101 protein-coding genes, 1 tRNA gene and 2 rRNA genes (1 of these 104 cut by a window edge) are annotated in these 114841 nt (G+C 63.4%); 36 read left to right on the top strand and 68 right to left on the bottom strand.

Annotation, left to right across the window (positions count from 1 at the left end):
* The 3 genes in view from AB4Y34_RS16720 to AB4Y34_RS16710 are tightly spaced (at most 8 nt apart) and all read left to right on the top strand, a layout consistent with a single transcriptional unit that may run on beyond the window.
* Positions 1 to 182, top strand: partial view of a cytochrome c oxidase subunit 3 gene (locus AB4Y34_RS16720; protein ID WP_368716658.1) — the 3' end only. The gene continues 430 nt to the left of window position 1, outside the view; 182 of the gene's 612 nt are visible here — the last part of the coding sequence; the start codon falls outside the window, past its left edge; its stop codon occupies positions 180 to 182.
* Entirely contained in the window at positions 179 to 886 is a 708-nt protein-coding gene (locus tag AB4Y34_RS16715) for a heme-copper oxidase subunit III family protein (RefSeq protein ID WP_368716657.1), read from the top strand. Before AB4Y34_RS16720 ends, AB4Y34_RS16715 begins: the two co-directional genes overlap by 4 nt.
* A gap of 8 nt (positions 887 to 894) precedes the next feature.
* A complete protein-coding gene (locus AB4Y34_RS16710) occupies positions 895 to 1236 on the top strand; it encodes a cytochrome C oxidase subunit IV family protein (RefSeq protein ID WP_013089047.1) in 342 nt (113 codons plus the stop codon).
* 256 nt (positions 1237 to 1492) lie between these two features.
* Here the strand turns inward: AB4Y34_RS16710 and AB4Y34_RS16705 are convergent, their stop codons facing one another.
* A complete protein-coding gene (locus AB4Y34_RS16705) occupies positions 1493 to 2050 on the bottom strand; it encodes a glycine zipper domain-containing protein (protein ID WP_176378067.1) in 558 nt (185 codons plus the stop codon).
* A 95-nt stretch (positions 2051 to 2145) separates the two neighbouring features.
* A complete protein-coding gene (locus AB4Y34_RS16700; protein ID WP_368716656.1) occupies positions 2146 to 2403 on the bottom strand; it encodes a hypothetical protein in 258 nt (85 codons plus the stop codon).
* A gap of 67 nt (positions 2404 to 2470) precedes the next feature.
* Here AB4Y34_RS16700 and AB4Y34_RS16695 point away from each other — a divergent pair, with 67 nt between their 5' ends.
* Complete coding sequence (locus tag AB4Y34_RS16695) at positions 2471 to 2995, top strand: hypothetical protein (protein ID WP_176378068.1); 525 nt, start codon at positions 2471 to 2473, stop codon at positions 2993 to 2995.
* Between the two features lie 141 nt (positions 2996 to 3136).
* On the opposite strand, the gene AB4Y34_RS16690 is transcribed toward AB4Y34_RS16695, so the two are convergent.
* Both AB4Y34_RS16690 and AB4Y34_RS16685 read right to left on the bottom strand, forming a co-directional pair.
* Positions 3137 to 4519 carry an MFS transporter gene (locus tag AB4Y34_RS16690; protein WP_368716655.1) on the bottom strand — a complete coding sequence of 461 codons (1383 nt, stop codon included), beginning with the start codon at positions 4517 to 4519 and terminating at the stop codon, positions 3137 to 3139.
* A 57-nt stretch (positions 4520 to 4576) separates the two neighbouring features.
* Complete coding sequence (locus tag AB4Y34_RS16685; RefSeq protein ID WP_368716654.1) at positions 4577 to 5749, bottom strand: M20 aminoacylase family protein; 1173 nt, start codon at positions 5747 to 5749, stop codon at positions 4577 to 4579.
* Positions 5750 to 5866: 117 nt separating this feature from the next.
* Here AB4Y34_RS16685 and AB4Y34_RS16680 point away from each other — a divergent pair, with 117 nt between their 5' ends.
* Positions 5867 to 6817, top strand: coding sequence for a LysR substrate-binding domain-containing protein (locus AB4Y34_RS16680; protein WP_368716653.1), 951 nt, complete (start codon positions 5867 to 5869; stop codon positions 6815 to 6817).
* 37 nt (positions 6818 to 6854) lie between these two features.
* Here AB4Y34_RS16680 and AB4Y34_RS16675 read toward each other — a convergent pair whose 3' ends face one another.
* Positions 6855 to 7748, bottom strand: coding sequence for a LysR family transcriptional regulator ArgP (locus AB4Y34_RS16675; RefSeq protein ID WP_176378071.1), 894 nt, complete (start codon positions 7746 to 7748; stop codon positions 6855 to 6857).
* 116 nt (positions 7749 to 7864) lie between these two features.
* On the opposite strand from AB4Y34_RS16675, the gene AB4Y34_RS16670 reads away from it, so the two are divergent.
* Positions 7865 to 8494 (top strand): LysE/ArgO family amino acid transporter, encoded by a 630-nt coding sequence (locus AB4Y34_RS16670; RefSeq protein ID WP_368716652.1) that lies wholly within the window; start codon positions 7865 to 7867, stop codon positions 8492 to 8494.
* 16 nt (positions 8495 to 8510) lie between these two features.
* On the opposite strand, the gene AB4Y34_RS16665 is transcribed toward AB4Y34_RS16670, so the two are convergent.
* The 9 genes from AB4Y34_RS16665 to bcsB form a co-directional block, all read right to left on the bottom strand.
* Positions 8511 to 8774 carry a hypothetical protein gene (locus tag AB4Y34_RS16665; RefSeq protein ID WP_368716651.1) on the bottom strand — a complete coding sequence of 88 codons (264 nt, stop codon included), beginning with the start codon at positions 8772 to 8774 and terminating at the stop codon, positions 8511 to 8513.
* Positions 8756 to 10327 carry a cellulose biosynthesis protein BcsG gene (gene bcsG, locus AB4Y34_RS16660; protein ID WP_368716650.1) on the bottom strand — a complete coding sequence of 524 codons (1572 nt, stop codon included), beginning with the start codon at positions 10325 to 10327 and terminating at the stop codon, positions 8756 to 8758. Before bcsG ends, AB4Y34_RS16665 begins: the two co-directional genes overlap by 19 nt.
* A 50-nt stretch (positions 10328 to 10377) precedes the next feature.
* A complete protein-coding gene (gene bcsA, locus AB4Y34_RS16655) occupies positions 10378 to 12909 on the bottom strand; it encodes a UDP-forming cellulose synthase catalytic subunit (protein WP_368716649.1) in 2532 nt (843 codons plus the stop codon).
* A complete protein-coding gene (gene bcsQ, locus AB4Y34_RS16650; protein ID WP_368716648.1) occupies positions 12906 to 13691 on the bottom strand; it encodes a cellulose biosynthesis protein BcsQ in 786 nt (261 codons plus the stop codon). Before bcsQ ends, bcsA begins: the two co-directional genes overlap by 4 nt.
* Complete coding sequence (locus AB4Y34_RS16645; RefSeq protein ID WP_176378077.1) at positions 13688 to 13900, bottom strand: hypothetical protein; 213 nt, start codon at positions 13898 to 13900, stop codon at positions 13688 to 13690. Before AB4Y34_RS16645 ends, bcsQ begins: the two co-directional genes overlap by 4 nt.
* A complete protein-coding gene (bcsE, locus tag AB4Y34_RS16640; protein ID WP_368716647.1) occupies positions 13897 to 15849 on the bottom strand; it encodes a cellulose biosynthesis protein BcsE in 1953 nt (650 codons plus the stop codon). Before bcsE ends, AB4Y34_RS16645 begins: the two co-directional genes overlap by 4 nt.
* Positions 15850 to 15926: 77 nt before the next feature.
* Complete coding sequence (locus AB4Y34_RS16635; protein WP_368716646.1) at positions 15927 to 19889, bottom strand: cellulose synthase subunit BcsC-related outer membrane protein; 3963 nt, start codon at positions 19887 to 19889, stop codon at positions 15927 to 15929.
* Positions 19868 to 21163 (bottom strand): cellulose synthase complex periplasmic endoglucanase BcsZ, encoded by a 1296-nt coding sequence (gene bcsZ, locus AB4Y34_RS16630; protein WP_368716645.1) that lies wholly within the window; start codon positions 21161 to 21163, stop codon positions 19868 to 19870. The genes AB4Y34_RS16635 and bcsZ overlap by 22 nt, the downstream gene beginning before the upstream one ends.
* A gap of 3 nt (positions 21164 to 21166) precedes the next feature.
* On the bottom strand, positions 21167 to 23584 hold the full coding sequence (gene bcsB / locus AB4Y34_RS16625; protein ID WP_368716644.1) for a cellulose biosynthesis cyclic di-GMP-binding regulatory protein BcsB: 2418 nt from the start codon (positions 23582 to 23584) through the stop codon (positions 21167 to 21169).
* A gap of 395 nt (positions 23585 to 23979) precedes the next feature.
* On the opposite strand from bcsB, the gene AB4Y34_RS16620 reads away from it, so the two are divergent.
* Together AB4Y34_RS16620 and AB4Y34_RS16615 are read left to right on the top strand one after the other, a co-directional pair.
* Positions 23980 to 24405 carry a diacylglycerol kinase gene (locus tag AB4Y34_RS16620; protein WP_255215202.1) on the top strand — a complete coding sequence of 142 codons (426 nt, stop codon included), beginning with the start codon at positions 23980 to 23982 and terminating at the stop codon, positions 24403 to 24405.
* A gap of 257 nt (positions 24406 to 24662) precedes the next feature.
* On the top strand, positions 24663 to 24824 hold the full coding sequence (locus AB4Y34_RS16615; RefSeq protein WP_013089029.1) for a DUF1328 domain-containing protein: 162 nt from the start codon (positions 24663 to 24665) through the stop codon (positions 24822 to 24824).
* Positions 24825 to 25072: 248 nt separating this feature from the next.
* Here the strand turns inward: AB4Y34_RS16615 and AB4Y34_RS16610 are convergent, their stop codons facing one another.
* From AB4Y34_RS16610 to AB4Y34_RS16545, 14 genes are all read right to left on the bottom strand, one after another.
* The gene (locus AB4Y34_RS16610) at positions 25073 to 25699 is read right to left on the bottom strand and encodes a GNAT family N-acetyltransferase (RefSeq protein ID WP_176378082.1); all 627 of its coding nucleotides are present in this window, start codon (positions 25697 to 25699) and stop codon (positions 25073 to 25075) included.
* A 100-nt stretch (positions 25700 to 25799) separates the two neighbouring features.
* Positions 25800 to 26351, bottom strand: a complete 552-nt coding sequence (gene rfbC, locus AB4Y34_RS16605; RefSeq protein WP_368716643.1) for a dTDP-4-dehydrorhamnose 3,5-epimerase — start codon at positions 26349 to 26351, stop codon at positions 25800 to 25802.
* 116 nt (positions 26352 to 26467) lie between these two features.
* Complete coding sequence (locus AB4Y34_RS16600) at positions 26468 to 27460, bottom strand: GlxA family transcriptional regulator (RefSeq protein ID WP_368716642.1); 993 nt, start codon at positions 27458 to 27460, stop codon at positions 26468 to 26470.
* A 792-nt stretch (positions 27461 to 28252) separates the two neighbouring features.
* A complete protein-coding gene (uvrA, locus tag AB4Y34_RS16595; protein ID WP_368716695.1) occupies positions 28253 to 34117 on the bottom strand; it encodes an excinuclease ABC subunit UvrA in 5865 nt (1954 codons plus the stop codon).
* Between the two features lie 535 nt (positions 34118 to 34652).
* Positions 34653 to 35684 carry an anthranilate 1,2-dioxygenase electron transfer component AntC gene (gene antC / locus AB4Y34_RS16590; protein ID WP_368716641.1) on the bottom strand — a complete coding sequence of 344 codons (1032 nt, stop codon included), beginning with the start codon at positions 35682 to 35684 and terminating at the stop codon, positions 34653 to 34655.
* 14 nt (positions 35685 to 35698) lie between these two features.
* Positions 35699 to 36187 (bottom strand): anthranilate 1,2-dioxygenase small subunit, encoded by a 489-nt coding sequence (antB, locus tag AB4Y34_RS16585; RefSeq protein ID WP_368716640.1) that lies wholly within the window; start codon positions 36185 to 36187, stop codon positions 35699 to 35701.
* A 4-nt stretch (positions 36188 to 36191) separates the two neighbouring features.
* Positions 36192 to 37580: an anthranilate 1,2-dioxygenase large subunit gene (antA, locus tag AB4Y34_RS16580; RefSeq protein ID WP_368716694.1), complete on the bottom strand. Its 1389-nt coding sequence runs from the start codon at positions 37578 to 37580 to the stop codon at positions 36192 to 36194.
* Positions 37581 to 37787: 207 nt separating this feature from the next.
* Positions 37788 to 38744, bottom strand: coding sequence for a transporter (locus AB4Y34_RS16575; protein ID WP_368716639.1), 957 nt, complete (start codon positions 38742 to 38744; stop codon positions 37788 to 37790).
* 39 nt (positions 38745 to 38783) lie between these two features.
* A complete protein-coding gene (locus tag AB4Y34_RS16570; RefSeq protein WP_368716638.1) occupies positions 38784 to 39320 on the bottom strand; it encodes a flavin reductase family protein in 537 nt (178 codons plus the stop codon).
* Between the two features lie 27 nt (positions 39321 to 39347).
* The gene (locus AB4Y34_RS16565) at positions 39348 to 40586 is read right to left on the bottom strand and encodes a styrene monooxygenase/indole monooxygenase family protein (protein ID WP_368716637.1); all 1239 of its coding nucleotides are present in this window, start codon (positions 40584 to 40586) and stop codon (positions 39348 to 39350) included.
* Positions 40587 to 40669: 83 nt separating this feature from the next.
* Positions 40670 to 41458 (bottom strand): SDR family oxidoreductase, encoded by a 789-nt coding sequence (locus AB4Y34_RS16560; protein WP_368716636.1) that lies wholly within the window; start codon positions 41456 to 41458, stop codon positions 40670 to 40672.
* Positions 41459 to 41487: 29 nt separating this feature from the next.
* Positions 41488 to 42729, bottom strand: coding sequence for a dienelactone hydrolase family protein (locus tag AB4Y34_RS16555; RefSeq protein ID WP_368716635.1), 1242 nt, complete (start codon positions 42727 to 42729; stop codon positions 41488 to 41490).
* A 129-nt stretch (positions 42730 to 42858) separates the two neighbouring features.
* On the bottom strand, positions 42859 to 43098 hold the full coding sequence (locus AB4Y34_RS16550) for a hypothetical protein (protein ID WP_368716634.1): 240 nt from the start codon (positions 43096 to 43098) through the stop codon (positions 42859 to 42861).
* Between the two features lie 22 nt (positions 43099 to 43120).
* Positions 43121 to 43648 carry a lecithin retinol acyltransferase family protein gene (locus tag AB4Y34_RS16545; protein WP_176378092.1) on the bottom strand — a complete coding sequence of 176 codons (528 nt, stop codon included), beginning with the start codon at positions 43646 to 43648 and terminating at the stop codon, positions 43121 to 43123.
* A gap of 346 nt (positions 43649 to 43994) precedes the next feature.
* On the opposite strand from AB4Y34_RS16545, the gene AB4Y34_RS16540 reads away from it, so the two are divergent.
* Positions 43995 to 45032: an AraC family transcriptional regulator gene (locus tag AB4Y34_RS16540; protein WP_368716633.1), complete on the top strand. Its 1038-nt coding sequence runs from the start codon at positions 43995 to 43997 to the stop codon at positions 45030 to 45032.
* 203 nt (positions 45033 to 45235) lie between these two features.
* Here AB4Y34_RS16540 and AB4Y34_RS16535 read toward each other — a convergent pair whose 3' ends face one another.
* A complete protein-coding gene (locus AB4Y34_RS16535) occupies positions 45236 to 46117 on the bottom strand; it encodes a LysR family transcriptional regulator (RefSeq protein WP_176378094.1) in 882 nt (293 codons plus the stop codon).
* 113 nt (positions 46118 to 46230) lie between these two features.
* Between AB4Y34_RS16535 and AB4Y34_RS16530 the strand changes: the two genes are divergently transcribed.
* A complete protein-coding gene (locus AB4Y34_RS16530; RefSeq protein ID WP_368716632.1) occupies positions 46231 to 47109 on the top strand; it encodes an SDR family oxidoreductase in 879 nt (292 codons plus the stop codon).
* A 142-nt stretch (positions 47110 to 47251) separates the two neighbouring features.
* Here AB4Y34_RS16530 and AB4Y34_RS16525 read toward each other — a convergent pair whose 3' ends face one another.
* Both AB4Y34_RS16525 and AB4Y34_RS16520 read right to left on the bottom strand, forming a co-directional pair.
* Positions 47252 to 48784 (bottom strand): amino acid racemase, encoded by a 1533-nt coding sequence (locus tag AB4Y34_RS16525; RefSeq protein WP_368716693.1) that lies wholly within the window; start codon positions 48782 to 48784, stop codon positions 47252 to 47254.
* A 136-nt stretch (positions 48785 to 48920) separates the two neighbouring features.
* Positions 48921 to 49811, bottom strand: a complete 891-nt coding sequence (locus AB4Y34_RS16520) for a LysR family transcriptional regulator (protein WP_368716631.1) — start codon at positions 49809 to 49811, stop codon at positions 48921 to 48923.
* A gap of 120 nt (positions 49812 to 49931) precedes the next feature.
* Between AB4Y34_RS16520 and AB4Y34_RS16515 the strand changes: the two genes are divergently transcribed.
* The gene (locus AB4Y34_RS16515) at positions 49932 to 50675 is read left to right on the top strand and encodes an SDR family oxidoreductase (RefSeq protein ID WP_368716630.1); all 744 of its coding nucleotides are present in this window, start codon (positions 49932 to 49934) and stop codon (positions 50673 to 50675) included.
* Positions 50676 to 50759: 84 nt separating this feature from the next.
* Here the strand turns inward: AB4Y34_RS16515 and AB4Y34_RS16510 are convergent, their stop codons facing one another.
* The 3 genes from AB4Y34_RS16510 to AB4Y34_RS16500 form a co-directional block, all read right to left on the bottom strand.
* On the bottom strand, positions 50760 to 51785 hold the full coding sequence (locus tag AB4Y34_RS16510) for an aldo/keto reductase (protein WP_368716629.1): 1026 nt from the start codon (positions 51783 to 51785) through the stop codon (positions 50760 to 50762).
* 67 nt (positions 51786 to 51852) lie between these two features.
* The gene (locus tag AB4Y34_RS16505; protein ID WP_368716628.1) at positions 51853 to 53592 is read right to left on the bottom strand and encodes a tetratricopeptide repeat protein; all 1740 of its coding nucleotides are present in this window, start codon (positions 53590 to 53592) and stop codon (positions 51853 to 51855) included.
* A 106-nt stretch (positions 53593 to 53698) separates the two neighbouring features.
* Positions 53699 to 54283 carry a DUF4142 domain-containing protein gene (locus tag AB4Y34_RS16500; RefSeq protein WP_368716627.1) on the bottom strand — a complete coding sequence of 195 codons (585 nt, stop codon included), beginning with the start codon at positions 54281 to 54283 and terminating at the stop codon, positions 53699 to 53701.
* Positions 54284 to 54634: 351 nt separating this feature from the next.
* Between AB4Y34_RS16500 and AB4Y34_RS16495 the strand changes: the two genes are divergently transcribed.
* Positions 54635 to 55627 carry a chemotaxis protein CheV gene (locus AB4Y34_RS16495; RefSeq protein WP_176123423.1) on the top strand — a complete coding sequence of 331 codons (993 nt, stop codon included), beginning with the start codon at positions 54635 to 54637 and terminating at the stop codon, positions 55625 to 55627.
* Between the two features lie 37 nt (positions 55628 to 55664).
* On the opposite strand, the gene AB4Y34_RS16490 is transcribed toward AB4Y34_RS16495, so the two are convergent.
* The 4 genes from AB4Y34_RS16490 to AB4Y34_RS16475 form a co-directional block, all read right to left on the bottom strand.
* Positions 55665 to 56750 carry an asparaginase gene (locus tag AB4Y34_RS16490; protein ID WP_368716626.1) on the bottom strand — a complete coding sequence of 362 codons (1086 nt, stop codon included), beginning with the start codon at positions 56748 to 56750 and terminating at the stop codon, positions 55665 to 55667.
* A 59-nt stretch (positions 56751 to 56809) separates the two neighbouring features.
* Positions 56810 to 58075 carry an MFS transporter gene (locus AB4Y34_RS16485; protein ID WP_368716625.1) on the bottom strand — a complete coding sequence of 422 codons (1266 nt, stop codon included), beginning with the start codon at positions 58073 to 58075 and terminating at the stop codon, positions 56810 to 56812.
* Positions 58076 to 58268: 193 nt separating this feature from the next.
* Positions 58269 to 59465, bottom strand: coding sequence for a phytanoyl-CoA dioxygenase family protein (locus AB4Y34_RS16480; RefSeq protein ID WP_176123425.1), 1197 nt, complete (start codon positions 59463 to 59465; stop codon positions 58269 to 58271).
* Between the two features lie 75 nt (positions 59466 to 59540).
* A complete protein-coding gene (locus AB4Y34_RS16475; protein WP_368716624.1) occupies positions 59541 to 60443 on the bottom strand; it encodes a class I SAM-dependent methyltransferase in 903 nt (300 codons plus the stop codon).
* Positions 60444 to 60770: 327 nt separating this feature from the next.
* Between AB4Y34_RS16475 and AB4Y34_RS16470 the strand changes: the two genes are divergently transcribed.
* The 6 genes from AB4Y34_RS16470 to AB4Y34_RS16445 are packed head-to-tail and all read left to right on the top strand — an operon-like array spanning position 60771 to position 66867.
* Complete coding sequence (locus AB4Y34_RS16470; protein ID WP_368716623.1) at positions 60771 to 63572, top strand: monovalent cation/H+ antiporter subunit A; 2802 nt, start codon at positions 60771 to 60773, stop codon at positions 63570 to 63572.
* The gene (locus AB4Y34_RS16465; RefSeq protein ID WP_368716622.1) at positions 63572 to 63904 is read left to right on the top strand and encodes a Na+/H+ antiporter subunit C; all 333 of its coding nucleotides are present in this window, start codon (positions 63572 to 63574) and stop codon (positions 63902 to 63904) included. Before AB4Y34_RS16470 ends, AB4Y34_RS16465 begins: the two co-directional genes overlap by 1 nt.
* Positions 63901 to 65700 carry a monovalent cation/H+ antiporter subunit D gene (locus AB4Y34_RS16460; RefSeq protein WP_176378108.1) on the top strand — a complete coding sequence of 600 codons (1800 nt, stop codon included), beginning with the start codon at positions 63901 to 63903 and terminating at the stop codon, positions 65698 to 65700. Before AB4Y34_RS16465 ends, AB4Y34_RS16460 begins: the two co-directional genes overlap by 4 nt.
* Before the next feature lie 2 nt (positions 65701 to 65702).
* Positions 65703 to 66197 carry a Na+/H+ antiporter subunit E gene (locus tag AB4Y34_RS16455; protein ID WP_176109035.1) on the top strand — a complete coding sequence of 165 codons (495 nt, stop codon included), beginning with the start codon at positions 65703 to 65705 and terminating at the stop codon, positions 66195 to 66197.
* Positions 66191 to 66466 (top strand): K+/H+ antiporter subunit F, encoded by a 276-nt coding sequence (locus AB4Y34_RS16450; protein WP_008922284.1) that lies wholly within the window; start codon positions 66191 to 66193, stop codon positions 66464 to 66466. Before AB4Y34_RS16455 ends, AB4Y34_RS16450 begins: the two co-directional genes overlap by 7 nt.
* Positions 66467 to 66474: 8 nt before the next feature.
* Positions 66475 to 66867 (top strand): Na+/H+ antiporter subunit G, encoded by a 393-nt coding sequence (locus AB4Y34_RS16445; protein ID WP_176123431.1) that lies wholly within the window; start codon positions 66475 to 66477, stop codon positions 66865 to 66867.
* 68 nt (positions 66868 to 66935) lie between these two features.
* On the opposite strand, the gene AB4Y34_RS16440 is transcribed toward AB4Y34_RS16445, so the two are convergent.
* From AB4Y34_RS16440 to acs, 16 genes are all read right to left on the bottom strand, one after another.
* Positions 66936 to 68009 carry a phytanoyl-CoA dioxygenase family protein gene (locus AB4Y34_RS16440; protein WP_176378109.1) on the bottom strand — a complete coding sequence of 358 codons (1074 nt, stop codon included), beginning with the start codon at positions 68007 to 68009 and terminating at the stop codon, positions 66936 to 66938.
* 134 nt (positions 68010 to 68143) lie between these two features.
* Positions 68144 to 69178 (bottom strand): GlxA family transcriptional regulator, encoded by a 1035-nt coding sequence (locus AB4Y34_RS16435; RefSeq protein WP_368716621.1) that lies wholly within the window; start codon positions 69176 to 69178, stop codon positions 68144 to 68146.
* A gap of 85 nt (positions 69179 to 69263) precedes the next feature.
* Positions 69264 to 70265, bottom strand: a complete 1002-nt coding sequence (locus AB4Y34_RS16430; RefSeq protein WP_176378145.1) for a LysR substrate-binding domain-containing protein — start codon at positions 70263 to 70265, stop codon at positions 69264 to 69266.
* Between the two features lie 370 nt (positions 70266 to 70635).
* Positions 70636 to 72129: an aldehyde dehydrogenase gene (locus AB4Y34_RS16425; RefSeq protein WP_368716620.1), complete on the bottom strand. Its 1494-nt coding sequence runs from the start codon at positions 72127 to 72129 to the stop codon at positions 70636 to 70638.
* A gap of 17 nt (positions 72130 to 72146) precedes the next feature.
* Entirely contained in the window at positions 72147 to 73478 is a 1332-nt protein-coding gene (locus AB4Y34_RS16420) for an FAD-binding oxidoreductase (protein WP_176378112.1), read from the bottom strand.
* A gap of 5 nt (positions 73479 to 73483) precedes the next feature.
* The gene (locus tag AB4Y34_RS16415; protein ID WP_176378113.1) at positions 73484 to 74371 is read right to left on the bottom strand and encodes a dihydrodipicolinate synthase family protein; all 888 of its coding nucleotides are present in this window, start codon (positions 74369 to 74371) and stop codon (positions 73484 to 73486) included.
* A 74-nt stretch (positions 74372 to 74445) separates the two neighbouring features.
* Positions 74446 to 75741: a serine hydroxymethyltransferase gene (gene glyA, locus AB4Y34_RS16410; RefSeq protein WP_176378146.1), complete on the bottom strand. Its 1296-nt coding sequence runs from the start codon at positions 75739 to 75741 to the stop codon at positions 74446 to 74448.
* Positions 75742 to 75863: 122 nt separating this feature from the next.
* A complete protein-coding gene (locus AB4Y34_RS16405) occupies positions 75864 to 76745 on the bottom strand; it encodes a glycine betaine ABC transporter substrate-binding protein (protein ID WP_368716619.1) in 882 nt (293 codons plus the stop codon).
* Between the two features lie 139 nt (positions 76746 to 76884).
* The gene (locus AB4Y34_RS16400) at positions 76885 to 77766 is read right to left on the bottom strand and encodes an ABC transporter permease (protein WP_368716618.1); all 882 of its coding nucleotides are present in this window, start codon (positions 77764 to 77766) and stop codon (positions 76885 to 76887) included.
* Positions 77763 to 79052, bottom strand: a complete 1290-nt coding sequence (locus AB4Y34_RS16395) for a glycine betaine/L-proline ABC transporter ATP-binding protein (protein ID WP_368716617.1) — start codon at positions 79050 to 79052, stop codon at positions 77763 to 77765. The genes AB4Y34_RS16400 and AB4Y34_RS16395 overlap by 4 nt, the downstream gene beginning before the upstream one ends.
* A 1004-nt stretch (positions 79053 to 80056) precedes the next feature.
* Positions 80057 to 80473, bottom strand: a complete 417-nt coding sequence (locus AB4Y34_RS16390; RefSeq protein WP_368716616.1) for a DUF4279 domain-containing protein — start codon at positions 80471 to 80473, stop codon at positions 80057 to 80059.
* Positions 80474 to 80483: 10 nt separating this feature from the next.
* Complete coding sequence (locus AB4Y34_RS16385) at positions 80484 to 80711, bottom strand: hypothetical protein (RefSeq protein ID WP_176377679.1); 228 nt, start codon at positions 80709 to 80711, stop codon at positions 80484 to 80486.
* A gap of 561 nt (positions 80712 to 81272) precedes the next feature.
* Positions 81273 to 81363: transfer RNA gene (locus tag AB4Y34_RS16380), tRNA-Ser, on the bottom strand.
* Between the two features lie 70 nt (positions 81364 to 81433).
* On the bottom strand, positions 81434 to 83452 hold the full coding sequence (locus AB4Y34_RS16375; protein ID WP_368716615.1) for a sodium:solute symporter family protein: 2019 nt from the start codon (positions 83450 to 83452) through the stop codon (positions 81434 to 81436).
* Between the two features lie 4 nt (positions 83453 to 83456).
* Positions 83457 to 83885 (bottom strand): DUF4212 domain-containing protein, encoded by a 429-nt coding sequence (locus tag AB4Y34_RS16370; RefSeq protein ID WP_368716614.1) that lies wholly within the window; start codon positions 83883 to 83885, stop codon positions 83457 to 83459.
* A gap of 157 nt (positions 83886 to 84042) precedes the next feature.
* On the bottom strand, positions 84043 to 86025 hold the full coding sequence (acs, locus tag AB4Y34_RS16365; RefSeq protein WP_368716613.1) for an acetate--CoA ligase: 1983 nt from the start codon (positions 86023 to 86025) through the stop codon (positions 84043 to 84045).
* Positions 86026 to 86494: 469 nt separating this feature from the next.
* Here acs and AB4Y34_RS16360 point away from each other — a divergent pair, with 469 nt between their 5' ends.
* The 9 genes from AB4Y34_RS16360 (at position 86495) to AB4Y34_RS16320 (ending at position 94111) form a co-directional block, all read left to right on the top strand.
* Positions 86495 to 87397: a DMT family transporter gene (locus AB4Y34_RS16360; protein WP_368716612.1), complete on the top strand. Its 903-nt coding sequence runs from the start codon at positions 86495 to 86497 to the stop codon at positions 87395 to 87397.
* A 207-nt stretch (positions 87398 to 87604) separates the two neighbouring features.
* Entirely contained in the window at positions 87605 to 88174 is a 570-nt protein-coding gene (locus AB4Y34_RS16355; protein WP_217709947.1) for a TIGR00645 family protein, read from the top strand.
* A 48-nt stretch (positions 88175 to 88222) separates the two neighbouring features.
* Positions 88223 to 89746 (top strand): fumarate hydratase, encoded by a 1524-nt coding sequence (locus tag AB4Y34_RS16350; protein ID WP_368716611.1) that lies wholly within the window; start codon positions 88223 to 88225, stop codon positions 89744 to 89746.
* 201 nt (positions 89747 to 89947) lie between these two features.
* On the top strand, positions 89948 to 90427 hold the full coding sequence (bfr, locus tag AB4Y34_RS16345) for a bacterioferritin (RefSeq protein ID WP_176109072.1): 480 nt from the start codon (positions 89948 to 89950) through the stop codon (positions 90425 to 90427).
* Between the two features lie 125 nt (positions 90428 to 90552).
* Positions 90553 to 91440, top strand: coding sequence for a glutamate racemase (gene murI / locus AB4Y34_RS16340; protein ID WP_176382338.1), 888 nt, complete (start codon positions 90553 to 90555; stop codon positions 91438 to 91440).
* A 146-nt stretch (positions 91441 to 91586) separates the two neighbouring features.
* Positions 91587 to 91844 carry a bacterioferritin-associated ferredoxin gene (locus AB4Y34_RS16335; RefSeq protein ID WP_176109074.1) on the top strand — a complete coding sequence of 86 codons (258 nt, stop codon included), beginning with the start codon at positions 91587 to 91589 and terminating at the stop codon, positions 91842 to 91844.
* Between the two features lie 327 nt (positions 91845 to 92171).
* A complete protein-coding gene (locus AB4Y34_RS16330) occupies positions 92172 to 92915 on the top strand; it encodes an energy transducer TonB (protein ID WP_368716610.1) in 744 nt (247 codons plus the stop codon).
* 28 nt (positions 92916 to 92943) lie between these two features.
* On the top strand, positions 92944 to 93675 hold the full coding sequence (locus tag AB4Y34_RS16325; protein ID WP_368716609.1) for a MotA/TolQ/ExbB proton channel family protein: 732 nt from the start codon (positions 92944 to 92946) through the stop codon (positions 93673 to 93675).
* Positions 93676 to 93691: 16 nt separating this feature from the next.
* Positions 93692 to 94111, top strand: a complete 420-nt coding sequence (locus tag AB4Y34_RS16320) for a biopolymer transporter ExbD (protein ID WP_176382344.1) — start codon at positions 93692 to 93694, stop codon at positions 94109 to 94111.
* A gap of 425 nt (positions 94112 to 94536) precedes the next feature.
* Here the strand turns inward: AB4Y34_RS16320 and AB4Y34_RS16315 are convergent, their stop codons facing one another.
* Positions 94537 to 95544 carry a LysR family transcriptional regulator gene (locus AB4Y34_RS16315; protein ID WP_176123511.1) on the bottom strand — a complete coding sequence of 336 codons (1008 nt, stop codon included), beginning with the start codon at positions 95542 to 95544 and terminating at the stop codon, positions 94537 to 94539.
* A 122-nt stretch (positions 95545 to 95666) separates the two neighbouring features.
* On the opposite strand from AB4Y34_RS16315, the gene AB4Y34_RS16310 reads away from it, so the two are divergent.
* From AB4Y34_RS16310 to hemP, 4 genes are all read left to right on the top strand, one after another.
* A complete protein-coding gene (locus AB4Y34_RS16310) occupies positions 95667 to 96545 on the top strand; it encodes a pirin family protein (protein ID WP_176123512.1) in 879 nt (292 codons plus the stop codon).
* A gap of 147 nt (positions 96546 to 96692) precedes the next feature.
* A complete protein-coding gene (locus tag AB4Y34_RS16305; RefSeq protein ID WP_176109080.1) occupies positions 96693 to 97091 on the top strand; it encodes an OsmC family protein in 399 nt (132 codons plus the stop codon).
* Between the two features lie 86 nt (positions 97092 to 97177).
* A complete protein-coding gene (locus AB4Y34_RS16300) occupies positions 97178 to 97663 on the top strand; it encodes an SRPBCC family protein (protein WP_176109081.1) in 486 nt (161 codons plus the stop codon).
* Positions 97664 to 97848: 185 nt separating this feature from the next.
* Entirely contained in the window at positions 97849 to 98109 is a 261-nt protein-coding gene (hemP, locus tag AB4Y34_RS16295) for a hemin uptake protein HemP (protein WP_176109082.1), read from the top strand.
* Positions 98110 to 98394: 285 nt separating this feature from the next.
* On the opposite strand, the gene AB4Y34_RS16290 is transcribed toward hemP, so the two are convergent.
* From AB4Y34_RS16290 to uvrB, 5 genes are all read right to left on the bottom strand, one after another.
* Entirely contained in the window at positions 98395 to 99804 is a 1410-nt protein-coding gene (locus AB4Y34_RS16290; RefSeq protein ID WP_176382348.1) for a 4Fe-4S binding protein, read from the bottom strand.
* On the bottom strand, positions 99801 to 100646 hold the full coding sequence (locus AB4Y34_RS16285; protein WP_176382350.1) for an FTR1 family protein: 846 nt from the start codon (positions 100644 to 100646) through the stop codon (positions 99801 to 99803). Before AB4Y34_RS16285 ends, AB4Y34_RS16290 begins: the two co-directional genes overlap by 4 nt.
* A 100-nt stretch (positions 100647 to 100746) precedes the next feature.
* On the bottom strand, positions 100747 to 101079 hold the full coding sequence (locus AB4Y34_RS16280; protein ID WP_176382352.1) for a cupredoxin domain-containing protein: 333 nt from the start codon (positions 101077 to 101079) through the stop codon (positions 100747 to 100749).
* Between the two features lie 112 nt (positions 101080 to 101191).
* Positions 101192 to 101740 carry an iron transporter gene (locus AB4Y34_RS16275; protein WP_176382354.1) on the bottom strand — a complete coding sequence of 183 codons (549 nt, stop codon included), beginning with the start codon at positions 101738 to 101740 and terminating at the stop codon, positions 101192 to 101194.
* 341 nt (positions 101741 to 102081) lie between these two features.
* Entirely contained in the window at positions 102082 to 104175 is a 2094-nt protein-coding gene (uvrB, locus tag AB4Y34_RS16270; RefSeq protein WP_368716608.1) for an excinuclease ABC subunit UvrB, read from the bottom strand.
* A 444-nt stretch (positions 104176 to 104619) separates the two neighbouring features.
* Between uvrB and AB4Y34_RS16265 the strand changes: the two genes are divergently transcribed.
* Positions 104620 to 105819, top strand: a complete 1200-nt coding sequence (locus AB4Y34_RS16265; RefSeq protein ID WP_368716607.1) for an amino acid aminotransferase — start codon at positions 104620 to 104622, stop codon at positions 105817 to 105819.
* A 161-nt stretch (positions 105820 to 105980) separates the two neighbouring features.
* Here the strand turns inward: AB4Y34_RS16265 and AB4Y34_RS16260 are convergent, their stop codons facing one another.
* Both AB4Y34_RS16260 and AB4Y34_RS16255 read right to left on the bottom strand, forming a co-directional pair.
* On the bottom strand, positions 105981 to 107213 hold the full coding sequence (locus AB4Y34_RS16260; RefSeq protein ID WP_368716606.1) for a DUF3734 domain-containing protein: 1233 nt from the start codon (positions 107211 to 107213) through the stop codon (positions 105981 to 105983).
* 10 nt (positions 107214 to 107223) lie between these two features.
* Positions 107224 to 108021 carry a 3-hydroxybutyrate dehydrogenase gene (locus tag AB4Y34_RS16255; protein ID WP_368716605.1) on the bottom strand — a complete coding sequence of 266 codons (798 nt, stop codon included), beginning with the start codon at positions 108019 to 108021 and terminating at the stop codon, positions 107224 to 107226.
* A gap of 235 nt (positions 108022 to 108256) precedes the next feature.
* Between AB4Y34_RS16255 and AB4Y34_RS16250 the strand changes: the two genes are divergently transcribed.
* A complete protein-coding gene (locus tag AB4Y34_RS16250; RefSeq protein WP_368716604.1) occupies positions 108257 to 109228 on the top strand; it encodes a potassium channel beta subunit family protein in 972 nt (323 codons plus the stop codon).
* A 119-nt stretch (positions 109229 to 109347) separates the two neighbouring features.
* Entirely contained in the window at positions 109348 to 110193 is an 846-nt protein-coding gene (locus AB4Y34_RS16245) for a 23S rRNA (adenine(2030)-N(6))-methyltransferase RlmJ (RefSeq protein WP_176382365.1), read from the top strand.
* A 78-nt stretch (positions 110194 to 110271) separates the two neighbouring features.
* Here the strand turns inward: AB4Y34_RS16245 and AB4Y34_RS16240 are convergent, their stop codons facing one another.
* The 4 genes from AB4Y34_RS16240 to cueR all read right to left on the bottom strand — a co-directional run bounded on the left by AB4Y34_RS16240 (position 110272) and on the right by cueR (position 112994).
* The gene (locus AB4Y34_RS16240; protein ID WP_176382367.1) at positions 110272 to 111312 is read right to left on the bottom strand and encodes an ABC transporter substrate-binding protein; all 1041 of its coding nucleotides are present in this window, start codon (positions 111310 to 111312) and stop codon (positions 110272 to 110274) included.
* A 224-nt stretch (positions 111313 to 111536) separates the two neighbouring features.
* Positions 111537 to 111887 (bottom strand): hypothetical protein, encoded by a 351-nt coding sequence (locus tag AB4Y34_RS16235; protein ID WP_255208933.1) that lies wholly within the window; start codon positions 111885 to 111887, stop codon positions 111537 to 111539.
* A 246-nt stretch (positions 111888 to 112133) separates the two neighbouring features.
* Entirely contained in the window at positions 112134 to 112280 is a 147-nt protein-coding gene (locus tag AB4Y34_RS16230; RefSeq protein ID WP_013088978.1) for a DUF3563 family protein, read from the bottom strand.
* A gap of 291 nt (positions 112281 to 112571) precedes the next feature.
* Positions 112572 to 112994, bottom strand: a complete 423-nt coding sequence (cueR, locus tag AB4Y34_RS16225) for a Cu(I)-responsive transcriptional regulator (RefSeq protein ID WP_176109093.1) — start codon at positions 112992 to 112994, stop codon at positions 112572 to 112574.
* Positions 112995 to 113128: 134 nt separating this feature from the next.
* Here cueR and AB4Y34_RS16220 point away from each other — a divergent pair, with 134 nt between their 5' ends.
* Positions 113129 to 113332, top strand: a complete 204-nt coding sequence (locus AB4Y34_RS16220; RefSeq protein WP_176382369.1) for a heavy-metal-associated domain-containing protein — start codon at positions 113129 to 113131, stop codon at positions 113330 to 113332.
* A gap of 11 nt (positions 113333 to 113343) precedes the next feature.
* On the top strand, positions 113344 to 114267 hold the full coding sequence (locus AB4Y34_RS16215; protein ID WP_368716603.1) for a dTDP-4-dehydrorhamnose reductase family protein: 924 nt from the start codon (positions 113344 to 113346) through the stop codon (positions 114265 to 114267).
* 144 nt (positions 114268 to 114411) lie between these two features.
* Here the strand turns inward: AB4Y34_RS16215 and rrf are convergent.
* Together rrf and AB4Y34_RS16205 are read right to left on the bottom strand one after the other, a co-directional pair.
* Positions 114412 to 114525: ribosomal RNA gene (rrf, locus tag AB4Y34_RS16210) — 5S ribosomal RNA — on the bottom strand.
* A gap of 202 nt (positions 114526 to 114727) precedes the next feature.
* A 23S ribosomal RNA gene (locus AB4Y34_RS16205) occupies positions 114728 to 114841 on the bottom strand; the annotation flags it as partial.

Genomic DNA, 114841 nt, shown 5'->3' with positions numbered 1-114841 from the left:
CCGTGACGATCGCGCGTCTCCAGCGTGGGAACCCGTTCCGGACCCAGCGTGCCATCGCGCTGTGCGCCATCTACTGGCATTTCCTGCTGGCTGTCTGGCTCGTGCTGCTGGCGGCGATGTGGTGGATCACCCCTGGGTTCGTCGCCGCCATCTGCCGGCCGCTGTATGGAGCTGCGCCATGACCACGCCCACGCTCCCGACCGAATCCGCTGTCACCCCGCCCACCGACGCCGGGCCTGACGGCTGGCGCGGCATCGTCACCGACTGGTCGGCCGACCGCCAGGCCTTCAAGGTGCCGTGGGGCAAGGCGATGATGTGGATCTTCCTGCTCTCGGACACCTTCATCTTCAGCAGTTTCCTGATCGGCTACATGACGGTGCGCATGTCGACCACCGTGCCGTGGCCCGACCCTTCCAAGGTGTTCGGGCTCACTATCTTCGGCGTGGATGTGCCCTTGCTGCTGATCGCCATCATGACGTTCGTCCTGATCAGCAGCAGCGGCACCATGGCGATGGCTGTCAACTTTGGCTACCGGCGCAACGCCAGGCGCGCCGCCCAACTGTTGCTGGCGACCGCGCTGCTGGGCGCGACCTTCGTGTCGATGCAGGCCTTCGAATGGACCAAGCTGATCGTCCATGAAGGTATCCGCCCCTGGGGTAACCCGCTGGGCGCGGCGCAGTTTGGCGCGTGCTTTTTCATGATCACCGGGTTCCACGGCTTTCACGTGAGTTGCGGTGTGATCTACCTGCTGCTGATAAGACGCAAGATCCTGCAGCCGGGGTTCACCGAGCACGGCAACTTCCAGATCGTGGAGATTGCCGGCTTGTACTGGCACTTCGTCGACCTGGTGTGGGTGTTCATCTTTGCGCTGTTCTATTTGTGGTGAGGCAGACCATGGACCACACCGATCTCGCCCATCGACCCGACGCCGCGCACGGCCAGCAGCATCCGATCGGCATTTACCTGAAGATCTGGGGCCTGCTGTTCGTACTGAGCACGTTGTCGTACATGGTGGATTACTTCCACGTGCAGGGCCTGCTGCGCTGGACGCTGATCATCGTGCTGATGATCGCCAAGGCTGGGCTGATCGTGTCGATTTTCATGCACATGATGTGGGAACGGCTGGCGCTGGTGTACGCGATCCTGATACCGCCCCTGTGCCTGCTGGTGCTGCTGGTGCTGATGGCTGCCGAAGCGCATCACACCTTCGGCATGCGCGAACTCTTCTTCCATTGATCTCTGCTGAGTCAGTCCGACATTAGATGTTTCGATCTAGTCGTTCAGCACGGAAACAATGTTCGAAACCATTCAATACTTCCATCGGTTTCGTCAAGCATGGAATCCGCCGCCGGATACTTGCACGCATCAGCGGGGTTCATTCAGCACGGGGCGTGCCTGGAACGCACCGCTCCAAATACAAAACGGCCCGACGAATGCCGGGCCGTTCATGTTTCCTCGCTCGCTGAAAATTTCGGCGAAAAACACCTTCGAATCAGGCGTGCTTCTCACTGAATTCGCTGAGCGGCACAGGCTGCTTGAGCGGATCGAAGTCGGCCCACCGCCCTTGTTGCCAGTTGCCGGTCGCGCGTTCGATCGCCGCGCCTCCCGCATCGCGCAGCACCCGTGCGGCGTCCAACTGGTTGTCCGGCGACACGTGTACGGCCACCAGCACGCCGGAACCACGGATTTCTTCGTCGCTGGCTTCCTGCGTGCGCATCATCGCGCCGACCAATGCACCGACATACGCACTCACCCCGGCTGCGATCAGCGACACGATGAGCGGCGCCGAAAACACCGCGAAGATCCCGACGCCTAGCACAGCGCCAACCGCTGCGCCAATCGTGACGCCTATCTCGGCACCCTTCGGCGCCTCTCTCGCGTTTGCGTCGGTGCTGGTACCACCGCCGGGCTGAAAACGTGCGTGCTGGCCGGGCGGATTGACGAAAAACAGGGTGACGTCCTCCTCGACGAAACCGGCATTGAAGAGCCGTTGCACCGCGTCTTCAGCGGCGGGGAATGTCGTAAAGCGTGCTGCGACGATGAGTGACATGTGGCCTCCTTCCATCATTGACTAGCGGTAGCAGACTATGCCGCCCCACCTCACCCGCGCCGAGGCAAAGGTGCACGCGGTGGCACGCACCGGGACTACGCCATGGTGCCGCGATCGGGTTCCATTCCGTCCACTCTGAACAGTCCGCTATGTAACATTACGCCTTTGCCGCCGTTCTGGTTGATCACTTTCGCGCACACCGAACGGATACGCTTGCGGCCGTTGCCGAAAGCAGACATCAAGGCATTGGATCCTCCACTGCGAGTTAAAAGATTAATTATCGATCCGCTGAAACGACTGCACGCCACGTAGTCGCCAGAACGAAGATCATTCCTCGGGCTGACGATAGTCACGCGGCGCTATCAATCTCGCGACACAGAGAACTAGAATGAATTATCCGAATCAATCGGGAGAAAAATCGTGCAACTTCACATGGGTTCCCATCAATTCACACACGGCCAGCCCGACTGGCGGGCAGCCGTGCTGGCAGGCGTCATCGCGGGGGCTGTGTTCCTGGCGTTAGGAGTTGTCCTGATGGCAGTGATGACGGGCGGAAGTCTGCTGGAGCCCCCACGCATGGTCGCCGCGATCATGCTGGGACGAGGCGCATTGCAATCGCCGCAATCATTCTCGATTGGCATCGTGCTCGCGGCCTTTGTGGTGCATTTTGGCCTTGCCATCGTATTGGCGCTTATCCTCGGTTTCATCATGACGTCATTCAAGCTTGACTCGAGCATGGGAATGGCTTCACTGGCGGGTGGCGCTTTCGCTGTAGTGGTTTACCTGATCAATTTCTACGGCATGACACAGTTTTTTCCGTGGTTTGCAGAAGCGCGCAACGGCGCCAGCCTGTTCGTTCACATCGTCTTCGGTATCTGCGTCGCGAACCTGTACATGAGACTGGAGCGCAACAGGGTCCGGGCGGACGCGGCCGGCCCGTCGTAGTCCGGTCGTCATCAAACGGGCAGGTCACGAATTCACCGGTGATGCGCGGCGTTCGTATTGACACCGCGGTGCAAATGACAAAAGAGGCGCGATCGAAATAATCACGCCTCTCTTTTACAGCCGACCGCAGTCCCCGTCACGTCAATCGATCGCCCTGCCCGCGGTCTCGCGCATGAACGGCAGCGGCAGCAACGACACGACGCCGCAGCCGATCAGGTACCACGCCGGCGCGAGATTGCTGCCCGAAATCTGGATCAGCCAGGTCGCGAAGAACTGCGCGAAGCCGCCGAAAATCGACACGCCGAGGCAGTACACGATCGACATGCCGGTCGCGCGAATCGCGCGCGGAAACAGCTCGGGCAGCATCACGATGTTCGGCACCGCGGTGAACGTGACGAGCAGCGCAAGGCCCGCGACCACCGCGAGCAGCACCGGCACCGTCGGCGAAGCATTGATCGTCATGAACGCCGGATAGACGGCGAAAATCAGCAACACACGCGATACCCACAGCACGCGCTTGCGGCCGACCCGATCGGACAGCGCGCCCGCGAACGGCGAGCAGATCACCGTGACCACCGCGCCGGTCCATGCGGCCCATAGCGCGGTCGCCATCGGCAGATGCAGGATGCGGATCGCGTAGGTCGACAGATAGAACAGCACGATGTAGTTCGCCGCGGTGCCGCCGATCGTCGTCAGCACGCCGGTCGTGATCGAGCGTGCGTGGTCGCGGAACAGCTCGCGGACCGGCAGCGACGGAGTTTGCGCCACGGGCTGCGCACCCATTTCACCAGCCGCTGCCGCGCCATCTTCGACACCCGGCAGCGTCTCGTCGAGATGCCGCCGGATGTAGATGCCGATCGGCCCCATCGCCATGCCGATCACGAACGGCACGCGCCAGCCCCAGCTTTCGAGCGCGGCCGGCGACAGCGTCGCGGCCAGCGCGACGCCGAGCAGCGACCCCACCACCGTGTTCATCCCCTGGCTCACGAACTGCCAGCTGCCGTAAAAACCGCGCGTGCGATCGCTGCCGTATTCGAGCAGCAGCGCCGTCGATGCGCCCACCTCGCCGCCCAGCGCAAAGCCCTGAATCAGCCGCGCGAGAATCACGAGCAGCGGCGCCGCGACGCCGATCGCCGCATAGGTCGGCGCGAACGCGATGAGCGCCGAACCGAGCGTCATCAGCCACAGCGTCAGGCTCATTGCGGCCTTGCGTCCGGCGCGGTCCGCGTAGCCGCCCAGCACGATGCCGCCCACCGGCCGCATGATGAAGCCGACGCCGAACGTGCCGACCGCGAGCATCAGTTGCACGAGTTGTCCCTCGACCGGGAAATACAGCTTGCCGATGATCGTCGCGAAGAAGCTGTAGATCGTGAAATCGAAAAACTCGAGGCCGTTGCCGAGCGTGATCGCGGCGATCGCCTTTGCGTGGCCGACGCGCTTTTGAGGTTGATCGGCGAGGCGCGACGCATCGAGCGCATTGAGTCCGTTGGCGCTCGCGGGCCGCGGTGTGGCGGAATAGTCCATTTGTGTCTCCATCGTTATCCTTGTGCTGCCAGGGCAACGCGCTCGCGCGCCGCCGCGTCAAACGAGGAACGTCTGCGCGAGCTTGACCCAGTAGGCCGCGCCGGTCGCGAGGCATGCGTCGTTGAAGTCGTAGCCGGGGTTGTGGACCATGCAGCCGCCCTCGCCGTCACCGTTGCCGATGATCAGATAGCTGCCCGCGCAGCGTTCGAGCAGGAACGCGAAGTCCTCGCTGCCGGTCAGCGGCTGCATGTCGCGAATCAGCCCGTCTTCGCCGAGCCAATCGAGCGCAACCTGGCGCGCGAGCGCGGTCATGGCCGCATCGTTGACGAGCACCGGGTAGCGGCGCTGATAGTCGACCTCGGCGCGCGCGCCGAATACGGCCGCCTGGCCGGTCGCGACCTCGGTGATGCGCTGTTGCAGATGGTCGCGGACCTCGGGCCGCAGCGCGCGCACCGACAGGCGCATCTCGGCGGTTTCGGGAATCACGTTCGGCGCTTCGCCGGCGTGAATCGCGCCGACCGTGATGATCGACATATCGAGCGGCGCGATGTTGCGCGACACGATGGACTGCAGCGCAAGCACGATCTGCGCGCACACGACGACCGGATCGACCGCCTTGTGCGGCACCGCGCCATGACCGCCGCGGCCGATCACCTTGATGATCACCGTATCCGATGACGCCATGAACGATCCCGGCATGAAGCCCAGCTTGCCAGTGGGAAAGCCCGGCATGTTGTGCATCGCGAACACGGCGTCGCAGGGAAACCGCTCGAACAGGCCGTCGTCGAGCATTTTCTTCGCGCCGGCGAGCCCTTCCTCGGCCGGCTGGAAGATCAGATTGAGCGTGCCGTCGAAACTCTTTTCATGCGCCAGATACCTGGCGGCGGCGAGCAGCATCGCCGTGTGGCCGTCGTGACCGCATGCGTGCATCTTGCCGGGCCGCTTGCTCGCGTATGGCAGGCCGGTGGTTTCGTGGATTGGCAGCGCGTCCATGTCGGCGCGCAGGCCGAGCCGGCGCGTGCCGTTGCCGAGCTTCAGTTGACCGACCACGCCCGTTTGCCCCAAGCCGCGATGCACGGTATAGCCCCACTCCCGCAGGCGTTCGGCGACCAGATCACCGGTCGCGAACTCCTCGTAGGCGAGCTCCGGATGCGCGTGGATGCTGTGTCGCAGCGCGACCATTTCCTGTTCGATTTCGGCGATGCCCGCCGGAATGACCATCGTGTTCATGCCGTCTGTCTCCATGTCAGCGTGAACCGAGCATAGCCGCGCCGAATTTCGAGAGGCAGGCGTAGAATCGTTGCGGGTGCCAACCACTGGTTGCCCCCTTTCATACTCCCGATTCGCATGAAACTGCATCAGCTCAATACCTTGGCCGCGATCGCGGATACCGGAAGTATCCGGGCTGCCGCCCGCTCGCTGGGGCTGTCGCCAGCCGCCGTGACCAAGGCGATGCGCGAGCTCGAAGCCGATCTGCACGCGCCGCTGATCGTGCGCAGCGCGAGCGGCGTCGCGTTCACCGAGTTCGGCCGCGCGCTCGTCGTGCATGCGCGGCTCGTGCTCGGCCAGTTGCAGCGCGCGCAAGCCGAGATCGACGCATTGCGCGGAGCCGCGGCCGGCAAGCTGTCGATCGGCGTCACGCCGTGGGTCGCGCTGACCTTGCTGCCGCCCGCCGTGCGGCGTTTTCGCGAACGGATGCCGGACGTGCAGCTGGAATTTTTCGAAGGCCTGCTCGCGGTCGTGCAGCCGCGTCTGCGCGACGGCAGCCTCGATTTTTCGATCGGTCGGCCGCCGCCTGCGTCGCCGCAGTCGGAGTTTCAGAACGCGCCGCTCTTTTCGACGCACGCGGCGGTGGTCGCGCGGCGCGACCATCCGAAGGCCGGATGCCGCACGCTGCTCGACCTTCAAAACGAGGAATGGATCCTCAACTGGGACCCGGCGAGCCGCGAGTCGATGTCGAACAATCTGTTCGTCAAGCGCGGCATGCGGGTGCCACAAACGATCGTGCTAGCGCATTCGCTCGCGATCGTGCTGGGACTGCTCGCGCACACGGACATGGTCAGCATCTTTCCGTGGCCGCTCGTCGAGGCGATACGCGCGAAGGAAAACCTGTGGGCGCTGCCGCTGCGCGAAACGCTCGACGAAACCATCATCAGCATCACGTCGCGGCGCGGTGCGCCGACGAGCCCGGCGGCCGCCTGCTTTCTCGACTGCCTGCGCGAGACGATCGACGAAGGCGCGCGCTCGCGGAACCCCGAACAGCGCCGGCTGTTTCATTCGATCGAACTGATGCTGTAGCGCTCGGAGCGTTCCTGCATGCGTCTTCGCTGTGTCGTCAATCGAGAAACTCGCCGGCCCGCTTCCTGAGCATCGCGCTGAAATCGTCGAGCCAGCCGATCGACAGCCGCCAGCTCTGCCAGTACAGATCGACGTCGATATGCTTGCCCGGCGCGACCTCGACAAGTTCGCCGCGCTGCAGATGCCCGGCGACCATCCGCTCCGGGCACATGCCCCAGCCGAGGCTCATCACGCACGCGCGCATAAAGCCGGCGACGTGCGGAATCCAGTGCAGCGGCGGATCGATCTCCGCGCGTGTGATGCGCCGCATGAAGCGCTTTTGCAGCTGATCCTTGGGGTTGAAGTCGACGCACGGCGCGCGCCGCAGGCTGTCGCGCGTGACGCCGTCGGCGAAATAGCGCGCGAAAAACGCCGGTGAGCACACCGCGAGGTATCGCATGCGGCCGAGGCGCGTCGAGCGGCAGCCCTGCACCGGTTCGGCCTGCGTCGTGATCGCGCCCTGCACGCTGCCGTCGCGGATGCGCTGCGCGGTGTAGTCCTGGTCGTCGATCACGAGGTCGAGCAGCATCTCGCGTTCGACGCAGAACGGCGCGACCGCGTCGATGAACCAGGTGCCGACGCTGTCGTCATTGACGGCGACGCGCAGCGCCGGCCACTGCTCGACGAGCGCGCCGGGCAGTGTCGGCAGGCGGCCGTTCAGCTCCGCTTCGAGCAATTGCACGCGCTCGGTGTGGCGGCACAGCAGCGCGCCCGAGGTGGTGGCGACGCACGGCTGACCGCGCTTCACCAGCACGCTGCCGACGCGCTCTTCGAGCAGCTTGACTCGCTGCGACACCGCGGACGCAGTGATATTCAGCTCGCTTGCAGCACGGTCGAACGAGCCGTGGCGGACCACGGCGGCCAGCGCATTGAGCAAGGCGTAGTCGAGCATTAGCGTTCCTTAATCGGCATTAAGTAAATTAGGTTCTCTTATGTGACGCAATCACGCAGACTAGCGCGGCTGGAATATCCCGTCTATCCCTACCGCTTCCATTTTTCGGACCATTTATGAACTGGCTGTCTTTCTCCCACGGCGCGGCGCTGTGCGCATCACTGATCGTGACGATCGGCGCGCAGAATGCGTTCGTCCTGCGGCAGGGCATCATGCGCTCGCACGTCGGCAAGATCGTGCTGTTGTGCACGTTGTCGGATTTCATTCTGATCGGCGCAGGCGTCGGCGGCGCCGCGGTGCTGATGGAGCGCTACCCGCGCTTCGTGCACGCGATGCTCTACGTCGGGCTCGCGTATCTGGCCTGGTTCGGCATCAGCGCGCTGCGCCGCGCGGTACGGCCGGGACACGCGGTGCTCGACGGTTCGAGCGGCGCATCCGCCGATCAAGTCCCGCGCACGCAACGCGCGCTGCCGATCATCCTGATGACGCTCGCGTTCACGTGGCTCAATCCGCACGTCTATCTGGACACGTTCCTGTTGATCGGCACGGCCGGCGCGCGCGAACCGCAAGGCGCGCGGGTCGCCTTCGCGCTCGGCGCGATGACGGTCAGCGCGGTGTGGTTCGTCGCGCTCGGCTATGGCGCGCGCATGCTGGCGCCGCTGTTTCGCCGCGCGACTGCGTGGCGTGTGCTGGATGGCGCGATCGGCAGCATGGTGTTGCTGCTGGCGGTTACGCAGTTGCGTTGAGCGTTCGACGCGGGCCTTATTCCACGCCCGATTCTTGCCGCGCATCTTGCGCGGCCCGCACTTCGGCTTCGTCGCGCGGCACGAGGTTCATCAGCCGCGCGAGCACCGGCCACTTCAGCAGCGACTGCTCGTAAGCCTCCTTCGCCTGAGCATCGAAATAGCGGCCCGCCTCGACCTCGGGCAGACGCAGTGCGAGGCCGCTGATATCGTCGACGGGCCAGCCGCCGCCCGCGGCGTTTTTCGACGTATTGCGCGCGTTCGTCATTTGCCGTCTACCCACACGCCGTCCGGCGTCTTCACCACATAGCCGGACGCGGTCTTCATCGTCACCGTCCCCTCGTTTTCGCCGACCATCTGCGTTTGCGGCAGATTCGTCGCGTACTGCGACAGGCTCACACCCGGCTTGAACGGGCTGTTCGACACGAGATTCGACAGCAGCTGCGCGAGCGCGAGGAAGCTCGACGGATCGTCGATCACCGTGGTCGGCCCATGATTGCCCTGGAAGCCGACCACGCGCACGCCGACCGGCCCGTGCACGATGCGCGGCGTCGGAATCTCTCGCAGGCCCGCGACCTGGTTCGTGTCGCCGCGTAGCGCTGCGCCGTGCTCGGGCACGAACACGATCACCGCGCGCCGCCCGGACGATGCGATCAGATCGGCAAAGCGGTCGAAGTCGCTCATCAGCTTGTTCACGCGCAGCGGATACGAATCGATACTCGTCAGGCTGCTATTCGGCAGCCGGTTGCCGTCGTGCAGGCTGATCGTGTTGTAGTACAGCGCGACCGGCCCCGCGATGCTCGCGCGCTGTGCGTACCACGCGGCGAACGTCTCGTAGTCATCGCGGATCGGCGAGCCGTCGAACGCATGCATCGCGACCGGCACGCTCGTGTTCGGAATCAGCGGCACGTTCGGCACGCCGGCGTTGTCGTGGATCAGTTCCAGGAAGTTGTCGAAGTGGCCGTCGTGATTCAGCATCGTCTGCGGCGTGTAGCCGGCCTGCGCGAGATCGGCGAGCAGATAGCACTGCTGCGGCGCGTTCTTGTACAGGTCCGCGTGCGCCTGCTGGCCGCAGCTTGCGCGCAGCACGCGAATCGCGGCCGGCCCGCTATAGCTCGCCGCGGTGCTGAAGTTCGTGAACAGATAGTCGAAGCGGGACAGCAGCGGATGATTGCGCGCCTTCGCGACATCGAGGTCGTCCCACGACAGCGAGCAGATGTGCAGCACGATCACGTCGAACTGCGCGTTCGGATCGGCGGCCAGATGCCCGAAGCTGACCTGCCGTTGCGACTCCTGCGTGCGGAACGCGGCGAGCGCAGCGTTATGGTCGAGCGGCTGCGCGGCGAGCGGGTTGTTCGCTCCATTCGGGCCGGCATTCGCCGCTGCGTTCGCCGACGCTCCACGCAGTTGCGCGAGCACCGCCCCGCCCTCGTGCCACAGCGGAATCGCGACCAGCGCGATCAGCACGAAGGTCGCGACGCGCACCCAGCGATTCACGATCAGATAGCCGACGAGCGCGCCGAGCGCGCCGAGCAGCAGCATCGGCGGCAGGAAGCGCTGCGCCAGTTCGAGCCAGTAGCCGTAGCTGAACGTGGTCAGATTGCCGAACTCCTCGGTCAGACGCGAGAACGGCGGCACGTTCGCCTCGTGGTACATCAGCGGCACGCCGAGCGCGAGACCGACCAGGTTGCGCACGGTGCGCAGCGCGCGCCGGCGCAGCGTCGAAGTCACGACGAGCGCGAGCGCGAAGCCGAGATTCGCGAGCCACAGCGGCTGCAGATGGCCGCCCGCGAACAGGTACAGCTTGAGGATGAAGTACAGGTTCCACAAAGTCATCGACAGGTTCTCTCTTTGGCCTGCGCGCGACACGATGCGCGCAGGCTGCATCAATAGCGGGTGCGGTCGAGCGCGAGCAGTGTCTCGCAGGCACGCGCGAGCCCGCCCCACAGTCGCGAATAGCCTTCGACGCCCATCGCGAGCACTTCCTTCAAACCAAGCAGCGGCGCGTCCTCGCTCGTTTGCTCATGCCAGTCGAGCCACGCGTCGGCGCGGCCGAACGTGCATTGCACGAGCTGCCGTTGCTGTTCGAGCGTGAGGCCGTCGAAGCGCACGCCGAGGTGCCGGCCGACGCAGCGGCTCACGTACACCGGAAAATGGAACTGGCGATCGCCGCGGCTCAGGCACACGCCGAGACTGTCGCCCGGCGCCAGATTCAAACCCGGCTCGACATCGAGACCGAGGCCGCCGGTCGAATAGTCGCTGGTCGTGCAGGCGAGCGTCGAGCCGTCCGCGAGCAGTAGCGTCGCCGCCGCGCGCATCGCGATGCGATGCGTGACGCGCACCTGCTTCGCCTCACGCGCAACGCTCGAGGCCGCGCCGAGCATCACGAGGTTGTAGAGGGTCCAGAACACGTTCATCAGGATCGTCGCCGTTTCGCCGCTCTGCCCGAACATCAGCCGGTACACGCCGGCCGCGAGCGCGCCGCTGTTCAGTGCGAGCAGCACCAGATACGGCTTCGACGTCGACCAGTCGAAGTAGCCCTCGCCGATGCGCCCGCCCTTGTCGGTCACGTTGAACTTGCCGTGCTTCGGGCTGAAGAACGCGATCGTGGTCGGCAGCACGATGTACCACGCGAGCACCGACTCGTAGACGTCGGCCCAGAACGAGTGACGGTACTTGCCCTGCATGCGCGAGTTCGCGAGGTTCGCGAGCACGATGTACGGCAGCACGAATCCGGCGATCGTCGTCGCCGATGCGTTGATGAAGTACATCTGGAAGAACAGGTACGCCATCGGCATCGTCAGGAACACGAGCCGCGGCACGCCGTAGAAGAAATGCAGCATCGCGTTGCCATAGCATAGCCGCTGGAAAAAGCCCAGCCCGCGGCCGATGAACGGATTGTCGATGCGAAAGATCTGCGCCATGCCGCGCGCCCAGCGGGTGCGCTGCTGGATATGGCTCGCGAGGCTCTCGGTCGCGAGACCTGCGGCCTGCACGGTCGGCAGATAGGCGGTCGTGTAGCCGCGCCGATGCAGCTTCAGCGCGGTGTGCGCGTCTTCGGTGACGGTCTCCACCGCGATGCCGCCCACTTCTTCGAGCGCATCGCGTTTGAGGATCGCGCACGAGCCGCAAAAGAACGATGCGTTCCACAGATCGTTGCCCGACTGCACGAGCCCGTAGAACAGATTGCCCTCGTTCGGCACGCGGCGGAACGTGCCGAGGTTGCGCTCGAACGGGTCCGGCGAAAAGAAGTGATGCGGCGTCTGCACCATCGCGCAGCGCGCGTCGCGCAGGAACGTGCCCATCGTCGTTTGCAGGAACGAGCGCGTCGGCACGTGATCGCAATCGAAGATCGCGACGTACTCGCCCTGCGTGCGGGCGAGCGCGCTATTGATGTTGCCGGCTTTCGCATGACGGTTGTCGTCGCGCGTCAGATAGTCGATGCCGCAGGCCTGCGCGAAGGCTCTGAATTCCTCGCGGCGGCCATCGTCGAGCAGATAGACGCGCAGCTTGTCGGCGGGCCAGTCGATGCCTTGCGCGGCGAACACGGTGGGCCGCACGACGGCCAGGGGCTCGTTATAAGTCGGGATGTAGATGTCGACGCTCGGCCAGCTCGATGTGTCGGTGGGCAGCGTCGCGACCGCGCGCTTCAGCGGCCACGCGGTCTGCACGAAACCGAGCAGCAGAATCACCCATGTATACGCTTCCGCGCCGAACAGCAGATAACCGAGAATCGCCTCCCCTGGCGTCTGGAACGACAGCGTCTGGGTGACGCGCCACCACACGTAGCGCACCATCGCGAGCATCGCGAGCGTCGTCAGGATCAGCACCGGCATGCGCCCCGGAAAGCGTCGCACGATCAGCGCGATGAATACGAGCACGGCGAAGAACTCGAACTGACCGTCGGACTGCAGCGGCGACGTGCCGATCACCGCCCACAAACCGATACCCGCGACAACCATCAACGGCAGCAGCCAGCGAACATGGCCGACGCGCTGCGTCGCGTCTTCGAGCCGCGTGCCCCAGCGCTGCCACGGCAAGCTCGCCAGCAGCGCGTCGACGCGCTCGCGCCCGCGCCGCCCGAGCAGCCAGAGCGGCACCAGCCAACGGTCGATCCAGGCGGCCAGCGCCCGCATTGTCGCCGCCGCGCTTCGTGACGACGAACGCGGCGCGCGCACGAACGCGCGCCACAGCCATGCGCGCAGTCGATGCGGTTCGAGCACGCCCCATTGCAGCGCGAAATGCAGCACGGCCGCGCGCATCCAGCGGCGCGCGTAATCGGGCTTGCCCGGCGCGGGCGGCTGGAAGAACAGCCGCACGAACCAGTCGAGCGGCGTGCGCGTGGCGGGCACGCCAAGGCCGCGCGCGACCCAGTCGAGCGCTCGCGTACGCACCGAACGCGTTTCCCGTTCGCTCATGACCCGCCGTCCCGCCAATCGAGCGGCGCCGTGGCCTCGGTAAGCCACGCGTCGAGCCAATTCGCGAGCCCCTGCAGATCGTGCGACGCCTGCGAATGCGGGGCGGCGTCGAACAGCCACGTGCCGCGCGCGAACGACTCGGGCAACGCGACATCGAGATGCACGCGCTGCGCGAGCGGCAGCTTGTCGCCGAGCGCCGCGCCGAGCATCGCCAGCACGTCGCGCTGCATGTCGCGCGCGGGGTTCAGCCGGTTCACGATGATGCGCAGTTGCGCGCACGCATCGCGCAGCGCCGCGAGCCGCGCGACCAGCGTCGCGCAGGCGGCCGGTTCGGGCGGGGTCACGCACAGCGCGAGGTCGGCGCAACGCAGCGCGTGCTCGGCCTGCTGCGACGGATAGCGCGTGGTGTCGATCAGCACGACGCCATCGCGCGGCAGATCGAGCTCGGCGAGCGCGTCGGCGAGCCAGCGCGGCTCGGCGGCGAGGCGTGCGTCGCACTGCGTGCTTTGCGCGGTGGACACCGCGCCGTACGGCACGAACAGCACGCCGTCCGCGTTGCGCCACGTGTGGGCATGCCATGCGGTGTGCGCATCGAGCAGCGCCTGCGACAGACCGGCCGCCGCGAGACCGTCGATGCCTAGCTGCGCGCCGAGCATGTTCTGCGGATCGAAGTCGAGCGCGACGACCTGGCGGCCGCGGCGCGCGAGTAATACCGCGAGCACGGCGGTCAAGGTGGTGCGGCCGGTGCCGCCCGCGGTCGAGACGACGGCGATCGTTTTCATCGCGCCACCTCGTCTTGGGTCGTGTCGAGCGCGGGCAGCAGACGCGCGCGCAGCGCGACCGGCTCGATCTCGCACGGCACCGCGTCGCGCGGATCGAAGCCGCGCATGGCCGCAAGAGCGCGCCGCGCGCCGACGCGCTGCCAGACGATCCACACCGGCAGCGCGACGACCATGCCGGCCACGAAACACATCAGAACCACTTCGATCATTCGATGCTCCTCGCGCGCACCGGCATTGCGCTGGGTTCGGCGCGACGACGCGGTGGCATGGGGTGGGGTCGGCGGCGCTCAGTAGCGAGCGGTTTCGCTTCGGCTGATCCGGCAGGCCGGGTTGGCGCAGACGTTGGCGCGGCATCGACTTCGAGCTCGGCACGCGCATGAACCAACGCCACTTCCACTTGCGCGAGTTGCACGGCGGCCACGTGCGCGGCTTCGTGCGGCGCTGCGGCGAGCGGTGAGCTCAAAGGCGCGCGATCACGTATCGACGCCGCGAACATATCGCTGTAATCGGCGATCCGGTTGCGCCGGTTGGCCGCGTCCAGCGCGTCGAGTTCGGCGCCGATGCTCTGCTCCGCCAGGTGCACGAGCGAATCGGCGAGCTGTTCGACCGGCACATCGATGATCCGCGCCAGCGCGGCGTCCGCATCGGCGAGCCGGCAGGCGAACAGAAACACATACAGATGCGACGCGTCGACGGTCAGCACGTCGCCCGCGCGGCGCGGCACACAGTGCTTCAGCGCATCGACGTGCGCGCATTGCGGCAGCAGCGTCAGCTTCACGAGCACATGCGGCAGTTGCAGCACGCCGCTGCGTGCGAGCACGAGGCGCACGCGCTCGCAGAACGCGCCGGCCGGCAGATAGCCGCGCACGTCGTCGCTCAACGCGGCGCTCAATGCGCTGCGGTAGTCGGCGGCGACCGGCCGCGTATGGAGCTGCCCCTGCAGCGACTGCAGCAGCGACTGCATGCGCGAGAACGGCAGGTCGCGGCCGAGCACGAGGTTCGCGCCGAGCGTCAGCACGAGCAGCTCGTATTGATGGCGCAGCACTTCGCCCCGCTCGACGACGACGATCTTCAGCGCGCGCCCGGCCTGGCGGCGCAGCGCATGAACCGTCGCGCACAACGCGTCGAGCTGCGCGCCGCCCGCGTAATCGAGCACCACGGTCGCGGCCTGAGCATGGGCGCACGCGCTCAGCACCGCGGCCTGATCGGCGCACACTTCCCAATGCGGCGGCAGCCACGCCTCGTGACCTCGCACCACCGCGCGGCTCACGACGACCCGCTGCTCGTCGCGCGCGAGCAGGCGTTCGCCGCGCGCGACGCTGCTGGCCAGAGCATCGGGCGCGACGCTGAGGTGGCCGCTGTCGGTAAAGCGCAGGGAGCGGACTTCGCCCGTCACCAGCGTGCGATCCGCGCGCCAGAAGTCGGCATGCCACAGCAGCTCGCCGTGCGTGCGCTCCATCCGTGCGACGCCCGCGCATGCCGCATGGAACGCGTTGCGGCGTGATGCATCGATGACGCGGTCCGGCGCGCCGCGTGTATCGAGTGAATCGTCTTCGCCATTTCCATCGACGCCGAGCAACAGCACCAGCGTGATACGCCGTGCCGCGCACCAGTTCGCGAGCATGCGGCCTTCGTGCGCGAGCGCGGCGGCGTCGTGCCAGTTGAACCAGCGTTCGGCGCCTTCGATGAAATACAGCGAGCCTGCACGAAAACCGAAGCGCTTCAGCGCGCGCAGACCGCCGAACAGTTTGCCGTGCGTCGCGGCGCTGTCGGCTTGCTGCTCCGACTCTTGCGCACCATCGACGGCCGGCATCGCCAGCACGTTCAGATTGCGCGGCCAGCCCGCGGCCGGCGCGTTGGCGCTAAAGCCCAGCTCGCGCAAACGCTGGGCAACGGCCGCGCGTTCACGCGCGAGCACCACCGTCACGTCGCGGGTGAGCGCGGTGCGCGCGCTTTCCCAGATCAGCGTGTCGACGCCCGGCGTATCGACGCCCGGCGTGTCGCCCCCCGGCGTGCGCGGCGCCGCATAGATCGCATACAGCTTGCCCGCTTCGAGCGCGGCCCATTCGCCCGGCAAGGCCTCGATCGCGAGACGGCCGACCTGCCGTGCGCGACGCTGCGCACCGGTGCCGCCGAACATGCGCAGCCAGCGTCGCATGAAAGTGCGCCCAGGAGTTTGGGTTGGATTCGAAACGGTGTTCACGTCTGCTGTTCCAGGTCTCGTTGCATCGCCGTTCAATAGCTCGAATAAAGCCGTACCGGCTGCGGCGACAGACGGTTGTCCTGCCTGCGCGCATCGAACGTGTAGCGCAGATAGACGAGCGCGGCGCTCGGTGCGTAGTCGTGCGAGCGATCGATGCTCAACTGCGCGCCCAACACCAGATGCGGATCGGCGCGATACTCGACGACGCCCGCGAGCCCATACGAAAACGCGACACCGCGTGTCGAGCTGCCCGCATTGACGAGACTGTCGAGCCCCGGCGCCGCGCCGAGGCCGGCTGGCAGACCGTTCGGGTAGTACGGCGAATCCCGCTCGTACGAATTCGACACGCCGACGGTCGCGCTCAGATCCCACTTCAGCGCGCCATGCCGCCCCAGCCATTCGAGCGGCAAGCCGAGCGACAGATAGCGCTGCGGACTGTAGTAGCCGCCCTGCCCGAACGAATAGAAGCGCAGGTTGTTCGTGTAGTGCCATGCGTTGCCGACGAGGCCGGTGCTCACCAGAGAATTCGCGCGCCGGTAGACCGGCATCGTGAAGCCGGTGCGCAGCGTGAATTCCTGATTGCTCGCGACGTTGCGCCCGGTCAGCTCACCCGCGCCGAGATCGGCGAACAGGTTCGCCGCACCGAGATCGATCGACGAATGCAGGTCGATGCCATCGCGGCGCACACCGCCCCACACCGTGCCGGTCACCGGATCGTGCATGCCGGCATACGACAGTTGGCTACCGGTTTCCGGACGGCGCGAGCCGCTGACCGAAAAGCTCGCCGGTCCCGCGTCGAAGCGGTAGCGCACCCCGCCGACGAGGTAAGACACGGGGAATCCGAGCGGCGTCGTGCCGAAGTCGAAGCGCCACGCGTCGGACGTGTAGCCCGCGCCGAGCGCGACCCCGGTGGCCGACTGATGCAGATACGGCAAGCCCGCGGCCAGCGTGGCGAGTTGCTGCGGCGACAGGCCGAGCGACGTGCCGAGCTTGTCGGCCGCGCCGAAGCTGCCGAACGTATCGCGCGTGAACGCGTTGGCGTCGCTGACATCCAGCGTGCCCGCATCGAGATGCACGGTATCGATGTGCGCGAAGAAATGGCCGTCATAGCGATACGGGATCTGCACGTACACCGGCACCTGCCACGCGCGCAGCTGCGAGATGCCCGCGTCGCCGGACTTATACGCGGGCAGCCAGCCGGTCTCGATCGACGGATTGCGGCGCTGTTCGAGATCGTCGAGCGCGGCTCGCGCGGGCGTGCCATCGGGTCCCGCGCGCACACCCGCCAAGCGTTCCTGCGCGAGCGACAAACGGTACAGCGAAGCGGCATCCTCGTACTGTCCGAGGTCTTCGGCGATGCGGCCGCTTTGCACCGTCACGTCGGGCCGCGTCGGATATGCGACGCGCAGTGCCGTCGTGATCTGCTGCGCGTCGCGCGCCTGGTTCAACGCGGCGAGCCGGCGCGCGGCCGAGAGCCGGGTGTCGACGTCGTCGGGCGCGGCGCCGTCGAGCACCTCGTGCACGACGCGCAGCGCGGCGCCGCGCTGACCGCTTTGCTCCAGCACACGGGCCAGCGCGAGCTGCACTTCCGCATCGTTGGGCTGTGCGGCGAGCAGTGGCGCCAAGGTCGCCCGCGCGGCCGCATAGTGGCCCTGCACGCGCTGCAGATCGGCGAGTTCGAGCGTGTAGCGTTTGTCGCGCCGACTGGCGGCGCTCACCGCCGCCAGTCGCTGCTCGGCCGCTTCGTAATCCCCATGATCGATCGCTTCGTCGGTTTGCCGTAAGGCCGCACGCAGCGCCTGATCCTCGAGGCGCGCGTGTTGCGCAGCGCCCAGCTTCAGCCGCGGATCGTCACGCAACTGCTGAAGCCATGCGGACAGCTCCGCGTCGCGTCGCGCGCTGCCGAGCAGATCGCCGTAACGCAGCCGCACGTCCGCGTCGGCCTCGCCCGGATGCGCGCCGATCCAGTCGCGCAGCAATGCGAGGCCGCGCCCGGCGTCGCCCACGTCGATCCACTGCGCGCCGACCGACGCGAGCAGATTCGGATCGTCGCCGGCCAAAGCGCGTGCGTCGTCGAGCAGGCGGAGCGCGCTCGCGCGATCGTCGCGGGCGAATGCGGCGCGCGCGTCGGCAAGCTTTCGTTGCGTTTGCAGATTGCGATCGAGCGCCCGCATACCCTCGGTGCGCTCCTGCTCCGGGATCAGCGCGAGCGCTTCTTGCGCGCCGATCAGGTCATCGAGCGAATCGCGGTAAAGCGCGCTCGCATAGCGCATCTCGGCCGATGGCGCGAGCGCGAGCCCCTCGTCCATCACATTGCGGCCGAGTTGCGGCAGGCCGAGATCGCGGTACAGACGCGCGAGCGCGAAACGGGTCCACGCTGCGTCGGGCTCGCTGCGCAAGGCGGCTTCATAGCGTTGCGCGGCGGGACCGCGCTCGCCGTCGGCGAGCAACCGGTCCGCCTGTTTGGCAAGCAGATCGGCGCGCAGACGAGCGAGGCTCTGGCGATCGTCGGCAGCGGTGAAGCGGCTTTGCAACGCGTCGATCAACGGCTCGACCTGCGCCGCGCGGCCGGTGTTTTCGAACAGCGTCTGGGTGCTGCGCAGCGCTGCCACGCTCGGCGCATGCCCGCTCAGCATGTCGCGCAGCAGCGGCTCGGCCGCGCGCCAGTCGTGCTGCGCGAGCAGCGCGTCGGCGAGCATCAGCTTCGCGTCCGCGTTGTCCGGCTCCATCGCGAGCGCCGCGCGCGCCGCCCGCTCCGCCTCCTGCGCGTGGCCCGCCGCGGCAGCCGCGCGGCCTTGCGCGAGCGTGCCCCAGAATTGCGCGGTGCGCGCGAGGCTTTGCCATTTCGCGCGATTGTCGGGCGCGAGCGCGGCCGCGCGCAGAAACAGCGTGCGCGCTTCGTCGTGCCGCCCGGCCCGCATGCGCGCGATGCCGAGACCGCCGACTGCGTCGGCATCCTCGGGACGCGCGCTCGCCGCGCGCGCGAGCAGCGGCTCGGCGGCCGCGACATCGTTGCGCTCGAGCGCCCGCAGACCGCGCTGCTGGGCGATGAAGTCAGGGTTGTGTTCGAGTTGCCGTTGCGCGTCGAGGCGCGCTTCGAGCGTCGCGACCCGCTCGCGGAATTCGGTGTCGTCCGGCACGAGTTGCAGATAGGCGCGCAACGCCGGCAGATACGCGAGGTCCACCCCCGCCGATTGCAGCACGTGACGCCACGTGTCGAGCGAGGCCGTGCGATCGGAATCGGGCCGCGTCGCCAGATTCCACGCGATGCGGTTGGCCTCCGCGCGCGTATCGCCGCGCGTGTTCAGCAGATTCGCGAGCACCAGCGCGGCATCGACGTCGGACGGATCGGCGGCGATCCGCCGATGCAGTGCGACCAGCGCCTGCTCGCGGCCCTCGGGCGTACCCGCGAGAATCTGGTAGTACTCGGCGCCGAGCGAGCCCGACGGCGCGCCGTGCGGAAACAGCAGTTGCAAGCGCCGCGCCGCTTCAGCGGACTGGCCGCTACGCGCGAGCAGACGCACGGTCGCGAATTCCTCGCGGCCGTTGGTGGCGACGCGGAATTCGTCGTCGAGCTGCTGGATCGGCGCGCTGTCTGGCGCTTTGGCGCGCAAGCGTGCGAGCGTCGCCTGCGCGGCTTGGGCTTTCCCGAGACGCAATTCGATGCGCACCTGTTCGGCAAGCAACACCGGATCGCCCGGCGCGGCTAGCAGTGCCTTGTCGATCGCCTGCAACGCAAGGTCGTCGCGATGTTTGGTCGACCACATGCGCGCGGTCGCGAGCAGACGTTGCGCGGCGGGGTTTTGCGGCGGCGCTATGGTCGGCTGAGCAGCGGCTGCCGCCAGCGCACCGATTGAAGCCGTGCGCGCGGCCGTCGTGCGCATCGCTTCGGCTTGCCTGGTGTTGCCATATGCGTGACCCGTGATCGCCGCGGCGCACGCGCACGCGAGCACGCCGAAGCGCGCCGCGCGCGTTACTGCGGCGCGGCGCGGCACGACGTGCTCCAGTGTGGATCGAGGGTGCCGTCGGCGGCGAAACGATAGCGGCCTTCGCGCCAGCCGAGCGCGAACAGGCTCAGCACGCTCGTGTAGTAACCGGCGGCCGTCTCGCGATCGAGCGCGGCGACGCGTGCGATCTGCGCATCGGCGAGCGCGCGCTGGCCGCGCGCATCGAGAAACGGCACGGCCGCCGCCGAAAAACCGGCGTTGCCCATGTTGATGCCGGCACGGCCATCGCTCGCGTCGACTTTCTCGGGCGGCGCGCCGTGCGCGGCGATGAAGTCCGCGAACGGCCCGAAGCGCGCGAGCAGCGTCGGCGCGAGCGGATCGCTCCGGTCGAGCATGCCCGCCCACAGGTACACGCGAATCGCGTTATAGGCGCTCTCGGCGTGGGTCTCGGCGTCGGGTGCGAAGCCGCGGTTCGCGCGGTACAGCGCCCAATCCGGCGAGAAGCCTTGCGGCGCGGTATCGATCAGGATGCGGCTCGTGCTCGCGAGCAAACGCGGCCAGCGCGGATCGTCGGGCAGTCGAGTGGCGAGGCCGCGCAGCACCTGCGGCGGCATGTAGCTCGGATTGACGCGCCACACGTCCGGGTCCGGATGAAAGCCGACCGGGCCCGGCAGCAAGGTCAAGCCGAGCCCCGGCGCGTTGGCCGTCTCCTCGTCGAGCACACGGCGGGCGAGCACCGCGCCGCGCGCCGTGTAGCTGCGCTCGCGCCAAGCGTCGCCCGCTTCGAGCAGCGCATAGGCGATCCACAGGTCGGCATCCGACGATGCATTCGCGTCGAGCACGGCCCAGTTGCCGTCGGACGAGCGGCCCCACAGCCATGCTGGCAGACGCGCGGTCAGATCGCCTTGCGCGAGATGCTGCTCGGTCCAGCGCAGGATCGTGTCGAAGGCCGCGCGGTCGTTCGCGACCAGCGCAAAAAACAGTGCGTACGATTGGCCCTCCGACACCGTGCGCTCGTCGGACGAACCGACGTCGATCACGCGGCCATCGGCGGAAAGGAAGTCGCGCTTGAATTGCTGCCAGCGCGGCCAGGGCGCTGCGGTGCATGCAGTGATGTCAGTGCCGCTGGGCTGCGGCGCTTGCGTGGCGAACGCGTTGTGGCTGCCCGCGAGCGTCAGCATCGTGGCCAGCACCGCTGCTGAAACGCTCGCCGTTGTTCGCACGAGCCTGCTCGCGAACCTCGCGTGCAGGTCCGCGCCACTTTCAACGCCCACCCCGTCGCGCGCTGCCCGCCACAGCGCCCCGCCCTTCGACTGACTCATCGATCAGACTCCCCGGCGGCGCGCGGCCAGTTCCTGCAACGCGGTGAACGCGCCGATCGCGAGCAGCAAGCCGGCGAGCGCGCCGAGCACGCCGAGCAGCACCGGATGCTGGATCGCTTTGCTCCACAGCCGCGCATACCAGGGGACGTAGCCGACCAGATAGGTGTCGCCGACGCGCATGCTGTCCACCTTGCCATCGCGCAGCAAAGCGACGTCACCCTGCAATTGCGCGACGCGGTCCGGCTTTTCGAGCATGTCGAGCAGTAGCGACAACTGTTGCTGATCGGTGGCGCTCAGCGCGACGACGCTGCGTCCGTGGCTGTCCGGCAATTCGAAGCCCATCAGCGCGGCCAGCGGTCCGTCGCGTTCGATCCGCGCGCCGCCGTCCGGCCGACGCGTGTCGCTGTGCGGGGCGCCGTCGCGCCGGGCGGCGCTGTGCCACTGCTCGTCGACCGCGAACGAGGCGCGCGCGAGCGGGCTCGACGCGGCGGCGCCCGACGCAGCGGCGCCCGACGCGGCGGCGTCGTCCGCCTGGGCGCCGATCGTCAGCGGCAACGCATGCGGCCAGCGCGCGAGCCACGGCGCCGAGCCGTTGCCGCCCATCACGAGCAGATCCTTGCCGCTCAGCTGCGCGAGCTCGCGCGGCCGCGCGACCTGCACGCGCAGCGCCGGATAGCCGGTCCATTGCCCCATGTGGCCGAGCATCGTCAGCAGGCTTTCGAGCTCTTGCGGCGCTGGATGCTCGGGAATCACGACGGCCGTTTGCGACAGGTCCGCGTAACGCGTGAACGGAAAGCCGCTGTTCGCGAAGAACGCGAGGTTCGGCATCCGTGCGTAGTGAACGAAATCCGAGAAGTCGATCGTCGAGTCGGGATCCACCGCGGCCTGCACCGGGTTCGTCGCGACGCCCTGGCAGAGCCCGGTCTTCTGCGAATCGAGATTGAAGCGCAGCTGCAACTGGTTCGAGCTGCCGACGCGGAATGCCGGAATATCGAGCGCGCTCGTCGCACGGTTGGCGTTGTTCGACAGCACCGGCAATTGCAGGCGGCCTTGCGCGTCGTCGGCGGTCGCGAGCGCGAGCCGGTACGACTTGACCAGCTGATCGTTGATCTGCACCGCGAGCGCCGAGTTGTTCTGCACGGTCGGCGCCGTGTAGCGGTACTTCAGATTCAGCGGCACGCCCGCGCCGTTCCACGAGTACAAATCGGCGGGCACGCGCAGGTTCAAGCGGATCGCGTCGGGCGTGCTGCCGCGCACCTGCAGTTGCGACGGATCGTCGATCAGTTCCTTGAACGAGACCGGCCGGTCGACCGGCAGCCAGCGCGGCGCGTCATAGGGCTTCCTCGGCGCGCCGGTGGCGAGCTGCGTGATGCGCACCGCGGGACCCGCGAGCGCAGTCGTGCCGAGCACCAGCGTGGTGCTCGCTTCATCGACTTCGGCGGCGCTGCGGCCGGTCACGATCAGCAGCTTGCGGTTGGGCGCGACGGGATTGTCGGCGACGATCAGCATCGGACCGTTGATCGGCGGCAGCGTGAGGCCGGCCGGCAACTGCTCGCTGCGCGCGACGACGACCGCGTGGGAGTCGGTAGGCAACGTCGACAGCGCCGGAAAGCGCGCCTGCCGATAATCGGCCTGCGCACCGAACCACGAAGCGAGTACCCCCGCGCTGCGCAGCGTCGCGTTGTCGGCGGCGGCCGGCAGCACGAACGGCAGACGCAGCCGGTTCGCGTCGCGGTGATCGAAGAACGGCGCGGGCAGCAGCGCGAGATCGTCGGGCAAACGGATCGGCGCGGTATCGACGATGAACTCGCTCGACGGACTCACGTCGGCCCACAGCGCCGAGTTCTCGGGGTCTTCGCAATGCTCGAGCGTGTAATGCGCAATCAGGCGCAGACCGATCTGGTTGTAGTCGGTCAGAAAGCGCGGATCGAGCGGGATGTCCTGGGTGACGAGCTTGCCGGCGTGCTCGCGATCGAACGGCACGGTCGCGATCACTTCGTTGTTGACCGACACCTTCAGATACGACATCGCGAACACCAGCGATGGCGAATACGTGTAGCGCAAGCGCAGTCGCGCGGCCGTGACCACGCGATCGAGCCGCACGCCGAGATTGACGGTGCGCGCGTCTTCGACACCGCGCAGCGTCAGCGGCTGATACGCGCCCAGGGTCGCGAATGAAACGCGCGATGTGCTGGAGCCGGATGCGGGCGTCGGGATGCCGGCATCGTTGTCGAGGTAGTTGGCGCTGGGGCTGGCGCTGGGATTGGTCTTGGCGGCACTCGCGCTCGCGGCAGTGGGGGCGGCCGGCGCAATCGCCGCGGCGGCGACGACAGGCACCGATGGCGCGGCGCCCGACGCGACGGCATACAACGCGCCGACAACGGCGCTCAGCGAAACGCACAACGACACAACTGGTTTCATGAACAGCTCAGCTTGTTGGACCTGGACCGTGCGCGCGCGAGTGCGCCACTTACGGTGCGAATCCGGTCTGCCGCGCGAACGCGCGAAGTGGGAAAACGGACTGCCGGCACGCACAGGAGAAACACGTGGCGCACCATTCCTCGTATACGGAAAATCCGGCGAAACCTTGAGCGGAACGAGCAACGGGGATGACCAACATTTGAGATTTGAACGCAATCGGCAGCAGCCCTAACCGGTTATGCGTTCCTTTCATTTTTCCGAAGCCGGTCGGTCAGGCGAGAAGGTGCCACGTGCCTGCCGCTGTTGGGCGGCGCAAAGATATCACAATTTGCAACCTCATTGATATCTTGTAACATCGACGGTCATTTGTTGCACATCAAACGTCATCCCGAAACATGCCTGATCCGGCCGACTCCTCCGCTCACTCGACCATAGCGCCGCCCGCGAAGCGCAGCGGTCCGCTGCGCGGGCTGTTCGCGTTGCGGCATTCGTACGCCGGCATCGTGGCGACATTGCGCGCGGAAAGCGCGTTCCGTCAGGAAGCCGCGCTCGCGGCGATCCTCGTGCCAGCCGCGCTCCTGATGCCGGTCGACGCCATCGCGCGCGTGCTGCTGATTGGATCGGTGATGCTCGTGCTGCTGGTGGAGCTATTGAATTCGGCGATCGAGGCAGCCATCGACCGGATCTCGTTCGAGCGGCATGAATTGTCGAAGCGCGCGAAGGACTGCGGCAGCGCGGCCGTGACCATCGCGCTGCTGATGTGTGTGCTGACGTGGGGCGTGTTGTGCGGGCCGCTGGCGTATCACTGGCTGCGTGGATGACGCGTGGCGGGTTCTACGTAGTCCGCAGCATGGTTGCCACGTTGCGCGCCTGGCGAGAGGGAATGCAAACGTTAGCGTCGGCAGGACGGTAATTTCACGTGGCGCGAAATATTCGTCACGCAAACGTTGGCGTCAATGAAACGATGGCACATGTATTGCTGAATTCCGCTCGCCGGCATCTCACCCGTGAAGCCGCGTGACGTACGCAACGGGGCGCCGTTCAAACGTCATTTCAACAATCCACCGGTGGAGGCACCATGCTTCGATACGCTGTGATTTTCTTCATCATCGCCATCATCGCCGCAGTGTTCGGCTTTGGAGGCATTGCCGCGGGCGCAACCGAAATCGCCAAGGTATTGTTCTTCATCTTCCTGGTGATCTTCCTCGTCACCCTGCTGATGGGCGTGATCCGACGCTGACGGCTGCACACAGCGTTCGGTGAATTCACCCCTCGCCCGATGCGAACCGGCGACGCTGCGTTCGTGCCGCGTTCAGGATTGCACCGCTGCGGTCGCCGTTGCCGCCGTTGCCGCCGTTGCAATACTTGCCGCAGCATATTGCAATAGTTGCCGAAGCATCGGGCGCTTCAACTCCGCTTTTCTTCCGCTTCTCTTGCGCTGCTGTTCCACTGCTTTCTCCGCATGCCTCGGACGTATGCGGCATTGCTTCAGGCCGCATGCGCGATCTGCGGCGTCGCATGCAGACGCCGCGACCAGTTCGCGAGCGTGCGCATCGCTACCGGCGGCTTGCTCAGAATCGCGCTGTCGTAGCACCTGTGCGCGAAGCGCATGAAGTCGACGATGCGAAACCCCTGCCTGCGATAGAACGCGATCTGCCGCGTGGCCGGTTGCGGGGTATCGAGTGCGAGTTGCGCATAGCCGCGTGTTGCGGCCCAATGTTCGGCGAACGCGATCAGCAACGTGCCGATGCCTCGCCCCTGCCACGCGGGATCGACTGCGAACTGGCGCAAGCTCGCAACATCGTCGTGCCTGTATAGCTCGCATGATGCTTCGCCATCCGAAGCATAAAGCGTCATCGTGCCGACGATCTGTCCGTCGCACACCGCGACATGGCAATCGCCGCGCAGCACGCGCTCGCGGGTCGCTTCGATGGTCTGATCCACGCACGTGCAATTGAGCCCCTGCGCGCCGAGCGGCGCGAACGCGCGATGCAGCAGCGCCGTCAACGCAACGAACGAATCGCGCGACGCGTCGAAGCGCCTGAGTTCGACGTGGCCGGCACGACATGCATAGTGGACCGGAACGGATTGCGGACGGCTTGCGCGACGCTTCACGTTGAGCACCTCGTACTGACTGGATGCCCGAAGTGTAGGGTCGGCCCGTGAGCGTCTCAAGAAAAAATGTCGTAAAAAACTCTGGCCTATCACCTGTCGTTCACGACATGTTTTCGGCTTCGTACAGACGACGACCCGCCGCATCCTTGTTGCCGAGAATGGGTTGAAAGTCGATCGGCCACTCGATGCCGATGTCGGGATCGGACCACAGCAGGCAGCGTTCGAGTTCGGGAAACCAGTACTCGGTGGTCTTCCACACGCACTCGGCGACATCGGACAGCACGACGAAGCCGTGCGCGAAACCGGGCGGCACCCACATTTGCCGCTGGTTCCCTTCGCTCAGATACTCGCCGCTCCATTTGCCGAAGTTCGGTGAGTTCAGGCGTACGTCGACCGCGACGTCGAAGATTTCGCCGCGCACGACGCGCAGCAGCCGTCCCTGCGGACGCTGCACCTGGTAGTGCAAGCCGCGCAGCACGCCATGCACGGCGCGCAGATGGCGGTCCTGCACGAAGTTGAAACCTTGCGCGACGTCGTCCGAAAACTCGTCCGCGCTGAAACTCTCGAAGCAGAAGCCGAATTCGTCGATGAACACTTCCGGCTCGATGAGTTTCACCTCCGGCAATGCCGTCGCCATGACCCTGTTGCCCATCGCCACTGTGCTCGTAAGAAGGCTGGCCAGCGAACCTACGGCCGCTCTCGCGACCGCGTCCAACAGACGAGGCGCGCCCGCGGCGCGGGCGCGCTATCGCATGCTATTGATACATGCTACGCCTCAGTGGCCGCCCGGCTTCGGGCGCGATACTCGGTTGGCGACAAAGCCATGCGCTTGCGGAAGATTTTCGCGAGACGGTCCCCGTTGCCGGTGCCGCTGCGACGCGCGATCTTGTCGACCGGTAATTCGGTCTCGGTCAGGAAGTTGCACGCGATGCGCAGCCGCACCTGCAGCAGGTAGTCCGACGGCGTGACCTGCATCTCGTGCTTGAAACGGCGCAGGAAATTGCGCTCGCTCATTGCGGCGACCTGCGCGGCATCGGCGACCGAGACCGGACGGTCGCAGTTCGCCTCCATCCAGCGCGCGGCCGCGCGAATCTTTTCGGCGACGCTCAGCGTGCCGCCCTCGGCCGGCAGCGGCACCCACGTGGAGGCCATGCCGGGCATCACGCGATTGGCGACGCTGCGTGCGAGCTCCGCGCCCAGGTCGCGCTTGATGAACATCAGCGCGCTGCGCGCGCAGTCGTGACGGTCGTTGGCCGCGCTGAACGCGCCTTCGCTCGCGCTCGCGCCCGGATAGCGGCTCATCAGGCCATCATGCTCGGTCGGGCCGGCCGCTTCGAGCACGAGGCGTCCCTCGCCGATCGTTTCGATCGCGCGGGTGCGCGATTGCACGGCGCGCAGCCAGTTCAGCAGGCGTTCGTCGCGTGCGGCCACGTGGGCGCCGTAGCCGCCCGCGATGAACAGCACGTCGAAACCGCCGCCAAAGCGTGTGTCGATGCGATCAGTCCAGATGCGCGCCGACGACGAGCTGGCAACATTGCCGCCTTCCATCGACAGGAACTGCACTTCGTAGGGCGGATCTTCGCCCGCGCGCGTGCCCGCGAACTCATTGGCGGTCTGGAACATTTCGACGACGGTACCGGGGCCGAGCAGCCAGAAGCCGTCGAACAGCAGAATGCCGATTCGCCGCGCTGCAGTACGGACGTTCAATGCAGGCGTGTGAAGCCACGTAATTCTCGTTGTATCAAGGTGCATGTGCGGCATGATCTTCCCCAAACGGGCATACGTTGTGGACCCCGATTTGCCCCGTCAGCAGACGGAACGAGAGAATGCGTTATTACGGCGGGAAAACGGACTAACGCCGCATAAAGGATTAAGCGTGATGTTAGCGGAATGGATCGCTATAGTAAATTTGAAAAGAATATTTCATCACGAATATCCATGTCTGAGGAAAAGCGGTTATTGAGCGATTGATATGAGCGCCCGGCAGGGCCGGCAACTATGCAAGGTTGAACGCAGACGATGAGGATATCTTACCGCAAAGCCTTGGTGGACGGCACTCTCGCCCGTTCGGGCAAAGTTGCCGATAACGCGAAGCGTAGTGGAACCACCTTACCGAGTACGTTTCTTGCCAAATCAAAAATGTTTCAATTGTGAACTGCTTACCGTCCCGATTATGTCCGCGCAATTCGGTAGTTTATTCGCAAAGCGTAAAGTTATTCCCCGCACCATTAGGCATATCGGCGGCATTCGTTCTGGGCGGAAAATTAATATCCAAATGCTGATTTATCGGGGGTTCTAAAAATGTTTCTATTTTGAAACATCGTCGGTCGCTTTCGTATGAATTAATCCCGCGGATGCATCGCGTTGGGCGAATCTCTGACGCTTGGATGCAGTGCAGCAATCAGGTGTGGCGCAGACGCGACGAAGCGCCGGCCGTTGCAACCTGCAAGGTTGCAACGGCACATCTGACAAGCGCGTGGAATGCGAGCAAACAGTGGGTTGGGGACCGCAATCGCGGCCCGCAACGGCCGCGCCGCTGCTCGTCAGGTTGCCTCAGCCATTCGTCCCTTCGCCGGCCAGCGCCGCCGTAGCGGCCGTGCGCGCGAGCACCGGCCGCAAAGCCGCGCCGGTGTGACTCGCGGCCACACGTGACAGGCTTTCCGGATCGGCTGCCGCGACGATCGTACCGCCGCCCACGCCGCCCTCCGGACCGAGGTCGATGATCCAATCCGCCTCGGCGATCACGTCGAGATCGTGCTCGATGACGACGACGCTATGCCCGCCATCCACGAGCCGATGCAGCACGCGAATCAGCTTCGCGACGTCCGCCATATGCAGGCCGACCGTCGGCTCGTCGAGCACGTATAGCGTGTGCGGCGGCTTCTGGCCGCGCCGGGTGAGATCGTCGCGCACCTTGCTCAGCTCGGTGACGAGCTTGATGCGCTGCGCCTCGCCGCCCGACAACGTAGGCGATGGCTGGCCGAGCGTCAGATAGCCGAGCCCGACGTCCTTCATCAGTTGCAGCGGATGCCCGATGTTCGTGATCGACGCGAAGAACTCGACCGCTTCGTCGATTTCCATCGTCAACACGTCGCCAATGTTCTTGCCGCGCCACGTGACCGCGAGCGTCTCCGGATTGAAGCGCTGACCGTGACAGACATCGCACGGCACTTTCACGTCGGGCAGGAAGCTCATGCCGATCGTGCGCACGCCTTGGCCCTCGCACGCGGGGCAGCGGCCCTCACCGGTATTGAACGAGAAACGCGACGCGGTATAGCCGCGCGCGCGCGCCTCCAGCGTGCCAGCGAACAGCTTGCGGATCGCATCCCACACGCCGATGTAGGTGGCGGGGCACGAACGCGGTGTCTTGCCGATCGGCGTCTGATCGACTTCGAGCACGCGGTCGATGCTTTCCCAGCCGGTGACCGAATCGCAGCCCTGCCACGTGTGCGTGACGTTCAGCGGCGCGCGCGGCGCCGAGCGCGCGAGCACGCTCGAGCGCCGGTTCGCGGCCGGTTTCTGTTCGGCCGCCGCACGCGCGCGGCGGGTGGCCGGCGACGACAGCACCGAGCGCCCGACCGCGTCGAGCAGATTGGTCATCAGCACGTCGCGCGCGAGCGTCGATTTACCCGAGCCGCTGACGCCCGTCACCGCGACGAGCCGCGCGAGCGGAATGCCGGCCGTCACGTCACGCAGGTTGTGCAACTTGCCGCCATGCACGGTCAGCCAGTTCTCCGGCACCGCGGCTGCACGCTTGCCCGGCGCGACGACCTCGCGACGCGACTGCAGCGGATGCACGATCGGCTGCGCGAGAAAGCGCCCGGTCAGCGAATCGGCCTGCGCGGACAGGTCCGCGACGCTGCCCTGCGCGATCAGCGTGCCGCCGCGTTTGCCCGCGCCCGGCCCGATATCGATGATGTGATCGGCGCGCCGGATCGTGTCCTCATCATGCTCGACGACGACGAGCGTATTGCCCTTGTCACCGAGCTTGCGCAGCGCGTTCAGCAGGATCTGGTTGTCGCGCGGATGCAGGCCGATGGTCGGCTCGTCGAGCACGTAGCACACGCCCTGCAGATTGCTGCCGAGTTGCGCGGCAAGCCGGATGCGCTGCGCTTCGCCGCCCGACAAACTCGGCGCCGCGCGATCGAGGCTCAGATAACCGAGCCCGACTTCTTCGAGGAACTGCAGCCGGCTGCCAATTTCACTGACCACGTCGCGCGCGATTTCGGCATCGCGGCCCGTCATCTGCAGCGTATCGATCCATGCGCGGGTGTCGGACACGGTCCATTGCGCGACATCCACGATCGCCTGCGAGTCGAACGTGACCGCGCGCGCGACCGGATTCAGCCGGGTGCCCGCGCAATCCGGACACGGCTCGTCGACGAGCCCTTCCGGTTCCTGCTCCTCCGACGGCAAGCTCTGTTCACGACCGCGATTGTCGTCGACGACGATGGTGTCGTCGTACGCGGCGCGCTGCTCGCGCGTGAGCGACAGCCCCGTGCCGACGCAGCTCGTACACCAGCCATGCTTGCTGTTGTACGAGAACATGCGCGGGTCGAGCTCAGGATAGCTCGTGCCGCACACCGGACACGCGCGCTTCGTCGATAACACCTTCACGTCGCCGAGCTTCGCGGTGGACTCGCCGCCGTTGATCGCGTCGTGCAGGCCGTCGAGCGGCGCGAGCAGATGCATGATGCCTTTGCCGATGTCGAGCGTCTGATCGAGCGCTTCGCGAAGCTCGGCTTCACGATCGGCCGAGATGACGAGATCAGCGACCGGCAACTCGATCGTGTGCTCACGGAACCGGTCGAGCTTCGGCCACGGATCGACCGGCACGAACTCGCCGTCCACCCGCAGATGCGTATTGCCGCGCGCTTTCGCCCATTTCGCGAGGTCGGTATAGAGGCCTTTGCGGTTCACGACGAGCGGCGCGAGGAAGCCGACATGCTGGCCCTTGTGATCGCGCAGCAACTGCGCGGCAATCGATTCGGCGCTTTGCGACGTGACCGGCGTGCCGTCGTGAATGCAGTGCTGCAAGCCGAGCTTCACGTACAACAGACGCAGGAAGTGCCACACCTCCGAGGTGGTCGCGACGGTACTCTTGCGGCCGCCGCGCGACAGTCGCTGCTCGATCGCGACGGTCGGCGGAATGCCGTACACCGCGTCGACTTCGGGGCGCCCGGCCGGCTGCACGATCGAGCGCGCGTACGCATTCAACGATTCGAGGTAGCGCCGCTGACCTTCGTGGAACAGGATGTCGAACGCGAGCGTCGATTTGCCCGAGCCCGACACGCCGGTAATCACGTTGAACTTGCCGTGCGGAATATCGACGTCGAGCGCCTTCAGGTTGTGCTCGCGCGCGTTGACGATGCGTACCACGTCCTCGCCTTCGATCGCGCGACGCGCGCGGGCCGCGCTCAGTGCCTTCTGCAGCGGGATGCCTTGCGGCTCCGCTTCGGCTGCGACGCCCATCGCGCGGTCGTATTGCAGCAACGCCTCGCCGGTATGCGACTCGGCACACGCTTTCACTTCGTCCGGTGTGCCCGCGCACAACACGCGGCCGCCGCCGTCGCCGCCTTCGGGACCGAGGTCGATGATCCAGTCGGCCGCGCGGATCACGTCGAGGTTGTGCTCGATCACGATCAGCGAATGACCGCTCGCGAGCAGCTTGCCGAACGCCTGCATCAGCTTCGCGATGTCGTCGAAATGCAGTCCCGTGGTCGGCTCGTCGAACATGAAAAGACGCTTCGCGACCGCCTGCTTCGCGCCACGCGTGCTGCGCGCCTGCGCCGATTCCGCGAGAAAGCCCGCGAGCTTGAGCCGCTGCGCCTCGCCGCCAGACAGCGTCGGCACCGGCTGGCCGAGCTTTACGTATTCGAGCCCGACGTCGACGATCGGCTGCAGCACGCGCAATACTTCGGCATCCTTGGCGAAGCACGCGGCAGCCTCGCTGACGGTCAGCTCGAGCACGTCGGCAATACTCATCGAGCGCGCGGCCTCGCCTCGCTCGATCTTCACCTCGAGGATTTCCGCGCGATAACGACGCCCGTCGCAATCGGGGCAGCGCAGGTACACGTCGGACAGGAACTGCATTTCGATGTGCTCGAAGCCCGAGCCGCCGCAGGTCGGACAGCGACCGTCGCCCGAGTTGAAGCTGAACATGCCGGGGCCGTAGCCGCGCTGCTGCGCGAGCGGCGCCTTCGCGAACAGCTTGCGGATTTCGTCGAACGCGCCGACGTAGCTGGCCGGATTCGAGCGCGCGGTCTTGCCGATCGGCGACTGATCGACGAACACGACGTCGGTGACCTGGTCGGCGCCCTCAAGCGACTTGAACGCGCCCGGCGCTTCGGTGGCAAGGCCGAAGTGGCGCGCCATCGCCGGATACAGCACGTCCTGCAGCAGCGTCGATTTGCCGGAACCGGACACGCCGGTCACGCAGACGAGCCGCTGCAATGGAATTTCGACCGTGACGTCACGCAGATTGTGCTCGTTCGCGCCTTCGAGCACGATGCGCGGCGTGCTTGAATCGACCGTGCGACGCGACCAGTGCGCGGCATCCGCGACATGGCGCCGGCCGCCGAGGTATTCACCGGTCAGCGTGCCGGTCGAGCGGATCGCGTCGGGCGCGCCGTCGAAAATGATCGAACCGCCGCGCTCGCCAGGCCCCGGACCCATGTCGATGAGCCGGTCCGCCGCGAGCATCACCGACGGATCGTGCTCGACCACGACCAGCGTATTGCCCGCGTCGCGCAGCCGGTGCATTGCCTCGACGATGCGGTTCAGGTCGCGCGGATGCAGGCCGATGCTCGGTTCGTCGAGCACGAACAGCGTCTTGGTCAGCGACGTGCCGAGCGCGGTGGTCAGGTTGATACGCTGCACCTCGCCGCCCGACAGCGTGCGGCTTTGCCGATCGAGCGTCAGATAGCCGAGGCCGACGTCGCAGAGATACTTGAGGCGCGTGCGCACTTCGGCGAGCAGCAGCTTCAGCGCGTCGTCGAGCAACGCGCTCGGCAGCGTGATGTCGTCGAAGAAGCGGCGGATGCGCTCGATCGGCATCAGCATCAGATCGTGCACGGTCAAACCCGGCAACGCTTCGAGCTGTGCGCGCGACCACTGCACGCCGCGCGGCATGAAGCGGTGCTCGGGCGCGAGCACGTCGTTCGCGTTCGCTTTGCTGCCGAGGCGCCACAGCAGCGATTCGGTTTTCAGACGCGCGCCGCCGCAGGTTTCGCATGGCGTATAGCTGCGGTACTTCGACAGCAGCACCCGGATATGCATCTTGTACGCCTTCGATTCCAGATAATCGAAGAAGCGTTTGACGCCGTACCAATGCGTCTGCCACTTGCCGTTCCAGTCCGGCGAGCCGTTGATGACCCAGTTGCGCTCTCGCTCGCTGAGCTCGCCCCACGGCGTATCGCGGCGGATGTCGGCTTTCGCCGCGTAGCGCATCAGATCGTCCTGGCACTCCTTCCACGCGGGCGTCTGCATCGGCTTGACCGCACCTTCGCGAAGCGTCTTGCGCGCGTCTGGAATCACCAGACCAAGGTCGACGCCGATCACGCGGCCGAAGCCGCGGCAGGCATCACACGCGCCATAGGCCGAGTTGAACGAGAACAGCGCGGGCTGCGGGTCGGCATAGCGCAGATCGCTTTCGGGGCTGTGCAGTCCGGTGGAGAAACGCCAGATGCGCGGCTCGGCGGCTTCGGCATGCGGTTCGTCCGAGGTAGCCGGCAGCACGTAGATATTGACGCGCCCGCCGCCGCGCTTCAGCGATGCCTCGATCGCCTCGACCGCGCGTGCTTTGTCGACCGAGCGCAGCCGGAAGCGGTCGGCGACGACGTCGAGCAGCTTGCGCTTGCCGGTCGGTGAATCGACTTCGCGCTGCGCCTGCACGCGCGTATACCCGCTCGCCGACAGCCACTGCTCGACCTCCTGCTCGGACGCCGACTCCGGCAATTCGACCGGGAACGTGACGACGAGCCGCGGCTCCTCCTGCGCGGTGCGCTCGAGCAGTTCCGCGTAGATCGTCTCCGGCGTGTCGTGCCGCACCGGGTGCGCGGTCTGGCGGTCGAACAGCTCGGCCGCGCGCGCGTACAGCAGCTTCAGATGGTCGTTGAGCTCGGTCATCGTGCCGACCGTGGAGCGGGAGCTGCGCACCGGGTTGGTCTGGTCGATCGCGATGGCGGGCGGTACGCCGTCGACGCGGTCGACCTGCGGCCGGTCCATCCGGTCGAGGAACTGGCGCGCGTACGCACTGAAAGTTTCGACGTAGCGGCGCTGGCCTTCCGCATACAGCGTGTCGAACACGAGGCTCGACTTGCCCGAGCCCGACGGCCCGGTGACGACCGTCATTTCGCCGGTGCGCACGTCGAGGTCGACGTTTTTCAGGTTGTGCTGGCGGGCGCCGCGAATGCGGATCGTGCCCTGGGTCTTGTTGCTGCTCGGCTTGCCGGCTTGGGGAGTATCGGCGAGGGTGTCAGGGTTTGCGTCGTTGGAGGACAATTTTTCCGACCGTCTGAAGGAGTGGTTCACCTCTCACGGCCGGCTCTCGCGACCGCGCAAGTTCGGTGCAGCCGGGACGGCGCGACGAGCGCCCGGAAGCCTGGCTGTAGGGGGATACTATACTGTATGTTTATACAGTTTTCCATGACAGGTGAAGGTGCGCCTCGCGCGTGGTGCTTGGGGACGGAATTCGTGGGACTCGAGCGGATTTTTTAGGCTGGACGAACCGCATTAGGGAGACTGCCGGGATTGGCGTCCCGGCGGATCTGCGGGGGGGGGGGGCAAGTATCTCGTCAAGGCACACTGGAAGATGCTGGTCCGCGACAGCCAACCCGGTGAGGCGTTGGCCGAACGCACTGCTTGGATGCGGGATCGACGCAAACCGACCCTGAACGGTCGGCCCGACGCTGCTCCAAAGGCAGGTATCAGATCGGAGGGGTCATTCCGTACGTCACTCAAGGCCCCCAGTGCTTGCAAACTTTTCGAAATGTAGCTGAAAATCTTGAAGGCCTGAAGTCGCCAACCACTTCCTGATCGCTTCAACCATCGGGGGCGGACCGCATACGTACATGTCGAAAGGTCGCGCGGCTAGTGCCTTCACGTCGAAATGATCCGGAATATATCCCGTCTTGCCGCTCCAATCGGGCGAGGAATTCACGACCACGGGCACGCACGAGAATCCCTCGATACGATCAACATACCCTTTCAACCGTTCATACTCGCACAGATCGCCGACATCGTTCACGCCGTAATACAGCGTGACGGGTTGACCGCAACCGCCATGCGAAGCCATCTCACCCAGCATGCCGAGGAACGCCGAGAGGCCCGTTCCGCCCGCGACCATCAGAAGCGGCCGCTCGACGTGTCGCAGGTAGAAAGTCCCAAATGGCGCTTCGAAGTCGATTGACTGACCGGGCGTACAGCGTTCGCGCAGGTAATTGCTCATGATGCCGTCAGGCAGCAGTCGGATCAGAAACTGCAACTGATTGTCATAACCTGGCTGATTCGCGAACGAATAGGAACGCCATGCGTCCGTTTCCGGAACGAGGAGGCGAGCATACTGACCGGGCAGAAAGTCCAGACGTCTGCGCACGCCACTCGCGTCGAGATGCAGAATTGCCGTAGAGCCGGATACTTTCTCCATACGGGTGACGGTCGCCGTCATGCGAGCTGTATCCTCGCTACGGCATAACGTCGAGTCAAAGTCAAAGAAGAACGACGCATCCGATCTGACTCTGGTCTGGCACGACAGCATTTTGCGTTGCGCCAGATCCTCGGCAGAGAGCGCTTCATCGTCCACGTAGTCCTGCTCATATTCGCCCGATTCACAGCGCCCCTTGCAAGTGCTACAGACGCCTTCGCGGCAGTCGAATGGAATCTTCACGCCATTGCGCAATGCCGCGTCCAGCAAGATCTCGTTTGCGCCGGCATCGAAGAACAATGTCTTACCATCGGCAAAACTGAAGGCTACCTTGTGATTCATCTCAATGCCCTCGATTAAAGATGGTAAAAGTCGAGGACCGCGTTGATGCGGTCATTGAGCAATAGGGCGTGTTTGCGCACGATCTTCCAGCTATCGCCGTCGGCACGCAGCTGGTAAGTCCCATGGCCGAAGAAGTGCTCCGACACGCCATGGCGCGTGTAAAACGTCGCCCAGTTGACCTTTGCTTCCGTCAACCCGTCCGGCCCGCCAGTAACACGTACATTGGTGATTTGATGGAGGGTACGCGGTAACGGTGTCGACGCGGCAGATTTGCCGGTGCGCAGTCGAAAAACACGATCTTCCAGCCCGGAGCGGTTCGAATAATAGATCAGTGATAGACCGCGCCGGGGATCTGTCGTGTACTCGAATTCAGTGTCCCACTGCGGCACATGGAATTCGCATTGCTCGTCAAAAAGGGCGAGGTAAGCATCCCAGTCCCGTGCATCGCAAAGTTCGGACTTGCGATAAAAGAATTGTTCGATCGAATGCTGCAACGGGTTCATGATCTCAGATCTCCTTAATGCTCAATGACTTCTGCCGCAACCCTTTCAGCAATAGCGCCTGCCATGCGCCGTGCTGGTTCACATACAAACCTTCATGCGTGAACTCGGAACCTGTTAATGCGGGTGAGATGCCCAACAACGTGCTGTTAGATGTTGCCTGTTCGATCCATTTGTGATGGCCCCGCGAAATGTCGCTCCAGGGCTCAAGGCGCGCCTGGAAGCCCCGCTGAGCTTCACGGAACTCCACGAGATCGTCCGGTGTGCCCATGCCGGACACGTTGAAAAAATCCTCGAACTGTCGGATGCGGCTCTCACGGTCGCTGTCCGATTCGCCCTTCACGCCGATGCACTGGCTGACCACCTCGGTCTTGTTCCACGCGATCGGACGCACGATGCGCAACTGCGAGCTGATCTGGTCCATGAAGAAAAGACTCGGATACACGTTCAGGTTGCGAAGCCGATGCATTATCCATTCAGCGCGCTGCTGGCCGTACTCCTGAACGAGGCGCGGCATCACACTCGCATAGCCGGGTCGCACTTGCGGATTCGGCATGTCACTGAATAGCACTGAGTGCCCGTTGCGGAACGAGAACCAGCCGTCATCGGTATCCGCGTCGCCAGCACCGAGCTTGCTGTAGTCGAGCGTGCCGTTGGCCGCCGCACCCTTTTGCACATTCGATTCGTGTCGATGCTTGACTGTCGCCACATAGTTGTAGTGGACTGTACTTACGTGATAGCCGTCGAGGCCATTCTCGTTTTGCAGTTTCCAGTTACCGTCGTATGTATAGGTCGACCTGCCTGGAAGCACCTCAAGTTCACCGGTGGGCGACTGCGCCACCATCATGTCGAGAAAGACGCGCGTATCGCCAAGGTAGTCTTCGAGCGAATCTGTGGCTGCCACATCAAGGCTAACGAACACGAAGCCCTTATAGCTTGCAACGCGTGCCTTCTTCAGGCCGCGCGCGCCTTTGTCAAAATCTTCGCAATATTCCGACGGCGCTTTCACCTTGACGAGCCGCCCGTCACTCTTGTAGCACCATGCATGGAATGGGCATGTGAAGGTCGACTGGTTGCCCTTGCTCATGCGCGTGAGCGTGGCGCCGCGGTGCTGACAGGCATTGACCATCGCATGGAGCGCGCCACTGCCGTCCCGGCTCACGATCAGCGGCTGGCGGCCCGCCTGCATCGTGACGAAATCATGCGGCTGCGGAATCTCGCTCTCGTGACACGCGTAAATCCATGCCTTTTCGAATATCAGTTCCATCTCCAGCGCGAACAGCTCAGGCTCCGTGAACATTTCGCGGGCGATCCGGTACACGCCCTCTGCCGGACGAAAGTCCAGACAGCCGCTCACAAACTCCTTCCATTCAGCCACGTTTCTTGCTGTATCCATCATCGTCCTCTCATGTCTGCTGCCGGCTGACGGTGCAAGGCGCGCACCGCATGCTTTGCGTCGGCGTTTGTAACACTGCGTCGCTTCACATAGTGCTGGGTAACGGCTTCCTTCTTAATTCAGGCGCTCGCCAATGCAATCCGAACCAGCAACCATCACCGTACTTTTCGTAACCAAAGAAAATGCAGGATGCTTCGTGATACATCGCTAATTGAAATGATGCACATACCGTAGGACCACCCTCGTCCCCTGGGGGCGGTTTCTGGCGTCCCGCTCGAAGTAACTGTTAAAGAACACATGGTCCTGCTGCGAAAAGCTGTACATCGCTCCTGGACCGATCGCCCAGACTGCTTCGCGAGTACCCGGCACGTCCACGCCATTCGCCTTCATGTCGGTGATCTGCCGTAGCCAGTATCCGTTCAGTCCAATCCGAAGACCTGGGCGAACTTCGTACTCGGTGGCGATGTCTACATGAACGGCCTGGCCCGCCTGAGATGACGTGACATCGGGTGCGAGCGCCGTCGCTGGTTCGTGGTTCGTCGCGTTCCACAGGTAATGCAGACGCCATGAAACGGTCCACTTCGGTGTCAGCCAGACGGTCGCCGCCCAATACGGGTTGAACGACCAGAAGTGGCTGCCTGGATTGATCGCCTTGCGCGGATCGTATGCCCCCGTCGGCACGATGAACTGGAACTCAACGCGCTGCGCGAAACGTGGACCGTTGGCGCCCATCACGGGATCGAACTGGATGAACGGTCCAATCAGCAGATCACCGATACCGTTCTGTGCGCTCAGCGCCGCATTGCCCAGGCCATCATCCACTTGCGCCGATGCGATCCACGGCAGCATCAGATTGAGACCCGGATGCGCTGTCGCAAATGTTAGGGGCGACTGGTATGTGAGCTGCGTGATGCCCGCAAAGATATCGATATCCTGCTTCGGCAGCGGCACGCGGTTTCCCGCGTTGTCGTTGATCCGTCCCGCTGTGTAGTACTCGAAGTACTGCTGCGCATACCAACCCGATCCCGCAGGCGGCAAGCCGTCCAGAAAACTTGTCGCGCCCAGATTGACAGCCGGCAGATCGTTGGCGGATGCCGGCAAAGTGAGACACGATACCGCCACTGACACGAGCCATGGCAAGAGTCGAACACTGTTGATTCTCATTGGCAGCACCATCTATCAGGTTTTCACGGTCGTGAGGCGTCAAATGTGCGCATGCGGATGCGGCGAAACAACCCGATAAGCGCCTGCATGAAAGACGAGAGGTGCTCTGCCGAACGACTCGTACTCCTCCACACCGCCAATGAAGATGAGGTGATCGCCACCGTCGTATTGACCGACGTTTCGACACACGAAGTGGGCAGCACTACCGTCGATAAGCGGAACGCCCCCGGTGCCATCGACGCAAGGCACGCCTGCGAACTTGTCGGCAGATGCCGTTGCGAAAGTACGCGACAGATGCTGCTGATCGTCGGCCAGCATGTTGATGGCGAAATGCGTTGTCGCAACAAAATCTGCCATGCTCGGTGACGGCTTCGCGAGGCTCCACAAAATCAACGGAGGGTCCATCGACAGCGAAGAAAATGAATTCGCCGTCAGCCCTATTCTTCGGCCATCTGTCGTGCGTGTCGTGATTACCGTGACGCCTGTCGGAAACTGGCCGAGTGCGGAGCGGAAATGCTTCGAATCGAACCGGCGCCCGCCCGGCGCGAGCGCATCGAGATTGAGGTGAGCGGTCATGTATGTTCTCCTGCGGGACGTTCGTGCTCAGGCGGCAGCCCTGGTCTTTTCGCGGATGAAAGCATTGCATGCAGCCGGATCGAACCACCACGGCGAAAACGTTCGCGGATCGTCGAAACCATTGACGATCGCGGCCGCAAGCGCCTGCGAATCGCCAGCAGCGCGAAGCAGTTCGAGGATGTGGGGCGGCGGCGGCGTCAGCATCGAATTGGTCCACCTGACCACGTGTTGCGCGTAGTCCCAGTAACGGTCGAACGTCTGCTGCATCCAGTCCTCGGAGAAGGGAGCCGTTTCTCTTGCGAGGATTGCGTTCAGGTACACCTTGCTGCATTTCGCTGCGCTGTTCGAGCCTTGCCCGGTGATAGGGTCATTGACCACCACCGCATCGGCCATACCAAAGATGGTCCGCCCCGAGGGTAGCCGGAAGAACGGTTTGCGCACGGTGGGTGCAAAACGACCAGAGAGAACACCGTTGGGATCCGTCAACTGCACATGCGCGCAACGATCTGCTTCCCAGGGAACGTATCGGCGGACAATGTCGATACTCTTTTGCAGATGCTGCGCCGGTGTTTTTACGTCGCCCCAGCAATCCAGCGGTCCGCCGGGAATGCCTTCGAAGACCATGATTTCGCAGGGCCCCGTCACCGTCAGGGCCGGGAACACAAAGTACTCCCCTATTCCAGGCAACAGGTTGAAGCGCACCCGTGAATAGGGTGTCGACGGCGTCATGCCCGTCACATAGGCCAGCGCCAGGACACGCTGCGGCTGACTGAATGCGCTACGCACCGGGTCGCGTCCGAGTAGATTGACTACTTCGCCCTTGCCTGCCGCAAGCAGCACAAGATCGTGGCTCGCGCTCAACTGTTCGAGTTCCGGAACCCCGACATCGACAATGCGCACATCGGCTCCTCGCCGCTCGACTTGTTCGAGCCATGCCGCCATCTTGATCCGTTGATCGACGGCCTGAGCATAGCGATGCAGACGCGACGACCAGTCGATGATTTTTTCTCCGGCCACTTCCGGATGCGGGACAGCGACACTGATTCCCTCGATCGAAGGACACGCTTCTTCCCACCCGTTAAGACCGAGATCGCGCTCGGTTTGCAGGGATTCATTGAACATGCACTGGCTGGACATGACCTTGCCGGTGCGAATCTGCTCCGCGCTGCGATTGGTGGCGAGCGTGATCCGATAACCCTGATCGAGCAAGGCCAAAGCCAGTTGAAGGCCAGCCTGTCCCGCTCCAACGATTGCAATGTTTCTCATGGACGATGTCTCCTGAATAGGTTGTTGTCTGGATAAAGCGCATGGGCTTCGCTGCGTATCCGCTCGCAAACCCACGCAAGGTGTCATTCCGCCAGCCTGGGGATCGCGGGTATGTTCTGCTCCGGTCCCATCGTCGAGTAGCCGCCGTCGACCGCGTAGTCCGCACCCGTCACGAAGCTGGCCGCATCGCTGCACAGGAACGTGACGACCCGGGCGACCTCTTCTGGATTGCCGAGCCGCCCCAGAAGATGAAACGACGCAGCGACGCTATCGGCTTTCGCGCGATTGCCGTGTGTGAGTTCATGCATCACGCGAGACCACGTCCAGCCCGGAGACACGGAATTCACCCGGATGTTGTCGACGGCGAGATCCATCGCCATGCTGCGCGTCAAATGCCTGAGCGCGGCCTTCGATGTCGGATAAAGCCACCGCCCGGTTTGTGCGCACTGGGCCGAAATCGAACTGAAATTCACGATCACGCCGCCGCCCTGTCGCTTCATGTGTGGATAGGCCGCTTTCGCAAGCATCACGGCGGAAATCACGTTGACGTCCATGGCGGCGAGCCAGTCATTGCGGCTCGCAGTAAAGCCGTTATCCACGTAACTGCATGCGAGGTTCACAAGAATGTCGACCGCACCGAAACTGTCGACCGTTCTGGCAATCGCGTGATCGATGGCCTTGTCGTCGGTGATATCGGTCCGCACGAAAATGGCGCTTTCGCCAAGCGCGCGTGATGCGCGCTGACCGTTTTCCGCATCGATGTCCAGAACAGCAACCCTCGCGCCGGCGTCGGCCAGATCCTTCGCGACGGCCGCGCCAATGAGCGTAGCGCCGCCGGTGACGATCGCCACCTTGTCTGTCAGTGATGTCATGGTGTTCTCCGTGGATTCGTCAGCGTGGTTCACCGTTCTGCGCTGTCGTCGCGCAGCCAGCGATTCATCAGCGTGTTCGAAGGGAGGGTTTCGTCGAGCAGTTTGTGGGCCGTCTCGGCCCCCGCGACCGGCAAGCCTTCCGGCTCGAGCAGACCGATCTGCACCAGCACGCTCGCCTGGTCCCAATAAATGTGTTCGTGATAGAGCTTGTCGCCGCGGAATTTCACAATCGCAACGAGGGGAATCTCGACACGCCTTCCAGTCGGTGCAACGCCTGGCAGCATCCAGTCGATTTCCGTCGTGTGGGTAAAACAGAACAGCAGTTCATCGACGATCTGCGTTGCGCCAACCGTGCGCGACACTGGGGTGATCGTCGTATCGGGCGGATTGTTATGGACGAAATGATGGCGATAAAAGCGCTTGAGTTCGCTGTATCCGACACCGCCCGTCATCGTGGGAATGTGATTGACGTAGGGCTCTGGCACCATCGTGCGCATGGTCGCGTCCACGTCGCGCGTGGTGAATTCATGAGAGAGATGCGCCTCCCAGAGCGAAGACAGATCGTAGGTAGGACCGATCTTCCGCCTGAACGCCGCAACCGAGCGTTGATGCGCCATTGTCGCAGCAGCCTTGTCCCAGTGCTCGCCGCGTGCCCGGGCAAACGCGTGATCGACGCCGGGATAGGTGTAAATCTCGACGCACTCCCGCGTGGACAAAGCCGCCTTAATCTGCTGCTGGGCTTCGGCAGGGCAGAAGCGGTCCTGTTCGGCGATCTGAAGCACCAGGCGTCCATGCAGGTTCTCGGCTTCCCCCAGAGCCGTTTCGATACCGACACCGTAGTAGCTGACGGCACAAGCGACGCGCGGCAGGCGGCACGCAGCGAGATAAGCAAGCTTGCCACCCAGACAAAAACCAAGCACACCGATTTGACCGACGCATTCAGGAATCGAACCGAGCGCACTTATAGCAGCATCGATGTCTTCGACGCCCTTGTCGTGGTCGAAGGCGCGATACAGTGCGAAAGCACGTTCGGCGTCTTCGGCCGAATAACCCAGTTCAATGCCCGGCTCGGTGCGCCAGAACAGATCGGGAGCAAGAACGGTATATCCTTCTTCGGCATAGTAGTCCGCCACTTCGCGCATCGTCTCGTTGACGCCGAAGATCTCGTGGCAAAGCACGATGCCGGGACCTTTCCCGTTCGCCGGCGTTGCCAGGTAGCCGCGAAAAGTGGCGCCGCCCGCGCATGGAATTTCGATGTATCGACCTTTCATTTGAGCCTCGACATAGGGTGGTTTGTGAATCAAGTATTGGCGGCCAATACTGGGTGCACTATCCGTTGCCTGCGACGGGTATCCACGAAATGCAGAATTTGTCGTTGATGCCGCTGGTTCGTGTGCAAGTCACAGCCAGGGGGCCATCGCAGGTCTTGGCGTCTCAGGCGGATAGACCCGCCACGATCTGTCGTCATGTCTGAAGAAGAAAAGTGCTAACGTCCCCATCGGCCCCGACGCCTCAACGCATACATAGCGTCTGCGATGCAGCGAGAGCCGACTGAACTGAATCACACGCATGCGCATTCCGTTCGTCGGCGCAAGCCATTTATCAACCTGGCCACGCAGGGATTTTTCCGGGGCGCACATGTCGTTCTCCGCGGGATATCGATCACACTGCGCGCGCGGTGCAGTCCACGCTGTGCAGTCTCGGTCCGAAGGTCTGGAGGAAAAGGATCGCTAAGGCGCGCAGCGCCCGCAGGGGATGGGCGACACATGCTTCCACCTGTTCACTTCGGCTTTCCCCATACAGGCACCAGTTGCAAAAATGCTCGCAGTTGTTGCTCAGCAGCCGGTAGCGGTTTTCGCCCAGTCGCGAGCGGGCGCGGCGAACTGCATCGGCGCCGACGTATCTCGCCATAGAGTTCTGCACGACCGCGATTTGGTGACCTGAGGCAAAGCACTCGATCGTGGTTTCCTCCACCGGACCTCGGTGCAGAGATCTGCAGAGACCGGCGTAGTGCACCACCCTTCCATTTCCCACATAGATGCCGTGATGGTCGTATGCGGAACGGCGCGCAACAATGTGGCTGCCCTCATCCGGTTCAATGCCGGTCGGCAGAGATCTTGATCGCACGCGTTCAGATCCGACCCGCACGACGGTCCTGTCGACTCTCGCATTGAACTGCTCGGATGCCATGGCACACCTCCGTAGGCGCTGGGGCCATGATCAAAGCATGGGGCGCCGGCACCCGCCGATCTATCCGCTGAATCCAATCGATGTCCGGAGAGTCCAGAAATTGACTTCGTCCGGGCCAGACATTTGTGGACCCGCGTCTCGGGTATTTGCCGATGTGGAGGGACGCGGATTTCACTACGATCAAAAGGAAATGGCCCGTTTATTGCCAGCGCGAAGAGTGATGTAGCAGGTAATGCGACAGCGATATCCGAATCCTCGCAGTACTATCCGAATAGCACGACGATTCCGCGAAGACGCGAACGTGTTGCATCGCACAAGCACGTGCGGGCTTTTAGTGGAGTAACTGATGGAGCACTGGTCGGCCTTCGGTGTCGATGGGCAGCGGCTGGCAACCGCGCCCTGTTTCAATCGCGACAACCTTCTGCTTCAGTCAAACGACCTGGAGGAAGTCCGCGCGAGCGTCGGACGCATCTTCAAGCCGCACGGACTCGAGTTGGCGGGCGGCTCCCATCGCCTGTTTGGACGCATGCACCACGCGCGGTATGGCGATCTCTCGCTGAATCTGCTCGATTATGGGAGCGAGGTGACCATAGATCCTGGACACCTGGAGAGCTTTTTCCTGCTGCAGATTCCGGTTCATGGCAATGCTGAAATCGAATGCGGCAACAAGCGGTTCGTTTCGTCCGCGCTCGTAGCGTCCTTCCTGTCTCCGTCGCTGCCCTTACGGATGCACTGGAGCGACGCGTGTCCCCAAGTTCTCCTGAAAATCGAACGTGGGACGATAGAGCGTCACTGCGAGCAACATCTGGGAGAGGCGTTCAGGCGACCGGTGGAATTCGATCCTGAACTGCAACTGGGATCCCCCGGTGGCCTTTGCGTGATGCAACTGCTGCCGTCGTTGGCGGACGTGTTGAGTTTCCCGGACCACCCACTGCGGAATCCGCTGGCCTTCAGTCAGTTCGAGTCCACTCTGATCAATGCGTTGCTATACGGCCAACCGAACAGTGCCCGGCCTGGACTTCGTCATTCCGTCGGCGCACTCGCGCCGTTTTTCGTTCGACGTGTCGAGGAGTATATTCGCGCAAACGTGCAGGAGCCCTTGACCATCGAGCGACTTGCGGAGCACGCCGGCGTCAGCGCCAGCACCTTGTTCGCCGGATTCAGGAATTACTATGGCCTCAGCCCAATGGCTTATGTGCGACAGTTGCGTCTCGAACGTGTCCGAGCCGATTTGCTCGCCATGGAAGCATCCAACGCCTCATCAATTACTGAGGTCGCAACCAGATGGGGATTCGCGCATCTCGGCCGATTCTCACTGGACTATAAGCGGCACTTCGGTGAATCGCCGTCGGCTTCTTTACGTTACCGGGGTAAATCTGGCTAGCGCGCCCAACACCTGATGTCCGAAACAAGGGACGTTTTGCGCAGCGTGAGCGATCGCCTAAATACCATCGCAGATGCCTGCAATGCCAACACGCGACCGTTCACCAAACACCTACCGGAATGCGTAAGGTGGCGCCCTAAAATCATGTGTCCACGAATGTCCACTGTTTGGTGCGGAACTGCGTCGCACACCGCCACGTTTCCTCACGCTCGCGCGGGTAATTCCAGAAGCGCATCCAGGAATGCTCTGACCTTGACGCTCAACAGCCGACGAGAATGGTAAAGCGCCCATATCTCCACCGGAGAACCCTCTTCTTTACCCCAGCAGACGAGTCGTCCGGCCATCACATCTTCTTCGACTAGCAGTCTCGGCAACATCGCCGCTCCCACGCCGGCGAGAACGGCCTCGCGCACCATCAGTAGCGACGATAGCCGGAGGACCGGCATCGGCTCAAATGTCTTTGTACCTTTGGATTTCATCCGTACGCTCCAGATCGCTGCCGATGGCGCAGCCGCCGACAAGACCGCCGGGACCGGAAACGGGCTCACATCCTGTTTGCGCATCGCAGGAACCGATACGGCCGGCGTTGCCACAAGCCATCGCTCATCATCAAGAATGCGCCTTCCCACGAGCAGATCGTCTCGCGGCGGATCGACACGAATCACGAGGTCATAGCCGTCTTCCACCGGATCCACGAGACGATCTTCCGCGACAATCTCGACCTCGACCTGCGGGTAGGCCAACGCGAAGCGCGCAGCGATCCTGCACAGCACGACGTGCGCGAAAACGATGGGAGCACTGATGCGTAGCCGTCCACGCGCGACGGGCGCACGCGAGGCCACCGCGTCGCCCGCCTCCTCAAGCTCTGCCAGAAGGCCTCGAGTGCGCTCATGGAGTGCGATGCCATCTTCCGTCAGGCGCATTCGTCTCGAGCCGCGCTCAATCAGCCTCACTCCGAGTTCGTCTTCCAGCTCTGCTACATGCCGCGATAGCGTGGCCTTGGGCCGGTCCAGCGCGCGGCCAGCTGGGCCGAAGCCGCCGTGCGTGGCGACCGCATTGAAATCAGAAAGCGCCATTAAATTCATCGAGGTTCCATTTTTGAGACGATATGTTTCGATTCTATATCTATCAGCTCAAATTCGGAACGAGTAACCTGTCTTCACCGGGCCGCTTTGGGCCTTTCATTACAGAGACAGTCATGACAATTCTTGTTACTGGAAGTACGGGCACAGTGGGTAAGCAAGTTCTTGAACACCTGCAAGGCCGTGGAGTTCAGGTGCACGCCCTGACGCGTTCGCCCCAGAAAGCCCAATTTGCTGACGGCATCAGGGCAATCAGAGGCGACTTGTCCGATGCGGATTCGGTACGGCAAGCCATGAAGGGCATCAGCACGCTGTTCCTGCTGGCGCCAAACGCCGCAGACGAACTGACTCAGGCGCTGCAGGCCTTGAGCATCGCGCGAGAGTCGCATGTGAATGGCGTGGTGTATCTGTCCGTATTCAGGGGCGCAGAGTTTGTCGACGTGCCACACTTCACGAGCAAGCACGCAGTCGAGCGCATGATCGAGCAGTGCGACATGCCGGCGACTGTGCTTCGTTCCGCGTACTTCATTCAGAACGATGTGCGGCAGAAAGATGCGTTGCTGAAGCACGGCATCTATGGGATGCCGATTGGCGAGAAGGGCATTTCCATGGTGGACGTTCGCGATATCGGAGAGGCAGCAGCCAAAGAGTTGCTGCGGCGCGAGTTCGCTGCCAGCCCGCTACCGCGAGAAACCTACGAACTGGTCGGCCCGGACGCGCTGACGGCGCAATCCATTGTCCGTATCTGGGCGGATGCACTCGGACGCCCTGTTCGCCATGGCGGTGACGATCTCGATATTCTCGAGCAGCGTTTGAAGTCAGTCGCGCCGGCGTGGCTGGCGTATGACATGCGCTTGATGATGCAGCGATACCAACAAGACGGTGCCGTGGCTTCGACTGAACAGATCGGGCGCTTGTCGACCCTACTGGGACGCCCGCCCAGGTCTTACCGCGATTTTGCGGTTGCCATGGCCGCTGCGTGGGCGAAGGATTGACCCACGCGCGCACGGTGGTGGTTCATCAATCTTGCTTCATGCAAGAGGCATAACACCACCGGAAACGGGCCGATACATGGCCGAAAGCAGGCGAGACTTGCTCTCGCGAACCGTAATTGAACACTGGGAGGACAATACCTCGTTAGCCGACCGCGCTTTCCTTCGGCGACGCGCACCCTGTCACCGCCAGCACCGCGCGACCCGCCAGGGTCTCGCGCGCGGCACTATCGCCAAGCGCATACTCGACGCAACGCCTCGCCAGCACGTCGGTCGGATCGACGAGTCGCACCACCCGCCCGCCAGTACACGCGAGCGCTTGCTCACGCAACAGCAACGGCAGCTCGGTGCACGCGAGCACGATGACCTGCACGCCACGCATGACCAGATCGTCGACGGCCGCCGCCAGGTCGTCGCAGCATTCGCCCGATGTATGCCCAGCCTTCGCGCCGCGCGGCCCGTAGATCGCGTTCATCAGACGCGCTTGCGCGGCCGCGGACGGTGCGATCTGCACCAAGCCGCGCGCGTCGAGCGCCTGTTCGTAGACGCGGCTCGCGAGCGTGCCCGAGGTGGCCAGCATGCCCACTTCGCGCAGACCCGGAAAGGTCTCGCGCAAGTAATCGGCGGTACAGGTCAGCATATTGACGATCGGCACGCGCAGCGCCGGCTGAAGCCGCTCGATGAACGCATGCGCGGTATTGCACGGAATCGCGATCACATCCGCGCCGCCCTCTTCGAGCGTCTTGCAGGCCGCGTATAGCGCGAGCGTCGGGTCGTCGCCGCGACCGAACAGCGCCGCGGTGCGGTCCGGGATCTGCGGATTGTGCTCGACCATGATCCGGATATGGTCCTGATCGCGCGCGGCCGGCGTGTTGCGCACTACCTTGCCCATGAAATCGACGGTCGCGGCCGGCCCGATGCCGCCGACCACGCCGAGGCGGAACGCCCGCCGCGGCTGTGCGTACCGCGCCGCCGCGACATAGCGCGCGTACACCTGGTTCGAATCGACGAGCGGCACCTCGATGGGCCCGAGCGCGCGCAGCACGAGGCCGATTTCCGCGAGCCCCGGCACGATCACGTCGACGCCCTGTGCGACCAGGTCGGCGCACGCCGCGCGCAGCAACTCGACCGGCCGCCCTTGCAGGCGGCCAGCGCGGATGCCCTCGTCGCCGAAGACGGCGCTCGTCACGCAATCGAAACCAGTATCGTTGCGCGGATAGCACACGTCGAACTGGCCGGCTTCAAAGTAACGCTCGAACAGCCCGTTCGCGCGAATCGCGGACGACGTCAGCACGCCTATGCGCCGGGCGCCATCGCGCCGCGCCGATGGATAGTTACGCCGCGTATGCTCGGACAACGCGGTCATGATGTTGGCGACCGGCACGGTGACGTTGGCCGTGAGTTCGTCGATGAAGGTGTGGCTGAGGAAGCATGGCAGCACGATCGCGTCCACACCGCGCTTTTCGAACGCGCGCATCGTGTCGAGCATGTGGATCTTGAACCGCGCGTCCGTCGCATCGGGCGCGGCGGGCCCGGGCCACGGGCGCGGTTCGAGAATCAGATCGAAGGTCTGCGCGGCACCTGGCCGGCGCGACGCCGTGCTGATCCGGCCGAGGATGTCGGCGCTGGCGAATTGCGCCGCGCCAGTCGCCACACCCAGCGAACGAAAACGCTTCATCATCAGATCCCCCGGTCGTTCTGTGCGTCCACCCTCGCTCACGGGTGGCTTTCTGCGCGCTTGAGAATGACACTATGCGAGACGCAGATGTACAGGTGTTAACCACGTCAAAGCATTACCTTGCGTTTGCGCTTCTTCAACTCACCGGCTCGAAAATCTCCCGCAGCCACTGCGCGAACACCCGCACCCGCGACGACAACTGCCGGTTCTGCGGATACAGCACCGACACCGGCATCGGCGGCGGCGGATAGTCCGCGAGAATGACGCGCAACCGTCCGGCCGCCAGTTCGTCAGCGACACGGTAGCGCGGCACCTGCACGATGCCGAGTCCGGCGATCGCCGCGCCCGCGTACAGTTCGGCGCCGCTGACCGACACCGCCGACGGCAGCACGAGCGCGGTATCCCGCCCGTCGACGCGGAATTCGAGCGGCAGCGGCTTGCCAGTCGCGCTCGACACGTAGTTGACCGCGCGATGCGTCGACAGCGCGCCGGGATCGGCCGGCTCGCCATACGCGGCCAGATACGCAGGACTCGCGACCGTCACCTGCTGAAGCTGCGCGACGCGCCGCCCGACCATCGACGAATCCTGCAGTACACCCGCGCGCAGCACGCAATCGATGCCCTCGCGCACGAGGTCGACGAGCCGGTCGTCCTCGCCGATCATCAGTTCGATGTCGGGAAAGCGTTCCAGAAACGCGGGCAGCGCCGGCACCACGAAGTGCCGTGCGAGCGTGCCCTGCACGTTCACGCGTAACAGTCCCTTCGGCGCGACATTGGAGAACGCCCCCTCCGCCTCCTCCATGTCGGCGATCAGGCGCACGCAGCGCTGGTAGTGCGCGTCGCCGTCAGGCGTGAGCCGCACCGTGCGCGTGGTGCGTTCGAGCAGCCGCGCGCCGAGCCGCTGCTCGAGGCGCTTCATCAGGTTGGTGACGGTCGCGCGCGGGATTTGCAGATCGTCGGCAGCGCGCGTAAAGCTCTGGCGCTCGGCGATCCGCACGAACACCCGCATTTCCTCGAAACGGTCCATATCGGCGGATTATTAAAGCGAATGGAATGATGATCGCGAGTCTAACCGGATTATCTCGACGCGGAAAGCCTTCATCATTCACCTCACCGATCCACCACCCCTTCTGTGAGGAAACGAATCATGAGCACGAACCAACAACCGAAAGTCGCCATCGTCACCGGCGCATCGCGCGGCATCGGCACGGCGATCGCACAGCGCCTCGCGAATGACGGCTACGCGGTCGCCGTCAACTACGCATCGAGCGCGGGAGAAGCCGACGCGCTCGTCGGCGCGATCCGCGAAGCCGGCGGCAAGGCGGTCGCAGTGCAAGCGGACGTGTCGAAGCCCGACGACGTGCGTCGCATGTTCGAGATCACCGAACGCGAATTCGGCAAGGTCGACGTGCTCGTCAACAACGCGGGCGTGATGAAGCCCACGCCGCTCGCCGACACGTCCGACGCGCTGTACGACCAGACCTTCGACATCAACGTGCGCGGCACCTTCAACACGCTGCGCGAAGCGGCCGCGCGCCTGAACGACGGCGGACGCATCGTCAATTTCTCGACCAGCGTGCTCGCGCTGAACTTGCCCGGCTACGGCATCTACACGGCGACCAAGGCGGCCGTCGAAGCATTCACGCGCGTGTTCGCGAAGGAGTTGCGCGGGCGCAACATCACGGTGAATGCGGTCGCGCCGGGACCGATCGCGACCGCGCTGTTCCTCGAAGGCAAGACCGACGAGCAGATCGAAACCTTCGCGAAGATGCCGCCGCTGCAACGCCTCGGCGAGCCGGAAGACGTGGCGGGCGTGGTCGCGTTTCTGGTCGGCCCGGATGCGGGCTGGGTCAATGGGCAGACGTTGCGGGCCAATGGCGGTTTGGCTTGATGGGATGCGCTGGTCCAGCGTGCTGCCGCGCTGGACCGCTGCATTGCGCCGGTTGCGGCGCCTGGAACGTGATCGATTCGCCGCTCAAACCGCCTTCGGATTGCGTTCCGCGAAGCCTTCCTGATGCCAGTACGGATACGCGGGGCGCACCGCGCTTGCCGCGTCGAGCTTCGCGACCTGGTCGGCCGTCAAATTCCAGCCGACCGCGCCGAGGTTCCGCCGCAGTTGCTCCTCGTTGCGCGCGCCGATCAGCAGCGTCGCGACGGTCGGCCGTTGCAGCAGCCAGTTCAGCGCGATCTGCGGCACGGTCTTGCCGGTTTCGGCGACGACTTCGTCGAGCGCGTCGAGCACGCGGAACAGATACTCTTCTGGCACCGGCGGCCCCGATTCGGCGGTCTTGTGCAGACGGCTCGTCTCGGGCAGCGGCTGGCCGCGCTTGAGCTTGCCGGTCAGACGCCCCCAGCCGAGCGGACTCCATATCACCGCACCCACGCCCTGGTCGACGCCGAGCGGCATCAGCTCCCACTCGTAGTCGCGCCCCACCAGCGAGTAGTAGGTCTGATTCGCGACGTAGCGCGGATAGCCGTAGCGGTCGGCGATATCGAGCGACTTCATCAGATGCCAGCCGGAGAAATTCGACACGCCGACATAGCGGATCTTGCCCGCGCGCACGAGGTCGTCGAGCGTCGATAGCACTTCGGGAATCGGCGTTTTCGCGTCGAAGCCGTGCAACTGGAACAGGTCGATGTAATCGGTTTGCAGACGCTTGAGCGCCGCATCGACCGCGTTGATCAGATGGAAGCGTGACGAGCCGACGCCGTTCGGATCGCCGTCGAAACGGAAGGTCGCCTTGGTCGACAGGATCGCCTTGTCGCGCTTGCCTTTCAGCGCTTCGCCGAGCACCGACTCGGACGCGCCCTTCGAATAGATGTCGGCGGTGTCGAACATCGTGACGCCCGCGTCGAAGCAGATGTCGATCAGACGCCGCGCTTCGGCGACGTCGGTCGCGCCCCAGGCCTCGAAAAATTCACCCTTGCCGCCGAAGGTACCGGTGCCGAAACTCAACACTGGCACCTTGAACCCCGATGCACCCAGATGTCTGTATTCCATTGCAGAATCTCCGTGACATTGCCGTCGATGAACGGAGATTCAGTCTACGCGCGTCGGCGAGAAGGCGTCATGAAGGCGACGCGCTCAGATCGGCCAATGCATCACGCACGGCGTCGATCACGCAGTCCCAGGCGCCGAGCTGCGGTTGACGGAATAGACGCGCGGACGGATACCACGGCGTGTCGCTGCGTTCGAGCAGCCAGCGCCAGCATGTGTCGAAGCGGTTCAGAATCCAGACCGGTTTGTCGAGCGCGCCGGCCAGATGCGCGGTGGACGTGTCGACCGAAATCACCAGATCCAGACTGGCGACGAGCGCGGCGGTATCGGCGAAATCGTGCAGCAGCTCCGTGTAATCGGCGACGCGTTCACGGTAGGCGCTTTCGGCGAGTTGCGCTGCGGCCGCGCCCTTCTGCACGCTGAAGAAGCGCACGTTCGGCACGTCGAGGAGCGGCGCGAATTGCTCGAACGCGAGCGAGCGACGCGCATCGATCTTGCGCAGTTCCGCGACCTGCGCGCGGTTCTCGCCGGCCCAGACCAGGCCGACATTCAGCGGTTTGATTGCGTTGCCATCCGCATTGGTGTTGCCGTGCGGTTCGATACGCTCGCGCCATTCGCCGACGGCCGCTGGCTGCGCAAAAAGATACGGTGTGGCTGCCGGAATGCTCGCTTCGTTGGTGCTGAACGCAAGCGGCAAGCTCAGCAACGGGCAATGACAATCGAACGGCGGCAATGGCTGGCCCGCTTCGATCGACTGATCGACACCATCGAGCGTCGACAGCAGCCGCAACAACGGACCCGGCACTTCGAGCACGACCTTCGCGCCAAGCTTCGCAACCAGCGTCGCATAGCGACAGAATTGCAGCGTGTCGCCGAGGCCCTGTTCCGCATGCAGCAGGATCGTTTTGCCGTCGAGCGCAAAATCGCCGAGCCACAGCGGCTGCGCGAACGCGCGCCGGCCGGCCTTGATGCGGCTACGCTCCCAACGCCATTCGTATTCGCGCCAGCCGCTCTCGAAGCGGCCCATTTGCAGCAGGCACAGCGCCTGGTTCCAATGCGTTTCGACCGACGCCGGATTCAACGCAAGCGCGCGCTGATAGCTCGACAACGCCTGTTCGCGCTGATTCAGATCGATCTGCGCGAGACCGAGGTTATTCCATGCATCGACGAAACCAGGCGAGAGTTCCAGCGCGCGCTGGTAGCAGCGCTCTGCTTCGTGCGGCTGGTTCAGATCGCCGAGCACGTTGCCGCGATTGCTCCACGCATCCGGATAGCCGGGCTGCAATGCGAGCGCCCGGTCGCAGCTATCGAGTGCATCGGTATAACGGCCGAGATCGCGCAGCACGCATGCGCGATTGTTCCAGGCCGGCGCGAACTCCGGCGCGATAGAAAGCGCGCGCTCGTAGCTCGCGAGCGCTTCGAGCGGACGGTGCAGCGCCGCCAATGCGTTGCCGCGATTGTTCAATGCATCGGCGAATTTCGGCTGCATCACGAGCGCCCGCTCGGCGCACGCAAGCGCTTCGTCATGACGCTGCAACGCGTTCAGCGCATAGGCGAGATTCGAATGCACGGCCGGCTGTCTCGCGTTCACAGCGAGCGCCTTCTTCAGCAGATCGACGCCTTCCTGAAAGCGGCCCGTTTGCAGCGCGAGTTCGCCGAGCCAGCGCAACGCGTCGCCGTGTTTCGGCTTCAGTTCGAGAATCTCGCGATACATCTCCTCTGCTTCGACGAGCGCGCCGTTCTGTTGAAGCGCGACGGCTTGTCGAAGCAGATGGTCCAACTGTTGCGGCAGACTGGCTTGCTTGCTCATGCGGTACCTGGAATCGAAGGCGCGAAGAATCGTCGGATGAAGCGCACGATTATCGCTGAAAAGCCTGTATTCGAAGTACCGCCGCCGCGTCGCGACGTGACGCCGCTTATTGCGCGGCCACGGACAGATGCTTGCGCTTCGCGAGTTCCTGCGCCATCGCGTAGTGCTGCTGGATCGTCGGCAACGCCTCTTTCGCCGCGGCCTTCAACTTCTCGTCGCGACCCGAGGCGATTTCCGCCTGGAACGCGGACAACGCTTTCTGCTCACCGGCGAGCGCGACCTGCTCGATATACCTCTTGTCGAAGTCGGCGCCGCGCAGATTGTTGATGCTCGCGAGCACGGCCTCGTCGGGATCGTTCTTCGGCACGTCGACACCGCGCGGACTCGCCGCCCGCAATGCGTCGGTGATCTTCGCGTCGTCATCCGACATGCGCTCGGCGAACGCCTTCACGTCGCGATCGGCCGAACGCGCGGTGGCGATACGCGCGGCGTCGCGCTGCGTCGCGACGGCTTTGGTGCCGTCCGCGACGAATGTCTGATCGGCCGCATGCAGGCGGACTGCGTCCGCGGGCGCGGCGCTCTGCGCGCTGGCCACCGAGGCGGCCGTCAGAAGACCGCCGAAGCAGGCAGCGGCGGCGATGCGGGCCAAAGCGACCGAAGGGACGGAAGGGACGGAAGGCAGGCGGATCATACGTTCTCCTTGAGGTGAAAGCATCTGAAAGCAAAACGAAGGACACGTGTGCGCCTCGAACAAAGCGTGCGATGCAAAACGCTGCGGACTGCTTGCGAGCCCAGCGGGGCGCCACGCTTTCATCGCTGCCGATTCTAGAAGCCATGCCGTCTGGCAGGTGAAACGCTGCTGTCGCTTCTGTAACCTTAGGTAACCCTCATATGAATGCGCACACGTTTGCCTGATTGGCGTGAATCACGCGCGCCGCTCGCCACTGCGACGCAGTGCTGAATTTTTCGCCATCGACGCCGATAACCAGAGACAGGCACCGCTTAGCACCGCTCAGCACCGCAACTCTGGAGAACGATTCCGATGGCAGACGACCACCGTGCCAATCACGAGCGCCACACCGAGCGCAGCAACCTGACTAGCTCCAACAAATTCGAGCTGCTGCTATACCGCCTCGGCCACGTGCCGGACAGCGACGCGCACGAGCTGTATGGGATCAACGTGTTCAAGGTGCGCGAAATCTCGACGATGCCGACCATCACGCCGATCGCCGGATCGTCGCCGTACGTGATGGGCGCGGTCGACATTCGCGGGCAGATCATCCCCGTGATCGACCTGCCGCGGCTGATGGGCTGCGAGCCGACGCGCGGCCTGAACATCCTGCTGGTCACCGAATTCGCGCGTTCGACGCAGGCCTTCGCGGTCGAGGAAGTCGACGAGATCGTGCGGCTCGAATGGAACCAGGTGCTGTCGGCCGATGGCTCGGCGGGCGGCAAGCTCGTCACGAGCATCGCGCGCATCGACGGCAATACCGGCGACTCGCGGCTCGCTCAGGTGATCGACGTCGAGCAGGTGTTGCGCGACGTGTTCCCGTCGCAGCATCCGAGCGTCGATCCGGCCTCGGTAGGTGAAGCGCTCGGCATCCGCCGCGGCGCGAAGATCCTTGCCGCCGACGACTCCGGCTTCGCGCGCAAGCTGATCGAGCAGGCGCTCACCGCGATCGGCGCCGACTACATCATGACGAAGACCGGCGAGGAAGCGTGGCAAACGCTGCAGCAGGTCGCACGCGAAGCGCAGCAAAAAGGCGTGCGCGCGAAAGACACCATCGCTCTCGTATTGACCGATCTGGAGATGCCGGAGATGGACGGCTTCATGCTGACGCGCCAGATCAAGGCCGACGCACGCACGCGCGATATTCCCGTGCTCATCCACTCGTCCCTGACGGGCGCGGCGAACGAGGCGCATGTGAAGAACGCGGGCGCGAACGGCTATGTCGCGAAGTTCGCGGCGAGCGAGCTCGCCGATGCGATCCGTCAAGCGCTGGGCTGCGCGCCGGCGAAAGCGACGGCGGCTTGAGGTCTCGCGTGCCCAGCAGTGAAGCGCATCGCCGCGCTCAACGATGCGCGGCAAGCTCGATCGAGAAATCCATCCGGCCGATCTCGACGCCCATCGTGTTGAGCCGCTTCGGCGCATGAAAGCCGTCGAGCGTCGCGCGTTGTTCAGGCGTGCCGATATCGAGCACCGCGAGCAACTCGGCGGTGACCGCGTAGAGCGCGGCGGCATTGCCGTCCTCGATCTTCAGCGCGATGCCTAGCGCGCCCTTCGCACCCAGCCGCGCGGTTTGCCGCGACGCGCGCACGCCGATCGCATAGCTGCCGTCCGCGCCGACCTTGCCGACCAGCGCGCCACCGAACGCCTGCATCAGCAGCGTGCAGAAGCGCCCTTCCCCGCCGACCAGTTCCGGGTACGACGTCATCGCGCGATAGATGCGCGCGAGCGCGGCCGTGCGCGGCGGCGTCGCGGCTGCTCCGTCTTCGTGTCGATCCTGCGCCGCCGCGAGCTTCGCGAACAGACGTGCGAGCCGGTCGAGCGCAAACGCCGGGGTCGGCAGATTGCAGCCGTCGATCGCCCATTGCACGCCGTCGTCCGGCAGGTCGCACACGCTCGCGACCGTCTGCTTCACGCGCAACTGCAACGGATGCGCGGGCAGTTCATAGCCGGCGAGCGCCGCTCCGATCGACCGCGCGCCGGCCAGCATGCCCGCATGCTTGCCCGAACAGTTGCTGCACACGCCGGTGGGCGTAAAGCCGCGCCGGATCCAGTCGACATACACCGCATCCGACAACGGCGGATGACCGCCGCAACGCAGATCGGCCTCGCTCGCCTGCGCTTTCGCGAGCATCGCGCGCGTGCGTTCGATATGACGCGGCTCGCTGCTGTGCGATGCGCGCATCAGCGCGAGATCGGCTTCGTCGAAACCGCAACACTCGAGCGCGCCAGTTTCGAGCACCGCGAGCGCCTGAGCCGGCTTCGCCGCGGAACGCGCGAGCGTGATGCGCGCAGCGTCGCCGAACGAATACAGCAGACGGCCGTCCGCATCGACGACCGCCACATGCGCCAGATGCGTGTTCTCGACGGACTCGCCGCGATAGATCGTCGCCGCGACCGGCGCGGCGGAATGCAGTTCGGATCGGCTCATCGGTATCATCTCCGCGTCGTTTATTGATCGGGCGATGGCGCCCAAGGCCCGGCAATCGATCAGGCGCTCGCCGCGAGCGCTTCTTCTTCTCGCTCGAGCGTGCGGGCGTGCCGTAGTTCGGGAAAGAACCGCATCCACAACAGCGCGATCGCGATCGTCGCGACACCGCCGACCAGCACGGCCGGCTGCGCGCCCCACCATCCGGCAGTCAGCCCCGATTCGAACTCGCCCAATTGATTCGACGTCCCGATGAACAGCGAATTGACCGCGCTGACGCGGCCGAGCATTTCATCGGGCGTGCGCAGTTGCACGAGCGACAGCCGCACCACCACGCTGATCGTGTCGGACGCGCCGAGCACCATCAGCGCGAGCAGCGACACGAGGAACTGATGCGACAGCCCGAACGCGATCGTCGCGATGCCGAACGCGATCACGCCGCCGAACATCGCTGCGCCGGGCCGGTTGCGCAATGGAAAATGCGCGAGCCAGATCGTGCCCGCGAGCGCGCCGATCGCCGTGCCCGAGCGCAGCAGGCCAAGACCGATCGGGCCCGCGTGCAGCACGTCGCGCGCGAAGATCGGCAGCAACGCGGTCGCGCCGCCGAACAGCACCGCGAACAGATCGAGCGACAGCGCGCCGAGAATCACCGGCTCGCGGCGAATGAACGCGATGCCCGAAAAGATCGATTCGAGCGTGACGGGCGCGCGACTCGCCGGCTTCACTTGCAGCGGAATGCTCCACACCGATGCCGCCGCGGCGGCGAACGACAGCGTGCACGCGAGATAAGCGGCACCGGGGCCGATGCCGTACAGCAGACCACCGAGCGCCGGCCCGGCGATCTGCGCGGTCTGATTGGCGGACGTGGACCATGCGGTCGCTTTCGGCAGATAGCCGCGCGGCACGACGGCCGGCAGCAGCGACGACACGGCCGGCGATTCGAACGCGCGCGACGCGCCCACGCAGGCAGCCAGCACGTAGATCACCGGCGCGCTGATCCAGCCGCTGAAGGTGCCGATCGCGAACAGCAATGCAGCGACGCTTTCGAGGCTCTGACAGACGGCCGCGATGCGGCGGCGATCGTAACGATCGGCAACATGACCGACGACGAGCGTCAGCAGGAACATCGGCAGGAACTGCGCGAGACCGACGAGGCCAAGTGCGAACGCGCTATGCGTGAGCGCGTAGACATGCCAGCCCATCGCGACGGCGAGCATCTGGAACGACAGCGACGACAGGATGCGGGTGCACCAGAAACGCTGGAACGGCGGGTGTTTCGGCAGGCTGAAATGCGGGGAATCGGCGGGATCGGCGGAGGCTGGGGGCATCGATTGTTGCTCGTGACGGGGCGCATCGGAGCGTGGATTGGGCGGCCGCTAGTTTAGAGCAAGATCGGGGAGCGTGCAGAAAGGCGGCGGCCACGGGCGGCGGCGTGATCGGAGGCGATGGGGCGGCCCGCGCCGGGGCCGGCACGCTCGAACGAAGCAGGCCGCCCTCGCCTGCTTCGGCGCCACGCATGACTCAGGGGTGCAGGGGCCGGCCTTCCGCGCGGCCGAACTCGACGAAGTGATCGACGGGGTCGACGCCCGCCGCGGCGACGTCGGGATTCGCTTCGAGGTAAAGCTTCGGATCGAAACCCTCGGGCAGTTGGGCAAGCCGCGCCTTGCGCTGAAACGATTCGGCGCTGCTCAACGGACGCCCTTCGAATCGACCGTAGTAGATGTAATGCTGCAACGCATTGCCGCCGCTCGCCGCGACGTCCGGATTGGCGTCGAGATACGCCTCGCCGTCGAAGTCGACGATTGGCGTCAGGCTCGACGGCATGCCGGTCAGGTCGTGATAGCACAGACAGCCGTCCGCGAAGAAATGGCAAACCAGCGCCTTGCGGCTCACGTGCTCCGGATCGCGCATCTTGCTGCCTCCGTGCAGCAGGTTCGCATGCCACAACAGCACATCGCCCTTCTTCGGATAGAAGTACTTCGGGCCCGCCGAATGGTCGGCGATCAGCTTCTGAATCGCGGGTTCGTAGATGTCGTGATAAGCGGAATAACCGCAACCGAACGGCATGCCCAATTCAGTCGACATCAGATACGGCAGCTTGTGCGTGCCGGGGTGATAAACGAGCGGCCCCGAGTCCGGATGGATATCCTCGAAGGCGATCCAGTTCGCGACCAGATACCCGTTCGGATAGGTCGACATGTGAATCGAATCGGAATGCTCGAGCTGCTCGCTGCTCTTGTGACCGCCGATCGTCTGGAACGGCGCCGATTTCGCGCCCAGCAGCAAGCCCACGATCTCGTTCATGCGCGCATCGAACAGCATGTCGCGAATCGCGGGCACGTTGAAATGCGGATTCAGCGTGCGCCCCGGCAGCGTATCGCCTTCGAAAAGCGGCTCGTGCGGCGGCCGCAGCGTGCCGTCGGCGATCGCGTTTTCGTAGGCTTGCCACGTCGCATCGAGCTGTTCGTGCCCGAAGAAGCCTTCAATGATCAGATAGCCGTCGCTGACCCATTTCCGGCACCATTCGGCTTCCTGCTCGCTGATTACACCTTGGGACAACAACTCGGCGACCCGCTCCAGCGCATCCGGTCGATCGAGCCAGGGAACCGGGCCCGCCGCGGGAAATTTTTCGAATTTGAAGACCTGGGTCTGACTGTCGATCGGAACGTCCGCGACGACGGGCTTATCGAAAAAACGCTGAGTCTCGAGAGTGTTCATGTTGTATCGGGAAACTTTCCGGGTTAGCGTTTCAGGGTACCTGGCTTGAACAGGACGCTGGCGGTGCGGCGTCGGTCACCCGTACGAGCGCCCTTCCGTACGGCCATAACGGATGTAATGTTCCGCGCCAGAGCCGATGTGCTTTTGCGCAACGGCTTCTGCCACGTCGGGGTTGCGCTGAAGATATTGCGCCTCGTCGAAATGCGGAATGTGAGCGGCATAAAGCAGAATCGACGGGCCGGCCGGATGTCGATCGCGATCGTCCATGCCGACGACCACGGTCATACCCAGCGCGTCGAGGACCGCCATCAGGCTTTCGCGGGTCATCCAGTTGACTTGCGGGGCACTCCCGCCGATGAATTTTGCGTTGTTGATGCTGTCGAGATAACTGTGTCGGTGCAGATGGACTTCGCGTCCACGAAACTCCGAGATGGTCGGCGTCGGATCGAAGTGCGTCCGCAAGTTCGCATTCGTGCGCACGACTTCGGCGTCGTAATAGTGCGTCCAGATGCAGATCGAGTCCGACGCATACGCCATATCTTCCAGTAGTGATACCGGATCGGTCATGTGATAGAGCACGCCGCTCGCAAGAATCAGATCGAATCGCTGATCGCGCTTTTTCAGCAATTCTCTGAAATCGCCATACATGAATTCGGCATTGAACTTCAATGCATTCTGCACGAGCAGGCATTTCAGAAAGGATTTCGAATTCGCCTCGATTGCAAGGACACGTGAAGCCCCGGCTTTGGCCATCATGAACGTATGGCCGCCTTCCATCGGGCCGAGTTCGAGTACGCTTTTTCCGGAAAAGCCGCCGCACATCGTCTCGAACCAGTGAAGACGCCCATCGTCGAAATGGGGCGCCATACCTAAACCGTAGCCCGGCACATCGGACACCCACGTGCCATCGAATAGATTGAAAGCCAAAGTGTGGCCTGGCTCTTCCGTTGCATACAGATCCAGTTCAGTTCCTTTCAATTTGGCGCCTCGATCGGTCGTCAAGTTTGCCGATTATGGCACGCTCAGGCGATAAATCACGCAAACCTTGCATTCGCGCGCCGCACGTCATGCAAGCGGGTGTCAAATCGAACGCGCGTCCGCATCGATGGACATGATTTGACATCGGTCGAGATCGCCGCGCGCGCTTCGCACTGCGTATATTTATGCTTCATGGATCGACGTGAACTGCGGGTCTGTTTGCGGCTATGATTGTGCCCCGTGGGCAGCCGTCCGGCAGGCGGCACTCCGGCCCACTCCCACCGGCCAGCGACACCGCCTGACACTCGAACTCCCGGAGGGCATCGAATGGTATTGGCGTGGCTCGTCCTACTTCCATTCATGGCCGCGGCGCTCATCGCTCTCACGAGGCGGCGCGCCGCCGCGCTCAGCACCTGGATCGCGTTCGCGACGGCGCTGTTCGGCTGCGCGCTGCTGCTCAGCGAACGCGTGGGCATGGCCGACCGCGACGTGCTGCAATGGCGCCATCAGTGGGTGCCGGACATCGGCCTCGCGCTGTCGCTGCGTCTCGACGGCCTATCGTTCATGTTCGCATTGCTCGTACTTGCGATCGGCCTGCTGATCTTCATTTACGCCAGCTACTACCTCGCCGGCAGCGATACGTTGCCGCGTCTGTACCTGCAGCTTCTGCTCTTCATGGGCGCGATGCTCGGCATCGTGCTGTCGAACAACCTGCTGCTGCTCGTCATCTTCTGGGAACTGACGAGCCTCGTGTCGTTCCTGCTGATCGGCTTCTGGCCATCGCGGCCCGACGCGAGGCGCGGCGCACGCATGGCGCTCACCATCACCGGCGCGGGCGGGCTCGCGCTGCTTGCGGCGGTGCTGCTGCTCGGCCACGTATGCGGCAGCTATGAGCTGAACGATGTGCTCCCCCAGCTTGGCAAGGTCCAGCACGATCCGCTCTATCCGGCGATTCTGCTGCTCACGCTATTCGCGGCGTTCACGAAGTCCGCGCAGTTTCCTTTCCACTTCTGGCTGCCGCACGCGATGTCGGCGCCCACGCCCGTGTCGGCCTATCTGCATTCGGCGACGATGGTGAAGGCCGGCGTGTTCCTGCTCGCGCGCCTCTATCCGGTCTTCGAAGGCACCCACCTGTGGGCGTACACGGCGACGGTGGCCGGGCTCGTCACGCTCGTCGGCGGCGCGGGGATGGCGTTGATCCAGCGCGATCTGAAGGGCCTGCTCGCCTATTCGACCATCAGCCATCTCGGCCTGATCGTGCTGCTGTTCGGTCTCGACACTCAACTGTCGACGGTCGCCGCGCTCTTTCACACGGTCAATCACGCGGTGTTCAAGGCGTCGCTCTTCATGGCGGCGGGCATCGTCGATCACGAAACGGGCACGCGCGATCTGGGCCGTCTGCGCGGCCTGCGCAGGTACATGCCGCATACGGCCTTGCTCGCGAGCGTGGCGTCGCTGTCGATGGCCGGCGTGCCGCTGCTCAACGGCTTTCTGTCGAAGGAAATGTTCTTCGGCGAAACGCTCGCGCAAAGCATGTTCGGGCCGCTGAACCTCGCCGTGCCGGTCATCGCGATCGCGGCGGCGGCGCTGTCCGTGGCGTACTCGCTGCGTTTCGTCTGGGGCGTGTTCTTCGACGGCGAGACGCCGCGCGACCTGCCGCACTATCCGCCGCACGAGGCGCCGCGCTTCATGAGGCTGCCGGTCGAGATCCTCGTGGCGCTGTGCCTGCTGATCGGCCTGTTCCCGCAGCAAAGCATCGGCAGGCTGCTCGAGTCGGCCGCGTGGATCACGCTCGGCGGCAAGCTGCCCGACTACAGCCTGAGCCTGTGGCACGGCGTCAACGCACCACTCGTGATGAGCGTGGTGTCGTTCGCGGCGGGCGCGGCGCTCTTTTTTCTGCGCCGCAATACGTTCCGCCACCGTCGCACGGCGCTCACCGAGTTGAACGCGAGCGAGATCTTCGACCGCTTCGTGCAGCGTCTCGAACAGAGCGCCGGCGTGATCGTGCGCGTGTTCGAGACGCGTTCGCTGCCGGCCTACCTCGCATGGCTGATCGCGGCGATGCTGATCGTGCCGGGCGTGCCGCTCGTCTCCCTCGACACGTGGAGCGGCAACTACACGCGGCTGCCACCCGATGCGTTCACGCTTGCCGGCCTCGTGCTGATGGCGTTGCTCGCCGTCGGCGTAGTGCTGGTGCGTGCGCGCACGCTTTATGCACTCGTGATGCTGAGCACCTGCGGTCTGCTCGTGTCGCTTGCCTTCGTGCGCTTCTCCGCGCCCGATCTCGCGCTCACGCAGATCTCCGTCGAAGTGGTCACGATCCTGCTGCTCGTGCTGGCCGTCTATTTCCTGCCCGCGCTGCAACGCGCCGTCGAGCCGCTTCCTGTCCGGCTGCGCAACGGCGTGCTCGCGCTCGCGGGCGGCGCATTGCTCGGCGCCGTGTCGTACAGGATCATGACGAGCGCGCCGCTGGCTGGCATCGCACCGTATTTCCTCGCCAACGCGCTGCCCGGCAGCGGCGGCCACAACGTCGTCAACGTGATCCTCGTGGATTTCCGGGGCTTCGATACGATGGTCGAAATCAGTGTGCTCGTGGTCGCAGGGCTCGCCGTCAAGGCGCTGCTGCGCGGGCTGCGCCTGAAGTCGCCCGAGGCGGGGCCGGACGGCCGGCCGTGGTCGTCGCAATCGCATCCGCTGATGCTGGCGATCCTCGCGCGACTGATGCTGCCGCTCACCGTGCTCGTCGCCGCGTTCGTGTTCCTGCGCGGCCACAACCTGCCCGGCGGCGGCTTCATCGCGTCGCTGATCGTCTCGATCGCGCTATTGCTGCAGTACGTCGCGAGCGGGGTGCTGTGGACGGAGTCGCGCATCCACCTGAACTACCGCGCGCTCGCGGGCCTCGGCATTCTGATCGCCGCGGCCACGGGGCTCGGCAGCCTCGCGTTCGGTCAGCCGTTTTTGACCAGCGCGTTCGGGCATCTGCACGTGCCGCTGATCGGCGAAATCGAACTGTCCACGGCGATGCTGTTCGATCTCGGCGTGATGGGCGCGGTGGTCGGCACGACGCTCACGATCGTCTCGCACCTCGGCGTGCGCGACAAGGACATGCAGTCCGTGGAGAAAAGCTGATGGAAGCCGCTTTTGCCGTCGCGATCGGCGTGCTTGGCGCGTGCGGCATCTACCTGCTGCTGTGCGCGCGCGTGTTGCCGGTGATTCTCGGCATTACGCTGTTCTCTTATGCGATCAACCTGTTCCTGCTCGGCATGGGCCGGCTTGCGATCGGCAAACCAGCGGTCATCACGGCGGGGGCGCAATACGTCGACCCGGTGCCGCAGGCGCTCGTGCTGACGGCCATCGTGATCGGCTTCGCGATGACGGCTTTCACCGTGGTGCTCGCGCTGCGCTCGTTCGCGAGCACGGGCAACGATCACGTCGATGGCGAGGAGACGCGCGGCGAATGAACCACGTCCTCCTGCTCCCGATCCTGATTCCGCTGTTTTCCGCTGGCGTGATCGTCGCGCTGCCGCTGCGCGCGAAGCGCCTGCAGCGTGCGCTGAACGCGCTCGCCATCATCTCGCTGCTGCCCGTCGCGTGCCTGCTGATGGCGCGCGCCGCGCAAGGCGAGATCGCCAGCTACGCGCTCGGCGCATGGCCCGCACCGTTCGGCATCGTGCTGGAACTCGACCGGCTCGGCGCGCTGATGCTGGTGCTCACCGCCGTGCTCGCGGTCTGCTGCCTGCTCGGCACATCGAGCGAGGACGCGAGGCGCGGCCGCTATTTCGGCGCGCTGTTCCAGTTCGAGCTGATGGGTCTGAACGGCGCCTTCCTCGCGGGCGATCTCTTCAACCTGTTCGTGTTCTTCGAGCTGCTGCTGATCGCGTCGTACGCGCTGCTGCTGCATGGTGGCGGCGCGCGACGGGTGCGCAACGGACTGCACTATCTGTTGCTGAACCTGGTCGGCTCGTCGTTCTTTCTTGTCGCGATCGGCGTGCTCTACGGCGTCACGGGCACGCTGAACATGGTCGACATGGGTGAACGTCTGGCGCGGCTCGACCCCGACACGCTGCCACTCGCGCAGTTCGCGGGCGCGACGCTGATGCTGGTGTTCGGCCTCAAGGCCGCCGTGTTTCCGATGTCGTTCTGGTTGCCGCAGGCCTACCGCAGCGCCATCGGCCCGGTGGCCGCGCTGTTCGCGATCATGACCAAGGTCGGCATCTACGCGATGCTGCGCTGCGACGCGCTCGTATTCGGCGCAGCGGGCGGCGTGCTAGATGCGTTCATGCATCAATGGGCATGGTGGCTCGCGATCGCGACGATCGGGTTCGGAGCGCTGGGTGCGCTGGCGGTGTCGAGTCTCAAGACCACGACGGGCTATCTCGTGCTGGTTTCGGTGGGGCTGCTGATCGCGGCGATCGCGCAACAGACGCCGCTTGCATGGAGCGCGCTGCTCTACTACCTGATCAGCACGACGCTCTGCACAGGGGCGCTGTTCCTGCTCGCCGACACGCTCGAACCCGAGCAAGCTCCGACCGCGCAAGCCATCCATCCAGCCGTTTCCGCCGATGCAAATGCCGATGCCGATACCAATGCGATCGAACCCGGTTCCCTCGAAGCGCTCGACGACGCGGCCGCGGCGGTCTTCTCGCCCGACCCCGACGGCGAGACGGTGGCGACGCGGGCGCGCGTGCAGCCGCTGCTGGTCGAAACGGCCGGCGCGCTCGCCGCGCTAGCCGCAGAACCGGCTCGCGCCGAAGCCGAAGCTCCGGCCGACGCGGCCTCGCGCACGCGTGCACCGTGGCCGTCGAACCTTGCCGCGCTGCTCTATCTGATCGCCGCGGTGGGTGCCGCTGGCTTGCCGCCGCTGTCGGGTTTCCTCGGCAAGGCGATGGTGCTGGCCGCGACGCCGACCGGCGCGGCAGGCGTGCTGTGGCCGGCCGTACTGTTGTCGAGCCTGCTGTCGATCGTCGCGCTGAGCCGCACGGGCACACGCCTGTTGTGGGCGGCGCCGGCCGCGCGCGCCGCCGCGGGCGAAGAGGAGCGCGCGCCGCGCGGCAGCAATGCGAAGCTCGCCGCTTGCGCGGTCCTGCTCGGCTGCGTCGTGGCCATCACGCTCGGCGCGGGCGCGGTACGGCACTATCTCACCGATACCGCCGCGCAGCTATTCGATCGCGCCGCCTATGTGCACGCGATCCTGCCCGCGCCGCGATCTTTGCCACCGGCGGTCGCCGCGACCGCGACCGACGCTCAGGGGAACTGACGATGCTGAAAAGGCTCTTCCCCCACCCGTGGCTCACCGTGTTGCTGATCATCTGCTGGGTGCTGCTGATGAACGACGTCTCGCCGGGCAATCTGCTGCTCGGCGCCGTGCTCGGCTGCGTGATCTCCTTTCGCGTCGCCGAAGGCTTGTGGCTGCGGCCGATGCACTTCGGCCGGCCGCGGCTGCTCGTGCGTCTCGCCTGGCATGTGTTGGTCGACATCATCGTGGCCAACGTCGAAGTCGCGCTGCTCGTGCTCGGCCCGACCAGCCGGCTGCGCCCGGCGTTCATCGAAGTGCCGCTCGACAGCACCCACGAAATCGCGCTCACGGTGCTCATCAGCGTGGTCTCGCTGAGCCCCGGCACGCTGTGCGCCGAACTTAGCGACGACCGCACGCGCCTCACCGTGCACGTGCTCGACCTCGACGATGAAGCGGCGCTCATCGCGCTGATCAAGTCCCGTTATGAAGCCCCTTTGATGGAGATCTTCGCATGCTAGCCATCGTGATTCCGATCTCGCTCGCGATCCTCGGCATCGCGTTCCTGCTCACGCTGTGGCGCCTCGTGCGCGGTCCGTCGCTGCCCGACCGCATCGTCGCGCTCGACACGCTGAACATCAATGCGATCGCGTTGATCGTCGTGTACGGCATCAGCCTGCGCTCGACGGTTCTCTTCGAGGTGGCGTTGCTGATCGCGGTGATGGGTTTCGTGGGCACTGTCGCGCTCACCAAGTACCTGCAGCGCGGCGACATCATCGAACTCAACTAGCGTGAGGTATGCCGATGGAAACCTTTGTCGAAGCGATCGTTTGTTTGCTGTTGCTCGTCGGCAGTCTGTTTACGCTGATCGGGGCGCTCGGGCTCGCGCGACTGCCTGACTTTTTCATGCGGCTGCACGGTCCGACCAAGTCGACCACGCTCGGTGTGGGCGGCATCGTGCTCGCGTCGGTGGTGTATTTCAGCGCGCATAACAACTTCGCGAGCCTGCATGAGTTGCTGATTCCGGCGTTCCTGTTTCTTACCGCGCCGATCAGTGCACATATGCTGGCCAAGGCTGGGACCCAGCAGGGGGTGCCGCTGTGGCGGGCGACGCGGGGGCGTCCACCTGCCACGGGGGCGAGTGCGAATCGCGGGGATACGGGGGACCTGCGTGAGAACGACGAGAGGTGAGGCTTGCCGGGCGTCGCGCTTCTCGTGACGATCCGCGCGACATCAGTTGCCAGCATGCCACGGGCAGGCTACCGCCAGCGACGCCCTTCCCGACATCCGTATTCGAGGAAGTGCGCCGCGGGATCTGCATTGGCTGCCGCGACGTCGGGATTGAGTTGCAGGTACACCGCGGGATCGAAGTCCGCCGGGAGCTTCGGCCTCGCGTAAGGCTCGAACGCATCAGGCATGCTGCGTTCGATCACGGCATGCTCGACCTCGACTCCAGAATAAATGTTGGGCTGTACAAAACCCGTGCTGGCATCCTTGATCTGTCGGTAGTGGGTCTGACCGAACGCCGGGTCAGATACCACAGGGGTGTAGTACACGCAGTTTTCGAAGTAATAGTGCGTGACCTGACTCCAACGGGTACGGGTTGGATCGGATTGCTTCGAGCCGCCATGCAGCAGGTTCGAAGCCCAAATCAGTGCTTGCCCCTTCCGGGCGTGGAACGTTGCCGGCGCGATTCCCGCTTTGCGGATCAACTGCTTCCAGAGGTTCAGGTATTGAGCGTAGTGGGCCGTCGGCTTGTGCTGCGTCGCCGAGCAGACGCCCATATGCTCGTTCACATAGGTCGGAAACTTGTGACTGCCCGGATAGTATTCGAGCGCGCCATTGGTGCCGTCCACGTCCTCGAGGGCGACCCATACGCCGCACATGAAGCGCTCGGGAACGCACGAAAAGTGTATGGCGTCGTTGTGGATAGGCTGCTGGGTTCCGACAGGAAAGTTCAAGGTCTGAAATGGGATGGCGCGGCGCCCGTAGAGCTGGAAAAGAAGATGAAGAATCTGTGGATTGGAGGCCAGCGATCTCACGTCCGCGTCGCTCTCCCACGCGTCCTGCACTCTCATGCCGTCATTTTTATACCAGAGCTCGTCGCGCCAGTGGTCGAAATCAAACCTTCCATGGAATTTCGATTTGATTCGCTCCGCGCGTGCGTCGAACTCGGCATCTGGAAAATCGATAATCGCGAAGCCATTCTCCCGCAGCTGTCTGGCCACACATAAAACGTTTTCAGATGCCTCCTTCTGGGCGAATAGCTCGTCGAAGAACGGCGATTCGACATCGGGGACGCCTGGCAACGGATTCACGAACGAAGTATTCATGTTGGGTATCGGCAATGTTTATGTTGCGAATGACCACCGACGCAGTCTAGCACGTTGGTTTTGCCGCACCACCCTTCCCTTGTCGTCACTATGCGCAGCGCCGCTCGCGACCGGGCCATCACGCTCGTCAATCGCTAAGCATTGGCAAACGCATGTGTTTGACTCGGCGGTCGCGCCACGCGATAAGCGTTAGGCGATTCGCCAAACTCCTTTCTGAACTCGCGGCCAAGGTGAGAAGCGTCCGAAAAGCCGCACGAGGAAGCAATGTCAGCGACCGTGCGGTCCGAACTGGTAAGCAGCCACGACGCCATTCGTATCCGAATCTGTCGTGCATACGCCTGGGGCGACTTGCCTGTCTGCGCTCTAAACAGACGTTCGATCTGACGGACCGACATCTCGAGACGTCGCGCCAGTTCAGCCACGCAAAGCGGCTGCCCGATGTGCTGCTCCATCAGCAGGATTGCGCGCCTTACTTTGGGATGCGTCGCCGGTTCGAGCCCCGGTGGGTATGGCTGGGGGGCGTTTCCCTTTTGTGCATCATCGACGAGCATGATACGCAGCGCCTTTTGTACGATCGTCGCCTCGAAATGTCGCAGCAAAATAGCTGCGGCAACATCGATGGAAGCGCGCCCGCCCGAGCACGTAATGCGGCGTCGGTCGATGACGAAGAGCCGGTCGGCAACGAGATTGCGTTCGTCCACGCCAGGAAAACGCTCGACGAAGTCCCAATAGTGAAACCAGCTCACACACATCCGATATCCGTCCATGACCTCGGCACGCATCAACGCAAACACCCCGGTGCAGATTCCGACCAGCGTCGCTGATGTTGCCGCTGCATCATGAATGAACTGAATCGTGGCTTTGCTTGCGGGCGGTCCCGAGTGCAACAATCCACCGACGACCACGACGTAATCGAAGGACCCCGCCTCATCGAAAGTCGTCCACGGCGTTACCTGAATTCCGCAGCTTGCCCTGACTGGAACCAGCGACTCCCCGACGATGGTCCACGAACAGCGAACGTGCCTGCTCATGTCGCTTTCATCGCTTGCCAACCTGAGCACATCCACGAACCCGGAAAATGCGGTTAACGTGAAGTTGGGCAGCAGCACGATTCCAAAGCGAAGTGGCCGCGTGGCACTGGCTTTGGGGCTGATTGGATCGTTAAACATGAACTGCCTGCATTAATGCTTGCTGAGTTGGCCGCGATCATCATGCAACGACGTTCGCAAGTTCCGCGACCGAGATCCGCACGCCTTATTTCGTCGTTTCGGCCTCGACGCCTCGCCATTCGCGCATCATTGCGCCCACTTCCTCCCCGAGCCATGCGCGGAACTGAAGATATTCCGGACGAAGCTTTGCGTTCTTGTGCGTTATCAAGTAATGGTGCCGGTCGTGAAATTCGAGCGCGCTTTGTACCGGACGAACCAGTATCCCTTGCTCGACCTGGCGGTGAACGAGGTGATGCCAGCCAAGCAGAGTGCCCTCGCCAGCTTCAGCTTGCGATACCAGAAGTCGATAGTCGTTGCTTTCCAGGCGTTCGTTCTCGACCAGTTTGTCCGGACCATCACCTTCCTGAAACCAGTTTCGCCACACGGACCAGTCGACGTGTTCGCAAATCTGGGCTCGCCCCAACAACGAAAGATTGAGCGTGGCGTGCGACAGAAGGTCCAGCGGTTTCACGTACCTGCCTTGAAAATGACGCTCGTAAAACGACTGGCTGCAGACCGGATACACGACATCATGAAAGAGCGGCTCGGTTTCGTATTCCGGTTCGCGTGGCGGATTCTTGGTGATGATGATGTCCGGTTCCATCAGATCATCGAGTTCCATGAAATGCTCCGTCACCATCACGTGCAACCGGATGTCTGGAAAGCGCTTGCGGAACGAGGGCAGCCTGAACGACAGCCATAGCGCCGAGAAAGTGTGCGAAACGCACAGCGTCAGCGCATGTTTGTCGGTCCGGCGTACCGCCTGTGCCGCCTCGGCGATGTTCATGATGGACAGATAGGACGCGTTGTACAGAATGCGCCCCGCGTCGGTGAGCGCGATGTGCCTTCCCGTGCGCTCGAACAGCGCAACTTCGAGCGAGTCTTCGAGTTCCTTGATTTGTCTGCTGATTGCCGCCTGCGTAACACACAGCACCTCGGCTGCCTGTGTGAAGCTTTCGTATCGAGCGGCCGTGACGAAGCATTTGAGCGCCCGTAAAGACGGCATCTGAGTGAGCAATCGGTCGGCAAACACCTGTTTCTTTTGCATGGCTATCACCCTGTGTAGCGGAAGCGCCCGGGCGGCCTGAAGATAGCGCCGTGAACGCCGCGCACTGCCCCTGACAGTGCGTCGAGCCCACGTCCGAGCCAAAGCGCTCTCGCGCAGAAATGGTTTGTGAGTCTTCGGGTTAGCTGACGAGAGCAGGCAGCCAATGTCAGCCGCCCCATCTGTCTATATTACGCTTCGCGGCTGCCTGCTATGCGTGCCCTGGATTCGCTTCAGCACCCCATCAAGTGCGTCCTTGTACAGGGCGCATGCCCCTCGACGACGGAGTTCGCTGTGCATCTGCTCATTGATGCCGCCCGGTGTCATGCTTTGCGCGACCATCGCTGAGAACGGTTGTTTCGTCTGGACGGATTCAATCCAGCTTCAGCCAGGTGGTCTTCAGCTCGCAATACTGGTCGTGCGCATAAACGGACTTGTCACGACCGCCGAAGCCGGATTGCTTGAAGCCGCCGAATGGCGTCGACAGGTCGCCTTCGCCGAAGCAGTTCACCGTCACCGTACCCGCGCGGATACGAGCGGCAATCTTGTGCGCGTGATTGACGTTGTCGGTCCACAGCGATGCGGCCAGTCCGTAGCACGTATCGTTGGCAATCCGCACCGCTTCGTCGACATCAGCGTATTCGATAAAGCAGACGACAGGACCAAAGACCTCTTCGCGTGCGATGCTCATCTCCGGCGTGACGTTATCGAAGATGGTCGGCTCGACGAACCATCCGCCCGTGCCAGTGCGAGTGGCCTTGCCGCCACAAACCAGGCGCGCCCCTTCCGACTTCGCCTTCTCGATGTGCGCGAGCACTTTTTCATAGTGCTTTTCTTCAATCAGAGAGCCGAGCTTCACCTCGGGGTCGAGCGGGTCGCCCGTCTTCCATCCTTCGAGAACGGCCTGTACCTTTTCGAGCAACTGCGCCTTGGTGGCAGACGGAACGAGAATCCGCGAGCCCGCGCTGCAGTTCTCGCCCATGTTCCAGAACGCGGCGGCCACCGCCTGCTCAGCAACAGCATCGAGATTCGCGACGTCGGGAAGCACGACTTGCGGGTTCTTGCCACCGCATTCCAGCACGACCCGCTTCAGGTTCGTGTCGGCGGAATAGTGAAGGAATCGCTTCCCCGTTTCGGTGGAGCCGGTAAACGCAACGAGGTCGACGTCGGCATGTCGGCCCAATGCCTGCCCGGCGCTTTCGCCGAAGCCGGTAACGACGCTGAACACACCCGCGGGCACACCCGCTTGCAAAGCGAGGTCGGCGATACGCAATGTGGAAAGCGAGGTTTGTTCCGCGGGTTTCACGATGACGCTGTTGCCGACCGAAAGCGCCGGACCAATTTTCCACGCGAGCATCAGCGCCGGGAAATTCCACGGCAACACTGCGCCCACGACACCAATCGGTTCACGGGTAATCATGCTCACGACGCTCGCGCCCGACGGCGACAGCGCGTCGTATCGCTTGTCGGTGAGTTCCGCGTGCCAGCGGATGCATGCCGCCGACTCCGGGATGTCCAGTCCCATGCACTCGCTGATTGGCTTGCCGGCCTCGAGCGCCTCGAGAAGCGCCAGTTCTTCGGCGTTTTCCTCGATCAGTTGCGCGAGACGCAGAAGCACTGCTTTTCGCTCCGCGGGTGCTGCCATTGACCACGCTCCGGACTCGAACGCATCTCTCGCCGCCACGACTGCCCGGTCGATATCTTTCGATTCGCACTTCGCAATCCCGGCCAGTACTTTTCCCGTCGACGGATTCAAGGTCTGGAATGTCTCGTTCGATGCCGCCGGACATCGTTGGCCGCCGATAAACGCTCGTCCGTCCAGCGACAAGTTCTCTGCCCTTTGCTTCCATTCCTGATAGGTCGTCATGTCCTGTCCTCACAGATTTAAAGCTCGGCTCCCGCCGAAAATTCCTTCATCCAGATAGCCGCGGTGACAGCGACGTCGGCAATGGGACGAACCGGCAGCGAGCGCGGATGCGGTTGATTCAATAGCTGGTGAACCAGGTCGTTGTCGTGACCGAGCGCGTATTCGGCGATCAGCTTCCCTGACGCGGAGCCCCTGCTCAGACCTAGGCCATTGCACCCGACGGCTTCGAAAACACCATCGCCACGGCGCCCAAAAAGTGCCCCGTTGTTGACCGACAGGCACAGCGGGCCGCCCCAGGTGTACTCGAGCTCAACGTCCTTCAGCATCGGAAAGCGCCGCTCGAACGAGCGTTGATGCAGGTTCTTCGCCTTCGCGAGATCAGCTTCCGACAACTCGAGGCCGGGCCGGAACGCGAAATGATTGCGAACGCAGATGCGGTCGGTAATCAGACGCCGTACGGTCGAACCCATCGGGTCGGCCGGAATCAGTGCCCATGAGCGCGTGCCGCCCAGTTGCCGCACTTCGTCCGGCGTCATCACACGGGTCATCGACGCAAACGTATATACGGGCAACAGACCGTTCGGATGCCCGCCGAATGTCGCCGCGTAGGCATTGGTGCAACGAATCACGCGCTTCGCCACGATTTTCCCTGCGGCAAAGCTCAAGACTTTGTTCGCCCCCCGGTCCTCGATTCCCTTCACCGCGCTGAGCTCGAAAACCTTCACGTTTGCCGGCAGAGTCGCGGCAAGGCCACGCATCAGGGCTGCCGGCTGGACCGTGCTGCATCCTGGCGTGAAGAGCGCTCCCTGGTAAAACCCGGTGCCAGTCACCTTCGCGATGGCGGCTTCGTCCAGCCATTCAAAGTCTTCCTCGATGCGAGCGAGTCCGTCGGCGAAGTGAGTCAGTGCCGCGTGACCCTTCCTGTTCACCGAAGCATGGAATTTGCCGTCATCTCGCCAGTCGCAGTCGATGCCGTGTTGCTTCACCACCGACCGTACGTAGTCGATACCGTGGCGTTGCAGTCGAATATCCGCCTTGTCCGCCTCCACGCTTCGCGAATAGCTTTCGCTGCTGATATCGTGCGGCAGATCGACGAAGAACCCGGAATTTCGTCCGGCTGTGGTGCGCCCAATACGGTCGGCCTCGACGAGTGCTATCGAGGCGGCGGGCGCCAGTTCGGCCATCCGCCGGGCAGCGCATAGCCCCGTGATTCCACCGCCGATAATCACCCAGTCGAATCGCCGTTCAGACGAGACGGTATCGGCGGGGCGAGGCGGCGGCAGACTTTCCCACCACCCGTTCACCCCATCCGGAGCCGGGAAGCGCGCGAATTCCAGGTTCGAGGCCATGAACGTTACTGCGCGTCGCGCAACAGGGGTTGAACCAGCCTGGAGAACGCGCTGCGCTCGTCTTCCGATAATGTGCCGAGCGGCGCCCGGGCGACACCAACAGGCGTACCTGCCAGCTCACATCCGTATCGAACGTATTGAATAAACTTCCCGCTGCGCTCCAGCAGTTCGAGCACAGGCAGCAGTTGGGCCATTAGCTTGCGGCCGGATTCGAAGTCATTGCGCTTTACGCACGCATCGAACAGCGCGGTGTGAGCTTCCGGCAGGAAATTGGACGCGCCTCCGACCCAACTCTTTACGCCCCAAACGAAGAACTCGAGCGCCTGGTCGTCCATGCCGCAGCTCAGCACCAGCCGGTCGCCGAAGTGCGTGGCAAGGTGATGCAAATGCGAAATATCGCCGGTGCTCTCCTTCATCGCGACGAAGTTCGGGCGTTCGAGCAGCTTTTCCAGCACGGCATCGCCAATATCCGTTCCGGTGCGGGCCGGGAAGTTATAAAGCATGATCGGCATGTCGAGACTGTCGTCCACCTTCAGCATGTGGGTCAGCAGTTCTTCCTGCGTCGGCTGGGCGTAGTACGGCGCGGCAAGCAGCAATGCAGGCAGACCTGCGCGCTTCGCTTCCTGCCCGAGGCGAATGACTTCATTCGTCGTAGTCGCGTTGATGCCGGCCGTCAGATACGTTTTGCCGCCTGCTGCTTCGGCTACGGTGTTGAACGTCCGGACACGCTCGTCGAAACTGAGCGCGTAGTATTCGCCCGTGGTCCCGCCGACTCCCAGACCCGCGACACGCCCCGCCAGCTTGGCCGCATGCTTGCCGAGCAATGCGTAATTGATTTCGCCGTCCGCCTTGAACGGCGTAACCAGCGGTGTATGTACTCCCTCGAAGCTCATGTTGGTTCTCTCTTCAAATAAGGAATGGCAACGTTTTCCGACGACTTGTCGAAGTCGTTTCGCTCTCTTGTGGGTTAAACGAGAGCGTCCGCATGCGAGTAAATCGGGAACTGGTTGCAGAGGTCTCGCACGCGGCCGCGCACAGCACGCTCGACCCGTTCGTCGCCGTCGGGCGCTTGTTCGAGTGCGGCCAAAACCTCCAGAATCATGTTTCCAATCTGCTCGAACTGCTCGGTCCCAAAACCGCGAGTGGTACCTGCAGGTGTGCCAAGCCGGATTCCCGAAGTGACGGTCGGGTTCTCCGTGTCGAATGGAATACCGTTCTTGTTGCAGGTGATGCCCGCACGCTCGAGTGCCTTTTCAGCCTGCGTACCGGTCAGGCGCTTCGAGCGCAAATCCACGAGCAGCAGGTGGTTGTCCGTTCCACCCGTCACGAGGTTCAGGCCACCCGACTTGAGAACGTTGCCTAGCGCATGCGCGTTACGCAGCACCCGGTCGATATACGCGGCGAATTCCGGACGAAGTGCCTCGCCGAATGCCACCGCCTTGCCTGCGATGACGTGCATTAACGGACCACCTTGCAGGCCTGGGAATACGGCCGAATTGATTTTCTTCGCAATGTCGCCGTGGTTCGTCAGGATGAACCCGCCTCGCGGACCGCGAAGCGTCTTGTGGGTAGTCGACGTCACCACATCGGCGAAACGAATAGGATTCTCGTGCCGGCCGGCTGCAACGATGCCCGCGATGTGCGCCATATCGACCATCAGTAGCGCGCCAACGCTATCGGCAATGTCGCGGAATGCAGCGAAATCCAAAGCGCGTGGATAAGCCGAATAGCCCGCGATAATCAGCTTAGGACGGTGCTCTTGCGCGAGCCGCCGAACCTGCTCGTAGTCGATGCGGTACGTATCCGGGCTTACGCCGTACTGGACAGCGTTGAACCACTTGCCGGAAAGCGCCGGGCGGGCTCCGTGCGTCAGGTGGCCGCCCGCATCGAGCGACATGCCCATCACGGTGTCGCCCGGCTTCACGAGCGCCAACATCACAGCGCCGTTCGCCTGCGCTCCCGAATGAGGCTGCACGTTCGCGTATTCAGCTTCGAAGAGGGCTTTGACGCGGTCAATGGCGAGCGCTTCTACCCTATCCACGTGCTCGCAGCCGCCGTAATAGCGCTTCGACGGGTATCCCTCGGCGTACTTGTTGGTCAGCACGGTACCCTGCGCTTCCATCACCGCAGCCGAAACGATGTTTTCGGACGCAATTAGTTCGATCTGCGTTTGCTGTCGGCGCAACTCCAACGCAATTTCTGATGCGATAACCGGGTCGCGGCTCTGGAGGGTTTCAGCAAAAAAGCGTGAGTTCTCGTTCACGTGTTCACTCCGGATCAAATCGTTTGAAGCAAGACTTGCAAGTACGACAGTTGACGCGGGCAATGGTCGATTCGCCGCGAACGAGACGGACTCCACTCGTTCCCGGCGAAATCGCCCTTTACCTACTGCTGCAACCAGTCCTTCAGCTTGTCAGGATGTGCGTCGACGAATTTCTTCGCTGCGCTCGCATAGTCGTTCGTGGTATTGCCTTCGTACTCGATCGATTCGACGTCGGCGAGCGTCAGCTTGAAATGCTTGAAGAAGACATCAGCACGGGGATACCTGGTTGCGAACTGTTTGGACGCGAAGGCGTGAACCTGCTCCTCGCCACCCAAGGTGCCTTTCGGGTCCTTCAGATAACGCATCTGCCACTTCTGGAAAAGCCAGTGGGGACTCCACACCGTGGCAACCACCCATTGCTTCGACTGATAGGCTCGCGAAACGCCAGCGAGCATGCCGGCCTCACTCGACGACTGCAGGTTGTAGCCGTTGAGGTCGTAGCCCTTGATGGTCTTTTCTGACGCCTGCATCAAGCCACCGCCCGGCTCAATGCCGTCGATCGTCCCATTCAGCCTGGCCTTGACGTCCGGCTTGTTGAGGTCGGAAATGGACGACAGTTCCGCCTCGGGAACGTACGCCGGCACGGCCCAGCCGTTCTTGCCTCCCGTGTAGATGACGCCGACATCATCCATATCGTTCTTGTACCTCGCGTAATAGGCCGCGTGGGTGACCGGCAGCCATCCGCCCACCATGATGTCGAGGTCGCCACGCGCGACGCCCTGATACTGAATGCCGATATCCGCCTGCACAAACTTGACCGGCTGCTGCAGCTTTGTTTCGAGCACGTATTTGGCCACGTTCGCAACGGCCAGCACGTCTGCCCAGTTTGTTACTGCCATCTTGATTGGTTCGGCCCCGACGGCAGACCCAGCGCCGACGCTCATGGCAACGACTGCCGATATCGCTACTTTCGCAATAAGCGACTTGAGCAGATGGCTTTTCATATCGCACTCCTACTTGAAGAGAAAATCATTGAAGATTCGATGGACTCGGCTAAACGACGGGCCCGGTACTTAATCTCGATACTGCATTTGCTGATTGCACCGCACCGGCCGTGCAATCAGCGGCAACAGGTGGTTTCCGTCAGGTGCGAGCCGCGGCGCCTGTGCCGGCTTTTGCTGCTCGCCCGTTGCGTTTTGCTTTGTTCGCCTTCATGCCGAAGCTTTCGGTCAGGCGGTCGAGCACGATGGCAAGCAATACGACTCCGAGGCCACCTTCGAAGCCGATCCCGATGTCGAGCCGTTGAATGCCGCTCAACACATACTCGCCCAAGCCACCGGCGCCAATCATCGATGCGATGACGACCATCGAAAGCGCCATCATGATGGTCTGGTTCACGCCGGCCATGATGGACGGCAGCGCGTTCGGCAACTGGATTTTCCAGAGAAGTTGCATGTCCGTGCTGCCAAAAGAGCGCCCTGCCTCCAGCAACTCTTCCCGCACCTGCCGGATACCCAGCGTGGTGAGACGCACGACGGGCGGCATGGCAAAAACGACAGTGGCAATCACGGCTGGAACACGTCCCAATCCGAACAGGATGACGGCCGGGATCAGATAGACAAAGGCAGGCATCGTCTGCATGAAATCGAGCAGCGAGCGCAAGACCACTTCTATCCTCTTGTTCCTTGCCCCCCAGATGCCCAGTGGCACACCAACGACCAGACTGAAGAATGTTGCGGCAATCACGAGCGCGAGCGTGGAGACGGTTTGAGTCCACAGTCCCATGTAATGGATCGCCGACAGCGCAATGCCCACGAACACCGCAAACACGATGCCGCGCCGCCATAGCGCGAAAGCCACGAAGATGACGAGCATGGCGACGTATGGGATGGCGCCTAGTCCGTCCTCCAACAGCTTGACCACTGCTCCTAGCGCCGCAGAGAATGCGTCGAAGCCGCCCCGGAAATGCTGAAAGAGAAAATTGACGGCGTCTTCCGCAAACTTGCCGATGAGTGACGAATTCATGCTGCCCTCCGTTCCATAACCTGCTTCAGTATCGTCCGGCAGGACACCACGCCTGCGAGCTTTCCGGCCGTATCAGTGACGGGTACGTCGTGTTCCTGACTCAATGCGATGGACGCGAGCTCGTGCAAGTCCGCATCGAGTGAAACCGCATTCACATCGCGGAGCAGCGCGTCCCGTACCGGACGCGTACCCGCCTTGTGAAGTGATGCTGGCGTGACACAGCCCTGATATCGACCTGCCCCGTCGCATACATAGCCGCATTCCATGCCGCTATCGATGAGATGATTGAGGTAACGCTCAGCGGACGTGCCGATGTCGCAAGACAGCAGCCTTCGGTCTACCCCGGTCATCAGCGTTGAAGCCCTGAGAAAGCGGGAGACGTCGACATTGCGGAAGAAGTCCCGCACGTACGCGTCGACAGGTGACTGGATAAGCTCGGCAGGTGTGCCGACCTGAATCAGACAGCCGTCCTTCATGATGCCAATCCGGCCGCCAATCTTGATGGCTTCTTCGATGTCGTGCGAAATGAAGACGATGGTCCGCTGTTCTTCCTTCTGTAGCCGCAAAAGCTCGTTCTGCATTTCGAACCGTATCAGCGGGTCGAGTGCCGAAAACGCCTCGTCCATCAGAAGCACCGAAGGGTTCACTGCCAGCGCACGTGCAAGGCCGACGCGCTGCTGCATGCCGCCGGACAATTCGCTGGGAAGCAGCTTTTCGTACGAGCCCAGACCGACTCGCGTCAGCGCGGCACGCGCGATTTCGTACCGTTCGGCCCTCTTCAGACCAGCGACCTCGAGTCCGTACGCGATGTTGTCGAGCACCGTGCGGTTCGGCAGAAGCGCAAACGACTGGAACACCATCGCCATCTTCTTGCGGCGAACTTCGCGCAGTTCCGAGGTGGACATCGGTGCGATGTCACGGCCTTCGAGAACCACCTGGCCGGACGTGGGTTCAATCAGGCGGTTGAGCAGTCGAACCAGCGTCGATTTACCGGAACCCGGCAGGCCCATCACCACGAAGATCTCGCCCGCCTTGACGGTGAGACTGACGTTATTGACTGCAACCATGTTGCCGGTCTTTTCGAAAATTTCGTTCCGACCGAGACCTTGCTTCACGAGGTCAACGGCACGCTCTGGCTTCGGCCCGAAGATTTTCGACAGATTCTTGACCGAAAGAATATCGGTCCCGGAGACTGCGATTGGTTTCGCTGCGGCGGAAGCGTCTTCCGCGTTGATTGCACCGGGATGGACTACCTCTCCTGGTGCGAACGTCAGGTTTTGGGCCATTCTGTCATCTCAACTGGCAGGTTCAAAAAATTGAAGCGCGTGACGTATCGACCTTTGCCGGGCCGCTACTTGCGTGTCTCGCTTCTTTTAGCCGCCTCCGAGCCAGTTTCATCGCAGAAGTGCGGATGCAAGAGCCGAAAGCAAACATCGCAGCGCCATGCAATTGAACGAAACGCTATTTTTCGGGGAGGACGCAGAATAATCATGCGCCGTCATCGCGTTCAATGGTGCCTAATGCATGTATTGCAGAGTAGCGCGTCAAATTGCACTACCCAGCTACATTTTCTGGGTACTTTTCCATACCTTTGGTAATGGGGCGCTTTTGTGTAGTTTTCGCAGAAAAGCGCGACTGCGCGTGGAATTCGTTTGAAGTCAAAGCGGGCGCGGGTTTGCGGCTGACCATTGGCGGCAGAAGGAACAATCCGAACATTCGAAGCTTACAAAGCTTGGGACACTGTATAGGGAATCTCCTAGGTCTATCGGAATCCTGCGTAACTTGCCTATCGAAAAACTGATGGAACGGAACGCGAGCAGAAAAAGTGCGACGAGCGAATCGATGCTGAGCTCGCGCTGAAGGCTGATCCGGATAGTCCCCGAAAGGGAGGGTTCCAGACTCCCTAAATCTCGCTGCGATCGTTAGAACCGGGAGTGTCATGGGCAATCGATATCGACGAAGCCGGATGATGCGACGATGCCGTCGAACGGTTGCAGCGCGACTCGCATGATCTAATCTTTCTCGACTGTCCGCCAAGGCGCGAACACACTGGACTCGAGGTGTTGCATTGAGTGCAGCAGCACGAGCCGTCGTTATACGTGTGGAAATGAAGCCACCCGCGCCATTCTTGATGCAGTCGAGGCCGCCCGATGATGGAAGCGTGGGCCGTGCATGTTTGCGGCATCGAGGATTAATTCAGAAGTGCGGCCGCTAAACACTTGCGGTTGGCCTTGCAAGCTCGCACAAAAAAGCCGACTCACGAGGATCGGCTTGTGCATTCGAGGAGGCTCTATCGATATTCATCAATCTCAACCGTGCCCCCCATGGCTTCCATCATTGTGCGAATATCGTCGGGCACATCAGGCACCCGGTCGCCGCTCTCGTTGTCCCAATAACAGAAGAAACGCATCTGTGCGCCCTTGTCTGCAAGTAGCTGGCGCAAGTCATCTCGCGGCAAGTTCAGGCGATTAATCAGATAGCGGAGATGCGGTTCCAGCGAGTCGCTACGGACGGCGGCCTTGCTTCTCAACCCCCATACGCCGGTACGCCCCGGCACGCTGCTCAACCGCCCCGACGGAGTCATAAACCGCTTCCCTTTGACAATCGCCGTGTCCGGCGAAACGCCGAAGTATCTGGTCCAAAGGTCTGGATCTAAATCATCCCCGGCTATCGAAAATGATGCATGTGCGAGTTGATGTACGTTCATCGTCTGAAAATCAGTTTGCACAGTCGTGCATATTGCCGATGATGTTTTTTCTAAATTCAACGTCTCCACTATCGTGCCAAATGACATTGTCATCGCCTCGCAGCTTGAGATCATATTTCATCGCATGAATCATGTCGCCAAACGTGTCGCGGTCATATCCCAGCATTTTCGCCGCATAGTTTGGATTGTTCGTGCTCGCGGCAAATTCAGCGACATCGCCGCTCAACGCATCAGGCACATACTCGAACGGCTGCGCGTCGCCAAGCAGTGTCGATGCGACTCTATTGCCCGCTCTGGCTGCGCGCGCAGGGACATAGGTGTGTCGTTGGTCTATCTGAAGTCACTGCCGGGTTGACAGCATCCAGATAATTAGCGTGCGACAGGCAGTCCGTACATGGGCGACCGCCCAAAATCTCCGCCTTTCGGGTTTCGGGGTTCCTGAAGAACTGGCGGGATTCAGCAATGGGGTGCGACTCAAATCCGGCGATCGCCGAGGCATCCTTGACGCTGACAGGATCAACGAGACTCCACAGCGGATTAATGTCCTTGTACGCATACGGATCGCACTGTGCATCCCGAAGGCTCCCAGTAGGACCGACGACCTTGCCGCGATAGACAAACTCGCGCATAGCGGACATAGCCGGATTCTAACGGAGTGTCGCGGCAGCAAGACACGAAACAGAAGCGCCGCGAAACGCGCACCGCGCGCAAGTTTTTGCTCAATGATGGGCTTAATTGATGGGCCGAAAAAACAAAAACCCCGTAACTCATTGAATTACGGGGTCTGCGCTATTGATTCTGGCGGAGAGAGGGGGATTCGAACCCCCGATAGGCTATTAACCTATACACGCTTTCCAGGCGTGCGACTTAAACCGCTCATCCATCTCTCCGGCGGGGAGCCGAATTATAGCAAACTTCGCGCCTTGCGCCACACCCCCGCCAGCGCCGCAAGGAAACGCCCTACGGATGCCGGATATAGTCGACCAGCGCGATCGTATAAGCGTTCGCTTTGCGATCGATCAAACTCACCCCGATCGCCACGAGAAACCCCGCCGGCACGCCGAACACGCCCGAGCTGATCGGCTCGATGCCGAACCAGCGCGCACCCGTGAAACCCGTCATCTGGGTGAAGAACGGATACGTCGACACGATGTAGTAGATGCACACGACGAGCCCCGCCACCATCCCCGTCACCGCACCGAGGCGCGTCGTGCGCTTCCAGAACACGCCCAGCACGAGCGCCGGAAACAGGCTCGACGCCGCCAGCGAAAACGCCGCCCCGACCAGAAACAGAATATTCCCCGTATTCAGCGACGCCACATACGAAGCGAACAGCGCGACACCCAGCAGCAGAATCTTCGAGATCGTCACGCGCCGCTGGCTCGACGCATTCGGATCGACCATGTGGTAGTACACGTCGTGCGACAGCGCGTTCGCGATCGTCAGCAGCAGACCATCCGCGGTCGAGAGCGCCGCCGCCAGCGCCCCCGCCGCGATCAAGCCCGACATCACATACGGCAGCCCCGCGATCTCGGGCGCCGCGAGCACGACCATATCGGGCTGCATCTGGATCTCACTCCAGCGCACGATGCCGTCGCCGTTCGTATCGGCGAGGCTGATCAGGCTCGGTTCGACCTTGCGCCATTGCATCAGCCACTGCGGCAGATCGGCAAATTGATGGCCGACCAGATTCGACAGGATCTCGTACTTGATCAGCACCGCGAGCACCGGCACGGTCAGGTAGAACAACGCGACGAAAAAGAGCGTCCACCCCACCGAGCGGCGTGCCGACGCGACCGAAGTCGTCGTGTTATAGCGCGTGAGGATATGCGGCAGGCTCGCCGTGCCAAGCGACAGACACAGCAGCAGCGACAAAAAGTTCCGCGCATGCGTGCCGCGGTCTTCATCGCCGACAGCAGGAAACGGTTCGTGCATCGGCACCGGGGCGGTCGCACGCATCAGCATGTCGTCGCGCTTCTGGCTCCAGACGATCTGCGCGGCGGCGGCATCGCGCGGAAACTGTTCGAGCGCGCGCTCGCGTTCCTTGATCTCGCGCAACGGACCGTTATGGCGCCGCAGGTCGTCGACCTCCTGCGTGAGCCGCTGCTTCTCGTCGATGAACGATTGCGGCAGCGTATCGAGCCGCATCTGCATCAGCGCGGCACGGCGTCGATAGTCGTCGCGCACGCGCTCCTCGAGCGGCGCGTCGCGCACCTGCTTCTCGAGCGCTTCCATGCGCTCCATCAGGCGCCCATAGCTGAATTGCGGCACCCAGCCGAGGCCGTCCTTGTGCGCGATCATCGACACCGGTATCAGCATCGCGAGGATCAGGATGATGTACTGCGCAACCTGAGTCCACGTAACGGCGCGCATGCCGCCCAGAAACGAGCACACCAGAATGCCCGCGAGCCCGCAAAAAATGCCGACCGCGAAATCGACGCCGATAAAGCGCGTGGCGATCAGCCCGACACCCTGGATCTGCGCGACCAGATAAACGAACGAGCACAGGATCGCGGCGAGCGCCGCGAGGCCGCGCACCGCGTTGCTCGAATAGCGCGTGCCGAGAAAGTCGGGACTCGTGTAGCGCGCCAGCTTGCGCACATACGGCGCGAGCAGGAACGCAACGAGACAATAGCCGCCGGTCCAACCCATCAGGTACGCGAGGCCATCGTAGCCGGTCGCGTAGATCGAGCCCGCGAGACCGATGAACGACGCGGCCGACAGCCAGTCGGCCGCGGTCGCCATGCCATTGAAGGCCGACGGCACGCGCCGCCCCGCCACGTAGTATTCGACCAGATCGGACGTGCGCGACAGCACGCCGATCACCGCATACACCGCGATTGGCACGAACAGGAACACATAGCCGATCCACACACCGGGACCGGTGCTGCGCTCGATGCGCCACATCACATAGACGAACAGCAGAAAGCCGAGCGTGTAGAACGCGTACGAGCGGATCAGCCGATGCGTGAGCTTCATCGGCTCAGCGTCCGCGCGCGGCCGGCGCGTCCGTGCCGACGTTGACTTCATCGTTCGCACCGCTGGTGGAATCCGCGGCGGGACCGCTTGCGGCATCGCGCTGCGAATCCGCTTCGAACGCGCGCTGCAACCGACGATCGGCGCGCTGCATCAGCACGATATAGACGACGATCAACGCGAGGTAGATCAGGATCGCGCCCTGCGCGCCAAAGTAGAACGGCAGGCTGAAGCCGCCAACGCGCACCCGCGCGAGCGCGGGCGCCAGCAACGGCACGACGAAGGAGACGAAGAAGCCGAGCGTCATCAGCACCGCGATCAGCGCGAGGTTGAAGCGCCAGTACTTGCGATGCGCGAGCGCCATCGCCGCCGAGACCGGAGGCGGTTCGGGCGGGGGGTTCAACGTGGCATGGGAGGATAGGTGCGGCGCGGCCATGCGCCTATGTATCAAAAAGGCAACGGCGAGGCAATTGGGATTGTCCGCGCAATGCCGTGATGCAAGCCGTCCGCTCGATTCACGGGTCTGCTCGATACACCGGCAAGTGTGTCGATCGACACACCGCCGCCGTCCGCGCAGACCCGCTTACAACGCTTTAAATCGACTCGCCGAGCTGGCCGAGAATCGCCGGGTTTTCCAGCGTCGACACGTCCTGCGTGATCTCCTCGCCCTTCGCGAGCGAGCGCAACAGACGACGCATGATCTTGCCCGAACGCGTCTTCGGCAGGTTCTCGCCGAAGCGGATGTCCTTCGGTTTCGCGATCGGACCGATCTCCTTGCCGACCCAGTTGCGCAGTTCGTTCGCGAGCTTGACGGCCTCTTCGCCTTGCGGACGCGCACGCTTCAGCACGACGAACGCGCATACCGCCTCACCGGTCGTCGCGTCAGGGCGGCCCACCACGGCTGCTTCCGCGACGAGCGGATTGGCGACCAGCGCCGACTCGATCTCCATCGTTCCGAGACGATGGCCCGACACGTTCAGCACGTCGTCGATGCGGCCCATGATCGTGAAGTAGCCGGTTTCCTTGTCGCGCACCGCGCCGTCGCCGGCGAGATAGAGCTTGCCGCCGAGCTCCTCGGGAAAGTAGCTCTTCTTGTAGCGGTCCGGATCGCCCCACACGTTGCGCAGCATCGCCGGCCACGGACGCTTGACCACCAGAATGCCGCCCTGCCCGTTCGGCACGTCCTGGCCCGTTTCGTCGACGACCGCGGCCATGATGCCCGGCAGGGGCAGCGTGCAAGAACCCGGCACGAGCGGCGTCGCGCCCGGCATCGGCGCGATCATGTGACCGCCGGTTTCGGTCTGCCACCACGTATCGACGACCGGGCAGCGGCCGCCGCCGACGTTCTCGTAGTACCACACCCACGCTTCCGGATTGATAGGCTCGCCGACCGTGCCGATGATGCGCAACGTCGACAGGTCGTAGCTCTTCGGATGCACTTTGGCGTCGGCCTCGGAGGCCTTGATCAGCGAGCGGATCGCCGTCGGCGCCGTATAGAACAGCGTGACCTTGTGTTTGGCGATCATCTGCCAGAAGCGCCCGGCGTCCGGATAGGTCGGTACGCCTTCGAACATGACCTGAGTGCCGCCGAGCGTCAGCGGTCCGTACGTGATGTAGCTATGGCCGGTGATCCAGCCGATGTCGGCGGTGCACCAGAACACGTCGGAAGGGCGCCAGTCGAAGGTCCACTTCAGCGTTTGCGCGGCCCACAGCAGATAGCCGCCGGTGCTGTGCTGCACGCCCTTTGGCTTGCCGGTCGAGCCCGACGTATAGAGGATGAAGAGCGGATGCTCGGCGTCGACCCATTCGGGCGCGCATTGGTCCGACTCACCCTGCGTGAGTTCGTGCATCCACAGGTCGCGTGCCCCGTCCCACGCGACCTTGCCGCCGGTGCGCTGGTACACGATCACGCTCTTGACCTTCTCGCAGCCGCCGAGCGCGAGCGCTTCGTCGGCGATGCTCTTCAGCGGCAAGGCCTTGCCGCCGCGCATCTGTTCGTCGGACGTGATCAGCGCGACCGCGCCGACGTCGACGAGCCGCTCGTTGAGCGACTTCGACGAGAAGCCGCCGAACACGACCGAGTGGGTCGCACCGATACGCGCGCATGCCTGCATCGCGACGACGGCCTCGATCGACATCGGCATATAGATGACAACCGGGTCGCCCTTCTTCACGCCGCGTTTTTTCAGCGCATTCGCGAAGCGCGATACGCGTTGCAGCAGATCCTGATAGGTGACGTTGGTGACGGTGCCGTCGTCTGCTTCGAACACGATCGCGACGCGCCCGCCGTTGCCGGCCTCGACGTGACGGTCGATGCTGTTATACGACGCGTTCAGCTGGCCGTCTTCGAACCACGTATAGAACGGAGCCTTCGATTCGTCCAGCACCTTCGTGAATGGCTTGTGCCAACTTAGCGTCTCCTTCGCAAGACGCCCCCAAAAGCCTTCGTAGTCGCGCTCCGCTTCGGCGGCAAGCGCCCGGTACGCGTCCATGCCGGAGATCGTGGCACCCTTCGCCGTGTCGGCGGAGGGCGGAAAAACGCGGCGTTCCTGAAGAACCGATTCAATCGCAGACATCGACAACCCCTTGGTGAAGATGAAAAACGGAAAACCTGTACCGGCGCGCATCGCGCGCGGGCCTTATCCTGTTCGAGCCGCCAAGAGCGGCGCTGTCTCCCACCTCGCCATGCCGTCAAACGCGCGCGCGTGCGGCATCGCAACATCCGTCTTGCAGGCATCCTGCTCGATCAACCCGCGTCAAGCTCAACCATAAGCGCCGCAACTTACCGGCCACTTACGCACATTGTGTTGATCCGCAAGCGAAAACCCTTAGATCGGGCGAGCCACCGACGTGCTTGAGCGTTGATCAGACGAGATGCGCGCGGAAAAGATCGCCCGTTCTACGGAGCGTTCCATGTTCACCCGCAGCACATCGCATGCCGCTGATGCGAACCCGTTGCACCGTCCGGTCGCCCGTCTTCGCACCCTTACGCCCGGTCGCACGGCCTCTTACAATGCTAACTGAACTAGCCGTCCGGATTCCAGCTTGAATCGCTACGCCCTGCTTCTCATTTCCTCGATGCTGCTGGTCGGCAGCAATGTCGGAATCGGTAAATCGATCGTCGCCTTCGTTCCCGTCCCGCTGTTCGCGCTGCTGCGTTTCGTCATCGCGATGGCCGTGCTATGGCCGCTCCTGCGCGTGACCAAACTGCGCCGCGTCAAACGCGACGAATGGATCAACCTGTTTTTACAAGCGCTATTCGGCACCTTCGGCTTCACGCTGCTGATGCTCAACGGCGTCGCGCGCACCAGCGCGGTCGCGGCCGGCGTGATCACGAGCACGATTCCGGCGGTCGTCGCGTTGCTGTCGTGGCTGCTCCTGAAGGAGCGGCCGGATGGCCGCGCGCTCGCGTCGATCGTGCTGGCGATCGTCGGCGTCGTCGTCATCAATGTCGCGCACGGCCAGGCGGGCGCGTTTGCGACGGCCGGCAGCGGCTCGCTCGCGGGCAACTTCATGGTGCTCGGCGCGGTGTGCTGCGAATCGCTGTACATCATCCTGTCGCGCCGCCTCACGCAGACGCTCGCGCCGATCGACATCTGCGCGTACACGCATCTGTTCGGCCTGTTGCTGATGCTGCCGCTCGGCGCCGGCGCGCTCGCGCATTTCGACTATCGCGCGGTGCCATCGAACGTCTGGATGCTGGTGCTGTGGTACGGGCTGTCGGCCAGCATCTTCTCGTTCTGGCTGTGGATGAAAGGCATCCGCCACGTGTCCGGCAGTCTCGCCGGCGTGTTCAGCGCGGTGCTGCCGGTCGCCGCGGCGCTCTACGGCATCGTGTTCCTCGGCGAACGGCCCACGCTCGCGCACGGCATCGCGCTCGCCTGCGTGGTCGCCGGTATCGGTCTCGCGAGCCTGAAGGCGCGCAGCGTGCCGCCGGTCGCATCGTAGTTCGGGCGTGGCGGGCGCGCTGCCCGCCGCAGAGCAGCAGATTCGACCGACGCTGTACAAGACGGCGCCCGACGCGAGTCTCGCGATCCTCCGATGGCCGCGCCCCGCACCGCCGTCGGCGCCTGGCCCGTGTTCCGTCACCCCCGCTTCATCTGACCGTTGCCTATGTCCGCTTCGCGACCCGCCTCCGCCCGTCCGCGCCGCCCTATGCGCGCGCTGCCCCACCTCGTATTCATGAGCCGTTGGCTGCAGGTGCCGCTGTATCTCGGGCTGATCGTCGCGCAGGCAGTCTACGTCGTGCTGTTCCTGAAGGAAGTCTGGCATCTGGTGTCCGACGCGATGAAGCTCGACGAAACCAGCATCATGCTCGTCGTGCTGGGCCTGATCGACGTGGTGATGATCTCGAACCTGCTGATCATGGTGATCATCGGCGGGTATGAAACGTTCGTGTCGCGCCTCGGCCTCGACGGCCATCCGGACGAACCGGAATGGCTCGATCATGTGAACGCCGGCGTGCTGAAAGTGAAGCTGTCGATGGCGCTGATCAGCATCTCGTCGATCCATCTGCTGAAGACCTTCATCAGCCCCGACCAGAACACGACGCACACGATCATGTGGCAGGTGATCATCCACGTCACGTTCCTCGTATCCGCGCTCGTGATGGCGCTCGTCGACCGCCTCACCACGCACACGCATCCCAAGCATTTCGAAGAGCCCGCGGCATTGCACGCCGTGGGCGGTATCAAGGTTTCCACTCCCCTGAAGGCGCAAGACTGACCGCACGCGCTGCGATCCGAGAATTCGCGCCTCCCCACTGAGCTAGCCATGACCGTCATCAAACAGGAAGATCTGATCCAGAGCATCGCTGATTCGCTGCAGTACATCAGCTACTACCATCCGCTCGACTACATCGAAGCGCTCGGCCGCGCATACGAGCTCGAACAGAGCCCGGCAGCGAAGGACGCGATCGCGCAGATCCTGACCAACAGCCGCATGTGCGCCGAAGGCAAGCGCCCGATCTGCCAGGATACTGGCATCGTCACGGTGTTCGTGAAGGTCGGCATGGACGTGCGCTGGGACGGCGCCACGATGAGCGTCACCGACATGATCAACGAAGGCGTGCGCCGCGGTTATCTGAACCCGGACAACGTGCTGCGCGCATCGATCGTGAGCCCGCCCGAAGGCGCGCGCAAGAACACCAAGGACAACACGCCGGCCGTGATCCACTACGAGATCGTGCCGGGTAACACCGTCGACGTGCAGGTCGCGGCCAAGGGCGGCGGCTCGGAGAACAAGTCGAAGTTCGCGATGCTGAACCCGTCGGACTCGATCGTCGACTGGATTCTGAAGACCGTGCCGACGATGGGCGCCGGCTGGTGCCCGCCGGGCATGCTCGGCATCGGCATCGGCGGCACCGCTGAGAAAGCGATGCTGATGGCCAAGGAATCGCTGATGGACCCCATCGACATTCAGGACGTGATCGCACGCGGCCCGAAGGACTGGATCGAAGAGCTGCGCGTCGAGCTGCACGAGAAGGTCAACGCGCTCGGCATCGGCGCGCAGGGTCTCGGTGGCCTATCCACGGTGCTCGACGTGAAGATCATGGCTGCGCCGACGCACGCCGCGTCCAAGCCGATCGCGATCATCCCGAACTGCGCGGCGACCCGCCACGCGCACTTCACGCTCGACGGTTCGGGCGTCGCCAGGCTCGAAGCGCCGTCGCTCGACGCATGGCCGAAGGTGCACTGGGAACCGAACACGGAAACCAGCAAACGCGTCGATCTGAACACGCTGACGCCGGAAGAAGTGGCCGGCTGGAAGCCGGGCCAGACGCTGCTGCTGTCGGGCAAGATGTTGACGGGCCGCGACGCCGCGCACAAGCGCATCGCCGACATGCTCGCGAAGGGCGAGAAGCTGCCGGTCGATTTCACCAACCGCGTGATCTACTACGTCGGCCCGGTCGATCCGGTACGTGACGAAGCGGTCGGCCCGGCAGGCCCGACCACCGCGACGCGGATGGACAAGTTCACCGAGACGATGCTCGCGCAAACGGGCCTCATTTCGATGATCGGCAAGGCCGAGCGCGGCCCGGTCGCGATCGAGGCGATCAAGAAGCACAAGGCCGCGTATCTGATGGCCGTCGGCGGCGCCGCGTACCTCGTGTCGAAGGCGATCCGCAGCGCGAAGGTGCTCGCGTTCGAAGACCTCGGCATGGAAGCGATCTACGAGTTCGACGTGCAAGACATGCCGGTCACGGTCGCCGTCGATTCGAACGGCACCTCCGTGCACCAGACCGGCCCGAAGGAATGGCAGGCCAAGATCGGCAAGATTCCGGTCGCCACGGCTTGATCAGTCGCAATTAGCGCCACTCGGATCGGTCGAAAAGCCGGGGCTGCGGTCCCGGCTTTTTTTTGCCCCGCATCACGCATGCGCAAGGCGCCGCACGCACGAGGCCGCAAACGCCGCCAAAACTTGTGTCGGATTCTTGGCTTTTTGGGGCATGGCGTTTATTGTTGTTGGAAATTCAAGGTCCCCGAAAAAGGAAATAACATGCAAGGCGACAAGAAGGTCATCGAATATCTGAACGCGCAGCTGAAGAACGAGCTGACCGCGATCAACCAGTACTTCCTGCATGCGCGGATGTACGGTCACTGGGGCCTCGATAAGCTCGGCAAGCACGAGTACGACGAGTCGATCGGCGAAATGAAGCATGCCGACATGCTGATCGAACGGATCTTCATGCTCGACGGTCTGCCGAATCTGCAGGACCTGCACAAGCTGCTGATCGGTGAGGAAACCAAAGAGATCCTCGAATGCGATCTGAAGCTCGAACAGATTTCGCAAAGCACCTGCAAGGAGGCGATTGCCTACTGCGAATCGGTGCGCGATTTCATCTCGCGCGAAATCTTCACGAAGATTCTCGACGACACCGAAGAGCACATCGACTGGCTCGAAACCCAGCTCGATCTGATCGACAAGGTCGGTATCCAGAACTACCAGCAAAGCGCGATGGGCTCGGTCGAGTCCTGAGCGAGGCACCTTGAAGCATCCCGCGAGGTAGCGGCGCGTGGGCGATATACTTGCGCGCTTGCTCGCGCTTTGCCCCTGGCTCCGCCTGTTTCTTCGACCACCACGTCACGCTCGTTTTCTTCACTATGCCCGTCCCCGCGCCGTCCCCGACTGTCCGCAGTGTTGCCGCTGGCGCCGCGTCGCAGGCACCGATCGGTATTTTCGATTCGGGGCTCGGCGGACTGTCGGTGCTGCGCGCGGTGCGCGCGCAATTGCCTGACGAGGCGCTGCTGTATGTCGCCGATTCGCTGTACGCGCCCTATGGCGAGCGTGACGACGACTTCATCACCGACCGCACGCTAGCGATCGGCGAATGGCTCGCCGCACGAGGCGCGAAGGCGCTGGTGGTCGCGTGCAATACGGCGACCGCGCAGTCGATCGCGCTGGTGCGCGAAAAGCTGCCGATTCCGCTAGTCGGCGTCGAACCGGGCGTCAAGCCCGCCGCACTGCAATCCAGGAGCCGCGTCGCCGGCGTGCTGGCAACCCAGGCGACGCTGCGCAGCGCCCGCTTCCAGGGACTGCTCGAACGCTACGCCGCCGATTGCCGCTTTCTCTGCCAGCCCGGGCACGGGCTCGTGCAGGCGGTCGAGCGCTGCGACGTCGGCTCGGCCGAGCTGCGCGCACTGCTGCGCAGCTACCTGCAACCGATGCTCGACGCCGGCGCCGACACGCTGGTGCTCGGTTGCACCCATTACCCGTTTCTCGACGCTGCGATCCGCGACATCGTCGGCGAGCGGCTCGCGCTGATCGACACGAGCGTGGCTATCGCTCGCCAACTCGAACGCGTGCTTGAGCAGCACGGCCTGCGCGCCGCCACGCCGGCCGCAAGCACGCCGCTACCACGCTTCTACTCCACCGACGACGGCATCCATCAGCAGCAACTGGCCGCCACACTGCTGCGGATCGAGGCTGCGGTCGAGCGCGTCTTGATACCCTCCCGCCGCACAGCCGCATCGGATTCCCGCGCCGCCTAGAGCCGGATCTCGCTCATCCGCTGCCCGCTCTTCGGACGAAATCCATTCTAAGAGGCTGGTTTTGTTACAAAAAATCGCAGACGACGCTTGTCAAACGAGCCAAACAAAATGATAATAATTCGCATTAACGTTAGCTGACGCCTGCCATGATCGTCTGTGTTTGCAAATCCGTTTCCGACCGCACCATCCGCTCCTCGATCGCGGACGGCATCGACTCGTTCGACGAGTTGCAGTTTGAACTTGGCGTCGCCTCGTGCTGCGGCAAATGCGAGGAATCCGTGCGCGACGTGATGCTGCAGAGCGGCGTGTGCGCGAGTCGTTGCGGTGTGGTCGAGCGTCATCAGCAAGTGCAGAGCATCGCCGAGGTCGTGCAGGTCACGTTCTACGAGCGCAAGGCGGCCTGAATTAGCTAGCGGGGCGCGGTGCAAGCCGTGTCAGTGTCCCAAAGCCCCTATACTTCATGCGCGTTTAATATAACGCTTAATGCGACATTGACAGTGCCGCATATCTGCAACACAACCGCAGTACAGTCCGCCGTACCGCGTTATCCCACTGCCGTCAGCAAGCCAGTGTTCGTACCAGCCAGCTACCCCGCTCTCCCCTTCGAAAGGAGTTCGAGATGGAATTGCTGATTGGTTTCGTGACTACTTTGTTCATTTCGCTGCTGATTTTCCGAACATGACGATGTCCTGTCCGCCGCGCCGCCCGAACGGTGCGCTGCCACCCTGACCATGCAGGCTCCGCACCCCGTTACCGCAGGCGCCCCGCTGGCGTCGTCCACCCGCCCGAATTCCCGCGTGCTGACGACCACCGCCGTGGTCGCCGCGGTACACGTCGCGCTGCTCGCCGTGAGCATGACGCTGCGTCACGAGCCCGTGCAGGTCGCGCTCGAATCGCACGTGATGACTGCCGAGTTGCTGCCGCCCGCACCGATCGCCGCACCGGCCGCGCTGCAATCGATCGCACCGCCGCCGCCTCAGCCGACGCCGCCCGTCCATACGAAGCCGAAAGTCCAGCCGAAGCCAGCGCCCACGCCAAAGCCGACTCCCACTCCGACTCCGTTGCCCGAGGCCGCTGCGCCGTCGCCGACGCCCGTCGCGGCGCCCGATCCGACACCACCCGCGCCTGCCGCACCGGCGACGCCGCCCGCCGCGGCAGCGCCCGCGATCGGCAAACAGACGATGGACATCAGTGCGCCAAAGAACGTGTCGCATCTCGATTGCAACATCGCACATCCGGACTACCCTGCGCTGTCGCGGCGCCGCGGCGAGGCCGGCACGGCGTATGTCCATTTCGTGGTCGGCCTGACCGGCAAGCTCGAAAGCATCGAGTTGAAGAAGAGCAGCGGCTTTAGCCGTCTCGACGACGCGGCCGTCGCCGCCATGCGCGCGAGCGCCTGCAAACCGTATCTCGAGAACGGCGAGCCCGTCAGAGCCGCGTACACCCAGCCTTTCAACTTCAATCTGACCGACTGAAGCAAGCTTTCAAAAACAAGGAATTGAGATGCAAGACTACGGATTGGCGCACGTGTGGACGCAAGGGGATTTCGTGACGCGCGGTATCGCGCTCGCACTGTTGATCATGTCGGTGATGTCGTGGAGCGTGATCGTCGTCAAGGGGTGGAATGTGGTGCGCCTGAAGCGCCTGACGAAGAACGCCGAGCAGGCGTTCTGGCATTCGGACGACCTCGCCGACGGCGTGAAGAAGCTCGGCGGCGGCGCCTCGACGCCGCATGACAATCCGTTCCTCGCGCTCGCGCTGTCGGGCCAGGAAGCGGCCGACCATCATCACCAGACGCAGCCGCATCTGCATGACCGCATGGACGTGTCGGACTGGATCACGCGCTGCCTGAAAGACACGATGGACGAAAGCGTCGCGCGCATGCAGAGCGGTCTCGCGATTCTCGCGTCGATCGGCAGCACCGCGCCGTTCGTCGGCCTGTTCGGCACCGTGTGGGGCATCTATCACGCGCTGCTCGCGATCGGCGCGAGCGGCCAGTCGTCGATCGACCAGGTGGCCGGCCCGGTCGGCGAAGCGCTGATCATGACCGCGTTCGGTCTGTTCGTCGCGATTCCGGCGGTGCTCGGCTACAACGCGCTGACGCGCGCCAACAAGGCGATCGTCGCGAAGCTGAGCCGCTTCGCGCACGGCCTGCATGCGTTCTTCGTAACGGGTGCCCGTCTGTCGTCGACCAAGCGCGGCGACGGCCTGCGTCTCGCGACCCGCGCCAACTGATCGACGAGGCACTCCAATGGCAATGAGCCCTTTCGCCGGAGACGATGACGACGGCCTGATGAACGAGATCAACATGACGCCGCTCGTCGACGTGATGCTGGTTCTGCTGATCGTCTTCATGGTGACGATTCCGGTGATCCGTCACGCGGCCAAGATCGATCTGCCGCATGCGAGCAGTCAGAAGGAAGACACGAAGCCCGCGCAGGTGACGGTGTCGATCGACGCGGACGGCAACGTGCTGTGGGACAGCACCAAGGTCGACGACGCAGCGCTCGCCGCGAAGATCGCCGCGGCCGCGCAGGCGAGCCCGCAGCCGGAACTGCATCTCGATGCGGACCGCAAGGTGCCGTACGAGAAGGTCGCTCAGTTGATGTCCGCCGCGCAGGCTGGCGGATTGACGAAGATCGGCTTCGTCACGCAGCCCAAAGCGAAGTAACGGGTCGCGTGGCACGCGAAGCAGAACGCTCGTCCACGCGAAAACCCGTTGAAACACGGCCAGAAAGTAAAAGGCCTTCATCGTCGGATGAAGGCCTTTTTTGTGCGCGCTCGGCGCCTTCGGGCGGCGGGATCATTTGCCATCGGCCGAAGACTGATAGCTCTTATCACCGCATGCGAGGGCCGTGGTCGACACGGACAACGCGGTCAGCCCTATCAGGCCCGCTATGATAGCGGCCATGAGTTTTCGCATAGGAGACTCCTTAGCGAAAGGGATTTCACTATATTCCTGTGCGCGCGCGCATTCAAGCAAACGGCCATTGAAAGTAACCATAACAGGCCACGCTTAAATGCTAAAAGCGATTTGCGAAGCGCGATAGCGGCCGCAGCGTACCGTGCGACTCTTGAGTTTCCTCAAGCGCCTGATTAAGCCACCGTCGACGCAACCGGAGCCGCCGCCGCAACCGATGCCTGCGCCACCGTTTTGTTGCCGTGCGCAGGACACTCGCCCATGATGTGCTTACCTTCGTCGGGATCGAGCATCTCGACCAGATAATCGACGAACGCGCGCACGGCCGGCACCATGCCCTGACGCGATACGAACACCGCGTACAACTGCGGCGTCGGAAAACTCCAGCCCGGCATCACGGGTGACAACAGTCCCGCCCTCAACGCGGCGCCATACATCATCTCGGGCAATGCGGCGATGCCGACACCGGCCAGCACCGCCTCGCGAATCGTCATCAGATCGGCGGTCACGAGACGCGGCTCGTGCTCGTGAGCATGGCGCGTACCGTCGGGCGAGATCAGGTTGTACACGTGGCGGCCGTCGCTCGTCGGCACATCGAGTGTTTCGAAGCGGTTCAGGTCGGCCGGCGTCAACGGCGGCGCATTCTGCTGCAGCAGGCTCGGCGCGCCGACCAGCATCTGCTCGGTGCGCCACAGCGGCCGCACGACGATGTTCGCGTTTTCCGGCGGATCGGAACGCACGCGCAGCGCGACGTCGATCGAATCCTCGAACAGATCGACCACGCGATTGGTCACGCGCATCACGACGCGCACTTCCGGATAGCGGTGCATGAATTCCGGTAGGATCGTCGACAGAATCGTCTGCGAGATCGTGACCGGCACGCTGACGCGCACCGTGCCACGCGGCGACGAGCGCAGCTGCTGCACGACATTGACCGCCGCCTGCGCTTCGCTGAGCATCGCCTGACAGTGCTGGTAGAACAGCTGCCCCGCTTCCGTCAGCGCGAGCTTGCGAGTGGAACGCTGCAACAGCCGCACGCCGAGCGACGCCTCCAGCTCCGTGAGCCGGCGCGACAGGCGCGACTTCGAGATGCCCAACACCCGCTCGGCGGCCGAAAATCCGCCATGTTCGACGACCTGCGAAAAGTACATCAGGTCGTTCAGGTTGTGTGAATCGATCTTCATCTCATCGTTCCATAAACAGAACAATCCATTGCTGAGGGGCGGCTGGCACCGCGAAAAACGGTCCCTATAATAGCTCCATGTTTCAGAAATAACGCTATTCCCCATTTTTCGAGGTGATATTGATGACTACGTCACGCACGATCGAACGCACGTTTCCGTCGGTTCGCACGGTGGAAGGCGGCGGATTCGTCGTTCATCGACCGTTTCCGACGCGTCTCCTGATGGACTTCGATCCGTTCCTGCTGCTCGACGAAATGGGGCCGGTCGACTATGCGCCGGGCGAGGCCATCGGCGCGCCCGATCATCCGCATCGCGGCTTCGAGACGGTCACCTACGTGCTCGAGGGCCAGTTCGGCCACAAGGACTCGGCGGGTCATTCCGGCACGCTGCACGCCGGCGACGTCCAGTGGATGACCGCGGGCGCGGGCGTCGTGCATAGCGAAATGCCCGACCCGGAATTCACGCGCACCGGCGGGCGCGTGCACGGCCTGCAGTTATGGGTGAACCTGCCGCGTCGCGACAAGATGATCGCGCCGCGCTACCAGGAGATCCCGTCGGCACGCATCCCAGTCGCGACGTCCGAAGACGGCCGGGTGCGCGTCAAGGTCATCGCGGGCGAAGCGCTCGGCATCAAGGCCGCTATCGAAACGCGTACGCCGATCCTGTATCAGCATTTCTCTCTGCAGCCGGGCGCGACGATCCGCCAGCCGGTGCCGGCCGACTATCGCGTGTTCGCGTATGGGCTGTCCGGCAAGGGCGTGTATGGCGAAGGCGACGCGCGCGCCGACCTCGACGCGCGCACGATGGTCGTGTTCGCCAACGACGGCGACACGGTGACCATCACGGCCGGCGACGAACCGCTCGAAGTGCTGCTGCTCGGCGGCGTGCCGCTGAAGGAGCCGGTGGTGCGCTATGGCCCGTTCGTGATGAATACCGAGGACGAGATCCGTCAGGCGGTGGTCGACTATCAGGCCGGGCGGATGGGCGCGATCACGCATTGACCGGCTAACGCGCGCCGCCAGATCGCCCCTCTCGGGGCGCGAACACTGGTAAATTCGGTCACAATATCGGCTCATGTCGCGCGAGCCGCGTTGATTGCAACAGTCCGAGGCGCGCGACCCAATATGATCGCTATCACAGGAGCGCGCATGGCAGAGCCCACCGTCACCGCCCACATCGGTTCGACGAATTTCCAGGTCGTGTTCGACGACGGCAAGCACACATGGATTGCCGACGAACCGGAATCGCTAGGCGGCGGCGACCGCGGCCCGACACCGGTCTCGCTGCTGCTGTCGAGCCTCGGCGCGTGCACGTCGATCACGCTAAAGATGTACGCGCAGCGCAAAGGCTGGCCGCTCGCGAGCGTACGGGTCAAACTGTCGATGGAAACCGGCGACGCGGGCTCGACGATCGACCGTCAGATCATGCTCGACGGCGAACTGTCCGACGAGCAGCGGGAACGGCTTTTGCAGATTGCCAATGCATGCCCGGTGCACAAGATCCTCACGCACACGATCTCGATCCGCTCCGCGCTCGCCGTCGCTTAACAGGCGCACCAGACGATGCATAGGACGGTCGGACGTCGCCCGTTCGGGCCACGGGCATTGCAATATTTTCATAGGACGCAGTCGACTTGAATTTCGAACACCTCATTCAGATCAACGATCCGTTGAATCCCCTCGTCGAATCGATGACCCGCGAGCAGTTGTGGGAAGGTCTCGTGTTGCGCGCCGAGCAGCCGCAACTGTTCGTGATGGGTCTCGACAGCTGCACGATCCTGTCGCGCGACGGCAATGTGCTCGAGCGTGAGTTGCACTACGGCCAGGCCACCGTGCGCGATCGCGTCACGCTGCAGGAAAGCGACAGCGTGCGCTACGACATCCTGCCGACCGCCGAACACGTTGGCGGCTCACTGACGATGACGATCGAGCAACCCGACGAACTGCAGTTGTTCCTGCGCTTCGAGTACGCAACCACGCTGCCCGTCTCGACGACCGATCAGGACGCCGTGCGGACGCAGGAGATCGTCAAGTCCGCATATCGCGAGAACGATATCGACACGGTGAGACTGATCCGCCAGTACGTCGCGACCAAACAGGAACCGGGACCGTTGCACTGAGAAACCGCGCGGGCGTCTCGCCCGCGCCGCTGCGGGGCCATGTCCAGGATGGCCCCAAGGTCGTCGTCTAGCCGCACATTTCATTCAGCTATCAAAAGTCGAATCCGATGAATTTCTCGCCCTTGTAAATAGGAATAGTTATCATTTAGAATCATCCCATCGAATCGACGAACAGGCTAGAACGAATGACCGATATGACTCGCTCCACCACGCTCAGCCTGCGCCGCTCGGCGGCCGCGCTAACCAGCCGCACGAAGCCGTCGACGACGACCGCGCAAGCGGCGAAGCCCACCGCGGAACGCACCGCCGGCCAAGGCGAGACGGCGGAACGGGTCGTGCGCAGCGACGCGCTGCTGCAAGGCCATAGTCACATCAGCATCGTGCACAACGGCGAGACGTACCAGTTACGTGCGACGCGCCTCGGCAAGCTGATCCTGACGAAGTAGCAACGCAACACGAAGTAAGTACCGGGTATTGTGGGGACCACCTCCCCGAGAGGTGTTAGGCATTAGCCAGCCACGACGGCTTGCACGCGAGAACTAGACCCCTTCGTGCAGACACCAAGCCAGCCGTCGCAGCAAGCCAGGCCGTTTTTTTGGTTCCCACTCGAAAGCGGCTGCGCAACGACGCACATCGCTGAAGATGAAAATGAAAAAGCCGTGGGATGTTGCCATTCCACGGCTTTTTCTTTGCGCTTGCGCCAGCGTTCGCACCGAACACAGGCCAAACACTTACTTCGACGCCCAGCCCCAGAACATCAGCCACCACGCGCTATTGACGACCGCCAGCGCCGCGACGAACCACAGCATCGCCAGTGCGCGCTGCACGAAGCGCTCGCTATAGCGACGCGTGACGAGCCACGCGAGCCATGCGCTCCACGCGCTGGCAATCACGAGAATCGCGATGCGCAGATCCGCCGCCCACCACAGTGACACGTGCTCGGCGCGCAGCAGCGACAGCGTCGTCGCCGACAAACCGAGGAACACACCCGCGCCCGCAATCGGAATCAGCCCCTGCGTCAAGTGATGCAACCGCGTTGCGTTGAAGCGCCCGAGCATGCGCGTGGCGCCCGTCAGCAACAGCAGCAGCGCGGTGCCATAGACGAGCGCCGTCGCGAGGATGTAGCCGATCAGCAGCGAGCCGTCGAGCCACGAGAACACGTCGTTCTGGTCGGGGTAATGCGTGAACAGGAACCACGGGGCATTGGTGTCGAGCGGCCACGTGATGTCGTGATCGACGAGCCAGGTCGCCGCGAACATCTTCAGGTCGATGAACCAGCGCGACGCGGTCCAGTGGAACGCACCGATCGCGATGCCGAGCAGGCCGTACAGGATCAGCGCGGTGTCCCACGGATTCGCCTTTTTGTCGCCCAACTGCACGACTTCCGTCGACGGCTTGCGCCACGTCAGCTCGATCGCATCACGGTGTCCGCTGCAGCGGCCGCACATATGGCAGTCGGCCGCGCCCTTCATGTTGCGCAACGGCACGAGCGGCGCGCAGTTGATCGGAATCACCCGGTGCCCATGCTCGCCGTTGGTGTACGAACGGCGCCACGCGTCTTCGTCGACCTTGTAGTGAAACGGCGCGAGGCGCGCCAGAAGCGAAAAAACCCCGTTGACGGGGCACAGGTATTTGCACCAGACGCGCTTCTCGCGTCCGTACAGCAGACCGATCACGATGGCCGCGAAAGTCGAGCCGCCGAGCACCAGCAGCACCGCCTTCGGATACTGGTAGACGCTCACCATCTGGCCGTAGATCGTCGTGATTCCGAACGCAACGAAGGGCCAGCCGCCCCAGCGCATCCAGTGCGGAATCGCGCGGCCGCGGCCGTACTTGCTCGCGAACTCGGCGAGCGCGCCCTCCGGGCACAGCACGCCGCACCAGACGCGGCCGAGCATCACCATCGACAGCAACACGAACGGCCACCAGATGCCCCAGAACACGAACTGCGCGGCGAGCGTCAGGTTGCTCCACAGATGCGCGGTATCGTCCGGCAGCGGCATCAGCGCGGGCGCGATGATCAGCAACGCGTACACCGCGACCACGACCCATTGGATGCCACGAATCACCGCGCCATGGCGCTGCATCCACTGGCCGACCGCCGCGAGGCGCCCCGGCCGCGAAGCCATCACGGCGCTCATGCCGCGCGCCCTGCTGTTTGCTGCGCGGGCTTGCGAGTGGCGCGGCGCAACAGCAGATAAACGACTGCCCAGTAGACGGCATAGGCAAGCAGATTCATCAGTGCCGGATGCGCACGGTAGCCGGTCAGCGTCGCGACGAGCGAACCGAAGGTGCTCGAATCATCGAGGATCGCCGACGAATTCCACAGCTGGTCGACGAGCGTCGGCAGGATTTCCTTGTCGATCAGCTTGTCGATGCCGGTCTGGAACAGCCCCGCGCCGAGGAACAGCAGCATGATTTCGGTGACGCGGAAAAAGACCCGCCACGAGATGATCTTGCCGCCGAGCTGCAACACGTAGAAGGTCAGGAATGCGAGCGCGAGACCGATCGCGACAGCGAGCATCTGGCTGCCGTCGACATGACCCGACTGGCCGAAGCCGAGGCCGTACAGGAAGATCACCGTTTCGCTGCCTTCGCGCGCGATCGCCAGCGCGACCAGCAGCGCGACACCCCACCAGTTCGAATCGCGCTTGCTCTTTTGCAGCGACTGTTCCATGTCGCGCTTCAGCGTGCGGCCGTGCTGCTTCATCCACAGCACCATCTGCACGATCAGCACGCAGGCGATGAGCACCATCGCGGTCTGGAAGTAATCCTGCGCGTCACCGGAGAGCACCTCGGTGAAGCCGACCAGCGCCGCGCCGAGCGCGACCGCCGCGATCACGCCGGCCGCCAGGCCGCCCCACAGGTACGGCAGGCCGCGGCGCGCGTCGTCGTCGCCATTTTTCAACCACGCGTACAGGATGCCGACAACCAGCAGCGCTTCGACACTTTCCCGCCACACGATGAACAGAATCTGACCCATTCAAGCTCTCCCTTCGATCCTTCTACTGCCCGCTTCCGTTGTCTCGCTCGAACGACAGCACCCGCTTCCCGCGGCGCTCGCCGCCGATCGAGACCACTGCTTACTTCGCGACGATCACGCCCTGCGCCTGCTGGTGAAAGTCGTCGAAAAACTTGTATTCGCCCGGCTCCAGCGGGGCGATCACGACGAACGAATCGGCGCCCGGCGCCAGCACCTTCTCTTTACGCAATTGCACGCTTTCGAATTCCGCCGCGCCCTTGCCGGTGTTACGCACTTCGATCTTGATACGCTGCCCCGCGGGCACTTCGATGCGGGCCGGATTCAGCTTGCCGTCGTTCATTTCGAGCTTGAAGGTCGGCAGGTCGGCTGCGTGACCCGTGGCCGCCAGGCAAAACGTGGCGGCAAGCATCGTGATTTTTCGGTTGATTCCCATTGCCCTTTCCGGAAAACGCGACCCGCCGACGCCGGGTATCACACCGACTGTCCGCGCGCCGTCTGCTGCATTCACTGATACGTCGAGCGACCGCGTTTGCATCGCGCGTCGATCAGTAACCGCCCTTCTTGCCGATGCCAGCGAAGGTGAAGTCATATTCGAGCGTGATGGGCTTGAACCACGGACCCACGCCGGTTTCCTTGTCGACGTGGCGGCCGAACGCCATGTGGCCCATCTGCATCGGCGGTTCGACGATCAGCTTCAGGTGATACTTGCCCGGGCCTTGCAGCTTGACGTTGTCGCCGTAGTGCGGACCGTCGTTCGCGACCATCGCCATCAGGTCGCCCTTCAACGGCTGGTTCGAGCCGGCCTTCGTCAGTTCGTAGCGCACCTGCAGATAAGGCATCCAGTCGCCTTCGGCGAAACCGGTCGGATTGTTCTTGACCGCGTGAATGTCGGACTCGAGATGGATGTCTGAATCCGACGCCTTGCGCATCATGCCTTCGGGCTCCATCGTGATCGGCTGCAGGTAGACCACGCCGATTTCCATGCCACCCTGGATCTGCTGCTTGCCGATCGGATATTCGGCGGCCGAGGCCGACAGCGCCGCGACTGCGGCTACCGTTGCCGCGCCACCTCGCACAAAGGAAGAAATCCGCATTGATGCTCCTTGTTTTTATCAGACTGGAATCGATTTCATTGAAACACGGGGCCGCAAGTCAGATGTGAATTTAAATGCGAACCATTCTCAATATTGGTTGAGTTTATCATCGATCGCTGATGAGGACAAACCTGTTAGTGCGCTCGGCCTCATGCCAACATGGTTTTAAGGTTCGCTTAAGAGAATCTTTGTGTGTCGAGGAAGGTGGGACGGAATTCGTCACGACCCAGGTGACCGCTCCGGACGGCTCCCGCGGGAGCTCAGGTACTGGCCAATGAGAAAGGGCGTGGCGAGCGGCCGCGCCCTTTCATGGTGAACAAAGCGGTGGAGGGAAACTTCAATTAGTCGACGCCCGACACGTGATCGCCGACATTCGCGCCGAACACGCGCTGACGCAGCAGCGCCAGTTGGTCGCGGGTCTGCGCGGCTTTCTCGAATTCGAGATTCTTCGCGTGCTCCATCATCTGCTTTTCGAGGCGCTTGATTTCCTTGGCGAGTTGCTTCTCGGACATGTCCTCGAACTTCGCGCGGGTCTGCTGCTCCTTCAACTCGGCGCGCGCTTCGTCGACGTTGTACACGCCGTCGATGATGTCGCGAATCCGTTTCACGACCCCACGAGGCGTAATGCCGTGCGCGGCGTTGAACGCGATCTGCTTGGCCCGGCGCCGCTCGGTTTCGTCGATCGCGCGACGCATCGAGTCGGTGATGTTGTCCGCGTAGAGGATCGCCTTGCCGTTCACGTTACGCGCCGCCCGGCCGATGGTCTGGATCAGCGAACGCTCCGCGCGCAGGAAGCCTTCCTTGTCCGCGTCCAGAATCGCGACCAGCGACACCTCGGGAATATCGAGGCCCTCACGCAGCAGGTTGATGCCGACCAGCACATCGAACGCGCCGAGACGCAGATCGCGGATGATTTCGACGCGCTCGACCGTGTCGATGTCGCTGTGCAGATAGCGCACCTTGATGCCGTGGTCGGCCAGAAACTCGGTGAGCTGCTCGGCCATCCGCTTCGTCAGTGTCGTGACGAGCACCCGATCGCCGGCCTTGATGCGCTCGTTGATCTCGCCGAGCACGTCGTCGACCTGGCTGCGCGCCGGCCGCACCTCGATTTCGGGATCGACGAGGCCGGTCGGGCGCACCAGCTGTTCGGCGACCTGCCCCGACGTCTTCTTCTCGTAATCGGCGGGCGTCGCCGACACGAACACGACCTGGCGCATCTTGCGCTCGAACTCGTTGAACTTGAGCGGCCGGTTGTCGAGCGCCGACGGTAGCCGGAAACCGTAGTCGACGAGGTTTTCCTTGCGCGCGCGGTCGCCGTTGTACATGCCGTTCAGCTGGCCGATCAGCACGTGCGATTCGTCGAGCATCATGATCGCGTCGGGCGGCAGGTAATCGACGAGCGTCGGCGGCGGCTCGCCCGGCGCCGCGCCCGAGAAATGCCGCGAATAGTTCTCGATGCCCTTGCAGAATCCGAGCTCCTGCAGCATTTCAAGGTCGAAGCGGGTGCGCTGCTCGAGCCGCTGCGCCTCGACGAGCTTGCCTTCGCTATAGAAGAACTCGAGCCGCTCGCGCAGTTCGGCCTTGATCGTTTCGACCGCGCGCAGCACGGTGTCGCGCGGCGTCACGTAGTGCGACGACGGATACACGGTAAAGCGCGGAATCTTCTGCCGCACGCGACCGGTGAGCGGATCGAACAGCTGCAGCGTTTCGACTTCGTCGTCGAACAGCTCGACGCGCACCGCCATCTCGGCGTGCTCGGCCGGGAAGATATCGATCGTATCCCCCCGCACGCGGAACGAGCCGCGCCGGAAGTCGGCTTCGTTGCGGCTGTACTGCATCGCGATCAGCCGCGCGATGACATCGCGCTGGCCGAGCCGGTCGCCGGTGCGCAGCGTCAGGATCATCTGGTGGTATTCGGACGGATTGCCGATACCGTAAATCGCCGACACCGTCGCGACGATCACCACGTCGCGCCGCTCCATCAGGCTCTTGGTCGCCGAAAGCCGCATCTGCTCGATATGCTCGTTGATCGACGAGTCTTTCTCGATGAATAGATCGCGCTGCGGCACGTACGCTTCCGGCTGGTAGTAGTCGTAGTACGAGACGAAGTACTCGACCGCGTTGCGCGGAAAGAACTCGCGAAACTCCGAGTACAGCTGCGCGGCGAGCGTCTTGTTCGGCGCGAACACGATCGCCGGGCGGCCGAGCCGCGCGATCGTGTTGGCCATCGTGAAGGTCTTGCCGGAGCCCGTCACGCCGAGCAGCGTCTGGAACGCGAGACCATCGCCGACGCCTTCGACAAGCGTCTCGATGGCCGTGGGCTGGTCGCCGGCGGGCGGATACGGCTGGTAGAGCTTGAACGGCGAACCGTCGAACGTGATGAATTTGGATTCGTCGAGCGTATCGTCGGCTTCAGTCAGATGGTGTTCGGACATGAGGGGCGGCACCGGCCTTGGGCAAAGAATCATTCTAACGGGTTGCGGAAAGCGAAGATCGAGCGGGGTTACGTAGGGGGCGCTGGCCGTGCGGGCGGCGGCGTGTCATGGCCCTTTGCGGACTTGTGCGCGAGGCGAAGGACAGCGCACCTTGGCCGGGTCGCGCGGTCGAAACCGCCCCGTGCGCTCAACTTCCTTTCTGCCACATGGCTCCCAGTGCCTGTTTTTCAAGCAAATAATTGCCCTTGGGCCATCTGGTCGTCCGAAAAAAGCGCCCGGATTCGTTACAATGCGAAGTTGCGCTCGCTCGCCGCTGTCCATAGGCCGTCCCCGATTTTCGCGTTTCGTCGAACTCACGCCGCACACGCGAAACGCCGCCGACGCTCCAGATGAGGCCGCCCGCGCGCGAAGCCGCCCTCTTTTCACTACTGCTGCCCACCCATCATGTCTCTGTTCTCCGCCGTCGAACTAGCTCCCCGCGACCCGATTCTGGGCCTGAACGAAGCTTTCAACGCCGATACGCGCGCCACCAAGGTCAACCTCGGCGTTGGTGTGTACTTCAATGAAGAAGGCAAGATTCCGCTGCTGCGCGCCGTGCGCGAGGCGGAACAGGCCCGCGTCGATGCCGCGCTGCCGCGTGGCTATCTGCCGATCGAAGGTATCGCCGCTTACGATGCCGCCGTGCAAAAGCTGCTGCTCGGCAACGACTCGCCGCTGATCGCGGCCGGCCGCGTCGTCACGGCGCAGGCGCTGGGCGGCACGGGGGCGCTGAAGATCGGCGCGGACTTCCTGAAGCGCGTGAATCCGAACAGCAAGGTCGCGATCAGCGACCCGAGCTGGGAAAACCATCGCGCGCTGTTCGAAGGCGCGGGCTTCGTCGTCGAATCGTATCCGTACTATGACGCGCAGACGCACGGCGTGAACTTCGACGGCATGCTGAATGCGCTGAACAGCTATGCGGCGGGCACGATCGTCGTGCTGCACGCGTGCTGCCACAACCCGACCGGCGTCGACCTGAGCGTCGAACAGTGGAAGCAGGTCGTCGAGGTCGTCAAGGCGCGCAATCTCGTGCCGTTCCTCGATATCGCCTACCAGGGCTTCGGCGACAACATCGAAGCGGATGCGGCAGCCGTGCGTCTGTTCGCGGCGCAGGAACTGAACGTGTTCGTGTCGTCGTCGTTCTCGAAGTCGTTCTCGCTCTACGGCGAGCGTGTCGGCGCACTGTCGATCATCACCTCGAGCAAGGAAGAAGCGGCGCGCGTGCTGTCGCAACTGAAGCGCGTGATCCGCACCAACTACTCGAACCCGCCGACGCACGGCGGCTCGGTGGTCGCGGCCGTGCTCGCGTCGCCGGAACTGCGCGCGACGTGGGAAAGCGAACTGGGCGAAATGCGCGACCGTATCCGCGCAATGCGTAACGGTCTCGTCGAGCGCCTGAAGGCAAGCGGCGTCGATCGTGACTTCAGCTTCGTGAACGCACAGCGCGGCATGTTCTCGTACTCGGGTCTGACGGCTGCGCAAGTGGAACGTCTGCGCGAAGAGTTCGGCATCTATGCGGTCAGCACCGGCCGTATCTGCGTGGCTGCGCTCAATACGCGCAACCTCGACGTCGTCGCCAACGCGATTGCTCACGTGCTCAAGTAAGGCAATTCACCGCGCGGAGGTTTGCCGCGCCAGTGCAGCAGCATCGCCGCTGCAACTGTCTGTAGAAACGGCGCCCTTTTCAGAAAAGGGCGCCGTTTTTTATGCCTGACGGACTGTCCGTTCGGCCTTGCCGGCGCGGCGTCGGGTTTCTCCGCGAAGAATCAGCGCGAGTCCCGATGAATATCGTGCGTGACGAACCCGGCATCGTTCTGCGGCATATCGAGCCAGTCGGGCTGTTCGAGTGAACGGACAATATCTTCGAGACCGCTTCGCCAATGCTCGCGCATCGTCGACAGACCGAATTGAAAGTCCTTGTAGTGTCCTTCGTATTCCTTGTGCCGGTAGATCAGGTGAATCACGTTGTAGCGCTTCGAGCACGACAGATCTTCGGCCAGCTTGCACCATGGATCGTCGCGTTGCTCTTCGGGCACACGGTCCAGCACCTCGCGCAGTACGTGACGGAAACGCTGCGAACGCTGCAGCATGTCGGTCACGAGACGCGTACGGCTCGAATACTGGATGTCTTCCATGCGCCCCTGCACGTCCGTGATGTTGTCCGGCACCGGCCCGATCGCGCTCCATAAATCGACCTGAAACGCGAGCGTATCGCGACGCGGTGTGGTCTGGAGCACCTCGTAGAGCGGCGTATTCGACATCAGGCCGCCGTCCCAGTAAAACTGACCGTCTATCTCGACGGCCGCGAAGCCCGGCGGCAACGCGCCCGACGCTATGAAATGCTCGGGCCTGAGCGTGGTGTGCGTATTGTCGAAGTACGCGAAGTTGCCCGTGCCGCAATTCACCGCGCCCACCGACACGCGTATTTCCCCGGAATTGATCCGATCGAAATCGCACAGCGACTCGAGCGTGGCCTTCAGCGGCGTGGTGTCGTAGTAGCTCGCCAATTGCGGCGAGCCGGACACTGTCGGCAACGGCGGCGGGAAACGCGGCACGAAAAAGCCCTTTTGCCCTTCGACGATTGCGCTCATCGCCTGCGCTGCCGTAAATGCCTTGCGCACCGCTTCGCTCGAATTGAACAGCACGTGTTCGACCGGAGCCGGCAACGGCGGTCCGAACGCCGGCTGGCAGATCGTCTCCCAGAATTGCAGCAGACGCTCGACGCGTCGTTCCGGCGCATTGCCCGCAATGATCGCCGTATTCAGCGCGCCGATCGAAATTCCCGCGATCCAGTTCGGTTCGATGCCGGCTTCGTAAAGCCCCTGAAAGACGCCGGCCTGGTAGGCGCCGAGCGCGCCGCCGCCTTGCAGCATCAGCGCGATGGTTTCGTAGTTGGGCAATCGGAGATGCCGGCGCGAGCGGGCGGCAATCGCCGCACCCGCACCTTCCCCGTCGCCGGACACGCCCACGCGCGCCCGCTTCAGATTGCGTTGCGCCACAGGCCGCCCCTTAGTGCATGTACCAGCCGTGGCTCACGATGAACGACTGGCCGGTCAGCGCCGCAGTCGGGAAGGTCGACAGGAACAGCACGGTCTGCGCGACGTCTTCGACCGTCGTGAAGATACCGTCGACGGTACTGCCCAGCATCACGCGCTTGATGACTTCCTCTTCGCTGATACCGAATTCCTTCGCCTGCTCGGGAATCTGCTTGTCGACGAGCGGCGTGCGCACGAAGCCCGGACACACGACGTGCGAACGCACGTTATGCGCAGCGCCCTCCTTGGCGAGCACGCGCGACAGACCCAGCAGAGCGTGCTTCGCGGTCACGTACGCCGACTTCAGCGGCGAGGCGAGATGCGAGTGGACCGAGCCCATGTAGATCACGACTCCGCCGCGATTGTCCTTGTACATATGCTTGAGCGCTGCCTTGGTGGTCAGGAACGCGCCGTCCACGTGAATGGCCTGCATCTTTTTCCAGTCCGAGAACGAATAGTTTTCGATCGGATTGACGATCTGGATGCCGGCGTTGGAAACGAGAATGTCGATCGAGCCGAATTCCTCGGCGACCTTGTCGATACCCTGGTTGACGGCGTCTTCGCTCGTCACGTCCATTGCCACGCCGATGGCCTTACCGCCGCCCTTTCCGATTTCTTCAGCAACGGCGTTCGCGCCCTGCTGGTTCAGGTCGGCGATCGCGACCGCCGCACCTGCGGCCGACAGAGTCAACGCGATCTGTTTGCCGATGCCACTCGCGGCGCCAGTGACGACGGCGACCTTGCCGTTCAGATTCGAGTTCAGAGACGACATCCAGAACCTCCATGCAGTTGATGAGCAATGAGACCACGAAGCCGCGCGCGGCGAGAAGTCGGCCAAACGGTATAGACCGTTCGGCGGATGCAGCGCGGCGGCTGACTTTGCTATTGTGCATGAACCCTGTGAACGACATAGGTAAAACGCACGCCGAACCGGATCTATTTAAACTGGACGCTTCCGGACTGAATCGGGGCTCCATTCCCGTGGCATCACCAACCAGGAGACATGCATGAATTATCGACGTCTGGGCCGCTCCGGCCTGCAAGTGAGCGAGTTGTCGATCGGCTCATGGGTCACGTACGGCAACCAGGTGGATCACCGCGCCGCGCGCGAATCGCTTGCCGCGGCGCGCGACGCGGGCGTCAATTTCTTCGACAACGCCGAAGTCTATGCGGGCGGCAAATCCGAGGAAATCATGGGCCATGCGTTGAAGGAGCTCGCGTGGCCGCGCGTGAGCTACGTCGTGTCGACGAAATTTTTCTGGGGACTCAACGAAGCGCCGAACCAGTACCACACGCTTAACCGCAAGTACCTGATGAACGCGATCGACGGGTCGTTGAAGCGCCTGCAACTCGATTACGTCGATCTCGTATTCTGTCATCGTCCCGATCCGAACACGCCGGTCGAGGAAACGGTCTGGGCAATGAGCGACATGATCGCGCGCGGCAAGGCGCTGTACTGGGGCACCTCGGAATGGAGCGCAGACGAGATTCGCGCCGCATATGAAATCGCCGAGCGACACCATCTGCACAAGCCGGTCATGGAGCAGCCGCAATACAACCTGTTTCACCGCAAACGCGTCGAGCAGGAATACAAGCGGCTTTACGAGGACATCGGCCTCGGCCTGACCACGTGGAGTCCGCTGGCATCGGGCCTGCTCACCGGCAAATACCGTGACGGCGTGCCCGCCGACAGTCGCGCGCAGTTGCAGGGCTATGACTGGCTGCGTCAGCAGCTCACCGACCCGACGCGGAACAGCGTGGTCGGCCAGCTCGGCGCGGTCGCCGACGAACTCGACTGCACGGTCGGTCAGCTCGCGATCGCGTGGATTCTGAAGAATCCGAATGTCAGCACGGTGATCACGGGCGCCTCGCGCGTCGAACAGATCGGCGAAAACATGCAGTCCGCCGAGGTGGCGACGCGCATCACGCCGGAGATCAAGCAGCGGATCGAGGAGATCATCGGCGACGCGCACGAGTGATCGCGCGCGCAGCGCCGCGCACTGAATGACTAACCGGGCACGCGCGGTCGCGTACAATACGCGACCGCGCGTCGCCGGCTCCTTGGGGCCGGCCTGCGCTCTCTCAGCGTCCTCTCATCATGCTCAGCTACCGCCACGCCTTTCATGCCGGCAATCACGCCGACGTTCTGAAACACGCCGTCGTGTTGCAGCTCCTGCGCTACCTTGGCCAGAAGGACAAGGCCTACTGGTATATCGACACGCACGCGGGCGCCGGCGTCTACTCGCTGAAGGAAGGCTACGCGACGAAAACCGGCGAGTTCGAGACGGGTATCGCAAAACTGTGGGGACGCAACGATCTGCCGCCGCTGTTCGCCGACTACGTCGACGAAGTCAGCGCGCTCAATGCCGATGGCCAGCTGCATTTCTATCCGGGCTCGCCGTATCTCGCGTGGCGACAGTTGCGCGCGCAGGATCGTATGCGGCTATTCGAATTGCACAGCACCGAAATCGATGTGCTGCGCCACAATTTTCGCGACGCGGGTCGCCGCGCGATGCTGTACGCGGGCGACGGCTTCGACGGCATTCTCGCGCTGTTGCCGCCGGCGCCGCGTCGCGCGCTGATCCTGCTCGACCCGTCGTATGAAGACAAGCGCGACTACGGGCGCACGCTGCGCTGTGTCGAGGAAAGTCTGAAGCGATTTCCGACCGGCACGTATGCGGTCTGGTATCCACAGGTCAAGCGCCCCGAGTCGCAGCGTTTTCCCGATCAGCTGAAACAATTGCAGAAGGACAACTGGCTGCACGTCGGCCTGACCGTCAGCAATCCGCCGGAAGACGGCTATGGGCTGTTCGGTAGCGGCATGTTCATCCTGAACCCGCCGTATACGCTCGCCAAGATGCTGAAGGACCAGATGCCATGGCTCGTCAAGATGCTCGGCGAGGACAAGGCTGCGACGTTCAAGGTCGAATATCGCGGCAATTGAACGCGATGTGCGGCGCGTGAGCGGATTGCGCGTGCGGTCTGCAGTTGCCTGCCCGCGCAAGCCGATCTGCGCTCGGGCTCACTTCAACTGCGCGGCCGCCTTGCTGGCGAACTGGTTCGTATAGGTCGCACTCAAATCGATCTTCTTCGGATCGAGCCGGCTGTCGAACGACGACAACGCGCGCAGCGCCGTCGCCGGCCCATCTGCGGGCATCAGTCCATCCGGCGAGTACGCGTCGCGCACGTTGTGAAAGGCATCGAGATAAAGCGTCGGGTCGCCCAACAGATAGGCTTGCGGCACCATCTTCAGCAGATCCGCATCGCTCGCGGTCTGCAGCCAATGATTTGCGCGCACGATCGCATTGGTCAGCGCCTGCGTCGTCTTCGGATTTTTCTGGATGAAGCTTTCGGGCGCATAAAGCGTTGCAGCGGGCATCGTACCGCCGAACACCTCCTGCGTGCCTTTGACCGTGCGCGTATCCACCAGCACCTTGATCGCGCCGCTACGCGTGAGCTTGGTCATCATTGGATCGACATTGGATAGCGCGTCGATCTGCCCACTGCCCACCGCGGCCAGCACTGTGGCGCCGCTTCCGACGCCGATCGCCGAAATGTCGCTGCGCTGCACGCCGGCCTTGCGCAACGCGACGGTGAGCACGAGATCCGTCGACGAACCCGGCGCGCTCACGCCGACCTTCGCGCCTTTGAAGTCCGCGAGCGACTTGATCTGATCGGCCTTCGACTTCACCACGCCGATCACGATCTGCGGTGCGCGGCCCATCAACACGAACGCGCGATAGTGCTGCCCCTTCGCCTGCATGAACAGCGTGTGCTCGAACGCGCCCGCGCCGACTTCGGCGCTGCCGCCCACCACCGCTTCGAGCGCCTTCGAGCCGCCCGCGAAATCTTCGAGCGTGACGTTCAGGCCTTCGTCCTTGAAGTAGCCGAGCTGCTGTGCGGCGAGGACTGGCAAATAGTAGAGGCCGGGTAAGCCGCCGACGGCCATCGTCAGTGTCGGCATTTCCGGCGCGTCCTTCGCGAACCCGGCGCCGGGCAGCGCAGCCAGTGCGAGGAGGATCAGGCAGGCGCGCGTCGCACGCTGCATCCAGTGATTGGGCATGATGACGTCTCCTTGTATTTTCCGTTCGAAGCGGTGACGCAGGCGCGCAGCCGGGATCGAAGCTCACGGCGACAAGGCGCGCAACGATTGTCGTCGGGCGGTTTCACGGACGCCATGCGCCCAAACCCGAATGGGATTGTCGGGGGCGAGCGAAGCTGGCGTATTCGGCGGGAGAAGCGGCACGGGTTAGAAGCGTCGCCGACGATCTTTCGCGCCGTCGCTACCTATTGCGGAAACGGCACTGGTCGCGGCATCGGCCGCGGCGGCACGCCACCACCCGCCGGCAACTGGATATAAGGCGCGACCACGAACGGCGGCGGCGATTCTGCAGGCAGCTCGATGGGTGCCGCGATCGGCGGTGCGGCGACGATCGGCTCCGGCGCAGGCGGCGCGCTTAGCAGTACGGTACCGCTGTGGCCATTATTGATGCCGCCAAGCGTATCGAGAACCACGGGAGGACGCTCGTAATCGGACACCGCATATGCGTCCGACGCGGCACAGAGGGTGGCGAAGGTCGCCGTGGCGGCCGCGGCCATCATGGATCGGAAAGTTTGCAGCGAACGGACGGAGGACATAGGCAGCCCGATTGGTTATGAATGCCGTCTTGCGCGAAAAACGTCCTACATTACCGCGGCCCGCGTTACGAAGCTAGTCGATATTCGCCATGAGCAGCCTTCTTGCGGCGATCACTCGAAAAACGCCGAAGGCGCGCGGTTTTCGATGTGCAGATACGGCAAAGCCCCGCTTTGACGGGGCTCGACATCGGTACTGCAATGGCCGCGCAAAAGCAGGCGCCGCCAGGTCAAACTCAAAGCGGAAACTCAGCGCGAATAGCCGTTGGTTTCGAGCGAACGGATGCGCTGTTCGAGCTGGACGATATCCGACGACGATGCGAGGTATGCCTCACGACGGCTACGTTCCGCGGTTTCGAACCAGGTGCTCAGCTTCTCAAGAATGAATGCAAACATGATGTTCTCCAAGGATCAGATCGAATCCCCGGTGATTTGACATCAGGGATTTCCCGTAAAAGGGTTAACCCGCATTATAGTCTTCAGGTGCAACCGGACCAGTGAAATGCCCGCATGATGTGCATTCCATTTTGGAATAACGCACTTCATTGGTGCGCTGACCGTGCTGATTTTATTTGGGTTTTACCGCGCGCTCGGCGCGGGCGTCCTTGCCTGAGTTTCAACGCACACTTTCGGTGCACCACTCGGTTTGACCAAAGCGAATCGGCAGACCAGGTTGCGACTCTCCGGCTAAAGCGGATGGCAACCTTGTCCCGAAACAAGGTCTGTATCCGCTAGTCGCTCGATGATCGGACAATCTGGCCGGTCATCGCCGTTGCAATGATCGGCCAGATGCGCGAGGGTGTCGCGCATGTCCGTCAACTCGGCGATGCGGCGATCGAGTTCGGCGACATGCTCGAGCGCGATCCGCTTTACTTCGGCGCTTGCACGCGAGCGGTCGTGCCATAGAGCGAGGAGTCGCCGGATATCCTCGACCAGAAATCCGAGCCGGCGCGCCTGCCGGATAAAGCGAAGAGAGTGCACTTCCTGCGGGCCATACACGCGATAACCAGCGCTCGTGCGCGCCTTCGCGGACAAAAGGCCGACGCTTTCGTAGTAGCGGATCATCTTTGCCGTAACGCCCGACGCGCGGGCCGCTTCGCCAATGTTCATGACTGTTTTCCCAAGGTTGCGGATGAACTCGAAGCGATCCTACACCTTCCCATCGTGGGAAGGTCAGCTACCCAAACACGAAACGGCAGGCATAATTCGGCTATCCGCGATCTGATTCCGCTGAGGTCTGTGCAATGACAATCGAACTCCATGTAGAAGGCATGAGCTGCCAGCACTGTGTTGCTGCCGTCACGAACGCGATTCGCGAGCACGACGCCGCCGCGCAGGTTCAGGTAGATCTCACGAGCGGCCGTGTGCTCGTGGAGTCGACACAACCGATCGAGGCGCTGAAGGCCGCGATTGACGAAGCCGGATACACGGCCACGTCTCTGCGCTGAGGGTGCGGGGCATGTTCAAGGTTGCCGTAATCGGTGGTTCCGGGCTGCTCGGGCGCGCGCTCAACGACGAACTCGCGCGCCAGATCGATTGGCACATCGTCTCCACAGCATTTAGCCGGCCGTCTCCACAGATGGTCGCGTTCGATATTCGCGATAGCCTTGCGGTCGAGCGTTTCATCGACCACGTGGCACCGGATGCCGTCGTGATTGCCGCGGCGGAGCGCCGACCCGATGTATGCGAGCGCGATCCGGCACGTGCTCGTGCGTTGAATGTTGATGCCGTGCGAATAATCGCCGGGGCGGCGAATCGACGCGGCGCGTGGACGCTGTCGATCTCGACCGACTACGTGTTCGACGGCAAGCACCCGCCCTATCGTCACGACAGCACGCCCGCGCCACTGAACGCGTATGGACAGAGCAAGCTCGAGGGAGAGCGAGCGCTAATCGAAACGGCCGAGCTCGGATGCGTGCTGCGACTGCCGCTGCTGTATGGGCCGATTGTGAGTTGGTCAGAGTCAGCCGTGACTAGCCTTGTGCCGGCGATCGCGGCGTCGGCAGCGCCGGGCAGCCAGGCTGCCAAGATGGACGCTTGGGCGATCCGCTATCCTACGTTCACGCCCGATGTCGCGGTCGTGATCCGACAGATGCTCGAGCGACACGCGCGCGGCGAAACGATCTCCGGCATCGTGCAATGGTCCGGCGACGAACCGATGAACAAGTACGAGATCGCCGTGCGCCTAGCAGAAGCATTGCAACTCCGCGCGCATTTGACGGCGCAGCACACGCCCACCGATGCGACGCCGCGCCCTCACAACTGCCATTTGGCATCGAGCCGTCTGGAGGCACTTGGAGTCGGCCAACGCACACCGTTCGATATGGCGATCCGGCAGGTGCTAGCCGCGTTTGGATGGCGGGGAACGGCGACTCCCGCTTGATCTTGCGGCTTGCGTGCGGACGCTACTAGCAACGGAGGAGCTTGAGGATGTGCTGCGGATCGGAAAGTAGTGAAGCGCGCGGAATTGACCGCGTAAACGCAAAAACCCCACCGCTGGGCGGTGGGGTTTCTGGCTTTTGGGGGAGCCTGACGATTACCTACTTTCACACGGGCAATCCGCACTATCATCGGCGTGGAGTCGTTTCACGGTCCTGTTCGGGATGGGAAGGGGTGGGACCGACTCGCTATGGTCATCAGGCATGACGGGTTGCTGCGTCGCAGTCGGGTTGGGGTCAACCCGGCGCCACAGCCAATCGGGAAGAAGCGTAAAGGATTCGTGTTTTTGGGGTTGTGTTGTTTCTGGCACAACACCGGTCTCAAACTGCATGTCTTCATCCCCTTCGGGGATCGGACACCCGTAAGCGCTAAAGCGCTAACGGTTGTCGAGACACACCTGTTATAGGATCAAGCCTTACGGGCAATTAGTATCAGTTAGCTCAGTACATTACTGTACGTGCACACCTGACCTATCAACGTCCTGGTCTTGAACGACCCTTCAAGGGGCTCGAAGCCCC

It is taken from the genome of Paraburkholderia sp. BR10954 (assembly GCF_040965775.1).
Lineage (GTDB): Bacteria > Pseudomonadota > Gammaproteobacteria > Burkholderiales > Burkholderiaceae > Paraburkholderia > Paraburkholderia youngii.
Note: the sequence above shows the minus strand (reverse complement) of the source record. Positions and strands in the feature narration are given on the sequence as shown.

Coding starts and splice junctions, on each gene's coding strand:
- AB4Y34_RS16715 (WP_368716657.1), top strand. CDS start 179: ATGACCACGCCCACGCTCCCGACCGAATCCGCTGTCACCCCGCCCACC.
- AB4Y34_RS16710 (WP_013089047.1), top strand. CDS start 895: ATGGACCACACCGATCTCGCCCATCGACCCGACGCCGCGCACGGCCAG.
- AB4Y34_RS16705 (WP_176378067.1), bottom strand. CDS start 2,050: ATGTCACTCATCGTCGCAGCACGCTTTACGACATTCCCCGCCGCTGAA.
- AB4Y34_RS16690 (WP_368716655.1), bottom strand. CDS start 4,519: ATGGACTATTCCGCCACACCGCGGCCCGCGAGCGCCAACGGACTCAAT.
- AB4Y34_RS16685 (WP_368716654.1), bottom strand. CDS start 5,749: ATGAACACGATGGTCATTCCGGCGGGCATCGCCGAAATCGAACAGGAA.
- AB4Y34_RS16680 (WP_368716653.1), top strand. CDS start 5,867: ATGAAACTGCATCAGCTCAATACCTTGGCCGCGATCGCGGATACCGGA.
- AB4Y34_RS16675 (WP_176378071.1), bottom strand. CDS start 7,748: ATGCTCGACTACGCCTTGCTCAATGCGCTGGCCGCCGTGGTCCGCCAC.
- AB4Y34_RS16670 (WP_368716652.1), top strand. CDS start 7,865: ATGAACTGGCTGTCTTTCTCCCACGGCGCGGCGCTGTGCGCATCACTG.
- bcsG (WP_368716650.1), bottom strand. CDS start 10,327: ATGACTTTGTGGAACCTGTACTTCATCCTCAAGCTGTACCTGTTCGCG.
- bcsA (WP_368716649.1), bottom strand. CDS start 12,909: ATGAGCGAACGGGAAACGCGTTCGGTGCGTACGCGAGCGCTCGACTGG.
- bcsQ (WP_368716648.1), bottom strand. CDS start 13,691: ATGAAAACGATCGCCGTCGTCTCGACCGCGGGCGGCACCGGCCGCACC.
- AB4Y34_RS16645 (WP_176378077.1), bottom strand. CDS start 13,900: ATGATCGAAGTGGTTCTGATGTGTTTCGTGGCCGGCATGGTCGTCGCG.
- bcsE (WP_368716647.1), bottom strand. CDS start 15,849: ATGCGACGCTGGCTGCGCATGTTCGGCGGCACCGGTGCGCAGCGTCGC.
- bcsZ (WP_368716645.1), bottom strand. CDS start 21,163: ATGAGTCAGTCGAAGGGCGGGGCGCTGTGGCGGGCAGCGCGCGACGGG.
- bcsB (WP_368716644.1), bottom strand. CDS start 23,584: ATGAAACCAGTTGTGTCGTTGTGCGTTTCGCTGAGCGCCGTTGTCGGC.
- AB4Y34_RS16620 (WP_255215202.1), top strand. CDS start 23,980: ATGCCTGATCCGGCCGACTCCTCCGCTCACTCGACCATAGCGCCGCCC.
- AB4Y34_RS16615 (WP_013089029.1), top strand. CDS start 24,663: ATGCTTCGATACGCTGTGATTTTCTTCATCATCGCCATCATCGCCGCA.
- rfbC (WP_368716643.1), bottom strand. CDS start 26,351: ATGGGCAACAGGGTCATGGCGACGGCATTGCCGGAGGTGAAACTCATC.
- AB4Y34_RS16600 (WP_368716642.1), bottom strand. CDS start 27,460: ATGCCGCACATGCACCTTGATACAACGAGAATTACGTGGCTTCACACG.
- antC (WP_368716641.1), bottom strand. CDS start 35,684: ATGAATCACAAGGTAGCCTTCAGTTTTGCCGATGGTAAGACATTGTTC.
- antB (WP_368716640.1), bottom strand. CDS start 36,187: ATGAACCCGTTGCAGCATTCGATCGAACAATTCTTTTATCGCAAGTCC.
- antA (WP_368716694.1), bottom strand. CDS start 37,580: ATGGATACAGCAAGAAACGTGGCTGAATGGAAGGAGTTTGTGAGCGGC.
- AB4Y34_RS16575 (WP_368716639.1), bottom strand. CDS start 38,744: ATGAGAATCAACAGTGTTCGACTCTTGCCATGGCTCGTGTCAGTGGCG.
- AB4Y34_RS16570 (WP_368716638.1), bottom strand. CDS start 39,320: ATGACCGCTCACCTCAATCTCGATGCGCTCGCGCCGGGCGGGCGCCGG.
- AB4Y34_RS16565 (WP_368716637.1), bottom strand. CDS start 40,586: ATGAGAAACATTGCAATCGTTGGAGCGGGACAGGCTGGCCTTCAACTG.
- AB4Y34_RS16560 (WP_368716636.1), bottom strand. CDS start 41,458: ATGACATCACTGACAGACAAGGTGGCGATCGTCACCGGCGGCGCTACG.
- AB4Y34_RS16555 (WP_368716635.1), bottom strand. CDS start 42,729: ATGAAAGGTCGATACATCGAAATTCCATGCGCGGGCGGCGCCACTTTT.
- AB4Y34_RS16550 (WP_368716634.1), bottom strand. CDS start 43,098: ATGTGCGCCCCGGAAAAATCCCTGCGTGGCCAGGTTGATAAATGGCTT.
- AB4Y34_RS16545 (WP_176378092.1), bottom strand. CDS start 43,648: ATGGCATCCGAGCAGTTCAATGCGAGAGTCGACAGGACCGTCGTGCGG.
- AB4Y34_RS16540 (WP_368716633.1), top strand. CDS start 43,995: ATGGAGCACTGGTCGGCCTTCGGTGTCGATGGGCAGCGGCTGGCAACC.
- AB4Y34_RS16535 (WP_176378094.1), bottom strand. CDS start 46,117: ATGAATTTAATGGCGCTTTCTGATTTCAATGCGGTCGCCACGCACGGC.
- AB4Y34_RS16530 (WP_368716632.1), top strand. CDS start 46,231: ATGACAATTCTTGTTACTGGAAGTACGGGCACAGTGGGTAAGCAAGTT.
- AB4Y34_RS16525 (WP_368716693.1), bottom strand. CDS start 48,784: ATGAAGCGTTTTCGTTCGCTGGGTGTGGCGACTGGCGCGGCGCAATTC.
- AB4Y34_RS16520 (WP_368716631.1), bottom strand. CDS start 49,811: ATGGACCGTTTCGAGGAAATGCGGGTGTTCGTGCGGATCGCCGAGCGC.
- AB4Y34_RS16515 (WP_368716630.1), top strand. CDS start 49,932: ATGAGCACGAACCAACAACCGAAAGTCGCCATCGTCACCGGCGCATCG.
- AB4Y34_RS16510 (WP_368716629.1), bottom strand. CDS start 51,785: ATGGAATACAGACATCTGGGTGCATCGGGGTTCAAGGTGCCAGTGTTG.
- AB4Y34_RS16505 (WP_368716628.1), bottom strand. CDS start 53,592: ATGAGCAAGCAAGCCAGTCTGCCGCAACAGTTGGACCATCTGCTTCGA.
- AB4Y34_RS16500 (WP_368716627.1), bottom strand. CDS start 54,283: ATGATCCGCCTGCCTTCCGTCCCTTCCGTCCCTTCGGTCGCTTTGGCC.
- AB4Y34_RS16495 (WP_176123423.1), top strand. CDS start 54,635: ATGGCAGACGACCACCGTGCCAATCACGAGCGCCACACCGAGCGCAGC.
- AB4Y34_RS16490 (WP_368716626.1), bottom strand. CDS start 56,750: ATGAGCCGATCCGAACTGCATTCCGCCGCGCCGGTCGCGGCGACGATC.
- AB4Y34_RS16485 (WP_368716625.1), bottom strand. CDS start 58,075: ATGCCCCCAGCCTCCGCCGATCCCGCCGATTCCCCGCATTTCAGCCTG.
- AB4Y34_RS16480 (WP_176123425.1), bottom strand. CDS start 59,465: ATGAACACTCTCGAGACTCAGCGTTTTTTCGATAAGCCCGTCGTCGCG.
- AB4Y34_RS16470 (WP_368716623.1), top strand. CDS start 60,771: ATGGTATTGGCGTGGCTCGTCCTACTTCCATTCATGGCCGCGGCGCTC.
- AB4Y34_RS16465 (WP_368716622.1), top strand. CDS start 63,572: ATGGAAGCCGCTTTTGCCGTCGCGATCGGCGTGCTTGGCGCGTGCGGC.
- AB4Y34_RS16460 (WP_176378108.1), top strand. CDS start 63,901: ATGAACCACGTCCTCCTGCTCCCGATCCTGATTCCGCTGTTTTCCGCT.
- AB4Y34_RS16455 (WP_176109035.1), top strand. CDS start 65,703: ATGCTGAAAAGGCTCTTCCCCCACCCGTGGCTCACCGTGTTGCTGATC.
- AB4Y34_RS16450 (WP_008922284.1), top strand. CDS start 66,191: ATGCTAGCCATCGTGATTCCGATCTCGCTCGCGATCCTCGGCATCGCG.
- AB4Y34_RS16445 (WP_176123431.1), top strand. CDS start 66,475: ATGCCGATGGAAACCTTTGTCGAAGCGATCGTTTGTTTGCTGTTGCTC.
- AB4Y34_RS16440 (WP_176378109.1), bottom strand. CDS start 68,009: ATGAATACTTCGTTCGTGAATCCGTTGCCAGGCGTCCCCGATGTCGAA.
- AB4Y34_RS16435 (WP_368716621.1), bottom strand. CDS start 69,178: ATGTTTAACGATCCAATCAGCCCCAAAGCCAGTGCCACGCGGCCACTT.
- AB4Y34_RS16430 (WP_176378145.1), bottom strand. CDS start 70,265: ATGCAAAAGAAACAGGTGTTTGCCGACCGATTGCTCACTCAGATGCCG.
- AB4Y34_RS16425 (WP_368716620.1), bottom strand. CDS start 72,129: ATGACGACCTATCAGGAATGGAAGCAAAGGGCAGAGAACTTGTCGCTG.
- AB4Y34_RS16420 (WP_176378112.1), bottom strand. CDS start 73,478: ATGGCCTCGAACCTGGAATTCGCGCGCTTCCCGGCTCCGGATGGGGTG.
- AB4Y34_RS16415 (WP_176378113.1), bottom strand. CDS start 74,371: ATGAGCTTCGAGGGAGTACATACACCGCTGGTTACGCCGTTCAAGGCG.
- AB4Y34_RS16405 (WP_368716619.1), bottom strand. CDS start 76,745: ATGAAAAGCCATCTGCTCAAGTCGCTTATTGCGAAAGTAGCGATATCG.
- AB4Y34_RS16400 (WP_368716618.1), bottom strand. CDS start 77,766: ATGAATTCGTCACTCATCGGCAAGTTTGCGGAAGACGCCGTCAATTTT.
- AB4Y34_RS16395 (WP_368716617.1), bottom strand. CDS start 79,052: ATGGCCCAAAACCTGACGTTCGCACCAGGAGAGGTAGTCCATCCCGGT.
- AB4Y34_RS16390 (WP_368716616.1), bottom strand. CDS start 80,473: ATGAACGTACATCAACTCGCACATGCATCATTTTCGATAGCCGGGGAT.
- AB4Y34_RS16375 (WP_368716615.1), bottom strand. CDS start 83,452: ATGAAGCTCACGCATCGGCTGATCCGCTCGTACGCGTTCTACACGCTC.
- AB4Y34_RS16370 (WP_368716614.1), bottom strand. CDS start 83,885: ATGGCCGCGCCGCACCTATCCTCCCATGCCACGTTGAACCCCCCGCCC.
- acs (WP_368716613.1), bottom strand. CDS start 86,025: ATGTCTGCGATTGAATCGGTTCTTCAGGAACGCCGCGTTTTTCCGCCC.
- AB4Y34_RS16355 (WP_217709947.1), top strand. CDS start 87,605: ATGCGCGCGCTGCCCCACCTCGTATTCATGAGCCGTTGGCTGCAGGTG.
- AB4Y34_RS16350 (WP_368716611.1), top strand. CDS start 88,223: ATGACCGTCATCAAACAGGAAGATCTGATCCAGAGCATCGCTGATTCG.
- bfr (WP_176109072.1), top strand. CDS start 89,948: ATGCAAGGCGACAAGAAGGTCATCGAATATCTGAACGCGCAGCTGAAG.
- murI (WP_176382338.1), top strand. CDS start 90,553: ATGCCCGTCCCCGCGCCGTCCCCGACTGTCCGCAGTGTTGCCGCTGGC.
- AB4Y34_RS16335 (WP_176109074.1), top strand. CDS start 91,587: ATGATCGTCTGTGTTTGCAAATCCGTTTCCGACCGCACCATCCGCTCC.
- AB4Y34_RS16330 (WP_368716610.1), top strand. CDS start 92,172: ATGCAGGCTCCGCACCCCGTTACCGCAGGCGCCCCGCTGGCGTCGTCC.
- AB4Y34_RS16325 (WP_368716609.1), top strand. CDS start 92,944: ATGCAAGACTACGGATTGGCGCACGTGTGGACGCAAGGGGATTTCGTG.
- AB4Y34_RS16320 (WP_176382344.1), top strand. CDS start 93,692: ATGGCAATGAGCCCTTTCGCCGGAGACGATGACGACGGCCTGATGAAC.
- AB4Y34_RS16315 (WP_176123511.1), bottom strand. CDS start 95,544: ATGAAGATCGATTCACACAACCTGAACGACCTGATGTACTTTTCGCAG.
- AB4Y34_RS16310 (WP_176123512.1), top strand. CDS start 95,667: ATGACTACGTCACGCACGATCGAACGCACGTTTCCGTCGGTTCGCACG.
- AB4Y34_RS16305 (WP_176109080.1), top strand. CDS start 96,693: ATGGCAGAGCCCACCGTCACCGCCCACATCGGTTCGACGAATTTCCAG.
- hemP (WP_176109082.1), top strand. CDS start 97,849: ATGACCGATATGACTCGCTCCACCACGCTCAGCCTGCGCCGCTCGGCG.
- AB4Y34_RS16290 (WP_176382348.1), bottom strand. CDS start 99,804: ATGAGCGCCGTGATGGCTTCGCGGCCGGGGCGCCTCGCGGCGGTCGGC.
- AB4Y34_RS16285 (WP_176382350.1), bottom strand. CDS start 100,646: ATGGGTCAGATTCTGTTCATCGTGTGGCGGGAAAGTGTCGAAGCGCTG.
- AB4Y34_RS16280 (WP_176382352.1), bottom strand. CDS start 101,079: ATGGGAATCAACCGAAAAATCACGATGCTTGCCGCCACGTTTTGCCTG.
- AB4Y34_RS16275 (WP_176382354.1), bottom strand. CDS start 101,740: ATGCGGATTTCTTCCTTTGTGCGAGGTGGCGCGGCAACGGTAGCCGCA.
- uvrB (WP_368716608.1), bottom strand. CDS start 104,175: ATGTCCGAACACCATCTGACTGAAGCCGACGATACGCTCGACGAATCC.
- AB4Y34_RS16265 (WP_368716607.1), top strand. CDS start 104,620: ATGTCTCTGTTCTCCGCCGTCGAACTAGCTCCCCGCGACCCGATTCTG.
- AB4Y34_RS16255 (WP_368716605.1), bottom strand. CDS start 108,021: ATGTCGTCTCTGAACTCGAATCTGAACGGCAAGGTCGCCGTCGTCACT.
- AB4Y34_RS16250 (WP_368716604.1), top strand. CDS start 108,257: ATGAATTATCGACGTCTGGGCCGCTCCGGCCTGCAAGTGAGCGAGTTG.
- AB4Y34_RS16245 (WP_176382365.1), top strand. CDS start 109,348: ATGCTCAGCTACCGCCACGCCTTTCATGCCGGCAATCACGCCGACGTT.
- AB4Y34_RS16240 (WP_176382367.1), bottom strand. CDS start 111,312: ATGCCCAATCACTGGATGCAGCGTGCGACGCGCGCCTGCCTGATCCTC.
- AB4Y34_RS16235 (WP_255208933.1), bottom strand. CDS start 111,887: ATGTCCTCCGTCCGTTCGCTGCAAACTTTCCGATCCATGATGGCCGCG.
- AB4Y34_RS16230 (WP_013088978.1), bottom strand. CDS start 112,280: ATGTTTGCATTCATTCTTGAGAAGCTGAGCACCTGGTTCGAAACCGCG.
- cueR (WP_176109093.1), bottom strand. CDS start 112,994: ATGAACATTGGCGAAGCGGCCCGCGCGTCGGGCGTTACGGCAAAGATG.
- AB4Y34_RS16220 (WP_176382369.1), top strand. CDS start 113,129: ATGACAATCGAACTCCATGTAGAAGGCATGAGCTGCCAGCACTGTGTT.
- AB4Y34_RS16215 (WP_368716603.1), top strand. CDS start 113,344: ATGTTCAAGGTTGCCGTAATCGGTGGTTCCGGGCTGCTCGGGCGCGCG.